Source organism: Antarcticimicrobium sp. (assembly GCF_029212575.1).
Classification (GTDB): domain Bacteria; phylum Pseudomonadota; class Alphaproteobacteria; order Rhodobacterales; family Rhodobacteraceae; genus Antarcticimicrobium.
In genome coordinates this window covers 55,686-168,342 of the sequence record NZ_JARGPK010000042.1, presented here as the reverse complement: position 1 = coordinate 168,342, position 112,657 = coordinate 55,686, and the positions used below count along the sequence as shown (strand labels likewise).

Below are 112,657 nucleotides of genomic sequence, written 5' to 3'. Positions count from 1 at the left end.
CTCCTCGCTCGATTACATCTCCGACGTGGACTGGAACCGCTCCGCCGTGGTCAAGGACTGGTACGCCAAGATCAAGTCGCGCCCCGCCTTCCGCTCGATCCTGGCCGACCAGGTGCCGGGATTCCGCCCGCCGGCGCATTACACCGACCTGGATTTCTGAGCCGCAACCGTCGACGCGGGGGGCTGTCTGCCCCGTCGCCATTGTCACTCGGACCAATGGCGCAACAATGGCGACCCCCCCCGAGAGTGTTTTCAGCCAGAAAAAGAGCGGTCGATCCGGGGGCAATTAACTCGGCATTTACCGCCTCGGCGCAGGCTCAGCCTCGCGGTACAGGCGGGAGCGTCGATGACCGCGCCAGGAAAAGACCGGAAACGGGCTTTCGACGGGGGTTGGTTCAATCCACCCCCGTCTTTTTCTGGCTGAAAATACTCCCGCCGGAGGCTTGAAATCCCTTGGACAACAGATCGGAATCAGACCCTAACTGGCGTAGTTCGAGCCCTCTTCGTCAAGGATCGCCTTGAGTTCGGACAGGTGCCGGGTGTCCTGTTCGGGATAGTCCTCCAGCTCCCGCGCGGTCTTTTCCGCCACCGCGTCGGAGAGCACCCGCAGCGGCTGGCCGGTCTGAAGCGCGCGGATATAGGTCTCGGCCGCGCGTTCGAAGTAATAGAGCCTGTTGAAGGTCTCGGCCACGGTGGCGCCGATCACCATCACCCCGTGATTGCCCATGACCATCACCTTCTTCTTCGGATCGGTGAGCAGCGCGGCACAACGCTCGCCCTCGTCCTCGAAGGCCAGCCCGCCATAGTGGTCGTCGATGACATAGCGGTTGAAGAAGGTGGCACAGTTCTGGTCGATCGGCGGCAGGGAACTGTCGGCGAGGCTGGCCAGAACGGTGGCGTGGATCGAATGCACATGCATAGCGCAGCGCGCATGCGGGCAATGGCGGTGCAACCCGCCGTGCAGCCCCCAGGCGGTGGGGTCGGGGGCGTCGGGCCCCTCCAGCGTTTCGGGGTCCTTGGCGTCGACCACGATCAGGTCGCTGGCGCGGATACGCGAGAAATGCATCTGGTTCGGGTTCATCAGGAACCGGGTGCCCTCGTCGTTGATCGCCAGGCTGAAATGGTTGGCGACACCCTCGTGCATGTTCAGCCGCGCGGTCCAGCGAAAGGCGGCGGCGAGGTCCACGCGCTCGGGCCAGTTGTCCAAGTTGGGGCGCAGGTTTGTCACGGTCATCTGGGGGTTCCTTCGGAAATTGTCGGGTCAGTCAGTGGGCGCGGCCAAGGGGCGGCTGGACACCCAGGCATAGCCGTTCGGGCACAGGATATAAGCCTCGCGCAACCCGTGGGGCTTGTCGGCGGGGGCTTGCAGGATGGTCCCGCCAGCGGCTTCGGCGCGGGCCGCCGCGGCCTCCGGATCGCTGTCGTAGAGCCTGATTTCGATCCCGGCGCCGCGCGGGGGCGTCTCGGGCAGAAGCCCCAGCAAAGGGTTGGAATGATAGGTGTGGTCGGCATGCAGTTGAAACACCTGCTCGCCATAGGCGAGGATCGCGAAATCACCGCTGACCCGGTGCGGCTTAATGCCGAAAACAGTCTCTAGAAAGGTGCATTCAGCCCGAACATCCCGCACCAGCAGGTTCAGCCCCAACCCGCGCAGGGACCGGCCGAAGACCTCGGCGCTGATGGTTTCAAGGTCCATTTGAAACACCTTTCGCAAAAGCTTCAAACCACGCCAGCTTGATTGCCGAAAAAACCCGTGTCAACGTGCGTCATGGAGCAGAACACAGTGAAAACCTGGGCCGAATGCGCCCCCCGCCTCATCGCCGTTGCTGCCGGGCGCGTCCCCGCTGATCTTGTCATCCGCAAGGGCCAGTGGGTCAACGTGCACAGCCGCGAGGTGCTGCCGGACCACGATATCGCCATCGCCGAGGGGCGCGTCGCCTGCGTCGTGCCCGATGCCTCCTATTGCATCGGAGAGGATACGCAGGTGATCGAGGCCAACGGGCGCTACATGATCCCCGGGCTCTGCGACGCGCATATGCATATCGAAAGCGGCATGCTGACCCCGGCGGAGTTCGCCCGGGCGATCATCCCGCATGGCACCACCAGCATCTTTACCGACCCGCACGAGATCGCCAACGTGCTGGGTCTGGACGGCGTGCGCTACATGCATGACGAGGCGCTGATGCAGCCGATCAACGTCTTTACCCAGATGCCCTCCTGCGCGCCCAGCGCACCGGGGCTGGAGACGACGGGGCATGAGATTTCTCCCGAAGACGTGGCCGAGGCGATGACATGGCCCGGCATCATCGGGCTGGGCGAGATGATGAACTTTCCCGGCGTGGCGGCGGCCGATCCCAAGATGCTGGCCGAGATCGCGGCGACCCAGGCCGCGGGCAAGACGGTGGGCGGGCATTATGCTTCGCCCGATCTGGGACCTGATTTCGCGGCCTACGTTGCCGGCGGCCCCGCCGACGATCACGAAGGCACCTGCGAGGCGGATGCCATCGCGCGGGTGCGGCAGGGGATGCGCAGCATGATGCGGCTGGGCTCGGCCTGGTACGACGTGGAGAGCCAGATCACCGCCGTCACCGAAAGGGGTCTCGATCCGCGCAATTTCATCCTCTGCACCGATGACAGCCATTCCGGCACGCTGGTGCATGACGGCCACATGAACCGGGTGGTGCGCCATGCCATCGCCTGCGGCTGCGATCCGCTGGTCGCGCTGCAGATGGCGACGATCAACACCGCCAGCCATTTCGGGCTGGAGCGCGAGCTGGGCTCACTCACGCCTGGCCGGCGCGCCGATGTGATCCTGACCTCGGACTTGCGCGAGCTGCCCATCGAACAGGTGTTCGCGCGCGGGCGGCTGGTAGCGGACTCAGGCTCTATCAAGGTGGATTGTCCGCATTTCGACTGGCCGGACAGCGCCCGGGGCACGGTGCATCTGGGCCATGTTCTGACCGGTGCGGATTTCGAGATCAAAGCGCCCGAGGGCGCCAATACCGCGCGCGCCAACGTGATCGGCGTGATCGAGAACCAGGCCCCGACCAAGGCGCTGCAGGCCGATCTTCCGGTGCGCGACGGGCTGGTCGAGGGCGCGGGAGAGGTGTGCCAGATAGCCTTGGTCGAACGCCACCGGGGCACCGGCGGCGTGGTCAACGGCTTTGTCTCCGGCTTTGGCTACACCGGGCGCATGGCGATGGCCTCGACCGTGGCCCATGACAGCCATCACATGATCGTGGTGGGCACCGACCGGGCGCAGATGGCGCTGGCCGCCAACCGTCTTGCGCAGGTCGGCGGTGGTGTCACCGTGTTCCGCGACGGGCTGGAACTGGCACTGGTGGAACTGCCAATTGCCGGGCTGATGTCGGACGCCCCGGCGCAGGAGGTGGCGCAAAAGGCCGGGGCGATGATGCAGGCGATGCGCGATTGCGGATGTGACCTCAACAACGCCTACATGCAGCATTCTCTGCTGGCACTGGTGGTGATCCCGGAGTTGCGGATCTCGGATCTCGGGCTGGTCGACGTGCGGAAATTCGAAAGGATCGACCTGTTAGAGCCGCAATCATGACCGGCCTGCATACCCCCGACGCCCCCGCACCGGAGCCGTTTACCGATGCGGTCGCGGCCGTCGACCGGCTCGAGCAGCTTTATGGCCAGTCGGTGGATTTCCTCTGTTCCCGGTTCGCCGAGGTGATGACGCGGGGCGCGCCGCAGGACCGGATCCGGGCCTATTACCCGGAGATTCGCCTCACCACCGCGAGCCATGCGCAGGTCGATACCCGGCTGAGCTTCGGTCACGCTCCGGCGCCGGGCACCTATGCCACAACGGTCACCCGGCCTGACCTGTTCCGCAATTACCTGATCCAGCAGATCGGGTTGCTGCTGGAAAACCACGGGGTGCCGGTGATGATCGGCCCCTCCGACACGCCGATGCCGGTGCATTTCGCCGTGGCCAACGACGCCACGATCTCGGTCCCGCAGGAGGGGGCGACCGATTTCATCCTGCGTGACGTTTTCGACGTGCCGGATCTCAACACCACCAACGACGATATCGTCAACGGCACCTATGCCACGCCCGACGGCGTCTGGCCGCTGGCCCCCTTCACCGCGCAGCGGGTGGATTATTCGCTGGCGCGGCTGGCCCATTACACCGCCACCGACCCGGAGCATTTTCAGAACCACGTTCTGTTCACCAACTACCAGTTCTACGTCAGCGAGTTCGAGGGCTTTGCACGGGCGCAGCTGGCCGATCCCGACAGCGGCTACACCAGTTTCGTCAGCACCGGGAATACCGAGATCACCGATCCCGATGCGCCGATCCCGCCGGCGGGCAAGCTGCCGCAAATGCCATCCTATCACCTCAAACGGCCCGATGGCGGCGGCATCACGCTGGTCAACATCGGGGTCGGCCCGTCGAATGCCAAGACCGCGACCGATCATATCGCGGTGCTGCGGCCGCATGCCTGGATCATGGTCGGCCATTGCGCCGGCTTGCGCAACACGCAGGCCTTGGGCGATTTCGTGCTGGCCCACGCCTACCTGCGCGAGGACAAGGTGCTCGACGACGACCTGCCGGTCTGGGTGCCGATCCCGGCGCTGGCCGAGATCCAGGTGGCCCTGCAGGAGGCGGTGGCGGAGCTGACCCAGCTGGAGGGATACGACCTCAAACGGGTGATGCGCACCGGCACCGTGGCGACGCTCGACAACCGCAACTGGGAGTTGCGCGACCAGTCCGGCCCGGTGCAGCGCCTCAGCCAGAGCCGCGCCATCGCGCTGGACATGGAAAGCGGCACCATCGCCGCCAACGGCTATCGGTTCCGGGTCCCTTACGGCACGCTTCTGTGCGTTTCGGACAAACCCCTTCACGGCGAATTGAAGCTGCCCGGGATGGCGTCGGACTTTTACAAGACTCAGGTTTCGCGCCATCTGAGCATCGGAATCCGGGCGATGGAGCGGTTGCGGACGATGCCGCTGGAGCGGCTGCACAGCCGGAAATTGCGCTCTTTCGACGAAACCCCTTTCCTGTAAGGGCGAAAACAGGCAAAAATCGGCGGAATTGGGGTTGGATCACGCCACTATGCGTTGTGTTCGCCCACAAAATAACGCTAGACTCACGCGATGAGGCCCAAGATAGGGCAGACGAAGGAGACAGAAGAATGGCAAAACCGATGACCAAGACCCAGCTCGTCGCCGCACTGGCCGAGGAAATGGGCGCCGACAAGAAGGCCGCCGGCGCCGCGCTGGATGCGATGACCAACCTGATCACCCGCGAAGTGTCGGGCGGCGGTGCGGTGACCCTGCCGGGCGTCGGCAAGATCTACTGCCGCGAGCGTCCGGAGCGCATGGTGCGCAACCCCGCCACCGGCGAGCAGTTCAAGAAAGAGGCCGACAAGGTGGTCAAGATGACCATCGCCAAGGCTCTCAAGGACAGCGTCAACGCCTGAGCGATTGCGCCGTACCAGTTACGACAGGGCCGCCGGACCGGGCGGCCCTTTTTCGTTCTTGTGACGCGCGGATCGCCGCAGGCAGGACCGGGTGGCTTGATCCGCCGCCGCGCCCGGTCTACCCGGCCCCCGATGCCAAAAGGAACCGCCGCCCCGTGACCTCCGCCACCAAACTTGCACTGGGCAGCCTGCTGGTCGGCATCGCCGTGCTGGGGATCAAGCTGCTGGCCTGGCGCCTGACCGGCTCGGTCGCGCTGTTGTCGGATGCGTTGGAAAGCATCGTCAATGTCGCCGCCGCCCTGGCGGCACTGGCCGCGGTACGCTACGCCAGCCGCCCGGCCGATGCCAACCACCCCTATGGCCACCACAAGGCCGAACTGTTCAGCGCCGTACTGGAAGGCGTGTTGATCGTGATCGCCGCCCTGATGATCCTGCGCGAGGCCTGGGGCGCCTTTTCTGATCCGCGCATGATCACCGCGCCCGTCGCCGGGCTGGCCATCAACGGGGCCGCCAGCGTTCTCAATGCTGTCTGGGCGCTGGTGCTGATCCGCCGGGGGCGGCTGCTGCGCTCGCCCGCGCTGGTGGCCGACGGCAAGCACCTGCGCGCCGACGTGATCTCCTCGGCCGGGGTGATCGTCGGGCTGAGTGCGGCGGTGCTGACCGGTCTGCCCTGGCTCGATCCGCTGATGGCGGTGCTGGTCGCGGTCAATATCCTGTGGTCGGGCTGGGGCGTCATGCGCCAGTCGCTCGGCGGCTTGATGGATGAGGCGCTGCCAGAGGCCACGCTGGAGGGGATCCGCGCCGTGATCGCCGAGGCCGCGACCGGCGCCTTCCAGGCCCATGACCTGCGCACCCGGCAGGCGGGCAGCGCCACCTTCGTCGAATTTCATCTCGTGGTGCCCGGAGAGTCCACAGTGAACCAGGCGCATGAGGTCTGCGACCGGGTCGAGGCAGCGCTGGAGGATCTGCTGCCCGGCAGCGTGATCACCATCCATGTCGAGCCCGAGGAAAAGGCCAAGCGGACCGGCATCATGGTGCATTAGGATCTGGTTGCGGGGGTGCCCCGCGCCGGACCGGACACAAGCCCTTTGCAAGCGCGCCGGTTCGCCCTATGAGTGTCGCACACATCGTCCGGGGGGAAATCCGACAATGAATATGCTCAGCACGTTCATCAAACCGATGCATCGTGAAGGCGTTCGGTTCGTCGCCATCTTCGCCGCGATTACCCTTGGCCTGTTCCTGATCGCCGATGTTCTCGGCTGGATCGGCGTTGGCCTGACGGTCTGGTGCTACTATTTTTTCCGCGATCCGGAGCGGGTGACGCCCGAACGCGAAGGGCTGATCGTCAGCCCCGCCGACGGTATCGTGTCGCTGATCGAGCCGGCGGTGCCGCCGGCGGAACTGGGGCTGCCCGATCAGCCGCTGACCCGCGTCAGCGTGTTCATGAGCGTGTTCAACTGCCACGTGAACCGCCTCCCCGTCGCGGGAGAGATCACCGCCATCGCCTATCGTCCGGGCAAGTTCCTTAACGCCTCTCTCGACAAGGCCAGCATCGACAACGAGCGCAACAGCCTCGCGATCCGCATGGATGACGGCCGCTTTGTCGCCGTGGTGCAGATCGCCGGGCTGGTGGCGCGCCGTATCGTCTGCTTCACCGAGATCGGGGCGAGGCTGGCCACGGGCGAGCGGTTCGGGCTGATCCGCTTCGGCTCACGGCTGGATGTCTACCTCCCCGAGGGGGTGGGGCCACTGGTCCGGATCGGGCAGACCATGATCGCCGGCGAAACCGTGCTGGCCGATCTGCATCGCCCCGGCGCGGCGTAGAAGACGATCCATGACAGACCCCTCTGACAAGACCCGGTCGGAAATCGGACTGATCCAGCTATTGCCGAACATGCTGACGGTGGCGGCGATCTGTGCCGGGCTGTCGGCGATCCGCTTCGCGGTGCATGGCGATTATTCCCTGGCGGTCCGGCTCATCCTGGTGGCCGGGGTGTTCGACGGGCTGGACGGGCGGCTTGCCCGGCTCTTGCGCAGCGACAGCAAGATGGGCGCCGAACTGGATTCGCTGGCCGATTTCCTCAATTTCGGCGTTGTGCCGCCGCTGGTGCTGTATTTCTGGGCGCTGCAGGACATGCGCAACGCCGCCTGGCTGGCGGTGATGATCTATGCGGTCTGCTGCGTCATGCGGCTGGCGCGGTTCAACGTTTCGGCCAAATCCCCTGACCGCGAGAGCGAGGGCGCCTTTTTCACCGGCGTGCCCTCACCGGCCGGAGCGCTGCTGGTTCTGATGCCGATGATCGTCTCCTTTGCCTTTCCCGCTGCCCCAAAGCTGCCCGATGCGGCGCTGTGCGTCTACATCGTGGCGATCGGGCTGCTGCTGATCAGCCACATTCCCACATGGTCGTTCAAGACCACCAGGATCTCGCGCGAGAACGTGACCTTCTTTCTGGTGGGCTTTGCCCTCGTGGCCGCCGGCGTGCTCACCTATGGCTGGACCACGCTGGTGGTTCTGTGCCTGGCTTACGTCGGGGTGGTCCTCTGGGCGCTGATCGCGAAACGTCCCCCCAAGAATAACGAAGAGTAAAGCGTTGGATATCAAGACTGTACAAACCTCCTATGCGCGTTGGGCGCCGATCTATGACAAGACCTTCGGGGCCATCACCAACGATGGCCGACGCCGGGCGGTGGGCTATATCAACTCCTGCGCCGGTCATGTGCTCGAGGTGGGCGTGGGCACCGGCCTGTCGCTGGGTCACTACCGGCCCGACATGAAGGTAACGGGAATCGATTTCAGCGAAGAGATGCTGGAAAAGGCCCGCGCCAAGGCACAGGAAATGGGGCTGCGCCAGGTGGTCGAGCTGCGCCGGATGGATGCCCGCGCGCTGGACTTTCCCGATGAAAGTTTCGACACGGTGACCGCGATGCACGTTCTGTCGGTGGTGCCCGAGCCCGAGCGCGTGATGTCCGAGATCGCCCGCGTCTGCAAACCGGGTGGCCGGGTGGTGATCACCAACCACTTCAAGCGCACCAGGGGGCCTCTCGCAGCGCTGGAGCGGGTCTCGGCACCCTTCGCCAACGTCCTCGGCTGGCACTCCGATTTCGCCATCGAAAGGGTGCTGGGCGAACCCGGCCTGGTGGAGGAGGAGCGCACGCAACTGCCGCCGCTGGGCATGATGACCTTCCTGGTGCTGCGCAAGACCGGATAGCGGCCAACCAACTGGGCCGCGCCCCGGATCGGGGCCAGCAAGTGGATACCGCCCCCGGCCAGCCCCTTGTCTTCTCCTGCCGCCCCGTCTAGCCCTGTTCGCGGTCGGTCGGCAGGGACGGGGAAACGCCATGGATATTCGCGCAATCGCCATGGGGCTGGCCTTTGCCTTCATGTGGTCCTCGGCCTTTACCTCGGCACGGATCATCGTGGCCGAGGCTTCTCCGCTGTTCTCGCTGGCGCTGCGGTTCCTGATCTCGGGCCTCCTGGGCGTTCTGATCGCCCGCGCAATGGGCCAGAGCTGGCGCTTGAGCCGCAGGCAATGGCACGCCACCATCCTGTTCGGCGTCTGCCAGAACGCGCTCTATCTCGGGCTCAATTTCATCGCCATGCAGACGGTCGAGGCCGGGCTGGCGGCGATCATCGCCTCCTCCATGCCGCTCCTGGTGGCACTGGCGAGCTGGCTGTTGCTGGGCGAAAAGCTGCGCCTGCTGGGGGTGCTGGGGCTGGCCGCCGGGTTTGCCGGGGTCGGGTTGATCATGGGCACGCGGATCGGCGCCGGGGTCGACCTTTACGGCGTGATGCTCTGCGGCATCGGGGCGCTGGCGCTGACCTTTGCCACGCTGGCCGTGCGCGGGGCGACCGCGGGGGGCAACTTCATGATGATCGTCGGGCTGCAGATGCTGGTGGGCTCGGCCATCCTGTTCGTCGCCGCCCCCCTGACCGAGACGATCCATGTCACGTTGAGCCCGCGGCTGCTGGCGGCCTTTGCCTATACCACGCTGGTGCCCGGTCTGGCGGCGACCTATGTCTGGGTGGTCCTGCTGCACCGGATCGGGGCGACCCGGGCGGCGACCTTCCACTTTCTCAACCCGGTGTTCGGGGTTGCCATAGCCGCGCTTCTGCTGGGCGAAAGGCTGGGCCCGCTCGATGTGGTGGGCGTGCTGATCGTCACCGTTGGCATCCTCGCGGTGCAGCTGTCGCGCCAACCGGCCCCGGTGAAAACCGCCGCCGCCGAAAGCTGACCCGCCGGTGTGATCGCCCTTTGCTTTTGGCGAAACAAAACCATCTAATGCAGCAAGGATGCGCAGGAGGCCAACCATGACCCGATACCTAAAGGACCCCGACGCCATCGCGGCGCTGTCGCCCGAGGAATTCCACGTCACCCAGCAAAGCGGCACGGAACGGCCCGGCACCGGCAAGCTTTTGTACAACAAGGAGCCCGGATTGTACGTCGACATCGTGTCGGGCGAACCGCTCTTTGCCTCCTCCGACAAGTACGAATCCGGCTGCGGCTGGCCGAGCTTTACCAAGCCCGTCGAGCCGGCCCATGTGGCCGAGCTGGTGGACAGCTCGCTCGGCATGGTCCGCACCGAGGTGCGCTCGACCCACGGCGACAGCCATCTGGGTCACGTTTTCCCCGACGGGCCGCGCGATCGTGGCGGGCTGCGCTATTGCATCAATTCCGCCTCGCTCCGGTTCGTCCACCGCGACGACATGGAGGCCGAGGGTTACGGCGACTACCTGGATCAAGTGGAGGGCTGAGAGATGAGCAAGACCGAACGCGCGGTGCTGGCGGGCGGCTGTTTCTGGGGCATGCAGGACCTGATCCGCAAGAAGCCTGGTGTGCTGGGCACCCGCGTCGGCTATACCGGCGGCGATGTGCCCAACGCCACCTATCGCAATCACGGCACCCATGCCGAGGGGATCGAGATTACCTTCGACCCTTCCGTGATCTCCTACCGCGATCTGCTGGAGCTGTTCTTCCAGATCCACGATCCGACCACGGTGAACCGGCAGGGCAACGATACCGGGATGAGCTATCGCTCGGCGATCTATTTTGGGAACGAGGCGCAGAAACAGGTGGCGCTGGACACCATCGCCGACGTAGACGCCTCCGGCCTCTGGCCCGGCAAGGTGGTGACCGAGCTGGAGCCGGTGGGCGATTTCTGGCAGGCCGAGGAAGAGCACCAGGATTACCTGGAGAAACACCCGCGCGGCTATACCTGCCATTTCCCGCGCCCCGGCTGGGTGCTGCCAAAACGCGGCCAGGCGGCGGAATAGGGCCTAAACCGCGCCCGTCAGCCGGGTTTCCCCGTGCCCGCTGATGCGCGCGGTGACGATCTGTCCCTCGGGCTGGGGCGTGGTGAAATCCACCTCGGTGAAATGCTCGGTCCGGCCCATATGGGGGTTTTCCATCAGCACCCGGTGGGTTGCGCCCACCTGCGCCGCCAGATGGCGCGCCACCTGCGCCGCGCCCGCCGCGCGCAGCCGGGCGGCCCGCGCCTTGGCCACGGTGCCATCCACCTGGTTGGGGATCTTCGCCGCCGGGGTGCCCTCGCGTTTCGAGTAGGGAAAGACATGCAGCCAGGTCAGGTCGCAGTCGGCCACCAGTTTCAGCGAGTTTTCGAAATGCGCCTGCGTTTCGGTCGGAAAGCCCGCGATGATATCGGCGCCAAAGGTGATGCCGGGGCGCAGCCGCCGCGCCTCTTCGCAGAACCGGATCGCGTCGTCGCGCAGGTGCCGCCGCTTCATCCGTTTCAGGATCAGGTCGTCGCCATGTTGGAGTGACAGGTGCAGATGCGGCATCAGCCGCGGCTCGGTGGCGATCGCCTGCATCAGGTTCTCGTCCGCCTCGATCGAATCGATCGAGGAGATTCTCAGGCGCGGCAGGTCCGGCACCAGCTTCAGAATCCGCATCACCAGGTCGCCCAAATGCGGCTCGCCCGGCAGGTCGGCGCCCCATGAGGTCAGATCGACACCGGTCAGCACCACCTCGTTATAGCCGCGATCCACCAGCCGCCTGATCTGGTCCACCACCACCCCGGCGGGCACGCTGCGCGAATTGCCGCGCCCGTAGGGGATGATGCAGAAGGTGCAGCGGTGATCGCAGCCGTTCTGCACCTGCACGTAAGCCCGGCTGCGGGTGCCGAAGCCGTCGATCAGGTGGCCGGCGGTCTCGGTCACGCTCATGATGTCGTCGACCGTCACGCGCTCGGTCTCGCCGATGAAATCGGGGCCCAGGCGCGCCCAGGTCTCGGGCTGCATCTTCTCGGTGTTGCCGATGACGCGGTCGACCTCGGTCATGGCGGCAAAGGTCTCGGGCTCGGTCTGGGCGGCGCAGCCGGTGACGATGATGCGGGCGCCGGGGTTGTCGCGGCGCAGCCGCCTGATCTCCTGCCGCGCCTTGCGCACCGCCTCGGCGGTCACCGCGCAGGTATTGACCACCACCGCGTCGGAAAGCCCGGCCTCGGCGGCCAGTTCCTTCATCGCCTCGGTCTCATAGGTGTTGAGGCGGCAGCCCAGCGTGGTGAATTTCGGCGTGGTCATTCCACCGCATCCAGAAACTCGGGCGTCAGCGTGCCGCTGAACACATGCATGGTCGGCCCGGTCATCCAGACCCCGTCCTCGCGCCAGTCCACCTGCAGCGTGCCACCGTCGAGCGTGAGGGTCACCCGGCGCCCGGTCAGCCCGCGCCGCGCCGCCGCCACCGCCGTGGCGCAGGAGGAGGAGCCGGAGGCCAGCGTCACGCCCACCCCGCGTTCCCACACCCGCATGCGCAGCCGGTCGGGGCCGCTCAGGGAGGCGAACTGCACGTTGGTGCGCTGGGGGAAAAGCGGGTGATGTTCAATTTCGGCCCCGCGCGTCTCCAGATCGACCGCCTCGGCATCGGCGACGAAAAAGGTGCAATGCGGGTTGCCCATGCCGGTGGCGGTGGGGGCGCCCTCGATCGGCAGCTCCAGAGTATCCATTTCCCGCGCCAGCGGGATCTCGGCCCAGTCCAGTTGCGGCTGGCCCATGTTCACCGACGTCAGCCCGGCGCCCGCATCCCGCGCAAAAAGCGTGCCGCGTTCGGTGGTGAGGGTGAGGTCGGTCTTGCCGCCCTCCGCCATCAGATGGCGGGCGATGCAGCGGGTGGCATTGCCGCAAGCCGCCGAGGTGGAGCCGTCGGCGTTGTAGAAGACCAGATGCGCGTCGGTCGCGCCCTTGCCCGGCTCGATCACCGCGAGCTGGTCGAATCCCACCCCGAACTGCCGGTGCGCGATGGCCGTGACAAGGGCGGGAGAGAGCGGCACGCCATGCGAACGCGCATCGACAATGACGAAGTCATTGCCCAGCCCGTGCATCTTCATGAAGGGCAAACCGGTGTCCGCGTGGCGTATCATGGCGGGCATATAGCGATGCCCGGGCGGGGAATCCAGAGAATCCCGACCGCCGGGCCCATTCTGCACGATTCGCACTTGACCCCCCGGCGCGGCTTTTCTAGGTAGGCCGCCAACCGGACGCCGGGGAAGCAAAATTCCCGTGTCGGGGTGCGATTTAGGCGTTGATCCCTTCGAGGCATTTGGCGTAGAGAGCACCACGGCGACGGGCAGCCCCGGACGCCGCGAGAGTGGGCCGTTAGCTCAGTTGGTAGAGCAACTGACTTTTAATCAGTGGGTCGCAGGTTCGAATCCTGCACGGCTCACCACTCTTTTCAATGGGTTAGGCGATGTAGTGGGCCTCCTGTGTCTGTGCCCCGTTGGGTTGGGGGACACATGGGGGACAAATCGTTGATGAAAGCCTCTCTTTTGCCACTGACATGATTGGCGGTTTGCGCAACGTGACGCCGGTCTTAGCTGACTGGTCGCCACGGGCACGGGTTGATCATCAGTGAATGAATTGTGGCCAAGTTGGCCATAACACAGCCCCACAAAGTAGAGTGGCCAACTTGGCCACTCTCTTTTGTGTTTCGCCCGTGCGCCGCCTCAGGGTGCAGCACCTCGTATGCTTCCTTGCGCTGAACGCAGAAAGGCCGGGAACCATCACCCCCGGCTTCTGTCTTGGTGCAGGCTTTGTTCTACCGCCCGCCGTTGGTCGCTTCACTCAACCTTGTAGCCGAGGGCATCGCCGAGGTGGCGGATGTCGACAAGGCGATCGCCTATGGACCGGGAATGCGATGGGCCTTCATGGGGCCGCATCTGACCTATCACCTGGGCGGCGGGCCGGGTGGATATCGCGGCTATCTCGATCATCTGGGGCCGACGCAGGAGGCGCGTTGGCAGAGCCTCGGCGCGCCCCGCCTGACCGAAGAGGTCAAGGCGGCGCTGGTCGAAGGCGTGCAGCGCGAACTGGAGGCACAGGACGAGGCGACGCTGGTGCAGCGCCGCGACGCCGCGCTGGTCGCATTGCTGCAACTGAAGGCCGCCCGGAACCTCTGAGGGGCATTCAGCCGGTCTCAGCCCACCTCTGCCATCACCTTGTCCAGCGCGCGTGACAGCGTGTCGAGGGCGCCGTCAAGCTCGTCCTCGCTGGCGATGAAGGGGGGCGCCAGCAGCACATGGTCGCCCAGCCGCCCGTCGCGGGTGCCGGGCATGGGATAACAGATCAGCCCCTCGGCAAAGGCGGCCTTCTTCAGCTTGCCCGCCAGCCCGAGACCCGGGTCGAAGGGGGTTTTCGTGTCGCGGTCGGCGACGAATTCCATCCCCCAGAACAGCCCGCGCCCGCGAATGTCGCCCACGTGGGGATGTTGGGCGAAGCGTTCGCGCAGGCGCTGCTCCAGAAAGGCGCCGCGCGCGCGCACCTGTACCACGAGGTCGTTGTCGAGCAGTTCGCGCAGCACGGCAAGCCCGGCGGCCGCGGCGACCGGGTGGCCGAGATAGGTGTGCCCGTGCTGGAAGAACCCGCTGCCGCCGGCGATGGTGTCATAGATCGCGCGGTTGCAGAGCATCGCACCGATCGGCTGGTATCCCGCGCCCAACCCCTTGGCGACGCAGAGGATATCGGGGGCGACCCCCTCGACCTCGCAGGCAAAGAGGTGGCCGGTCCGGCCCATGCCGCACATCACCTCGTCGAGGATCAGCAGCACGCCGTATTTGTCGCAGATCTCGCGGATGCGTTGAAAATAGCCCGGCGCGGCGGGCACCGCGCCCATGGTGGCGCCGACCACCGGCTCGGCCATGAAGGCCATGACGGTATCGGGACCCAGCCGCAGGATCTCGTCCTCCAACTCCTGCGCCGCGCGCAACCCGTAGGCCTCCGGGCTCTCACCCTCGGCGCGCTCGACATAATCGTAGCAGGGCGCGATATGGCTGACCTCGATCAGCAGTGGCGCGAATTGCGCCCGCCGCCAGGCATTACCGCCGGCCGAGAGCGCACCCAGCGTGTTGCCGTGATAGCTCTGCCGCCGGGCGATCAGATGACGGCGCTGGGTCTCGCCCTGTTCGGTGAAATATTGCCGCGCCAGCTTTATCGCGGATTCGGTCGCCTCGGAGCCGCCAGAGACCAGATAGACCCGGTCGATGTCGCCCGGCGCATTGGCGATCAGCAGATCGGCAAGCTGTTCGGCCGGGTCGGAAGTGAAGAAGCCGGTATGCGCAAAGGCGAGCTGATCGACCTGATCCTTGATTGCCTGCCGCACCCTTTCGTTGGAATGCCCGAGGCAGGAGACGGCGGCGCCGCCGGAGCCGTCGAAATAGCGTTTGCCCTGGGTGTCGATCAGGAAACATCCATCGCCATGGCTGGCAATGGGCGGGTTGGCGTGGCAGTGGCGGGGGAAGACGTGGCTCATGCCGGGGTCCTTTCCAGTTGGGCGACGAGGCGGGCGACCGACTCGGCGTTGTCGCGCAGGAGGGTGCAATCCGCGCGGTGAAGGTTGTTTTCAAAGCCGACGCGAAGGTCGCCGCCGTGGCGGGCGGCCTCCAGAAGGCAGGCGTGTTCGGCGGGGCCGAAGGCGCAGAGCATCCAGCACCCGGGCGGTTTCGCGGCCAGCAGCGGGGCAAGGTCGCCGGGGGTGGCGACCTGCCCGGTGGCATAGCGGCCCAGCACAAGGATCGTGCTGTCCTGTCCGGGGCGCACGATGCCCTGCGCCTGCCAGCGGGCAAGAAGGGCGGCATCCTCGGCATCATAGAGGATGTGCTGCACCTCGGTCCCGTTGTCGGCGCAGCTGGCATAGACGCGCGGGGCGAGGGCCGCATCGCGGGCGATCTCGCGCAGGGAAATGCTGGCCCAACGCGGCTTCAGCCGTGTCAGACAGGCAAACTGGTCCTCGGCATCGAAGATCCCGGCGGACTCCGTGGTGATCTGCACCCGCATTCCGGGCACGGCGCGGGAGAGTTCGGCCAGCGCCTCGGTGTACCGCCCGGGATCGAGGGAATGGCACCCGGCGTCGTCGCGGACATGCAGGTGCAGCGCATCGGCACCAGCGGCGTGGCAGGCGCGGGCGGTCTCGACGATCTCGGGGATCGTGACGGGCAGCGCGGGGTGGTCCGCCTTGCCGCGCCGGGCGCCGTTGGGCGCCACCATGATCAGGGGCCTGGTCATCGCGTTATCCTTTCATCCGGGCGCCGTCGGCGTCGTAAAGCGGTCCATGCACCACCGTGGCGGCGTGGAGGGTACGGGCGATGTCCACCATGACGGAAGTTCCGTTCGCCGGCAGACTGCCCGACAGATGCGCCAGCGCCACGGGTCGCCCGACACGATAGCCGAAGGCGCAGGAGGTGGTCTGGCCGATGATCTGGCCGTCGAGCAGGACCGGTTCATGCCCCAGCGGCACGGCATCTGCATCGTCGAAGCGGAGCGAGATGACGCGGGGCGCGCGCCCCTTGTCGCGGGCCTCGGCCAGCGCCTCGGCACCGATGAAACCGCCCTTTTTGCGGGTGGCGAAATCCAGTCCTGCGTCTATCGGGGTGACGTCGCTGTCCAGCTCGTGGCCCATGGCGCAAAAGCCCTTTTCGATCCGCATGGAGGTCTGCGCATAGAGCCCGGCGGGCACCGCACCGGCCCCGGTCAGCGCGGCATGGATCGCGCGCGCGTTCTGGGCGCGGCAGGTGATCTCCCAGCCGGCCTCGCCGACGTAGGACAGCCGCGCGGCGCGGACATGATGGCCCGCGATCTGCGCCTCGCCGTGCTTGAAATAACCGATCCCGGTCAGCTCGGACGCGCCGACCGCGCTGGCGATGCGGGCGGCCTCGGGGCCCATCAGGCCGAGCACAGCGTACTCCTCCGTGCTGTCGGTGAGGGTCACGTCGAAGCCCTCGGCATGGCGGCGGAACCAGGCGAGATCGCGCTTGATCGCGTTGGTGCCGGTGAACAGGCGGTAGTGATCCGGCGCGATCCGCTGCGCGGTGAGGTCGGATTCGAAGGTGCCGCGTTCGTTCAGCACGGCGGTATAGATCACCGAGCCAGGCGCGCGGCCCATGAAACCCGCGCAGCAGCGCAGCAGAAAAACCTCGGCGTCCGGCCCCTTGACCTCGATCTTGCCAAAGGGAGAGGCATCGAAGATCGCGGCGCGCTCATGCGCGGCAGTCACCTCGGCGCCGGTTATTTCGAACCAGTCCGGGCGGCCGAATGTCGGGCGCGGCTCGGCCGTCTTGTTGAAATAGAGCGGTCGTTCCCAGCCATAGACTTGGCCCATATGCGCCCTTGCGGCGCGATACTCGGCGTCGAGCGGCAGGCGGCGCAGATCGCGCGCGGTGGCCAGCTGCTTGCCCGGATAGGCGATCTCGTAATGGGTTCCGAGGATCTCGGGCGCGCGGGCCATCAGGTGATCGAGCGAGTTGAACACCGGGGCAAAACGCTTGGCGTCGGCCTCGCCCAGGTCATAGGCGGTATGGCCGTGCACGATGCAATGGGCCAGGTTCATCCCCGCGCCGCCGCCAGAGGCAATTCCGACCGAATTCATGCCGCAGCCCAGGAACAGACCCTGTGTTTCCGCCGTCTCGCCCAGCATGAATGAACCGTCTGGGGTGAAGCTTTCCGGCCCGTTCAGCAGCATCTTGACCTCGGCCGTCTCCAGCGCCGGCAGGCGGTGCAGGGCGTTCAGCATCATCGGCTCGAAATGATCCCAATCCTCGGGCAGCAGACCGAATTCAAAAGTTTCATCCAGCACGCCGGGCGGGATGGGTTTGCCCATCGGTTCGAAACAGCCCACCAGCAACCCGCCGCTGTCGTCGCGGATGTAGAGATGGCTGTCATGGTCGGAGAGCGTGGGCATATTGCCCACGATCCCCTCGACCGGCTTGGTCAGCAGGTAGAAATGTTCGCAGGCCAGCGCCGGGACCTGCGCGCCCGCCATTGCTCCGATCTCACGCGACCACAGCCCGGTGCAGAGCGCGATGGCATCGCACATCACTGTGCCTTGCGTGGTTTCCACCCCACGCACCCGGCCGTTCTCCGTAAGTATCCCCGTCACCCCGGTGCGTTCAAAGATCCTCGCCCCCAGCCCGCGCGCGCCCTTGACCAGCGCAGCGCAGACGTCTGAGGGGCTGACGCGCCCGTCCTCGGGCGACCAGACCGCGCCGAGCACGTCCTCGGCGTTCATCAGCGGCCAGCGCTCCTTTGCCTCTTCAGCGTCAATCGAATGCGCCTCGATGCCATAGGCATGCGCCAGCGCCTCTTGCCGCCGGATATGGGTCATGCGGTCGGGCGTGGTGGCGATGGAGAGTGAGCCTTTTTGGATCCAGCCCACCGATTGCCCGGTCTCCTGTTCCAGCCGGCTGTAAAGATCGACGGAATAGCGGATCATCCGGGTCAGGTTGCGGCTGTGGCGCAGGGCGCGGACCTGGGCCGCCGAATGCCATGTGGTGCCCGAGGTGAGCGCGTTGCGCTCCAGCAGGATGGCATCGCCGACCCCCATCTGCGCCAGGTGGTAGAGGGTGGAACATCCCATGATGCCGCCGCCGATCACGACGACGGAGGCATGGGAGGAGAGAGGGGAGGTCATGGTGATGCCGATCTCTGGCCGTTGTTGTTCGTGTCGGTGAAAGAGGATGGCTGAATTACAAATTCAGTCAATCGACAGGAAAAAAACCAAATGTTATTGCAAGGGTGACCGTGCGAAAGGACAAAATCCGTGGACCCGACCCTGAAAACCCGAACGATTTCAGCCCTGAAGGAGGCGATCCCCGAGCTGTCGCCGCGGCTCAAGACGGTGGCCAAGTATATCGTCGACCACCCCAACGATTTCGGGCTGGACCCGATCCGCGAGACCGCGCGCAAGTGCGGGGTCAGCACCTATACGCTGGTGCGCATGGCCGCGCGCATGGGCTTCGACAGCTATGACGAGCTGCGTGAGCCGTTCCGCCATGCGCTGGTTTCGGCCAATGCGCTGGTGGACCGTCCGGACTGGATCGAGAGCATCCGGCTGCGCGGCGATCTGGGCGCGGTGCAGGCCGAGGCCGCCTTGAACACCATGGCGATCGTGCAGCGGTCGCTGGAGCGGCAGAACTCCGACGAAATGGAGCGGGTGGTGGAGCTCTTGCTCGGGGCCCGAAACGTCTATCTGACGGCGGTGCGGGCCAGCTATGCGCTGGCCTATTACTTCCATTACGTGGGGCGGATGGCTCTGCCGACGCTGCAACTTGTGCCGCGCCATATCAACAGCGCGATCGATGAGCTGAACACCGCGGGTGAGGGCGACGTGATGATCGCGATCTCCTTCCAACCCTATTCGCGCGAGACGATCGAGGCCTGCCGCTTTGCCAATGCGCGGGGGGTGAAGCTGATCATGATCTCGGATTCCGAGGTGATTTCCTCCGAGTTTCGGCCCGAGGCGGTACTGGTCGCCTCGACGGTCAGCACACATCATTTCGGCTGCTACACCGGCGCCATGGCGATCATCGAGAACCTTCTGGCCTTGCTGGTCAGCCGGGGCGGCGCGGCGGCACGACAGCGAATCAAATCCTACGAGGACCTCAGAAAGGACAACAACGCTTACTGGATCGCGCAAAAAAAACTTTAGTTTTTAGGTGACAACGAAAATAACTTTGGCGAGTCTCTTGGGTGTGAATGACAAAATCGACCCAGGCCGGTTCAACGGCCGGGCGGGGAATCTTAGTTGGGAGACTTTTACATGAACGTCAAAACCACCCTCATGGGGATTGCTGCAGTCGTCACCGTCGGCATGGCCGGCGGGGCCTCGGCGCAGGATCAGCAGTTCATCACCATCGGCACCGGCGGCGTGACCGGCGTCTACTATCCGACCGGCGGCGCGATCTGCCGTCTGGTCAACAAGGGCCGCAAGGAACACGGCATCCGCTGCTCGGTCGAATCCACCGGCGGCTCGGTCTACAACACCCGCACCATCCGCCAGGGCGAGCTGGATTTCGGCGTGGTGCAGTCCGACGTGCAGAAGGCGGGCCTCGACGGCACCGGCGCCTTTGCCGATGACGGCGCCTATCCCGATTTGCGCGCGCTGTTCTCGGTTCACCCCGAGCCGATGCACCTGATGGCCCGCGCCGATGCAGGGATCAACAGCGTCGAGGATCTCAAGGGCAAGAAGGTCAACATCGCAAACCCCGGATCGGGCACCCGCGTTCTGGCCGAGACCCTGATGAAATACTCCGGCATCAGCCCGGATGATTTCGCCCTGGCCGCCGAGCTCAAGTCATCGGAACAATCCGCCGCGCTCTGCGACGGCAAGATCGACGCAACCATCTGGGCCGCCGGCCTGCCGAACGGCTCCAGCCAGGAGGCAACCTCGTCCTGCGACGTGAAGATCATCGCGCTGGACGGTGCGAATATCGACAAGCTGCTGGCCGACAACAGCGCCTATGCCGCCGCCACCATCCCCGGCGGCATGTATCCGGGCAATGCCGACGACGTCCCCAGCTGGGGGCCCAAGGCGACCTTCGTGACCTCGGCCCAGACGCCGGACGAAGTGGTCTATGCGGTGGTGTCCGCGGTCTTCGACAATTTCGAGGACTTCAAGAAGCTGCACCCGGCCTTTGGGCGCCTGAAAGAGGCCGAGATGATCAAGGACGGGTTGAGCGCGCCGCTGCATCCGGGTGCCGAAAAGTACTACAAGGAGCGCGGCTGGAAGTAATCCGGCCCGCCACGTGTAAACCAGTGACCCCTCCGGCGCCCGGCGCGCCGGAGGGTTTTGTAATAGGGAACGACATTAAAGACAGGGGCAGTTCATGACGCAGACCCAGGGCGATCAGCCGGCCAACACGGATCTTGAGGATTTCGTCGCCGATTCGGATACCGGGGGGCGGCTCCCTCAGGGCGGGATCGACCGCAAGGCGTTGTGGTACATTCCGCTGATCTGGTCGCTCTACCAGCTCTGGATCGCCTCACCCCTGCCCTTCATCCTGGGCGTGGGCGTCTGGAACGATACCCAGACGCGGGCGATTCACCTGGGCTTTGCGGTGCTGCTGGCCTTTCTCGCCTTTCCGGGCTTCAAGACCAGCCCGCGCCATCACATCCCGGTCCTGACCTGGATCATCGCCATCGTGGGTGCTGTCGCGGCCTCCTACTTGTGGTGGGATTATCGCGGCGTCGCCGACCGCACCGGCATACCCAACACCACCGACCTGGTGATTGCCGGTATCGGTATCGTCCTGCTGCTCGAAGCGGCGCGGCGTTCGCTCGGCATCCCGCTGATGGGGGTCGCGCTGTTCTTTCTCGCCTATGTGTTCTTCGGCAGCTGGTCCGGCCTGCCGGAAATGGTGCAATGGAAGGGGGCCTCGTTCGAGAAGGCGATGAGCCACATGTGGCTGACCACCGAGGGGGTGTTCGGCGTCGCGCTGGGCGTATCCTCAGGGTTCGTGTTCCTTTTCGTGCTTTTCGGCTCGTTGCTGAACCAGGCCGGTGCGGGCAATTATTTCCTGAAACTCGCCTTTGCCACGCTGGGCCACCTGCGCGGCGGGCCGGCCAAGGCGGCGGTCATCGCCTCGGCCGCGACCGGGCTGATCTCGGGTTCGTCGATCGCCAACGTGGTGACCACCGGCACCTTTACCATTCCGCTGATGAAAAAGGTGGGCTTTCCGTCCTACAAGGCCGGCGCGATCGAGGTGTCCTCGTCGATCAACGGGGTGCTGACGCCGCCGGTGATGGGGGCGGTCGCGTTCCTGATGACCGAATACGTCGGCATCTCCTATGTCGAGGTGGTCAAGACCGCCATCGTGCCCGCCGCGATCTCCTACATCGCGCTGATCTACATCGTTCATCTCGAGGCGCTGAAGATGAACATGCCGGGCACCAGCCGGATGCACCCGGTCAAGTTCATGTTGGGGGCGATCTTCATTATCGCCATCTCCATCGTCATCGGCGGCGGCACCCTCTACCTGTGCGGTGTGGTCGTCGATGCGGTCGAGGCGGCGCTGGGCGCGGCCTCCACCCCGGCGCTTGTGGCGATGATGGGGCTGGCCTATGTCGCCGCGGTCCGCTTTGCCGCCCAGGGCCCGGACCTGGAGGTCAGCGTGGAATCGATGCAGCACCTGCCGCCCACGCGCGAGATCTTCAAGACCGGCATCCACTACCTTCTTCCAATCCTGCTGCTGATGTACCTGCTGATGATCGAGCGGAAATCGCCCGGCCTTTCGGCGTTCTGGTCAACGGTGTTCATGCTGGTGATCCTGGCCACGCAGAACCCGCTCAAGGCGTTCTTTCGCGGCGAGGGCGAGTTTGCCCGCCATGTCCGCGAGGGCGTCGCGGACATCGCCGAGGGGCTGATCGTCGGCGCCCGCAACATGATCGGGCTGGCCGCCGCCATGGGCGTCGCCGGCATCATCGTCGGCGCGGTCACCCTGACCGGCATCGGCCAGGTGATGGCCGAGTTCGTCGAATTCCTGTCGGGCGGCAACCTGCTGGCGATGCTGTTCTTCGTCGCGCTGATCTCGATCGTTCTGGGCATGGGGCTGCCGACCACGGCGAATTACATCGTTGTCAGTTCGCTGATGGCCGGCGTGGTGGTCGAGCTGGGGGCGCAGAACGGGCTGATCGTGCCGCTGGTGGCGGTGCACATGTTCGTTTTCTACTTCGGGATCATGGCGGATGTGACGCCCCCCGTGGGGCTGGCCAGTTTCGCTGCTGCCGCAATCTCGCGCGGGGACCCGCTGCGCACCGGGTTCCAGGCGTTCTTCTACTCGATCCGCACCGCGCTGCTGCCGTTCCTGTTCATCTTCAATACCGACCTTCTGCTGATCGACGTCGGCCCGGTGCAGGCGGTCTTCGTCTTTGTCGTCGCGATGGTCGCGATGCTGCTGTTCGCCGCCGGAACGATGAATTTCTTCCTCGTGCGGTCCAGGCTGTGGGAGAGCGCGGCCCTGCTGCTGGTCGCCTTCACCCTGTTCCGGCCGGGGTTCTTCCTCGACATGATCCAGCCGGAATTCGAGACGCGCGCCGCGTCCGAGATCTTCGCGCGCGCCGAGGCGGCGGGTGACGATGCCTCGCTCCGGGTGCGCCTGGTGGGCGAGGACCTGATGGGCGACGCGATCGATGCGCGCTACCTGCTGCCGCTGGGCAAGGCCGGGGCGGACGGGCAGACGCGCCTATTCGATGGAGCCGGGCTCGAGTTTCGCGACGAGGATGGCGCGCTGTTCGTCGATAACCTGAATTTTGGCGGACCTGCCGAACAGCTGGGCATCGATTTCGACTGGGAACTGGTGGAGCTGGAGGTGGCTGCGGAGCGCGTGCGGAAAGAGGTGTTCTTCCTGCCCGCCTTCCTGCTTCTGGGACTTGTCGCGATGCTGCAACTGCGCCGGAAACGGCGCCAACCGGAGGGAGCCCGGGCATGACCAAGCATGTTCTGTGTGCCGTCGACCTGACCCATGGCGACAGCGAGAAGGCGCTGCTGAAACGCGCGGCGGATCTTGCCGAATTTTATGGCGCTTCGCTCAGCGTGGTGACGGTGGTGCCCGATTACGGCATGTCGATCGTCGGTTCCTACTTCAAGGAGGGGACGATGCGACAGGCGGTCGAGGATGCCAATGCGCAGTTGCACGCCTTTGTCGATGCGGCGCTGCCGGATCACGGCCACGTGCAGCACATCGTCGAGATCGGCACCGTCTACGAGCAGGTTCTCGACGCGATCAAACGGTCCGAGGCCGACCTCGTGGTGATGGGCGCGCATAAACCCGACCTGGTGGACCGGGTGCAGGGGCCGAACTCGTCCCGGGTGGCGCGCCATGCGGATGTGTCTGTCCTGATCGTGCGCGACTAGGGCCGCGCGGCGGGGATTATCAGGTTTTCCCGGCGGGTCCTTCTGCCTCAGCCGATAGGGAAAGCGGTTGGAAATGCCCGGCGGCGTGATCAAGTGGTGACAGACCCCCGCAATCAGCCCGGACCCCCAAGATGACCGACCGCCCCTATTATGCCCCCACCGGAGGACTGCCGCCGCAGACCCAGATTGCGACCGACCGGGCGATGTTCACCGAGGCCTACGCGGTGATCCCGAAGGGCTGTTTCAGCGACATCGTCACCAGCCTGCTGCCGTTCTGGGAGCGGGCCCGGTTCTGGGTGATGGCACGGCCGCTGTCCGGCTTTGCCGAGACATTTTCGCAATATATCGGCGAGGTGCAGCCCGGCGGCGGCAGCGACCGGCCCGAGACCGACCCGCGCGCGCAGGCGGTGCTCTTCGTGGTCAAGGGGTATCTGACGCTGACCCTTGCCGGAGAGCCGCGTGAGATGGGGCCGGGCGGCTATGCCTATATCCCGGCCGGGACGGAATGGCGGCTGCACAATCACGGCGCCGAGCCGGCGCGGTTTCACTGGGTGCGCAAGGCCTACCAGCCGGTCGAGGGGTTGGCGGCGCCCGCGCCCTTTGTCACCAACGAGGCCGAGATTGCCCCCACCCCGATGCCGGATACCGACGGCAGATGGGCCACCACGCGCTTTGTCGATCCCGGGGATCTGCGCCACGACATGCAGGTGAACATCGTCACCTTCCAGCCCGGCGCGGTGATCCCCTTTGCCGAAACGCACGTGATGGAGCACGGGCTTTACGTGCTGGAGGGCAAGGCGGTCTACCGGCTGAACCAGGACTGGGTCGAGGTCGAGGCCGGCGATTTCATGTGGCTGCGCGCGTTCTGCCCGCAGGCGTGCTATGCCGGAGGGCCAGGTCCGTTCCGCTACCTGCTCTACAAGGACGTGAACCGGCATATGGCGCTGTGACGCGCGCAGTAGGATTTTCTACGAAACAACGCCCGCCCTCTCACGAGAGGCGGGCGTTGGTGTCTTTGCGGTCCACTTTTGGGCGAATCACTCGCCGGGCATCGAGCCCTTGCCATGCCCGGCCATGCCGCCGGTGACCTCCTCGGTCGACTCGTCCGACAAGTGCGCGGGCAACACCAGGTTCAGCACGATGGCGATCAGCGCGGCGGGCAGGATGCCCGAGGCGCCCAGGATGCGCAGGGTGTCGGGCAGGTGCTGCAGCGCGTTGGGCGCCCCCGGCGGCACGTTCATCACCTCAAGCTGCAGCCCCAGCCCGACCGACAGCGCGACGGCAAAGATCACCATGTTGCGCTTGTTCCAGTCGACGTCGGACAGCATCGAGATGCCCGCCGCCACCACCATGCCGAACATCACGATCACGCCGCCGCCCAGCACCTCGATCGGGATGGTGCGGATCACGCCGCCGACCTTGGGGATCAACCCGCAAACGATCAGGAAAAGTGCGCCGATGGTCACCACATGGCGGCTCATCACGCCGGTCATGGCGATCAGCCCGACGTTCTGCGAGAACGAGGTATTGGGCAGCCCGCCGAAGATGCCGGCCACGGCGGTGCCGAACCCGTCGGCAAAGGTGGCGCCCTGAATCTCCTTGTCGGTGGCCTCGCGCCCGGCGCCGCCCTTGGTGATGCCGCTGACGTCGCCCACGGTCTCGACCGCCGAGACGAAGGCCATCAGGCAGAACCCGATGACGGCGGCAAGGGAGAATTCGAACCCGTATTTGAACGGCTGCGGCAGGGCAAAGGCGGCCGAGCGCGCCCAGCTTGTGGCGATGGCGTCGAAGGTGAGCATCCCCACCGCCAGCGCATAGACATAGCCAACCGCGATGCCCACCAGCACGGCCGAGATCGACAGCATTCCGCGGGCAAAGAACTTCAAAACAAGGGTGACCAGGATCACCACCAACGCGGCCGACCAGCTCAGCAGCCCGCCATAGCTTGCTGCGCCGCTGGCCTTGGCCGGAACCCCGCCGGCGGCATATTCGATCCCCACCTTGACCAGCGCCAGGCCGATCATGGTGACCACCAGCCCGGTCACCAGCGGCGGCAGGGCAAAGCGGATCTTGCCGATCACGGTGCCAAGCGCGGCATGGAACAGCCCGCCGATCAGCACCCCGCCAAAGAGCGCGGCCAGTGCATCGACCCCTTTGCCCGCCACCAGCGGAATCATGATCGGCAGAAAGGCAAACGAGGTGCCCTGAACGATCGGCAGCGCCGCGCCGACCGGCCCCAGCGTGATGGTCTGCAACAGGGTGGCGACACCGGCGAACAGCATCGACATCTGAATCATGTACAAAAGCTGGGGAAAATCGGGCGAATTTGACCCGAATCCGAACCCGGCGGCGCCCGCGACGATGATCGCCGGGGTCACGTTCGATACGAACATCGCCAGCACGTGCTGGATGCCCAGCGGCACCGCCACCGCCAGAGGCGGGGTATAGTTGGGATCGCGCAGCTGCTCGGCGCTGCCGATGGATGATGTGGTCATGGTCTGTCCCTCCGTGTTGGTCCGCCGGCGTTGTTGTTTTTTCCGGGCCGGCGGACAGGTCGTGTCAGCCCGGCGTCACCTCATAGGGCGCGTCGAACCAGTGTTCCTCGAGGTTGTCACCGGGACCGATCCGGTCGATCACCGCGAACAGGCCGGGCGTCGAAAGCGGTGTGAGAACCCCGTGCCAGGTGTTGCGAAGCAGGTTGATCCCCTGTCCGGGGGCGGTCAAGAACGCACGCGGCGTCGCGGGGGCGCCGCCGGCGTCTGCGGCGACAATGACCAGGAACGATGTGGGATTGAGCGGAATGAAAGCCTGGCTGCCCAGCGGGTGCCGCTCCATCATCTCCAGCCGATAGGGCAGGACGCGCGGCTGCGCATCGAACAGGCTGATCCCCGCGCGCCCGTCAGTGAAATCGAGGCGCGCCAGATCGTGGTGTCGCCCGCAGAGCCCCTGGTTGATGATCTTGTCCGGGGCCTCCTTGAACGCGATCACATCGCCGAAGGCGGCAAAGGCCCCCGCGGTCAGAGGCTCGGGACGGATCGCTGTCACGGCAGCATGTCCTGCAGCCGCAATTCGGCGATCCGTTCGACCTGCTTGCAGGCCTCCAGGAACTCGGTGTCGCTGTCGTTCGCCACACGCCGCTCAAAGCCCGCAAGGATGCCCGGCTTGTCATGGTCGCGCACCGCGATGATGAAGGGAAACCCGTGTTTCTCGACATATTGGCCGTTCAGGCGGGTAAAGCGCGCGCGCTCTGAATCGGTCAGTGCATCGAGCCCCGCGCTGGCCTGTTCGGAGGTGCTCTCCATCGTCAGCCGTTTGGCAGCCGCCAGTTTGCCCGCCAGGTCCGGATGCGCCCGCAACACGCCCAGCCGTTCCTCCCGACTGGCAGAGCGGAAGGCGCGGCAAAGCGCGTTGTGAAGGCCAACCGCGCTGTCATGCGCCGGGCCCAGTTCCAGCGCAAAGGCACGTTCCGCGATCCAGGGGGAATGTTCGAAGATGCCGCCAAAAGCCTCGACAAAGCGGGTGCGGTCCATCTGGCTGGGTCGGTCCCAGCGCTGGTGCGGGTGGGTTTCCGCCCAGTGCCGGGCGATGTCGATGCGGCGCGGGCACCAGACATCCTCGAACTCGGAAATGTAATCGAGGAACCGTTTCAGCCCGGCCAGTTTCCCCGGCCGCCCGATCAGCCGACAATGCAAACCGACGCTCATCATCTTTGGCGCGCCGGCCTGCCCCTCGGCATAAAGGGCGTCAAAGGCGTCGCGCAGATAGGTAAAGAACTGCTCGCCGGTGATATAGCCCGGCGCGGTGGCAAACCGCATGTCGTTGGCCTCAAGCGTATAGGGGATGATCAGCTGGTCGCGATCCCCCACCTCCAGCCAATAGGGCAGATCGTCGTCATAGGTGTCGGAGACATAGGCAAAGCCGCCCTCTTGCGCGACCAGATGCACGGTATTGGCGCTGCACCGCCCGGTGTACCAGCCCAGCGGGCGCTCGCCGACAACCTCGGCGTGCAGGCGGACCGCCTTGGCGATCGCCGCGCGTTCCTCATCCTCGGGCATGTCCCTGTGTTCGATCCATTTCAGCCCGTGGCTGGCAATCTCCCACCCCGCCGATTTCATCGCCGCCACCTGCTCGGGGGAACGCGCCAGCGCGCTGGCCACGCCATAGATCGTCACCGGGATATCCGCCCCGGTGAAAAGCCGGTGCAACCGCCAGAACCCGGCCCGCGCGCCGTAGTCATAGATCGATTCCATGTTCCAGTGCCGCTGACCCGGCCAGGGCGCGGCGCCGGCGATATCGGAGAGAAACGCCTCGGACGCCGCATCGCCATGCAGAACAGAGTTCTCGCCGCCCTCTTCGTAATTCAGCACGAACTGTACGGCGATCCGGGCGCCGCCGGGCCATTTCGGATCGGGCGGGGTGGCACCATATCCACGCATGTCGCGGGGGTAGCGTTTCATTCGGCGGTCTCCTGCGGTTAGGCCCGTCTTTTAGTGCATTACACCAAGGCGCGGTTTCCGGTAATTCTTGAAAGTGTTGTAGCCGATTTCAGGGTGCGGCACAGCGCGCAGGCGCATAGAAAACATGCAGCAAACCATAGGGGGCACAAATGGCCGGATACCTGACGACCCATGTTCTGGACACTGCACGCGGCTGCCCGGCGGCAGGGATGAAGATCGAACTTTTTCGCATCGAGGGCGAGGCGCGGACGCATCTGCGCAGCCTGTTTACCAACGCAGACGGGCGCACCGACGACCAGATCCTGCCGGCGTCGGAGTTTGAGCCGGGCACCTACGAGCTGGTCTTTCACGCCGGCGCCTACCTCGACCAGACCGGCCCGGCGCAGGAGCCGCCCCGGTTCCTCGACCTGATCCCGCTGCGCTTCGGCATGGGCGAGGAAAGCCATTACCACGTGCCGCTGCTGCTCTCGCCCTTCGGCTATTCCACCTATCGGGGGAGTTGAGCCTCGGTCGCCTCTTGGGTCATTTCAACGCCTGCGTGATGCGGTCGGCCATGAAGTCGATCAACAGCCGGGTCTTCGGGTCCTGACGCCGACGGTGCATGTAGAGACAGGCCAGCTGGATCGGCACCGGCGGCTCAGCCTCGGCCACCGGAACCAGCGCGCCGGATTTCAGGTGTTCGGCCACCTCGAACACGGGTTTCAGGATGATCCCGTGCCCCTCCAGTGCCCAGCCGGTCAGAACGTCGCCATCGTCGGATTCGAACGGGCCGCGCACCGAGAACCGGCGCACGCCGTCGGGTGTCTGCAGCGGCCACTGGAACTCCGGCGCGCCGGGATAGCGCAGGTTCAGGCAATCGTGCTTGTCGCGCACCAGCGCCTCGCCGCTCTCGGGCATGCCGCGTCGGGCGATGTAGGCGGGCGCGGCGCAAAGCACGCGGGGGCAATCGGCGATCTTACGGATGCGCAGGTTCGAATCCTCGGGGATGCCGAGGAAAAAGGCCAGATCCAGCCCCTCCGCCGCCAGATCAAGCTTGCGGTCCGACAGCCGCAGCCGGATGTCGATCAGAGGATAGGCCGCCTTGAACGCGGGTACGGCGGGGGCGATCAGGCGACGGCCCAGCCCCAGGGGGGCCGCGATGAACAGCGAGCCGCGCGGCGTCATCGTCACGTTCGAAATCTCGGCCTCGGCTGCATCCACCGCCTCCAGGATCTTGCAGGCGCCGCGGTAGAACAGATGGCCCTGTTCGGTGGGATTGAGCGTACGCGTGGTGCGCTGGAACAGCCGCACGTTCAGATGCTCTTCGAGCTGGGAGATTCGCGCCGAGGCGACCGCCGCGGAAATGCGCTGATCGCGCGCTGCGGCGGACATGCTGCCCAATTCATAGACACGCACGAAGGTCTGGATGTTGTCGAGATAGGCCATCGGGGATCATTGTTCGTTTTTATTTGAAGCATCTTGGCGCTTTCCCCAGATACATGACAATACGGGAATAGGCTAGCACGGGGCAAACCGCCCGAAGGAGGGACCGATGCAGGATCTGGCAATCATCTGGGACTGGCTGGGATTCGCGGTGCGCTGGCTGCATGTGATCACCGCGATCGCCTGGATCGGGTCATCGTTCTATTTCATCGCGCTGGATCTCGGGCTGCGCAAGGCGCCGCATCTGCCGGTGGGTGCCCATGGCGAGGAATGGCAGGTACATGGCGGCGGCTTTTACCACATCCGGAAATTCCTGGTCGCGCCCGAGCACATGCCCGAGCATCTGACCTGGTTCAAATGGGAAAGCTATTCGACCTGGCTCTCGGGTGCCGCCCTGTTGATGATCGTCTACTGGGCGGGGGGCGAGCTTTACCTGATCGACGCGGGCAAGGCCGAGCTCACCCTGTGGCAGGGGATCGCGATTTCCGCCGCCTCGCTGACCGTGGGCTGGATCGTCTATGACCTGCTGTGCAAATCTGGACTGGGGGAGCGGCCGACGCTGCTGATGGTGCTTCTCTTCGTGCTGCTGGTGGCGATGGGCTGGGGCTATACCCAGATCTTTACCGGCCGGGCGATGATGCTGCACCTGGGGGCGTTTACCGCCACCATCATGACGGCGAACGTGTTCTTCATCATCATCCCCAACCAGAAGATCGTGGTTGCCGACCTCAAGGCCGGGCGCACGCCGGATTCGAAATACGGCAAGATCGCCAAGCTGCGCTCGACCCACAACAACTATCTCACCCTGCCGGTGGTGTTCCTGATGCTGTCGAACCATTATCCGCTGGCCTTTGCGACCCAGTACAACTGGATCATCGCGGCGCTGGTGTTCCTGATGGGGGTGACGATCCGGCATTATTTCAACACCCGCCACGCGCGCAAGGGCAACCCGGTGTGGACCTGGGTCGCCACGGCGGTGCTGTTCGCCGCGATCATGTGGCTGTCGACGGCGCCGTTGCAGCAGCAGAGTTACGAGGAGAGCGAGGCGCGCGCGCTGACCCCGACCGAAACCGTTTTTGCCGAAGCCGAGGGGTTCGACGAGGTCGCCGACATCGTGCTGGGCCGCTGTTCGATGTGCCACACGCGCGAACCGGGCTGGGACGGCATCCACCGGGCGCCCAAGAACGTGCTGCTGGAGACCCGGCCGGAGATCGCCGCAGCGGCGCGGCAGATCTATATCCAGGCCGGGGTGAGCCATGCGATGCCGCCGGCGAACATAAGCTGGATGGAGCCCGAGGAGCGGGCGAAGATCGTGGCATGGTACCGGGCCGCGAGCGCGCGCCTGCCGCTGCGGCTGGCAGCGAACTGAAGCCACCCGGTCGACGGCGCCGCATCTGCCCCACCGTCACGCGAGGAAAGGCTGGACCGCGCCACCGGTCCGTTTCACCCTTCCCGCCAAGGGAGGAACCTTGCATGACAGAACTGCCCAAGCCCGGCACGCGGCCGTGGCATAAATTTTACAACCCCGGTGTGCGGCCCGATTTCGTGCCGCCAAAGGCCACCCTGACCGGGATGATGGCCGAGGCTTTTGCCACCCACGGGCCACGGGTGCTGATCGAGTATCCAGGCGAAGAGATCACCTATGACCAGATGCGGGCGCGGGCGGCGCGGGCGGCATCGGCTCTGCACGCCTTTGGGTTGAAACCCGGCGACCGGATTGCGCTGCATCTGCCCAACTGCCCCTGGCACCCGGTGTTCTTTTTCGCGGCGATGACCGCCGGGCTTGTCGTCACCCATCTGAGCCCGCTGGATGCACCGGAGGAAATCGCCCACAAGCTGGCCGACAGCGGCGCCGGGCTGGTGATCTCGCTGGCCCGCCCGGAGTTTGCCGGTCCGCTGGAGGCAGCGGCGGCGCATGGACCGATCCCGCCGATGGTGCAATGCCCCGATGGGCCAGAGGCGGCGATATCGGATGGGGCGAGGTCAATCGAGGAATTCTGGGCCGGGCACGAGGGCGCGGGCTGGGAGCCTGTGCCCGTCACCCCCGAGGATATTGCCCTTCTGCAATATACCGGCGGCACCACCGGCCGGCCCAAGGCGGCGGTGCTGACACACGCCAATATCGCCGCCGCGGTCAACATCTACCGCGAATACCTGACCGGCGAGGTGGCGCGCGTGCCGGGCAAGCATACGCTGCTTTATGCGCCGGTGTTCCATATCCTGGGGCTGTCCACTCAGCTTTTGCGCGGCTTCGCCGATGGGCTGACCCTGCACCTGCGGCCGCGCTTCGACGCGGCGCAGGGGCTCGACGATATCGAGAGGCACCGCATCAACATCCTGTCGGGCGTGCCGACGATGTGGATCGCGATCCTGCGCCAGCCGGAGGTGGAGAAGTGTGACCTGAGTTCTCTGGAATTCATCGGATCCGGCGGTGCGCCGCTGCCGGTCGAGGTCTATCGGAAGGTCGGCCGGCTGACCGGCCTCAAGCTGCGCGGCGGCTGGGGCATGACCGAGACCGCGCCGGCGGGATCGAACGTGCCGGCGGGACTGCCGGACGACAAACTGGGAACCATCGGCATCCCGCTGCCCGGGCTGGAGATCAAGATCGTCGATCCCGCCGACCCCGCGCGCGACCTGCCCCCGGGCGAGGACGGAGAGATGGCGATCCGCGGCCTCAACGTGATGGAGCGCTATTGGAACCGGCCGGAGGAGACGGCGGCGGCATTTCACGACGGTTGGTTCCTGACCGGCGATATCGCCCATATGGACGCCGACGGGTTCCTCTACCTTGTGGACCGCAAGAAGGACATGATCCTGTCGGGGGGATTCAACGTCTACCCGGTGATGATCGAGGATGCCGTGCACCGCTATCCGGGGGTGTCGGAGGCGATGGCGATCGGGGTGCCGGATGAATACCGTGGCGAGAGCGCCAAGGTCTTCGTGGTGCTGAGCCCAGGAGCGGCGCGGTTCACGCTGGAGCAGTTGCAGGCGTTTCTGGCCGACAAGCTTGGGCGGCACGAGATCCCCCGCGCGCTGGAGTTTCGCGATGCCCTGCCCAAGACACCTGTGGGCAAGATGGATCGCAAGGCGCTGCGCGCAGAGACGGGCACCGCGACGGCCTTGGCCTGACCGGCGGGATCAGCCCCGGGTCCAGCCCAGCGTCGCGGCCAGCCGGTCCTGCGCGGCGAGATACTCCGCCTCGATGCGGTCCACCAGATGGCCCGCCGGAATCACGTCGCGCACCGCGCCGATGCCCTGGCCCGAACCCCAGATCTCCTTCCAGCTCTTCGGCTTTTCCCGGTTCGGGCCGAAATCCATGGCCGAGGGGTCGGAGCGTTCGAGCTTGTCCGGGTCCATCCCTGCGGCGGCGACCGAGGGTTTGAGGTAATTGCCCCAGACCCCGGTGAAGAGGTCCGAATAGACGATGTCATCGGCGCCGCCCTCGACGATCATCTGCTTGTAGCGCGCTTCGGCGTTCGCCTCCTCGGTGGCGATGAAGGCCGATCCGACATACCCGCCATCCGCGCCCATCGCCTGCGCCGCAAGCAGGCTGTCGCCGCAAGCAATGGCGCCGGACAGGAACAGCGGCCCGTCGAACCAGTCGCGGATCTCCTGCACCAGGGCCAGCGGCGACAGCGCGCCGGCATGGCCGCCAGCGCCGGCGGCCACCGCGATCAGCCCGTCGGCGCCCTTTTCGATGGCCTTATTCGCAAAGCGGTTGTTGATCACGTCATGCAGGGAAATCCCGCCCGCCGAATGCGCCGCGTCGTTGACCCAGGTCTGCGCCCCCAGCGAGGTGATCCAGACCGGCACCTTGTGTTTCACGCAGATCTCCACGTCCCGCTCCAGCCGCGCGTTCGAGCGGTGCACGATCTGGTTGACGGCAAAGGGGGCGGCGGGGCGGTCGGGGTTTTCCTGGTTGTGACGGTCCAGTTCCTCGGTGATCCGGGTCAGCCAGCGTTCCAGCTCGATCGGCTCGCCGTCCTTTTCGCGGGCGTTGAGGGCGGGGAAAGAGCCGACGATCCCCGCCTTGCACTGGGCGATCACCAGGTCGGGGTTCGAGATGATGAACAGCGGGCTGCCGATCATCGGCAGGCGCAGGTGGTCAAAGGCCGGGGGCATGGTCATGGTGGAAATCCCTTGCGTTGCGCGGCCCCGGCGCGGCGGGGACGGATCAGAACCTTGGTGTGTATGTCGCGGAGAGCCCGGCCTCAAGGCAAGCGCGACGTGGCGTGACGCAGGCGCGGTCCGAGGCCGGAAAAACCGCCTCCGCTCCGAAATTAGTTTCATTATGCGGGCGAATCGGTTTCACTATTCGGGACTGAATCGGATCAGACCGGGGGGTAGAGGGAAGCGTGTCGGACAAATCCGTGGCATCGGTGCAAACGATCGGGCGCGCTTCGACGGTGCTGAAAGCGCTGTCCGAGGGGCCGAGCGGGGGGATGCGCCTGTCCGATGTCGCGGAGTCGGTGGGCCTGGGGAAAACCACCGTCGCCCGTCTGCTCAAGGCGCTGATCGATGTCGGATATGTCGAACTGGATGCAGGCGGGCGGCATTACCGGCTGGGGTACTGCCTGTTCAAACTCGGCAATGCCGCGCGGCGGTTTCACATCATCGATCTGGCGCGGCCGGGGATTGCCCGGCTGGCCGCCCTGACCGGGGACACGGTGTTTCTGTCCCTGCGCGACGGCAATCAGGCGCTCTGCGTCGATCGACAGACCGGCGCGTTTCCGATCCGCACATTGACGTTGTCGGTCGGGGACCGGCGGCCACTGGGGGTGGGGGCCGGGTCACTGGCGCTGCTGGCGTTCGAACCCGATGCGGAAGTTGGCCGCATCCTGGCGGCCAGCCGGGAGGAACGGCAGGCCTTCAGCGCCTTTAGCGATGACGCCCTGCTCGGGATGATCGACCGGGCGCGCGCGGCGGGGTTTTCCTTCAACGACGGACGAATCGTCAGCGCGATGAATGCGTTGGGCGTGCCGGTGCTGGACCGAGACAGCCGCGTTGTCGCTGCGCTTTCGATCGCCGCGATCCGCGAACGCATGGCCGCACCCCGGCAGGAGGAGCTGGTGGCGCAACTCAAGGCCGAGGCGGTGGATCTGGGACGAATGCTGGACGCGCGGCGCGGCACGGCGGTGCCCGTTTGCGCATGATTTCAGGGAGGGAAGGAGACCGACGTGCAGGACGTTATCGCCGAGGGGCGACACCATAATCTGGACCGCGACCGGTTCCTGGGCCGACTGGCCCTGATGCACCGTATCCGCGCCTTCGAGGAGGAGGCGATCGCGGCGCAGAAAGATGGCCTTGTGCTGGGGGCGATCCACCCCTCGATCGGACAAGAGGCTGTTGCGGCAGGGGTCTGCGCCAATCTCGAACCGGCCGACCTGATGCTGTCGACCCATCGCGGTCACGGGCATACGCTGGCCAAGGGGGCCGATCCGCTCGCGATGATGCGAGAGTTGTTCGGGCGCGCCGGCGGCACCTGCGGCGGCAAGGGCGGTTCGATGCATATCGCCGATTTCGGTGTCGGAATGCTGGGCGCCAACGGGGTTGTCGGGGCCAATATCCCCATCGCTGCCGGGGCCGCCCATGCGCAAAAGCTGCAAGGCTCGCGCCAGATCACCGTGTGCATCTTTGGCGACGGGGCGGTCAACCGGGGTCCCTTTCTCGAAGGGCTGAACTGGGCGCGGGTGTTCGACCTGCCGGTGCTCTTCGTCTGCGAGGACAACGGGTTTTCCGCCACCACCCGCACGCGCGAGATGACCGGCGGCGAAGGGGCGGCGGCGCGGGCCGAAAGCCTGGGGCTGGAGGCGCAGGAGGTCGATGGCAACGACGTGGTCGCGGTTGACGCTGCCGCGCGCGCGGCGATCGACGCGATCCGGGCGGGACAGGGGCCGCGTTTCCTGACCTGCCACACCTACCGGATGACCGGGCACACCGCCGTCGATCCGGCGACTTACCGCCCGGCGCAGGAGGTCGATGAATGGCGCGGCAATTGCCCCATTGCCCGGCTTGAGGTGGCGCTACGGCTGGCCGGCGAAAGCGACGCACGGCTCAGCGCCCTGCAGGCGCAGGAATCCGGCGCAATGGCGGCGATCGCACAGGCGGCGCGCGACACCGGATGGCCCGAAGCCACCGGCGCCTTTACCGACGTTCAGGATATCGGCGACCCGAGAGAGAGGGCATTCTGATGGCTGTGATGACCTATCTTGAGGCCGGCCGCCGCGCCGTGATCGAGGAGATGCAGCGCGACACCTCCGTCTGGGCGCTGGGCGAGGATCTGGGCCGCGGCGGCGTCTTCGGCCAGTACAAGGGCCTGCAGGAGATGTTCGGCGCCGACCGGATCGCCGACACGCCGATTTCCGAGGCCTGCATCATGGGGGCCGCCGTCGGCGCGGCGATGACCGGCACACGACCGATCGTCGAGATGCGGTTCTCCGATTTTGCCCTCTGCGCGGTGGATGAGCTGGTCAATCAGGCCGCCAAGGCCCGGTTCATGTTCGGTGGCCAGATGCGGGTGCCGATGGTGGTGCGCGAGCCGGTGGGGATGTGGCGCTCCTCGGCGGCGCAGCATTCGCAATCGCTGGAAAGCTGGTACACTCATATTCCCGGCCTGGTGGTGGTGGCCCCGGCAACCCCGGCCGACAATCTCGGGCTGCTGAAATCCGCGATCCGGAACGACGATCCGGTGGTCTACCTGGAACACAAGAACCTTTGGCCTCTGGAGGGCGAGATCCCCGAGCAGGAGCACCTGGTGCCGCTGGGCAAGGCCGACCTGGCCCATGCGGGCGGTGACGTGACGATGGTGACCTGGTCGGGCATGCGCCATGGCTGCCTGCGCGTGGCCGAACAGCTGGCCGCCGAGGGGATCGGCGTCGAGGTGATCGACCTGCGCACGCTCTGGCCCTGGGACCGCGACACCGTTTTCGCCTCGGTCGAAAGGACCGGGCGGCTGCTCGTGGTGCATGAGGCGGTTGCGGTCTCGGGCTTTGGCGCCGAGATCGCCGCCAGCGTGGCCGAGGCATTGCACCACCGGCTGAAAGCGCCGGTGCGCCGGTTGGGGGCGCCGCGCATCCCCATCGCCTATGCCCCGCCGATGGAGGATCAGGCGCGGGTCAGCGACGACAGTATCGCCGCTGCGGTTCGGGGGATGTTGGAGCCCGCCGCAGTGTCGTGAACCGGCGGCGCCGGGGAGGGCGCCGTCATTTTTCTGAATTCATCACTTCGGGAGGAGATAGGATGAAACCCTTAAACACCATGATCGCCGCAGCCGTGGCGCTGACGACGCTGGGGCTGACCCCGGCGATGGCCGAATACAAGGACGAGTACCGCGTTTCGACGGTGGTTCCGGCCCCGTTCCCATGGGGGCTGGCGGCCGACAAATGGGCAGAATTGACCCGGGAACGTACAGACGGGCGCATCAACCTGAAGATCTATCCCGGCGTGCAACTGGTGCAGGGCGACCAGACCCGCGAGTTCACCGCGCTGCGGCAGGGGGTGATCGACATGGCGGTCGGATCGACCATCAACTGGTCGCCGCAGATCACCGAACTCAACCTGTTCTCGCTGCCGTTCCTGATGCCCGATTACGCGGCGCTGGATTCGCTGACGCAGGGTCCGGTGGGCGAGGCGATCTTCGACGCGGTCCGCAAGAAAGGCGCGGTGCCGCTGGCCTGGGCGGAAAACGGGTTCCGCGAGGTGACCAACTCCAAACGCTCGATCCGCACCCCTGCCGACATGGAGGGGCTGAAACTGCGCGTCGTGGGCTCGCCGATCTACAACGACATGTTCACCGCGCTTGGCGCCAACCCCACCCAGATGAGCTGGGCCGACGCGCAGCCGGCGCTGACCACCGGCGCCGTCGACGGGCAGGAAAACCCGCTGACCATCTACTCGGTGCTGAAAATGCACGAGCTGGGTCAGACCCATGTGACGCTTTGGGGCTATGTCGCCGACCCGCTGATCTTTGCGGTGAACCCGGCGGTCTTTGACAGCTTCACTCCCGAGGATCAGCAGATCCTGCAACAGGCGGCGGTGGATGCCGGTGTCTATGGGATCGAGGTCGCGCGCAAGGGCATGACCGGCGGCGACCAGACCCTGATCGACGAGATCAAGGGCTATGGCGTCGATGTGGTGACCCTGACCCCGGAAGAACGCCAGCAGTTCGTCGATGCGACCCGCGGCGTCTATGACCAGTGGAAGCAAAAGATCGGCTCCGACCTTGTCGATCAGGCCGAAGCCTCGGTCGCCAACCGCTAAGCTGACACCCCGGCCCCCCGCGTCGAGCACGCGGGGGGCCGGGTTCCCCAACTGCCAAGACAGGAGCGCGGAATGGGTGAGATACCACCCGACGAGCCCGAATCCGGTGCCGCCGGCAATCACGGAACAGGCGGGCCGGACACCGGGCATGTGATCGTGCCGGTCCGGATCGAAGAGGCGCTCGGCGCCGCGGCGATGGCGCTGATCTGCCTGATATCCTTCGGCAATGTGGTCGCCCGCTATGCCACCGACGTGTCCTTTGCCTTTACCGAGGAATACTCGGTCTTTCTGCTGGTGTTCATGACCTTCGTGGGCGCCTCGGCGGCCTTTGCGGGCAACGAGCATATCCGCATCACCTTCTTTCTCGACCGAATGCCGCGCGGGTTGCGCTGGCTCTGCGAGCTGGTCACGCTGGCGGCGACCACGCTGATGTTCTCGCTGGTGCTCTTCTACGGGGCGCGGGTGACCTATTCCGAGTGGTATTGGGAAGAGACCACGCCGGGGCTGGGCAACCCGAGCTGGATCTACACGATCTGGATGCCGATCCTTTGCGTGGCGATCCTGCTGCGCGTGCTGGGCCGGGGCCGGGCGGTGCTGCTGCGCCGCCGGCGGGACGGGGGCGAAAGACCATGATCCTTGCCAACCTGATGCTCCTGCTGGTTTTCGTCGTTCTGATGCTGATCGGCACCCCGATTGCCGTGGCGCTCGGGCTGGGCGGCGCGGTGGGGGTCTTTCTGGGGCTCGACCTGACCGCGATGGGCATGATCGGGCCGAACACCTATGCGGCGGTGGCCAAGTATCCGCTGATCGCGATCCCTTTGTTCATCCTCACGGGCGCGGTGTTCGAACGCTCCGGCGTTGCCGCGCGGCTGGTGGAGTTTGCCCAGGCCATGGTCGGCCCGCGCCGGGGCGGGCTGGCGCTGGTGGCGATCCTGGTCTGCATGATCATGGGCGGCATGTCGGGCTCCGGCCCGGCGGACGCGGCGGCGGTGGCCACCGTCATGCTGCCGTCGATGGTCAAGGCGGGCTATCCAAGGCCGTTCACCGCCAGCGTAATCGCCGCCTCGGCCTCGACCGCGATCCTGATCCCGCCATCGATCGCGATGATCGTCTATTCGGTGATCATTCCGGGGCTGGACCTGCGGGCGCTGTTCGCCGCCGGGCTGATCCCCGGGCTGCTGCTGGGCACGGCGGTGGCGGTGCCGACCATCCTGCTCAGCCGCCGCCACGGTTTTGGCACGCAGGAGGCGCCGGAGCGCCCGCCGTTCTGGACCAGCCTGCGCCGCGCCCTGCCCGGCCTGATGGCGCCGGTGATCATCCTGGGCGGGCTGCGCTCGGGCCTGTTCACGCCAACTGAAACGGCGGTGGTGGCGGTATTCTACGGGTTCTTCGTCGGCGTCGTGCTCTATCGCACGATGGGGTGGCGCGACGTCTACAACGTGCTGGCCGAAAGCGCCCGGATCTCTGGCGTGCTGATGCTGATCCTGTCGCTGGCCGGGCTGTTCGCCTGGGCCGGGTCGACCATGGGCGCCTTCAGCGCCACGGCGGACCTGTTGCTGTCGGTCAGCGACAACCAATGGGTCATCCTTGTCCTGATCATGATCGTCATGCTGTTTGCCGGCATGGTTCTGGACGGGGTCTCGATCTATCTGATCACGCTGCCGCTGCTGATCCCGATCGTGCAGACCTTTGGCTGGTCCTATGTCTGGTTCGGTGTCGTCATGGCCATCAACATCGCCATGGGGCAGTTCACCCCGCCGGTCGCGGTCAACCTGATGGTGACCGCCAAGATCGCCGGCGTGCCGCTGGAATCCACCTTTCGCTGGGTCGGCTGGCTGCTGCTGGCGATGGTGGTGGCGCTGGCGCTGATCCTGATCTTTCCCGAAATCGCGCTCTGGCTGCCGCGGCTGCTGGGCTATCGCATTACCTGACTGGAAGAGACGATGACGAAAAGCAACGAGATGACCGGGGGCGAAGCACTGGTGCGGACCCTGCTGGCGCATGAGGCCGGGCCGGTGTTCGGCATGGGCGGGTTTCAGCTTCTGCCCTACTACGATGCCGCGCGGCGGCTGGGGCTGGCCCATCACCTGATCAACGACGAACGCTGCGGGGTCTTCGCCGCCGATGCCTATGCCAAGGTTTCGGGCCGCGTCGGGCTGGTCGACGCGACGCTCGGGCCGGGGGCGACCAACCTTGTGACCGGGCTGGTCGAGGCGCTGAATGCGGGCTCTCCCATCGTGGCAATCGTGGGGGATACCCACCGCGATCATTCCTGGAAGAACATGACCCAGGAGACCCACCAGGCCGAGATCCTGCGCCCGGCCGCCAAGGAGGTGATCCGGGTCGAGACGATCCAGCGCATCCCCGAACTGTTGCGCCGGGCGTTCATCGTGGCGACGACCGGTCGGCCCGGCCCCGTGGTGCTGATCGTGCCGGAGGATATCGCGCATGGCACCCATGGGTTCGCCGAGGGGGATTTCGCCTGCGATCCGCGCTACCGCTCGGCGCCGGCGCTGCGCTGTCGGCCCGAGGCTGACAGCCTGGCCGAGGCGGCGGCGCTGCTCGCCAGCGCGGAGCGCCCTTTGATCCTGGCGGGCGGCGGCGTGCATATTTCACAAGCGGCACCGGATCTTCAGGCCCTGGCCGAGGCGGCGCAGATCCCCGTCGCCCACACCATGAGCGGCAAGGGCGCCATCGCCTGCACCAGCCCGCTGTCGGCGGGGTTGTTCGGGCGTTATGACCGGATTGCAAACGGGCTGATCGAGGACAGTGATTGCCTGCTGGTCGTCGGCTGTAAACTGGGGGAGATCGCCACCAAACGCTACACCGTGCCGGCGCCGGGCAAGCGGGTGATCCACCTGGATTGCGTGGCCGAAGAGATTGGCCGCACCTATGCGCCCGAACTGCCGCTTTGGGGCGATGCGCGCGAGGGCATCCGCGATCTGAGGACGGCGTTGGACGGCAGGCCGGTCCCCGAAGCGCGCGAGACCTGGTGCGCAGGCGTCGTCGACAAGATGAACGACTGGCGCGAAATGGCCAAGGAGCGGCTGACCAGCGAGGACGTTCCGGTCTCCATGGGCCGGATGATGGGGGAGTTGAACACCCATCTGCCCGAGGACGCGATCCTGATCGCTGACGGCGGGTTCGCCGCGCATTGGGGCGGGCTGCTTTATGACAGCCGCCGGGCCGGGCGCGGCTTTGTGCCGGATCGCGGTTTCGCCTCGATCGGTTACGGCCTGCCGGGGGCAATCGGCGCCTGTCTGGCGGCCCCGGAGCGCGCGGTGGTGGCGATCACCGGCGACGGAGGCTTCAACATGGTGCTGGGCGAGATCGAGACCGCCCGCCGGATGGGGCTGGCGCCAACCATCATCGTCGTGAACAACGCCGCCTCGGGATACGTCAAGGCGCTGCAACATCTGATGTATGGCGAGGGGAATTACCAGTCCAGCGATCTGGCCGAGACCAACTATGCCGATGTCGCCAAGGCGATGGGATGCCTTGGCATAAGGGTGGAGGCACCCGATGCGCTGGCCGGCGCGATCCGGCAGGGGTTGGCGGAAACCGGGCGGCCCACCGTTCTGGATGTCGTCGTGACCCGCGATCCGGGCAAGATGCTGCCCGCCGCCGACAGCCGGGCGGTGCAGGTGAAAAAGGGCGACCGGATTGCCTGATCCGCTTCTGGCCGACAGTGTCACCAAGCTGGACGGCGCGGCGGGCCGCGTCGTTGTCACCGGGTCGCACGGGGGGGTCTTTGCCGCCTGTCTCGCCTTTCGCTCCGGTGCGCGGGCGGCGATGTTCAACGATGCCGGCGTCGGGCTGGATCGCGCCGGGATCGGCGGCCTTGCCTGGCTGGCGCGGCTGGGCATGGCGGCGGCGGCGGTCGATCACCGGAGCGCCCCGATCGGCGACGCCGGCGCGATGCTGGGTCAGGGGGTGATTTCCCACGCCAACACCCTGGCCGAGGCTTTGGGCCTGTGGCCGGGGATGCCCTGCGCCGAGGCCGCGAAGCTGCTGGAAGGGGCGAGCCGACCCGCCGGCACCTGTCCGGATATCCGTGAAGCGCGGCAGGAGTTAACCCCGGTTCCCGGCGGGCGGCGCCTTGTTCTGGTCGATTCCGCCAGCCTTGTTGCGCCGGAAGACGCCGGGCAGGTGGTTGTCACCGGGTCGCACGGGGCGATCTTTGGCGGCGAACCGGCCAATGCGCTGAAGGCGGACGCGGCGCTGGCGCTTTTCAACGATGCGGGCGGCGCGGCGACCTCGCGCCTGCCGGCGCTTCAGGCGCGCGGTGTGGCGGCGGCCACGGTCGCGGCGATGTCGGCGCGGATCGGCGACGCGAGATCGACGCTGGAGGATGGGGTGCTCTCGGCCTGCAACCCGGCGGCCGAGGCCCTGGGCGCGCATCTCGGCCTTCCCGCCCGCACGCTGGTCGAGGCGGCCTTGCGCGCAGGGCGACCCCAAAGCGGCGGCAGCCCCCCAACCGACTCGGCGTGAGGCGTGCCCTTGCCGCGTCCTACTCCGCCGCGCAGCGCCGGGCGAGGCACCAATCGACCACCGCCCGCGGATCCGGCGGCAATCGTTCCGCCAGGTCCTGGGCATAGTCCAGAAAACCCGCGACATTGCCCGGGCCGACCGCGGTCAGGACCGGGATGCCCCTTGCCAGAGCCTCGCCGATCAGCGGGCGAAAGCCGCGGCCGTCAAGCTCCTGCTTGCCGAACTTGTTGACGATCAGAAGGGCCGGATCCTTCTCCAGCGCCGCCGCAACCAGCCCGACGGCACGTTCCAGCCCCTCGGTATCAAGCCGGCAGCCGTGCGAGTGCACGCCGAGGTTCTGATTGATGCGCACCACGTCGGTGCCGGACAGGATATGAAGCTCCATGTCGCATTTGCGGCTCGGGTCGGTCTCGAGGTTCACCTGCACCGCCCCGGCCAGGGGCAGGCCCCGCGCGGCCAGCCGGTTTGCCGCATCGCGGATCACCGCATCGCCCGCGCCGCGCCCCTCGGCCACAACATATCCCAGCATCGCTCTCCCCTTGCGTCCGGTCAGGCACCCATACAAGATAGCGCGCGAGCAGGAAAGACACGCCACTCAGACAGGAGCCCCCCGCCCTTGCCGCCCGAGTTTCCCTTTTTGCCCGATCCGCAGGATGCGCGGCTGACCCGTCGTGTCACCGGCACCGACCAGACCGGCGCACAGGTGGAAATCTCGGTGGTCGAGGAACGGCCCCTGACAATCTACCTGAACCGGCAGGAGATCGTCACCGCGATGACCATCGGTGACTATCCCGAGTACCTGGCTCTGGGATTCCTGCGCAATCAGGGCATGCTGCGCGCGGATGACGAGGTGACCGGGGTAGACTACGACGACGAGATCGAAACCGTCGTCGTGCGCACCGCGCGCGAGACCTCTTACGAGGAAAAGGTCCAGAAAAAGACCCGCACCAGCGGTTGCGCCGTGGGCACGGTCTTTGGCGACATGATGGAGGGGCTGGAGGGGCTGAGCCTGCCGCAGGCCGGGGTGCGCACAAGCTGGCTCTACGCGCTGGCCAAAGAGATCAACACCACGCCGTCGCTGTACCTGGAGGCCGGCGCGATTCATGGCACGGTCCTATGCCGACAGGACAAGCCCTTGGTTTACATGGAGGATGTCGGTCGCCACAACGCGGTGGACAAGATCGCCGGGTTCATGTTCCGCCACGGGATCGAGGCACAGGACAAGATCCTCTACACCACCGGGCGGCTGACCTCGGAGATGGTGATCAAGACCGCGCTCATGGGGATCCCGGCGCTGGCCTCGCGCTCGGGCTTCACCGCCTGGGGGGTGGAGATCGCGCAGCAGGTCGGCCTGACCCTGATCGGGCGGATGCGCGGGCAGCGTTTCGTCTGCCTGTCGGGAGAGGAGCGGCTGTTGCGCGACGTCGACCCGGCCAGCATCCCGGTCGAGGACGGGAAACACCGGCGCAAGGGTGCGCGCGGTGACTGAGGTCGCGGGTGTCATCCTGGCCGGGGGCCAGGCCACGCGGATGGGCGGCGGCGACAAGGGGCTGCTCAGGGTGCGCGATCTGCGCCTGATCGACCATGTGATCGCCCGGCTGGCGCCGCAATGCGCGCGGCTGGCGATCAACGCCAATGGCGACCCGGCCCGGTTCGCCGAGTTCGCCCTGCCGGTGCTGCCCGACAGCCTGCCGGAGTATCCCGGTCCGCTGGCCGGGGTTCTGGCCGGGCTTGACTGGGCCGCCGCCGAGGGCGTCGACGCCATCGTCACCGCCGCCGCCGACACGCCGTTCTTCCCCCACGATCTCGTTGCCCGTCTGCGCGCGGCGGCGGGCCCCGATGGGCTGGCGCTGGCCGGTTCGCGCGACGCGGCCGGCAAGCTCTGGCGGCACCCGACCTTCGGCCTCTGGCCGGTCGCCCTGCGCGAAGATCTGCGGGACGCGTTGAAAGGCGGGCTGCGCAAGATCGTGCTGTGGACCGATGCGCATCAGGCCGGGCTGGCCGAGTTTCCCACCGGCCCGTTCGATCCGTTCTTCAACGTCAATACGCCCGAGGACGTCGCCCGGGCCGAGCACCTGTCGGAGCTGTTGTGAGGGTCTATGGCGTCACCGGGTGGAAGAACGCCGGCAAGACCGGGCTGATGGAGCGGCTGGTGAGCGAGATCAGCGGGCGCGGGGTTTCCGTCTCGACGGTGAAGCACGCCCATCACGACACCGATGTGGACCAGCCGGGCCGCGACAGCCATCGCCACCGGGCGGCTGGCGCGCGCGAGGTGCTGCTCGCCTCGCCCCGCCGCTGGGCGCTGATGCATGAGTTGCGGGGGCAGGACGAGCCGCCGCTGGACGATCTTTTGGCGCGGCTTTCGCCCGTCGATCTGGTGCTGATCGAGGGCTACAAGCGGGCACCGCACCGAAAGGTCGAGGCGCACCGCCGGGCCACGGGCAGGCCGCCGCTGGCGACGCGGAACGAAACCATCCGCGCCATCGCCGCCGATGCGCCGCTGCCCGGCGCTGCGCTGCCGGTGTTTGATCTCGACGACACCGGGGCGATTGCCGATTTCATTCTGCGGGAGGTCGGACTGTGAGCTTTGAAACCGTTGTCGTCACCGACTGGTCGGGCGCGTCCACGCCCTCGCCGGTGCGGCCGTCAAAGGACGCGATCTGGATCGGCGTGGCCTGTGACGGCGGGGTGACGACCAGCTACCACCGCACCCGCGAGGCGGCGACCGAGGCGCTTTGCGCCCTGTTCGCAGCCGAAATGGACAGCGGGCGGCGGGTGCTCGCCGGATTCGATTTCCCCTTTGCCTATCCGCGCGGATTTGCCCGCGCCCTGACCGGCCGGGGCGATCCGCTTGCGCTCTGGGCCGAGATCGCGGCGCGGATCGAAGACGGCGCCGACAACGGCAACAACAGGCTCGACGTGGCGGCCGAGATCAACCGGCGGTTCCCCGGCGAGGGTCCGTTCTGGGCCAACCCGCTGGGCCGCGACATTGCCGATCTGCCGCGCACCAAGGCCGGCTATGCCAACCCCTTTGGCGAGCGGCGCGTTTGCGACGATGCGCCGGGGGCACAGCCGGTCTGGAAGCTGGCGGGCGTGGGTTCGGTCGGCTCGCAGGCGCTGCTGGGGATTGCCCGGCTTGAGGCGCTGCGCAGGCGGTTCGGCGCGGCGCTCTCGGTGCGGCCCTTCGAGACGCGCGACACCCCCGTCACGCTGGTCGAGGTGTTTCCGTCGCTGATCCGGAAAACCGTCGCCGATCTGGCCGAGCCGGAAGAGATCAAGGATCGCGCGCAGGTTCGGGTGCTGGCCAGTGCGCTGCGGGCACTGGAGCCCGCCGATCTTGACGCGATGACGCGCGAGGGCGACCCGGAGGAGGGCTGGATCCTCGGGCTGGGTCACCAGGCCGCCCTCGATGCCGCCGCCCGCGCGGCCGCTGCGCCGCCGCTCGTCCCGCCGCGACTGCGCAACGATTGTTTCGCCCTGCCGCAGGGGGTGGACTGGGTGCCGGTCGATGCGGCGCTGGACAGGCTGCGGGCCGCGCTGCACCCGCTCACCGCCACCGAGACCCGCCCGACGGCAGAGGCCGCGGGGCGCATTCTGGCCGCCCCGGCTGTGGCGCGGCGATCGAACCCGCCGCGGCCCAATTCCGCGGTTGACGGGTACGGCTTTGCCCATGCCGCCACCGGCGAAGGCGCGCAAAGGCTGCCCCTGGTCACGGGGCGCGCCGCCGCCGGGCAACCCTTTGACGGCGCGGTACCAAGGGGCGCGGCGGTGCGGATCCTGACCGGGGCGATCCTGCCCGAGGGCGTCGATACCGTGGTGCTCGAGGAGGACACCGCGACGGATGGCACGGCGGTGGTCTTTGACGGGCCGGTGAAGCCCGGCGCCAACACCCGTGCCGCCGGCGAGGATGTCACCGAAGGCGCGCAGGCGCTGCCGACCGGGCACCGCCGGCGCGCGCCCGAGCTGGCGCTGCTCTCGGCGCTGGGCATCGGATCGGTCGAGCTGTTCCGCCCGCTGCGGGTGGGGGTGCTCTCCACCGGGGACGAGATTGTCTCCGCCCCCGACCTGCCCGCGCGGCCGCACCAGATCTGGGATGCCAACCGCCCGATGCTGCTGAGCCTGGCGCGCGGCTGGGGGTACGAGGCGATCGACCTGGGCCGGGTCGGCGACGACCGGGCCCGCATTGCCGCGCGGCTGGACGAAGGTGCGCGCGAGGCCGACGTGATCCTGACATCGGGGGGCGCCTCGGCCGGGGACGAGGATCACGTTTCGGCCCTGCTGCGGGAACAGGGCACCCTGTCCAGCTGGCGGATCGCACTGAAACCGGGCCGTCCGCTGGCCTTGGCGACATGGCGCGGGGCGCCGGTCTTCGGCCTGCCCGGCAACCCGGTGGCGGCGCTGGTCTGCGCCCTGGTCTTCGCCCGGCCGGCCCTTTCGCTGATGGCCGGGGCGGGATGGACGGTGCCGCAGGGGTTCGCCGTCCCGGCGGCCTTTTCCAAGGCCAAGAAACCGGGCCGCCGCGAGTACCTGCGCGCGCGCCTGACCGCCGAGGGCGCCGCCGAGGTGTTCCGTTCGGAGGGCTCCGGCCGGATCAGCGGGCTGTCCTGGGCGACCGGACTGGTCGAACTGCCCGACGGCGCGGCCGAGATCGCCCCGGGCACCCCGGTGCGCTTTCTGCCCTACGCATCCTTCGGGCTGGTCTGAGGCGCTTCGACCCCCACGCTTTCGATTGAGAAAATCAATCGTACAACGGAAAAGCGATATTGATTTGCAAAGGTGAACAGACCAGAGCGGGTCCTGAACAGGGCTCGCGGGGACACCGGAAATGGCATTGGATCAAAACGCAGGCATCTGGCGGTCCGGCGGCGGCAAGCGTGGTCGCCCGACGCCGAAGGGGCGCCAGCTGGACGACACCGCCTGGCAGGAGGTGCGCGCGTTGATGGGCGGCAGGCCGCGTCGGCGCGATCTGCTGATCGAGTTTCTGCATCTGATCCAGGATGCCCATGGCCACCTCTCCGCGCCGCATCTGCGCGCGCTGGCCGAGGAGCTTGGCCTGTCGATGGCCGAGGTCTGGGAGGTTGCCACCTTCTACGCCCATTTCGACCCGGTGCGCGAGGGCGAGACGCCGCCGCCCGATCTGACCATTCGCGTCTGCGACTCGCTGTCGTGTGAAATGGCCGGATCCGAGACGCTGCTGGCCGCGCTGGAGGCGGGCCACGACCCGGCCAGGGTCCGCGTGTTGCGCGCCCCCTGCATGGGCCGCTGCGATACCGCCCCGGTGGCCGAGGTCGGCCATCGTCACCTGGATCACGCCACGCCGGAGGCCATAGATGCCCTGATCTCGGCGGGCGCGTTTCATCCCGAGATACCGGCGTACGAGGGTTTGACCGCCTATCGCGCCGGCGGCGGGTACGAAACGCTGCTGGCCCTGCGAAACACCGGGGACTGGGAAGAGGTGCAGGATCGCCTGCTGTCGGCGGGGCTGCGCGGGCTTGGCGGTGCGGGCTTCCCCTCGGGAAAGAAATGGGGCTTCGTGCGCGCCAATCCGGGCCCGCGTTACCTGGCGGTGAACGGCGACGAGGGAGAACCGGGCACCTTCAAGGATCGCTATTGGCTGGAACGCCATCCGCACCTGTTCCTCGAAGGCATGTTGATCGCAGCCTGGGCGGTCGAAGCCGAGACCTGCTTTGTCTACATGCGCGACGAGTACCCGGCGGTGCTGGAGGTGCTGAGGCGGGAGATCGCCGCGCTGGAGGATGCCGGCATCGTGGTGCCCGGGTATATCGACCTGCGCCGGGGCGCGGGCGCCTATATCTGCGGCGAGGAAAGCGCGATGATCGAGTCGATCGAGGGCAAGCGCGGCATTCCCCGCCTGCGGCCGCCCTATGTGGCGCAGGTGGGTGTCTTTGGCCGGCCCACGCTGGTGCATAACGTCGAGACGCTGAAATGGGTCGCCCGCGTCTGCCGCGAGGGGCCGGAGATCCTGTCCACGGTCGAACGGAACGGGCGTAAGGGGTTGCGCAGCTACTCGGTCTCGGGCCGGGTGGCGCGGCCGGGGGTCCATCTGCTGCCGGCGGGCTCAACCATTCGCGACATCATCGACGCCGCCGGCGGCATGGCCGAGGGGCATGTGTTCAAGGCCTATCAGCCGGGCGGGCCGTCGTCGGGGCTGCTTCCCGCGACGCTGGACGACGTGCCGCTGGATTTCGACACGTTGCAGCCGCATGGCAGTTTCATCGGTTCGGCGGCGGTGGTGGTGCTGTCGGATCAGGACAGCGCACGCATGGCGGCGCTGAACATGCTGAAGTTCTTCGAAAGCGAAAGCTGCGGTCAATGCACACCCTGCCGGGCGGGCTGCGAAAAGGCGGTGAAGCTGATGCAGGCCGAAAGTTGGGACCGGGCGCTGCTCGAAGATCTGTGCACGGTGATGGCCGACGCCTCGATCTGCGGTCTGGGGCAGGCCGCGCCCAATCCGATCCGGCTGGTGATGAAACACTTTGCGGACGAGGTCTGAACCATGAGCAAGAACATCACCTTCTGCCTCGACGGCAAAAACGTCACCGCCGCCCCGGATGAGACCATCTGGCAGGTGGCGCAGCGGCACGGCAGGACCATCCCGCATCTGTGCCACAAGGACCAGACCGGCTATCGCGCCGACGGCAACTGCCGCGCCTGCATGGTCGAGATCGACGGAGAGCGCACGCTCGCCGCCTCCTGCTGCCGCACGGCCACCGAGGGCATGGTGGTGAACACCGCCTCCGACCGCGCCGAGACCGCCCGCAAGCTGGTGATGGAGCTGCTGCTGGCCGACCAGCCCCGGCGCGAAGAGGCGCATGATGCGGGGGCGCACCTTTGGGATATGGCCGAGGCCAACGGCGTCAGCGAAAGCCGCTTTCCCAGGCTGGAGGAGGGGCGCATCCCGCTGCTCGATGACAGCCACGTGGCGATGCGCGTCAACCTCGACGCCTGCATCCAGTGCGGGCTGTGCGTGCGCGCCTGCCGCGAGGTGCAGGTCAATGACGTGATCGGCATGGCCGGACGCGGGCATGACGCCTACCCAAGCTTCGATTTCGCCGATCCGATGGGCGACAGTACCTGTGTGGCCTGCGGTGAATGCGTGCAGGCCTGCCCGACCGGTGCGTTGATGCCCGCGACCGTGCTGGACGATGCGCAGCATGGCGACAGCACCGATTTCGATACCGAGGTGCAATCGGTCTGCCCGTTCTGCGGCGTGGGGTGCCAGGTGTCGTTGAAGGTCAAGGACGGCAAGGTGAAATACGTCGAGGGCGTCAACGGCCCGGCAAACGAGGGGCGGCTTTGCGTCAAGGGGCGGTTCGGCTTCGACTACATCGACCACCCGCACCGGCTGACGACGCCACTGATCCGGCGCGCTGATGCGCCCAAGGGGCTGAACGTGGACCCGGCCAACCCCCTGACCCATTTCCGCGAGGCGAGCTGGGACGAGGCGCTGGAGGCCGCCGCCGGGGGGATGGCGCGCCTGCGCGTGGAGCATGGCGGCGCCTCTGTCGCCGGTTTCGGCAGCGCCAAATGCACCAACGAGGAGGCCTATCTGTTTCAGAAGCTGATCCGGCAGGGCTTTGGCCACAACAACGTGGATCATTGCACCCGGCTTTGCCATGCCTCTTCGGTGGCGGCGTTGATGGAAAACGTCGGCTCCGGCGCGGTCACCGCCACCTTCAATCAGATCGAGAACGCCGACGTGGCCATCGTGATCGGCGCCAACCCGGTGGAGAACCACCCCGTCGCGGCCACCTATTTCAAGCAATTCGCGAAACGCGGCGGCAAGCTGATCGTGATGGATCCGCGCGGCCAGGCGCTCAGGCGGCAGGCCACCCACATGCTGCAGTTCCGTCCCGGCGCGGACGTGGCCCTGCTCAACGCGATCATGTCCGTGATCGTGGAGGAGGAGCTTTTCGATCCGGCCTATATCGACGAATTCACCGAGAACTGGGAGGCGCAGAAACAGCATCTCGCCGGGTTCGCACCAGAAACGGTGGAGGAGCTGACCGGCATCGACGCGGCCACGGTGCGCGCGGTGGCGCGCGATTTCGCCGGGGGAAAGGCGGGGATGATCTTCTGGGGGATGGGGGTCAGCCAGCATATCCACGGCACCGACAATTCGCGCTGTCTGATCAGCCTGGCGCTGATGACCGGCAATGTCGGAAAGCCCGGCGCCGGTCTGCACCCGCTGCGGGGGCAAAACAACGTGCAGGGGGCCTCCGACGCGGGGCTGATCCCGATGTTCCTGCCCGACTATCAGAGCGTTACCGACGACGGCGTGCGCGGCGCCTTCTCGGAGATCTGGAAATCGGGCGATTTCAACGCCGAGGCGGGTCTCACCGTGACCGAGATCCTCGACGCGGTGCATGACGGACAGGTCAGGGGCATGTATATCCTGGGCGAGAATCCGGCGATGTCCGACCCCGACGTCACCCATGCACGCGAGGCGCTGGCAAAGCTGGAGCACATGGTGGTGCAGGACATCTTCCTGACCGAGACGGCGAATTACGCCGACGTGATCCTGCCGGCCTCGGCCTTTTTCGAGAAGTCCGGGACGGTGACCAATACCAACCGGCAGGTCCAGATGGGCCGCGCCGCCGTCGCCCCGCCGGGCGCGGCGCGACAGGATTGGGCGATCACCGTGGCGCTGGCGCGGCGTCTGGGGCTGGACTGGAGCTATGCCGACCCCTCGGAGGTCTTCGCCGAGATGAAACGGGGGATGAAATCGCTCTCCAACATCACCTGGGCGCGGCTGGAGGCCGAGAACGCGGTCACCTATCCCAGCCACTCGCCCGACGATCCGGGCCAGGCGATCGTGTTCGGCGATGCCTTCCCGCGCGCGGGTGGGCGCGCGCGCTTTACCCCGGCCAGTGTCGTCCCGCCCGACGAGCAGCCGGATGCCGAGTTCCCGATGGTGCTGACCACGGGGCGGCAGCTCGAACACTGGCATACCGGCTCGATGACGCGGCGGGCGCGCGTGCTCGACGCGGTGGAGCCACAGGCCAACTGCTCGTTGCATCCGGCGACGCTGCGCCGCCTGGGTGTGGCGCCGGGCGGCATGGTCCGGCTGGAGACGCGGCGCGGCGCGGTCGAGGTGATGGCGCGAGCCGACCGCGCGGTGGCGCCCGACATGGTGTTCCTGCCCTTTGCCTATGTGGAGGCGGCGGCCAACATCCTGACCAACCCGGCGCTCGATCCCTATGGCAAGATCCCGGAGTTCAAGTTCGCCGCCGTGCGGGTGACGGCGGCGTAACGGGGTCAACCCCCGTCGGCGGGCAGCCAGATGCGGAACTCGGCCCCGCCGCCCTGCGGATTGGCGACCGAGATCAGCCCGCCGGCGCGCTGGATCAGGGTCTGGGAAATCGACAGGCCAAGCCCGGTGCCCTCGCCCAGCTTGGTGGTAAAGAACGGATCGAAAACCGAGGCCAGCTTGTCCTCCGGCACGCCGGGCCCGGTGTCACGCACGCAAAGAACGGCGCCGGGCTGCCCGTCTCGCGTCTCGGCACGAATGGTCAGGGTCAGACGCCCGGAGGTGCCCATGGCCTGCCCCGCATTGACCAGAAGGTTGATCACAACCTGCTGCATCTCGCCGGGGTCGATCCGCACCCGCGGGACAGGCGCGAAGTCGGTGATCACGTCGATCTCGCTTTTCGACAGCACATGTTCGACCAGCAGCAGCGAATCCTCGACCAGCGGGGCGAGGTCGACGGTATCGCCATAGCCCGAAAACTCGCCGGGGCGGGCGAATTGCAGAAGCTTGCCGACGATGGCCACGATCCGCGCCACCTGCCGGTCGATCAGGGTCAACTCGGTCGTCACCGGTTTGGCCGCCTCGCCAAGTTCTTCGCGGATCACGTCGACATTGCCCTGGATCACCGCGACGGGGTTGTTGATTTCATGCGCGACACCGGCGGTGATCTCGCCGATCGAGGCCAGTTTCTCGCTCATCACCAGTTGGCGAAAGGTCTCTTCAAGCTTTTCGTTGGCCTCGCGCAATTCGGCGGTGCGCTCCTCGACGCGCTGGTTCAACTCGTCGGCCCAGGCGCGCAAGCGGTGGTCGCGGTCCTGCACCATGTCCAGAAGGCCATCGAGATGCCCCGCGACCTGACCGATCTCGTCGCGTGAGCCGACGTCCCCGTTGCGCGCCGACAGATCGCCCCGGCGCACCCGTTGCATGGTCTGGGTCATGCGCTCCAGCGGCGCGAATATGCCCTTGGCCAGCCACAGGAAAACCGGCACCGACAGCATCAGGACGCCGCCGAACGCCGCCAGGATCCACAGGAAGGCCGCGCGTTCGGCGGCGGCAAAGGGGGCCTCGAGAAAGCCGACATAGAGCATTCCGACCCGCTCACCGAAACTGTCGGTCAGCGGCCGGTACCCCGAGATGTACCAGTCGTTCACCACAAAGGCGCGGTCGAGCCATGTGCGCCCCTCGCCCAGCACGCCCTCGCGCACGACCGCCGAAACCCGGGTTCCCAGCGCGCGGGTGTCCTCGAACAGGCGCACATTGGTCGATACGCGCACATCGTCGAGAAACAGCGTCGCGGTGCCCTGCCGGTCGCCCCCGGTCTCCGCGTTGAGATAGACCAGCGCGTTGATCGTGTCGATGAACTGCAGGTTGCGGTTGAGAAGGATACCGCCGACAAGGACGCCCTCCTGCCCGGACAGGCGGACCGGCGCCGCCGAATGCACCACCATGCCGCGGTCCTCGGCGGTGCGCTCGGTGGGGACGGCGGCCTCGGTCTCGATCAGGTCGATGCGGGCACGGGTCGCCAGCTCGTCGGACAAGGCGGCGAGGCTGGCGGCGTCAAACACGTCGATCTCGGTGGCCGGGCGGCCGTTGAGGCCGGTGTTGATGACCGGCCAGCGCGCCGCCGCCTCAAGCGCCTCGGACGCGGGTATGTAGTAAAGAAAGTCGAGCTCCAGCGCCGCGCGCTTGCGCTGGAAAAAGGCGGCCCGCCCAGAGGAGTCCTGGCGCAGGATCTTGGCAAATTCGGCGGATTCGGCCAGCCCGGTCAGATCGTCGCCGGTGCCCGCCATGATCCGGGCCAGGTACTGCTCGGCGATGCGCAGGTCGCTTTCCACATTGGTGATCAGCGCCTTGTCATAGCCCGCCGCCCAGCGGGTCAGGCCGATGGCCATCAGGAGCGGCATCAGCACCGTGAGCGGGGCGAGCGCCAGGACCAGCAGGCGCAGGCGGACCGATTTCACCGCAGGGAACCGGGCCGTATCCCGGTCATTCGTCCAGCGATCCGTGGACCGCGAACTGGTCGAGCCCGGCATTCTGCGGTTCGATCGCGCGATAGGCCTCGCGCACGCCGGCCCCGGTCAACTCGCGCGCCACGGTCAACAGGGTGTTCGGAGCGTGGTCCTCGCACAGTTCGGCCATCTGGGCGATCTCCTCGGCGGCGACCGGCCGGGCGGCCTCGGGCGAGGGGGCGCCGTAATAGGTGACGAAATGCTGCGCCAGAAGGTCGGTCATCGCCTCGACCTCGGCGGGTTCGATCCGGGTGACGGCGACAAAGGTCACCCGCCCGCCGGTCTCCAGCCCGAGCCAGCCGTTGGCAAAGGCCTGGCGCGCCTTGCCGGTCAGGTCGGCCGCGGTCCAGTCAGAAAACTCGAACCCGCCCGAAAGGCACCATTCGCCGGTGCGCGCGGGGTTGGCGAAGACGCGCTGGTCGCTCTCGTCGAAATGGATGGCGCGGGCTAGTTTCACGGGCTCTCCTCCAGAAGCGTGGTTAGCGGAATCAGGCGGGTCGCTTCGCCGTCGCGCAGCAACATGCCGAAGCGTTCATCGACACCGACGAAGGTCCCCCGGTGACCGTTCCGGCTGGTGTCCTCGCCAAGCCCGAAGGCCAGGCCGCGCCATTCGTCGTGCAGCGGCTTGACCCCCTCGGCTTCCCACCGGGCGATCCAGTTGAGGCTGTGGCGCGCCCAGGCCTCGATCAGCTGGCCCGGGTCCACCTCGGAGCAGCCCTCGGCAAAAAGCGCGGTCTGGTCCGGCAACAGGCCGGGGTCGCCCCCCTGCGGCAACAGCGGCAGCTCGAACCCCATCACCAGCCAAAGCGGCATGGCCTTGGGATCCTGCTGCTCGGCACAGGCGCGCATGCGGCCGCAGGACGCGCCGTTGACCCGCAACCCGCCGGACCAGTCAAGATGGACGGCCACCTCGGGCGGCGCCAGCGCGCCAAGCGCGTTCTGAAACCCCACGCCGCAGAGCGGCAGCATGGCCATCGCGTCCTCCAGCGGCACCTCGGGCGCCAGGACCAGCGCCGCGCCGATCCGGTCGGCGGCGATCCGATAGGTCACCAGCCCCGCCTCGCAGCCCTGTACCGCCCGCATCACAGCGGTATCGAACGGGTCGCCGGTGACGGCCTCGCCGCTCATCGCAGGGGGAAAGGTCAGGTCCTGCCGCATCTCCGCGCTCATGCCACCCCCTCGGCCACCAGCGCCGCGGCGATGTCCTGAAAGACCTTGGCCAGCACGCTGTCGGGCTGGCTGACGGTGATCGGCGCGCCGCCGTCGGCGGCCTGCCGGATCTGCAGGTCGAGCGGCACCTCGGCCAGCAGCGGAACACCCAGCCTCTCCGCCTCCTTGGCGACGCCGCCGTGACCAAAGACATGCTCTTCATGACCGCAGTTGGAGCAGACATGCGTGCTCATGTTCTCGATCATGCCGAGGATCGGCACCTTGAGCTGGCGGAACATGTCGAGGCCCTTGCGCACATCCAGCAGCGCCACGTCCTGCGGCGTGGAGACGACAATCGCACCGTCGAGCTGCGCCTTTTGCGCCAGCGTCATAGACACATCGCCGGTGCCCGGCGGAAGATCGACCAACAGCACGTCGAGCGCACCCCAGTGCACCTGCATCAGCATCTGCTGCAACGCGCCCATCAGCATCGGCCCGCGCCAGACCACGGCCTGGTCGTCATTGGTCATCAGCCCGATCGACATCATGGTGACGCCGTGGTTGCGCATCGGCAGGATGGTCTTGCCGTCCGGGCTGGCCGGTCGGCCGGACACACCCAGCATCCGCGGCTGCGACGGGCCGTAGACATCCGCATCCAGAAGCCCGACCCGGCGCCCCTGCCGGGCCAGCGCACAGGCCAGATTGGCCGCGACGGTGGACTTGCCCACGCCGCCCTTGCCGCTGGCGATGGCGATGACATGTGCAACGCCGGGGATCTTCTCCGGCCCCTGGGGTGCCACAGGTTTGCGCGGCTGCAGGTCCGGCGGGGCCTTGTCGCTGTGGCCGGTCATCACGATCGAAACCTGCGCCACGCCTTCGAGCCCGTCCAGCGCCGCCTCGGCCGCCGTCTTCACCGCCTCGAAGGCGGCGGAGTGGCGCGGCGGAATTTCCATGACGAAGCGGACCGCGCCGCCGGCATCGACGTTCAGCGCACGCACGACGCCACTGGACACGATATCGCCGCCCGACACCGGGTCTTGAATCTGCTTGAGCGTTTCGAGAACCGCCTCTCTGCTGGCCCCCACGGGTTACTCCTGACCCTTGATCTCGCCGGTCACCTCGTGGGTCAGCCCCAACGCCTCGATGGTGATGACAGCCTTGACCGGAAAGGTCTTGCCGCCGGTGTCGGCGCTGCGCATGGCCTCTTCGATGGCCTGCTGCGAGGTCACGCCGACCTGTTTGAGGAACTTGCGCATCGACATGTTGAAATCGTCGCTCATGGTCGTCTCCTTGCCTGCGATTGACTGCGGATCGCCGCGTGGCCTAGATTGGCCCGATGCTGAACCGTCTCGTGATGCTGGGTTTTGCGCTTGCGCTCGCCTTCGCCCCGTCCGGGGCCCGTGCCGATGACAAACTGGTTCATCTGCATGCGCCCGCCAGCCTGGTCGAGACCGGTGTGATGCAGCATATACTGCCGCGGTTCACGCTCAAGACCCGTGTGCGGGTCGAACTGGTCGCCGATCCGGCAAGTGCCGACATGGTGCTGGGCGGGTCGGGGCAGGCGCTGTTCGAGGGTCTGGGACAGGTCTGGCGGATGGCGCTCAACAGCCCCGGACACCCCGGCACCGAACGTTTCGCCACCTGGCTCAGGTCGGATGTAGGGCGGCGCACGGTGGCCACCTTCGCGCCTGGGGGCGTGGCGATCTTCTCCGCGCCGCGCGGGGTCGGGCGGAACGGGGCGGCGCGGCAATTCGACGGCGACGCGGCGCTGGGGCGCAGGGTTTCGCGAACCAAGTGCATTCGGTGCCACGCGGTCGATGACGAAAGCCGAATGACCGATATCGGCTCCACCCCGAGCTTTTCGGTGTTGCGCAGCCTGCCCGATTGGGAGGCGCGCTTTTCCGCCTTCTTCACGTTGAACCCGCATCCCGCCTTCACGGTGATCGTGGGCGTGACGCCCGAGTTTCCGCCGGAGCGCCCCTCGCCCATCGCGCCCGTCACGCTGACGCCGGAGGAGCTCGACGCGACGATCGCCTATGTCGCGGCGATGGAGCCGGCGGATCTGGGGGCGCCGCTCGCGCATCAGTGATCGCGCCGCTTGCTGAAATAGTCCTCGGTGGTGCGGGGGCGGGGGCGTTCGCCCGCCGCAAAGGGATTGTCCTCTGCATGGAATTGCGTGTTGACGCGGCAATTGTCGCACATCTGGATCATTCGCAGCTTGTCGCCACCGGCGAACATGGAATGGCCCTCCAGTTTGGCGGTGATCTTCTCGATGGTGGACCTGACACCGAACAGCGCGCCGCATTCGACGCAGGCAAAGGGCTCTTCCTCGTGCAGCACCTGCTGGGCCAGCGCGGCCTCGGTCAGGTCGAGGCGCGGCGCATAGGTGATCGCGTCCTCCGGGCAGACATTGGCGCACAGCCCGCATTGCAGGCAGGCATCCTCCTGGAACCGAAGCTGCGGCAGGTCCGGGTTGTCGCCCAGCGCCCCCGAGGGACAGAGCGAGACACAGGACAGGCACAGGGTGCAGGCATCGGTATCGACCACGACGGCGCCATAGGGGGCGCCCTCGGGCAGGGGCAGGCGCCCGGCCTCGGGATGCAGGGCGCGGGCCGCCTGCCGGGTGATCTGGCGCCGCGTGCCCATCGGGCGCACGGGCTTGCCGACCGGGGCGGGGGCGGTTTCGTCATACAGCGCGTCGCTCATCGCGTCCGGGTCGGGGGTGTCGAGCAGGCGCACCGCCGCGTCGCCGCCGATGGCGCGGGCCAGCGCGATCTGCGCCGCCAGCGCGGCGCGGTCGGCGCCGGGGCCCGGCAGGATCGTGACAGAAGCAAAGCCGGAGGCCAGCGCGGCCACGGCCTCGGCATGGCCAAAGGCGCCGATGGCGGCCATCTCCAGCGGAATCACGTCATGTGGCAGACCGCGACCGTGGCGCGCCGACAGCCGGATCATCTCGGCCCCGTGCGCATCGTGCACCAGCAGACGCGGCGCGGTTCCGCCGGCGGCAAGATAGGCCCGGGACAGGGTCTGGACCCGGGCAAAGGTCTGCTCCACCCGGGGCGCGTCGTAGGCGATCGCGCCGGAGGGACAGGCCGCCGAGCAGGCGCCGCATCCCGCGCAGATCATCGGATCGACGGTGACATGGTCGCCGCTGGGGCTGATCGCGCCGGTGGGGCAGAGATCGAGGCAGCGGGCGCAGCCGGTCTGCTCGGCCCGGCTGTGGGCGCAGATCAGCGGATCGGTGCGCACGTAGAGGGGCTTTTCGAAGGTCCCGACAAGATGCGAGGCCGCCAGCACCGCGGCGGCCACCGACGGGGCGTGCGCGGGATCGGCGCGCAGGTAGCCCTCGCGTTTTTCATGCGCGGGAAACAGCGGCGACTCGCCGCGCAGGTCGAGGATCACGTCGCAGGCCGACAGCCCGCCGTCGCGCGGCTCGGTCAGGGAAAAGGCACCGCGCCCGCCCGGCTCGACCTGTTGCAGCGCGTCGATCATCACCTCGAACTGGCCCAGCGCCCCGCTGGCCCGGCGCAGCCGACCCAGGACCACGTCATAATCACGGGTGTCCGGCACCTCGGTCCCGTCGGAGAGCAGCACCGTCACGGCCATGTGATCCTTGAGCTGCTCCGCCGCGGCAAGGGCCGCCGCGTCCGGCCCCAGGATCAGGCACATCCCCCCTGAGATCACGTCGATGGTCTTTTCCGGTGCGGCGGGAAGCTGCGCCTCGGCGATCAGCGCGGACATTTTGGCCAGATTCGAGCCGGTATCATCGCTCCATCCGGCCCGGTCGCGCAGGTCGAGCAGGTCGGGGGGCGCGACCCCCAGCTCCTCCGCCAGCGTCTCGAAAACCTGCGATTCCTGGAGACAGCAGATAATCGAATTTCCCTCTGTCAAGGCCCCTGCCGCACGGTCGATCTGGGTGGTGCACAGCGCCGAACAGGGCGCGCGAACATCCAGGCCGGTGGTCTTTGACAGGGCGGCTGCATCGATTGACTGGCTCCCCAGGCAGTCGCACGTTATCAATGACTTAGCCATTACCTCTCCTATCCCGAACCCGGTTTTTCGGTGCGGATTTCCCCGTACGCTGGGAAAGGCTACGCATGAATCGCACAGCACGACAACCGGTTTTGTGCCTCTCCCGCGCCCCCCCGAGGGCCCGTACCGCCCTGATTCGCGGCAGGTGATTCGCAGCCCGTCCCGGCCAGGCTTTCCCGAGCAAAAGGGTCGAATTAGACCATTTGTCCATCCTGCCCCGGCAGCAGCGGCGCGGCTGCCCAAAATGTCCAAAAGGGGCGGACGAGCCGGGGTTTGCGAGAATTCGGCTTTCCCGACGCGGTGCGATTGTTTCAACCTGACGTCGGAGGGGAAATCGTGATCCACAATCCGAACGCTTACAAGACCATGCCGATCGGTATCGTTCTGCGTCGGCGCCCGGGCGTGACCCGCTGGGTGCCGTGGCACTGGACTGCGGTCGCGGTGCTGCCCGGCGCGGGCGCGGCGGATTGGCGCGAGCTGCGGCGCGAGGGCGACGTGGTGGAATACCATGGCGCGACCCTGCCGCTGGAATTGCACGGCGCCGAGACCGAGGCCTATCTGAACGGGCTGTCGGCCGATATCCCCAGCCTCTACGTGGTGATGCGCGAGACCGAGGAGGATGGCGACTATCCGCTCGACGTGCTGCTCGTCACCGCCTCACCCTACGAGGCGCAGGACTATACCGACAGCGGCGAGGAGATCGTCGAAAAGGTGCCGATGCCGCACGGGCTGGTCGCCTGGGTGCGCGACTTCGTCGAGCAATTCCACGAACACGAGGTCTTCGTGAAGCGCAAGCGCGACAAGAAACGGGTGGACCTGTCGCAGGACGGCATCGGCGATCCGCGCATCGGCAAGGCTGCCGACATCTATGCCTCGCCGACGCTGAAGCGGAGGCGCCTGCAATGAGCGATTTCTGGTCCCGCCGCCGGGGCGCCGTCGCGGAGGAGGCGCGCGTAGAGGAAGCCGCGCGCGAAGCGGACCTGCAGCAGGCGCAGGAAAATGCGCTGGCAGAACGCCCGGACGAGGAGATCCTCGAGGAGCTCGGTCTGCCCAACCCCGAGGAGATGGAGCGCCCCGAACAGGTGCAGGCGTTGCTGAAGGCAGCCGTACCGCAGCGGCTGAAAAGCCGCGCGCTGCGCCGGCTCTGGCGGCTGAACCCGGTGCTCGCCAATCTTGACGGCCTGGTCGATTACGGCGAGGATTTCACCGATGCCGCGACCGTCGTGGAGAACCTGCAGACCGCCTACCAGTTGGGCAAGGGGATGCTGAAAGCCCTGGTCGAGGACGACGACCGGGACGTCGCGGCGCCCGGCGCCGGGGAGGCTCCCGATGCGGCGGGCGGGGCGCCGGCCACCGATCCGGCCACCGACCCGACCCCCGGCGCGCCGGCCCCGGCGGCGCCCGCTGCCGAAGCCGCCCCTGCCCTCGCCGCGGCGGCGACCACCCCCGAAGACGACATCGCCGCCCCCTACCCGGCCGCACCCCGGCGGATGCGATTTCGCTTTGAGGCCGCCAACTGATGGAAAAGGACGACATGACCGCAGCCCAGCATGTTCAGATCGCCGAGGAGGACCGCCTGCGCGCGGATTTCTACAACTATCTCGGCGTGATCCTCGCCGGCCCGCCGGACCAGATGCTGCTGAGCCAGACCGCCGGCCTGTCCGGCGATGGCAGCCCGCTGGGCGAGGCCATCACCACGCTGGCCAAGGTGGCGCGGCTGACCAAGCCCGGGGCGCTGGAAAGCGAATACAACCGCCTTTTCATCGGGTTGGGGCGTGGCGAATTGCTGCCCTATGCCAGCTATTACCTGACCGGCTTTCTGAACGAAAAACCGCTCGCCTCGCTGCGCCAGGACATGACGGCGCGCGGCCTGGCCCGCGCCGAGAACGTGTTCGAGCCCGAGGACAATATTGCCAGCCTGATGGAGATGATGGGCGCGGTGATCCTGGGCCGTTTCGGGCCTGCGGCGACTCTGGCCCAGCAGAAGACCTTCTTCAACCGGCATATCGGGCCGTGGGCGGCACATTTCTTTTCCGATCTGGAGGCGGCCAAGAACTCGGTCTTTTACGCCCCGGTGGGCACGGTGGGCCGGATCTTCATGGAGATCGAGGCCGAGGCGTTCCGGTTGAGCGGCGAATGATGTGAAAGCCGCGGGACCCCGCACGGGACCCGCATGTCGAGCAGCGGAAAACCCGCTGGAACCCATGAAAGGAGACGCTCTCATGAAACAGGAAGAAGGCGCTTCGCGCCGCGATTTCCTGAAGCTGGCCGGAACCACGGCGCCGATCGCGGCGATCGCGGTGGCGTCCGGCGGGACGACCGCCGAGGCGGCCGAACCCGACCTGAACCTGGAGAAGATGCAGGATACCGCGCACACGCGGGCCTACTACAGCACCGCCCGGTTCTGACCGGACGGCGCTTCGCGTCGGAACAACCGGTTGCGTGACGCCCGACCGTTCCGGCCTTGTCGTAACCAAGCGAGCAGCGCCAGAGAAGGCGAAGCTAGCAGGGGAGAGAGAAACATGTTGAGGAAAAAGACCAACGGGGTTGCGCGACGCCCCCAGCGGACAAGTATCCTGTCCGAGGCCGCCAACGCCTCGGTTGACCGCCGCGCGTTTCTGCGCGGTTCGGGACTTGCCATCGGCGGCATGGCCGCCATCGCCGCCACCGGCGGCACGGTCCGGCCAGCCACCGCGGCCACCGCCGCCAACGGCGCGGTAGACCTGCGCAAATCGGTCTGTACCCACTGCTCGGTCGGGTGCACCGTCATCGCCGAGGTGTCCGACGGCGTCTGGGTGGGCCAGGAGCCCGGCTGGGACAGCCCGTTCAACCTGGGCGCCCATTGCGCCAAGGGGGCCTCTGTCCGCGAGCACGCCCATGGCGAACGCCGCCTGAAATACCCGATGAAGAAAGAGGGCGGCGAGTGGAAGCGCATCAGCTGGGAACAGGCGATCGACGAGATCGGCGGCGGCATGATGAAGATCCGGGACGAAAGCGGCCCGGACAGCGTCTACTGGCTGGGCAGCGCCAAGCATAGCAACGAACAGGCCTATCTGTTCCGCAAGTTCGCCGCCTACTGGGGCACCAACAACGTGGATCACCAGGCCCGGATCTGCCATTCCACCACCGTTGCAGGGGTTGCCAATACATGGGGCTACGGCGCCATGACCAATTCCTACAACGACATCCACAATTCAAAGGCCATCTTCATCATCGGCGGCAACCCGGCCGAGGCGCACCCCGTGTCGCTGCTGCATGTGCTGAAGGCCAAGGAACAGAACAACGCGCCGCTGATCGTCTGCGACCCGCGTTTCACCCGCACCGCGGCCCATGCGGATGAATATGTCCGCTTTCGCCCCGGCACCGACGTGGCGCTGGTCTGGGGGCTGTTGTGGCACATCTTCGAGAACGGCTGGGAGGACAAGGAGTTCATCCGCACCCGTGTCTGGGGCATGGACCAGATCCGCGAGGAGGTCGCCAAGTGGACCCCCGAGGAGGTCGAGCGCGTGACCGGCACGCCCGGCGCGCAGATGCGCCGCGTGGCCCGAACCCTGGCCAACAACCGTCCCGTCACCGTGATCTGGTGCATGGGCGGCACCCAGCACACCAACGGCAACAACAACACCCGCGCCTACTGCATCCTGCAGCTTGCCCTTGGCAACATGGGCACCTCGGGCGGCGGCACCAACATCTTCCGCGGCCATGACAACGTCCAGGGGGCCACGGACCTTGGCGTTCTGTCGCACACGCTGCCGGGATACTACGGCCTGTCCAAGGGCGCCTGGGGTCATTGGGCCCGCGTCTGGGAGGAAGACCCGGATTGGCTTGCCGGCCAGTTCGACACCCTGAAGTCAGCCGACGGCAAGGACAAGTCGCTGCAGAACCTCACCGGCATCCCGGTGTCCCGCTGGATCGACGGCGTCCTGGAGGACGTCGAGAACATGGACCAGCCGAACAAGGTGCGGGCCATGGTCCTGTGGGGGCATGCGCCGAACTCGCAAACCCGCATGACCGAGATGAAGACGGCCATGGAGATGCTGGACATGCTGGTCGTGATCGACCCGTATCCCACCGTCTCGGCCGTGCTGCATGACCGCACCGACGGCGTCTACCTGCTGCCGGCGGCCACGCAGTTCGAGACCCGTGGCTCGGTGACCGCGTCGAACCGGTCGCTGCAATGGCGCGACAAGGTTGTCGATCCGCTCTTCGAATCCAAGCCGGATCACGAGATCATCGGCCTGTTCGCGAAGAAGTTCGGATTCCACGACCGCCTGTTCCGCAACATCGCGATCGAGGATGACGGTGTGACGCCAAACGTCGAGGACACGCTGCGCGAGATCAACCGCGGCATGTGGACGATCGGCTATACCGGCCAGTCGCCGGAGCGGCTGAAGCTGCACATGGCCAATCAGCACACCTTTGACCGGACGACACTGCAGGCGGTGGGCGGCCCGGCAGACGGCGACTATTACGGTCTGCCCTGGCCGTCCTGGGGGACGCCCGAGATGGGGCATCCGGGCACTCCGAACCTCTATGACATGTCCAAGCCGGTGGCAGAGGGCGGCCTGACCTTCCGCGCCCGCTTCGGTGTCGAGCGGAACGGCGAGAACCTGCTGGCCGACGGCGTGGCGAGCGCGGGCTCGGAGATCCAGGACGGGTATCCGGAATTCACCATGCAGATGCTGATGGACCTGGGATGGGATGGCGATCTGACCGACGATGAGCGGGCCGCGATCGATGCCGTCGCGGGACCGAAGACCAACTGGAAGACCGACCTTTCCGGCGGCATCCAGCGGGTCGCCATCAAGCATGGCTGCGCGCCCTTCGGCAACGCCAAGGCCCGCACGGTGGTCTGGACCTTCCCCGATCCGGTGCCCCTGCACCGCGAGCCGCTCTATACCAACCGGCGGGATCTGGTGGCCGACTACCCGACCTACGAGGACCGGAAGTTCTATCGTCTGCCGACGATGTATGCCTCGATCCAGAAGCAGGATTTCAGCAAGGACTATCCGATCATCCTGACCTCGGGGCGCCTTGTGGAATACGAGGGCGGCGGCGACGAGACCCGATCGAACCCCTGGCTGGCCGAGCTGCAGCAGGACATGTTCGTCGAAATCAACCCGCGCGACGCCAACAACCTCGGCGTGCGGGATGGCGAACAGTGCTGGGTCGAGGGCCCCGAAGGCGGCAAGGTCAAGGTCATGGCGATGGTGACAGAACGGGTGGGCGAAGGCGTGGCCTTCATGCCCTTCCACTTCGGCGGTCATTTCCAGGGCGAGGATCTGCGGTCGAAATACCCCGATGGCGCAGACCCCTATGTTCTGGGGGAATCGACCAACACGGCCCAGACCTACGGCTATGACTCGGTGACACAGATGCAGGAGACCAAGGCGACTCTCTGCAAGATCATGCCAGCGTAAGGAGAACGGAAAATGGCACGAGCTAAATTCCTTTGCGATGCCGAGCGCTGCATCGAGTGCAACGCCTGCGTCACGGCCTGCAAGAACGAGCACGAGGTGCCCTGGGGCATCAACCGGCGCCGCGTGGTGACCATCCAGGACGGCAAGCCGGGCGAACGCTCGATCTCGGTGGCCTGCATGCACTGTTCGGACGCGCCCTGCATGGCGGTCTGCCCGGTGGACTGCTTCTATCAGAACGAGGAGGGGGTGGTTCTGCACTCCAAGGATCTCTGCATCGGCTGCGGCTATTGCTTCTACGCGTGCCCCTTCGGCGCGCCGCAATACCCGCAGGCGGGCAATTTCGGCTCCCGCGGCAAGATGGACAAATGCACCTTCTGCGCCGGCGGACCGGAAGAGACCCACTCCTCTGCGGAGTTCGCCAAATACGGCCGCAACCGGATCGCCGAGGGCAAACTGCCCATCTGCGCCGAGATGTGCTCCACCAAGGCCCTGCTGGCGGGCGATGGCGACGTGGTGTCGTCCATCTACCGCGAGCGTGTCGTGGCCCGCGGCTTCGGCTCGGGTGCCTGGGGCTGGGGCACCGCCTACGAACAGAAGGGCGGCTGAGCCAACCCCCGGCCGACAGATGCGCCGGCCGGGGGCCGGGCCGGAGTTTCCCGCAAACTCCGGCCCGGTGCACTCACACCATACGCTCCGGCCCCCTTGGGGGAACCGGAGCTTTTGCCTGACGGATCGAGGACCGGTATGCGCGCTCTTCTCTGCTTTCTGACAACTGTACTGCTGGCCGCCCCGATACTCGCGGCGGCGCAGGAGGCTGTTCCGACCGAAACCGCGCGACCCGACCGCAGCGCTACCGGCGGGGCACAGACCCTGGAAGATATCCTTGCCCGCCAGCGCGGCGAACGGATCGACGACTCCTTCCGCAGCGAGGCGATTGGCGGCTCCGCCGCAACCGTCCCGGCCCTTGGGCCTCTGGGCGGGGCCTCAGACCCCGAGATCTGGCGCGCGCTGCGCTACAACAAGGCCGACGTGACCGCCAGCGCCGGCGGCGATGTCGGCAAGGTGCTGGTCCAGGACGGCGGCATGCGCTGGTACCGCTTCCGCAGGGGGCCGCTGGCGGTCTACGGCGGCTATCTGCTGCTGGGCACCATCGCCGCCCTGGTGCTTTTCTATCTCCTGCGCGGCAAGGTGCGCCTCGACGAGCCGACCACGGGCCGGACCGTCACCCGGTTCCAGGCCATCGAACGCTTTGCCCACTGGATGATGGCGGGCGCCTTCGTCCTGTTGGGCGTGACCGGGTTGCTGGTGTTGTTCGGGCGGATGTTCATCGCGCCCTACCTCGGCAAGGAGGTCAACGCCGGCCTGCTGACCGGGGCGAAATTCATCCACAACAACGTCTCCTGGGCCTTCATGATCGCGCTGGTCATGATCTTCGTCATGTGGGTCTGGCACAATATCCCCAATCGCACCGACCTGACCTGGTTTGCCCAGGCGGGCGGCATCATCGGCAAGAGGCACCCACCGGCCAGGAAATTCAACGGCGGACAAAAGATCATCTTCTGGTCGGTGATCTTGCTGGGCGGATCAATCTCGGTGTCGGGCCTGTCGCTGCTGTTCCCCTTCGCGCTGCCGCTCTTTGCCAAGACCTTTGCCGTGCTCAACGATCTGGGCGTGCCGGGCTGGATCGGCATGGAGCATCTGCCCACGGCGCTCGCCCCGCAGGAAGAGATGCAACTGGCCCAGACCTGGCACGCGATCATCGCCTTTCTGCTGATGGCGATCATCATCGCGCATATCTACATCGGCTCGATCGGCATGGAGGGCGCCTTCGACGCCATGAACAGCGGCGAGGTCGATGAAGCCTGGGCACACCAGCACCATTCGCTGTGGCTGGATGAATACAAGACCAAACAGGCCGGGCGCCCCGGGGGCGCGGCGGGTCCGGCGGAATAGGCCATGCGCAGGGGAGAACGCCAGAAATGAAAGCCATGCTCGCGGGGTTCGCCGCCATGATTTTGATCGGCCTTGGTGCCTGGTTGGCGCTGGGGCAGATGGGATTCTCGGTTGAAGAGGTGTCGTCCGGCCCTAATGTCAGGCTAGAATAGGCTGCGGATTTGCGTCGATCACGGCTGGAACAAGATAAAGCATGAGCAAGACTGACGACTACGGCGGCACCCTGGCCGGGGCGTCGATCCTGGTGATCGACGACGAACCGGGCATGCGCAATTTCCTGTCCAAGATCCTTGGGCCCCGGGTGGCGCGGGTGGAAGAGGCGGCCTCGCCGGCGGAAGCCACCGAGAAACTGGATTCCGCGCATTTCGACCTGGTGATCCTCGACAACATCATGCCGGGCAGCACGGGCCTCGACTGGGTCGCCGAACAACGCCTCAAGGGGCTGTTTGCCGACGTGATCCTGATCACCGCCTATGCCGACCTGGAAACCGCCATCGCCGCGTTGCGGGCCGGTGTCAGCGATTTCGTGCTCAAGCCCTTCCGCGCGAACCAGATCCTCGGCGCGGTGGTGCGCACGCTTGACCGCAAGTATCTGCGCCGCGAAAACACGCTGCTGCGCTATGCTCTGCGGGCGGACAAGGCGCACGGCCCCCTGCTGGGTAAATCCGAACCGATATCAGAGGTGCGCGGAATGCTGGCCAAGCTGGCTCCGTTGACGACGCCCGTGCTGTTCACCGGGGCCAGTGGCACCGGAAAGGAACTTGCGGCCCGCCATCTTCACCGGCTGTCGGACCGGGCCGAGAAACCCTTCGTGGCGGTCAACTGCGCCGCCATTGCCCCCGATCATTTCGCCCAGGAACTGTTTGGCGTCGTCACCGATGACGATCGGCTGAAACCGGGCCTGTTCATGCTGGCCGATGGCGGCATCCTGTTCCTTGACGAGGTGGCGCAGATGCCGGAGCAGATGCAGGCAGCGCTGTTGCGCGTGCTGGAGGATCAGCGCGTCCACCCGGTCGGAGCGGAACGCGAGATTCCGCTGAACCTGCGGTTTCTGTTCGCCACCAACGCCGAGCTTGAAAAGGCGGTCGAGGAGGGGTGGTTCCGCGCCGACCTGTATCACCGGATGAATGTCGTGCGGATCGAGATGCCGCCGCTGCGGGATCGGTCGGAGGATATCGTCGAATTGGCCGCGCTTTTCATGGAGCAATTCTCGATCGCACTGGGCACCAAGGCGCTGGAACTCGACCAGGAGACGCTGCTGAAACTGCGCCGCTACGATTGGCCCGGTAATGTGCGCGAGTTGAAGAACCTGATCGAACGGTCGGTGATCCTGGGCGCCTTCCCCAAGGAATTCGCCGGCGGCGGTGCGGTGACCGGCGCGCAGGCGATCGACAACCTTGACCTGGTGGTGCAGCGACACATGCTGCACGTGCTCGACCTGTGCGACGGCAACCGCGCCGAGGCCGCGCGCCGATTGGGCGTGTCGCGCAAGACCATCGACCGAAAGATGGCGGCCTGGATCAACTGAGTCCAGCCGCCGGAAATTTTGCAGTCTTATGCACTAATTTCAGGATCAAATCTGGACAAAATGCCCCTCAACCCGCGCTCCGCGCCCGGTTTTGGGACATAATGGGCGAAAAAATTTCCTTGATTTCTATAGTTTAGCCGAAATACCCTCTCTTCAGGAAATCATTCGGTGCGAGGGAAATTATGCAGGATCTGGGCGGAGCCTTTGCTCTGGCGTTGTCGCTTGTCCTGTCCGGCGACCCCGATCTGCTGGAAATCGTTTCCCTGTCCCTGCGCGTCAGCCTCACGGCGACGGCTGCGGCCTGCGCGATCGGTCTGCCGCTGGGCGCGCTGATCGCGATCAGCCGGTTTCCCGGGCGCGGCGCGGTGCTGGTGGTGGTCAACGCCCTGATGGGTCTGCCCCCGGTCGTGGTGGGGCTGCTGGTCTATATCCATCTTTCCCGGGCCGGGCCGCTGGGTTTCCTCGGGTTGCTCTACACCCCGACGGCGATGATCATCGCGCAGACGATCCTGATCGTCCCCATTGTCCTGGCGTTGTCGCGGCAGGTGCTGGAGGATCTGCACGCGGAATATGCCGAGCAGTTTCGCTCGCTCTGCCTGACCCAGGTGCAGACCGTTCAGGCGCTGCTGTGGGATGCGCGCTATGCGCTCCTGACCGTCGCGCTGGCCGGGTTCGGGCGCGCGGTGGCCGAGGTCGGGGCGGTGATCCTGGTTGGCGGCAACATCGACCACCTGACCCGGGTCATGACCACCGCCATCGCGCTGGAAACCTCCAAGGGCGCGCTGCCGCTGGCGCTGGCGCTGGGCATCGTTCTGATGGTGCTGGCGCTGGGGGTCAATGCGCTGGTGCAGGGGTTGCGGATGACCGGGGCGAGGCACGCCCATGCCTGACGCCGCGTTCCACGGTCCCGCCGACATGGCCGCGGTCGCCGGGCAGCCCGACTCGCTTTTGCCGTTGCGCGTGCGCGGGCTGAGGCTCGAACTGGGCGGCAAGACGATCCTTGGGGGCTTCGATCTCGACCTGGCGCCCGGGCGCTGCACCGTGATCATGGGCCCCAACGGCGCCGGCAAGAGCCAGCTTCTCAAGCTGCTGCACGGCCTGGCGGTTGCCACGGCGGGAACCATCGACTGGAACGGCACCCCGCCGCGCGAGGCGACGCGCCGCCAGGCGCTGGTCTTTCAGAAACCGGTTCTGCTGCGCCGCACGGTCGCCGCCAATGTCGATTTCGTCCTGAAATCGCGGGGCAAGGACCGCGCCCGCTGTGCCGAACTGCTCGACCACGTGGGCCTTGCCGACAAGGCCGGTCAACCGGCGCGGCTGCTGTCGGGGGGCGAACAGCAACGCCTCGCGCTGGCCCGCGCCCTGGCCACCGACCCCGAGGTCCTGTTCCTCGACGAACCCACCGCCAACCTCGATCCGGCCTCGGTTCTGAGGATCGAGCGGATCGTATCGGAGGCCCGCGACAACGGCATGCGGATCGTCTTCGTCACCCACGATACCGGGCAGGCCCGCCGGATGGCGGATGACGTGGTGTTCCTGCACAACGGGCGGCTGATCGAGCACGCCCCGGCGAAGCTCTTCTTTCCCGTGCCCCGGTCACAGGCGGCGCGGGATTACCTCGACGGCAGAATCGTCGTCTGACCATGACTGACAAGGGAGAAAAGACATGACCACCAGGACAGGGCTGGTTTCGACCGCCGTGGCGCTGCTGCTGGCGCCGATGGGTGCCTTGGCGCAGGAGGGGTCGATCATCGTGCAATCGACCACCTCGACCGCCAACTCCGGCCTTTACGATTACCTGCTGCCGATCTTCGAGGGCGAAACCGAAATCGACGTTCATGTTGTTGCCGTCGGCACCGGCCAGGCGATCAAGAACGCCCGCAACTGCGACGGCGATGTTCTGCTGGTGCACGCCAAGCCCGCCGAACAGAAATTCATCGCCGACGGCATGGGCACCAAGCGCACCGACCTGATGTACAACGATTTTGTCATCGTGGGGCCACCCAGCGACCCCGCAGGCGTCGGCGGCATGACCAATGCCAAGGCCGCGCTGAGCAAGATCGCCGGCGCCGGGGCGCTGTTCGCCTCGCGCGGGGATGATTCCGGCACCCACAAGAAGGAAAGGGCGCTCTGGGCCGAAACCGATGCCGATCCGCTCGCGGCCTCGGGCGGGTGGTACCGCGAAACCGGCTCGGGCATGGGCGCCACGCTGAACGCCGGAATCGGCATGGGCGCCTATGTGATGACGGACCGGGCCACCTGGATCAGCTTCGGCAACAAGCAAGATTACAAGATCCAGGTCGAGGGCGACACGGACCTGTTCAACCAGTACGGCGTGATCCCGGTCAACCCCGCCGCCTGCCCCTCGGTCAACATCGAGGCGGCCCAGGCCTTTGCCGACTGGCTTGTGTCCGGCGTCGGCCAGCAGGCGATCGCGGCCTACAAGGTCGACGGTCAGCAGCTGTTCTTCCCCAACGCGCCCGAACAGGGTAACTAGGCGGGGGCGACGGGGCGGTTTGACGCCGCCCCGCGCCCTGGCCCAGGGACCCAAGGATGACAGACAGACCCACCGCGCCCCAGCCCGAATACCTGACCGTGCGGGAACTGGCCGAGTTGTTGCGCATCAAGGAGCGCAAGGTATACGACATCGCCGCCTCGGGCGCCGTGCCCTGTTCGCGGGCCACCGGCAAACTGCTGTTCCCGGCGCGCGAAATCCGCGCCTGGATCGCGCAGGAAAGCTCGGGGGCGGTGCCCGCGCCCACGCCCCGCCCGCCGATTTTCCTGGGCAGCCACGACCCGCTGCTCGACTGGGCGATCCGGCAATCGCGCTGCGGGCTTGCGACCTTTTTCGACGGGTCGCTGGACGGGCTGGATCGGTTCTGCGCCGGCAAGGGGGTGGCCGCCGGGCTGCACCTCTATAACGCGGCGGCCGATGACTGGAACGTGCCCAAGGTCGCCCGGGACTGCGCCGGACAGAACGCGGTTCTCGTCTCCTTCGCACGGCGCCAACGCGGGCTGGTGACCCGTCCGGGCGGGCCGCGGGTGAACCGTCTTTCCGATCTGCCCGGCTGCCGCGTCACGCCGCGCCAGCCGGAATCGGGCAGCGATGCGTTGTTTCGACACCTTGCCGCGCAAGAGGGGATCGACCCCGACACGCTGGATCTCGCCCCGGTGGCGCGGAGCGAAATGGAGGCGGTGCAAAGCGTCGCCCGCGGCGAGGCCGACGCCACCTTCGGCATGGAGGCGGTGGCGCGGGATTTCGGGATGACCTTCGTTCCGGTGATGGAAGAGCGGTTCGACCTTCTCGTCGACCGCCAGGCCTGGTTCGAACCGCAGATGCAGGCGCTGATGTCCTTTCTCCGCAGCGACACCTTGCTGAATCGGGCCGCCGCGATGGACGGCTACGATGTCACGGGACTCGCAACCGTGCGCTGGAACGGCTGACGGCGAACGGTCGGGCGGCGAATTCTCACCTGCCGGTCCGATGGCAACGATACAACAACCAATATCACGGCGGGCCAAGGGACGGGTGGGAAAGCGACCCTGACCACCAACCACTGGTTCGCTGGCATCTCTGTTTGAAAGAGGTGGTGCCGCTGAAGGGACTCGAACCCCCGACCCCATCATTACGAATGACGTGCTCTACCAGCTGAGCTACAGCGGCCCTGGTGCGGGGCGCTCTTAGCACCACCGCGCGGGGCAGGAAAGGGTTATTTCACCCCGCGTTCGGCCTCCTCCAGCAGTTCGGCCTCCAGCAGTTCGGCCTCCGGCAGATCGGGTTCCGCCTGTTCCGGCGCCTCTGCCTCTTCTGCCTTCGGGGTATCCTCGGGCGCCTCGCGCCGATCCTCCAGCCGTCCGGCGATCAGCGGCAGCATCGCCCCGCCCATCGCGCTGGACAGCTCTGGCATTTTCGGCGTGGTCCAGCTCAGGGTGTCGAAGCTGTGGCAAAATTCGCAGAAGGGCGCCCATTCGGCGTGGATGTGGTTGCAGTTGTCGCAGACCCATTGCGGCCCGCGCGGCGCACTCAGCGCCCGGGCCAGCCAGCCCTGCACCACCTTGTCCGGCGCCCCCTCGCCCCGCTCGATCGCCGCCATCAGCGTCAGCGGACGGGCATCGGCGGCCTTTTCGGCCAGATCGCCCAGCGCCCGGCGCGCCTCGGGGAAATCCTCGGCAACGATGTTCAGCTCGGCCAGCAGCAGCCGAGTTTCCGGATCCTGCGGGTTGATCCGGGTCAGCGTCTGGAACCGCTTGAGCCGTTCCGCCGGGGTCTCCTCCGGGGCGATGGCGGCAAAGGCGGCGGCGAGGTCGGGATGCGGCTGCGCCTCCCATGCCTTTTTCAGCACCCGCACCGCCAGGCGCGGCTTGCCCTGGGCGATATGGGCGCGGGCGGCAAGCGCCGCGGCAGGCACCAGATCGGGCGACAGGCGGTTGGCCTCGATGGCGCGTTCGCGGGCCTCGATCGGCATCTCCTCGTCCATCACCTCGCGCGCCTCGGACAGCGCCAGCACCGCGTCGCGCCTTTTGTACACATCGCGGGGCAAACTCCCCGATTTGAGTTTGGCGGAAAGGGTGCCGCGCGCCCCGGCCCAGTCCTGCGCCCGCGCCTGCAGATCCAGCAGAACGTCCTGCGTCTCCTCATGGCGCGGCCGCAGCGCCAGCGCCCTTTCGGCCAGCTTGCGGGCGGTGTCGCGATCGCCCTCGGCCAGCTTCTGCTTCATGATCCCGCGCACGCCGACGAAACGGGTGGCCTCGTTCGCGACCAGCTTCTTGTAGGTTTCGGCGGCTTTCTTCGTGTCACCGGCCATCTCGGCGGCCTGCGCCGTGAGCAGGTCGGTCAGCTCCGGCTTTTCCAGGTATTTCGCCGCGCGCGCCGCCTTGGCCATGGCCAGCCGCCCCTCGCCCGAGGCCAGCGCCATCATGCCATCGGCCAGCGCCTTGTAGCCGCGCCGCTCCCGTCCCTTGTCGAAGAAACGCGACAGCGCGGTCTCGTCGCCGTTCATGAAACGCCAGGTTGCCAGCAGCAGAGAGGCCAGCTTGAGCAGCAGCCAGAGCAGCACCACCAGCGCCACCAGCGCGATCACTGATTGCAGCGGCCCCAGTGTGTATTCGGTGCCCGCCGCAGTGATCTGCAGACCCCCGCGCATTTCCAGCAGCATCCCGGCCCCAAAGGCCAGGGCGGCGATGATGGCAACGAAGATCAGGATTTTCAGAAGTGACCACAGCATCGCAGGCCCCTCAGTTGGAGTTCAGGCTTTGCGCCAGCGTCTCGGCGGCGCCGAGCGCGGAGAGGCGCAGGCGCGCCAGCGCGGTCCAGTCGGTCAAAGCGGCCCGGGCGGGCTCGGGCAGCGCGGCAATCTCGTCCAGCGCCTGCTGCAGCCGGCCCTGGATCAGCGCCGCCTCGGCCCGGGACAGGATCGCGTCGGGGTCGTCCCCCTCGCGCGGCGCGACCGAGCGCGCGCCAAGCTGGCGGCGCAGAAAACTGCCCAGGCTGCGGTCGGTCTCGACTGTGCCGGCCCGGGCTGCAGCCAGGGCCTCGCGCGCCGCCGGAGGAAAGGTGTCGCGCAGCGCGGCCACGGTCACCACACCGTCGGCGGCAGCGGTCAGCGCATCGGGCAGGGCGATGCCGCCGGCGCGCAGCTCGTCGAGGATACCGCCAAAGGGCGCGCCGCTGTCCAGCGCGCCGCGCAGCCGCGCCACGGCAGCACGGTTGGCGGCAAGCTGCGCGGCCTCCGAGGCCCGGGCCTCGGTTTCGCGGGCCTCGGCGACCATCTTTTCGACCTCGTCCCGCTGGGCGGCCAGCGCCTCTTGCATCGCCGCAAGCTCACGCTCATAGGCGGCAACAGCCTCCGGCGCGGCGCCATCGGTCAGCGGGCGTTTTTCAAGCTCGGTCAGGCGGGTATCCAGCGCGGCAAATTTCTCCGAGAGGCCGGCGATCTTCGCGCCCTGCCCCTCAAGCGCCTCCCCGTTTCCGGCGACCTTGCCCGAAAGCCCGTCGAGCCGCTCGGAAACTGGTGCCAGATCGGGGATGTCGAGGCCGGAGACCCTGCCCTGCAGCGCCTCCAGCGCATCGGATGTCGCGGATACGTCCGATTGCAGCGCGGTGATCGCCGCGCCGGAGGTGCCGGATTTCAGCGCTGCGGGCAGAACCGGGTCGAGGATCTCGGTGCGACCCGCGACAAATCCCAGCGCCGCCGCCAGGACCCCGCCGATCAGCGCCGGGAAGAAACCGCCGCGTTTCTCGATCACCCGCTCGACGGTCTGCGGCGCGGGCTCCACGGCTTCGGCTTCGGCTTCGGCTTCGGCTTCGGCTTCGGCTTCGGCTTCGGCTTCGGCTTCGGCTTCGGCTTCGGAAGGTGCCTCCGCCGCCTCGGTCGGCGTGTCAATCACCGCCTCGGCCGGCGCATTTCCGGATCCACCCGTCGCGGATTCAACCGCGGTCGGGTCTGCCGGTTGTTCCCGCTGTCCGGGACCAGCCTCGGCCTCAGGATTGGTTGCAACGTCCGTATCGGGTTTCGGATCGGTCTTGTCGGCCACCCTGAAATCCCCTCCGATTCTCAAATGATTAGCCCAAAGAACTCGCGCCACACTACTGCGGGGCTTGGGGGGTCTCAACCCGGCGCGGCCTGGCTGACAAGGGTTTCGACCGCCTCCGCCATCGCTGCGGCATCCGGCCGCTTGGCCAGGATCAAGGCACGATACACCATGTTTTCAACGGGTTCCGCTGCGGCCCGGCTGATCGCGGCAAGATAAAGCGGCGCCGCCCCCGCGCAGGTATCGGCAAATTGTCGCGCCGTCCTTGGCGAGAACAGTGGCGCGATCACCGGTTCGGGCCCGTCGAGCGCCGCGCGCGCCGCATCGCCGGGCGCAACCAGCCGCTGATCATAGATCTCCTGCGCCCGGATTTCGATTCCCGCCGCGCCCAGACGTTCGGCGATGGCGCCGCGGGTGTGCCGGCCGCGCAAGTGCAGCAACGGGGCGGGCGGGCGGCGCTCTGACAGGGCTTCGACCAGCGCATCGGCGGTGTCGCAAGTGAGATTCACGGACCATCCGGCGCGGCGCGCTGCCGAGGCCGTGGCCGCGCCCACGCAATAGGCGGGCCCGCTGGGGCGAAGCTCTGCCGCCAGCGCCGCATCAACCCCGTTGGCCGAGGTGAAGATCACCCCTTGCGCGCCTTGCGCTGAACCGGCACCGGGCGACAATTCAATCTCCAGCAGCGGCGAATGGACCACCCGCAACCGGGTCCGGACGGCCGGGTCAAGCCGGGCGACGAACCGCTCGGACGCGGCGCGCGGGCGTGTCATCAGCAGCGTCAGCATCCGGCCCCCCGGGATTGTTTGCCAAGGTCCGGAGTGTTACCTGCGATGGGCATTGGTGGCAACGGCCGGGCAGCATGGCACAGACACTCACGATACTCGGGCTGGAAAGCAGCTGCGATGACACCGCAGCGGCGGTGGTGCGCCAGGGCAGGGGCGCAGCCGAGATCCTGTCCTCCATCGTCTACGGTCAGACCGAATTGCACAGCGCCTTTGGCGGCGTGGTGCCCGAACTGGCGGCGCGGGCCCATGCGGAAAAGATCGACATCTGCGTCGCCGAGGCGATGGCGCGCGCCGGCGTCGGGTTCACCGATCTGGATGCGGTGGCCGTCACCGCCGGGCCCGGGCTGATCGGCGGGGTGCTGTCGGGGGTGATGTGCGCCAAGGGGCTCGCGGCGGCGACAGGATTGCCGCTGATCGGGGTGAACCACCTGGCCGGCCATGCGCTGACCCCCCGGCTGACCGACGGGGCGGCGTTTCCCTATCTCATGCTGCTGGTCTCCGGCGGACATTGCCAATACCTGGTGGCGCGAGGATCGGAGGATTTCACCCGGCTCGGCGGCACCATCGACGATGCCCCGGGCGAGGCGTTCGACAAGGCCGCGCGCCTGCTGGGCCTGGCGCAGCCGGGCGGGCCCTCGGTCGAGGTCGAGGCGAAGGCGGGCGATCCGAAACGGTTCCGCTTTCCCCGGCCGCTGCTGGATCGGGACGATTGCAACCTGTCGTTTTCCGGGCTGAAGACCGCGCTGATGCGCACCCGCGATCAGATCGTGACGGAAAAGGGCGGGTTGACGCGCACCGACCGGGCCGATCTCTGCGCCGGGTTCCAGCAGGCGATTGTCGATGTGCTGGCCGGAAAGACCCGGCGCGCCTTGCGCCTCTATCTTGAGGATAAGCCGCAGGCGCCGCTCTTGGCGGTGGCCGGGGGCGTCGCGGCGAATTCGGCCATTCGTTCCGGGTTAGAGACGGTTTGCGCCGAGACCGGCGTGACCTTTACCGCGCCGCCGCTGCGCCTTTGCACCGATAATGCGGCGATGATCGCCTATGCCGGGATCGAACGGTTCCGCGCAGGTGCCCGCGACGATCTGAGCCTCGCCGCGCGCCCACGCTGGCCGCTGGACCGGACCAGCCCGTCGCTGATCGGCGGCGGCAAGAAGGGGGCCAAGGCATGAGCCTTTCGGTGATCGGCGCGGGTGCCTTCGGCACCGCTCTGGCGATCTCGCTGACCGGAAAGGGCCCTGTCTGCCTCTGGGCGCGGTCACGGGATCATGCGCGCGCCATGCAGACGACCCGGGAGAACGCCGCACGGCTGCCCGGCCACAACCTCCCCGAGGCGCTGACGGTCACCGATGACATCCGCGTCGCAGCTGAAAACCAGACCCTGTTGCTGGCGGTTCCGATGCAGAAACTGCGGGACCTGCTGGTCACGCAGTCCGATGCGCTGGCCGGAAAAACCCTTGTCGCCTGCTGCAAGGGGATCGAGTTGAGCAGCGGGTTGGGGCCGGTCGCAGTGATTGCCGAATGCCTGCCGAATGCGCGCCCGGCGCTGCTGACCGGGCCGAGCTTTGCCGATGACATCGCCGCCGGGTTGCCGACCGCGCTGACACTGGCCTGTGCCGACGATAGACTGGCAAAAGCCCTGCAACAGGGTCTGAGTACCGCCAATCTGCGGCTCTACCGCAGCAGCGACACCATCGGGGCCGAACTGGGCGGCGCGCTCAAGAACGTGATCGCCATCGCCTGTGGCGCGGTGATCGGCGCGGGGCTCGGCGACAGCGCGCGCGCGGCGCTGATGACACGGGGCTATGCCGAGATGCAGCGCATGGCGCTGGCGATGGGGGCGCGTGCCGAGACGCTGGCCGGTCTCTCGGGCTTTGGCGACCTGGCGCTCACCTGCACCTCGGAGGGCTCCCGCAACTTCCGGCTCGGCCTTGCGATCGGCCGGGGCGAGACCTTTGACTCCGACGTCACCGTCGAGGGGGCCGCGACGGCCCGGGCGGTGGCCGCCAAGACGGGCGACATGCGCCTCGACATGCCGATCACCACTTGCGTGGTCGGCTTGCTGGACGGAAAATTCACCCTCGACGCGGCGATGACCGCGCTTTTGACCCGACCCCTCAAGGAGGAATGACATGCTGATCGCCCTGATTGCCCGCGACAAACCCGGCGCCCTGCAGATCCGCAAGGACAACCGCACCGCCCACCTGGCCTATATCGAGGAGACAGGCGTCGTCGCCCAGGCCGGGCCGCTGATCGAGGCCGGAGAGATGGCCGGATCGCTGGTGATCCTGGACGTGGCCGACAGGACGGCGGCCGAGGGTTGGGCCGCGAACGATCCCTATGCCAAGGCCGGCCTCTTCGATAAGGTCGAGCTGATCGAATGGAAAAAGGTGATCGGCTGATGGCCTATTGGCTGTTCAAATCGGAACCCTCGACCTGGGGCTGGAACGACCAGATGGCCAAGGGTGAGGTGGGCGAGGAATGGGACGGCGTGCGCAATTACCAGGCGCGCAATTTCATGCGCGAGATGAAGCTGGGCGACAGGGGCTTCTTCTACCACTCGCAAAAGGAGCGCGCGATCGTCGGGCTGGTCGAGGTCTGCGCCGAGGCGCATCCGGACAGCACCACCGACGATCCCCGCTGGGAATGCGTGAACATCAAGGCGTTGCGCCCGGTGGAAACCCCGGTGACGCTGGATCGGATCAAGTCCGATCCGCGCCTGCAGGACATGGTGCTGGTGAAAAACTCGCGCCTGTCGGTGCAGCCTGTGACCGGGGCCGAATGGGCCGTGATCTGCGGGCTTGGCGGTGTCGCGCCCTGACATCATGACCGGCAGCACCGCGTCGAACGCACGCGGTGCCTATTCGTCAGCGGGCCTCAGCCGTAGACCGACTCCTTGCCGAAATGCTTGGTCAGCATGTAGTAGATCACGGCGCGGTACTTGTTGCGCTCGGACTTGCCGTAGGTTTCGATCGCCTTGTCGATGGCGCCCATCAGCTCCGGCCCGTCCGGCAGGCCCAGCTTTTTCATCAGGAAATTTTCCTTGACGGTCTCCAGCTCGCTGGGCTGGCTGCCGGCCACGGTCGAGGCATCGGCGTTGTAGATCGACGGGCCGCAGCCGATGGTGACCTTGGTCAACAGGTCCATATCGGGCGTCATGCCGCATTTCTTCTCAAGATCTTCCGCGTATTTGGCAATCAGGTCATCGCGCTTACCCATCAGTTTTCTCCCATCGTGTCCGGTCTTTTTAACCATTGTATCGGCGCCAAGATGTCCTGGGGCCGTTCAGGGGAGGTTACCGGCGTTTCCGGGCGGCACAAAGGGATTTTTCCGGCTTTCTTCCCCGTCGGTCCCCGCAACGGGAAACGCCGCGCAGCCGGGGCCGCGCGGCGTCGAAATCGCTCTCGTCTGCCGGCAGATCAGTAGCGGTAATGCTCGGGCTTGAACGGGCCCTCCGGCGGCACCCCGATATATTCGGCCTGTTCCGCGCTCAGCTGGGTCAGTTTCACGCCGATCTTGGCCAGATGGAGGCGGGCGACCTTTTCATCCAGATGCTTGGGCAGGATGTAGACCTCGTTCTTGTACTGATCGCCGCGGGTAAAGAGCTCGATCTGCGCCAGAACCTGGTTGGTGAAGCTGGCCGACATCACGAAGCTGGGGTGCCCGGTGGCATTGCCGAGGTTCAAAAGACGCCCCTCGCTGAGCAGGATGATCCGGTTGCCCGAGGGCATCTCGATCATGTCCACCTGGTCCTTGATGTTGGTCCATTTGTGGTTCTTCAGCCCGGCAATCTGGATCTCGTTGTCGAAATGGCCAATGTTGCCGACGATCGCCATGTCCTTCATCGCGCGCATATGCTCGATGCGGATGATGTCCTTGTTGCCGGTGGTGGTGACGAAGATGTCGGCCGACGCGACCTCATCTTCAAGCAGCACGACCTCAAAGCCGTCCATCGCCGCCTGCAGGGCGCAGATCGGATCGACTTCGGTGACCTTGACCCGCGCGCCGGCACCGCGCAGCGAGGCGGCCGAGCCCTTGCCGACATCGCCATAACCGCAGACCACTGCGACCTTGCCGGCCATCATGGTGTCGGTGGCGCGGCGAATGCCGTCGACCAGCGATTCCTTGCAGCCATACTTGTTGTCGAACTTCGACTTGGTGACGCTGTCGTTGACGTTGATGGCGGGGAACGGCAGGTGCCCTTTCTCCATCATATGATACAGGCGATGCACCCCGGTCGTGGTCTCTTCCGACACGCCCTGGATCAGGTGGCGCTGCTTGACGAACCAACCGGGGCTCTTCTCCATCCGCTTGCGGATCTGGGCGAACAGCGCGACCTCTTCCTCGCTGGTCGGGGTCGCGATCAGGTCGGTCTCGCCCTCTTCCACCCGCGCGCCCATCAGGATGTAAAGCGTGGCGTCACCGCCATCGTCGAGGATCATGTTGGCGCCACCCTCGGCAAAGTCGAAGATACGGTCGGCGTAGTCCCAGTATTCCTCCAGCGTCTCGCCCTTGACGGCGAACACCGGAACGCCGCTGGCGGCGATGGCGGCGGCGGCATGGTCCTGGGTCGAGAAGATGTTGCACGACGCCCAGCGGACATCGGCGCCAAGTGCCACCAGGGTTTCGATCAGGACGGCGGTCTGGATCGTCATGTGCAACGATCCCGCGATCCGCGCGCCCTTCAGCGGCTGCGCGGCGCCGTACTCCTCGCGCAGGGCCATCAGACCCGGCATCTCGGTTTCCGCGATGTCCAGCTCCTTGCGGCCGAAATCGGCGAGCGCAATGTCCTTGACGATGTAATCGGTTGCCATGTGTGTCATTCCCTGAATGCAGTATTTGGCCCGGCTGATACCACCCGGGCGGCAGAGGAACAATGCCTGTGGCCGCAGACTGCCCGACCTGTGGCAAAGCGCCGTTGCGCCGCGCCGCCTGAACGGTCAAAAAGCGGGCGACCGCGACCTCGAACCCGATGGTGACCCCGATGAAACAGCCCCGCGCCTGGCAACGCATGCTCTCCGGCCGCCGCCTGGATCTGCTGGACCCGACCCCGGTGGACATCGAGATCGAGGATATCGCCCATGGCCTCGCCTTCGTGGCGCGCTGGAACGGGCAGACGCGGGGCGATTACGCCTATTCCGTGGCCGAGCATTCGCTGCTGGTCGAGGATCTGTTCGGCCGCATCGCCCCCGAGGCGCCGTTGAAATGGCGGTTGGCCGCATTGTTGCACGATGCGCCGGAGTACGTGATCGGCGACATGATCTCGCCGGTCAAGGCAGCGGTCGGGCCCGGCTATGGCGAGCTGGACGCGCGGCTGGCGGCGGCGATCCATATCCGCTTCGGCCTGCCGGCGACGATCCCGGTCAAGGTGAAACGCCAGATAAAGAAGGCCGACTGTATCAGCGCCTGGATGGAGGCGGTCCGGATCGCCGGATTCGCCGAGCGCGAGGCGGACCGGTTCTTTGGCAAGCCCGACAGGGGGCTGACCGAGGGGCTCGACATTCACCTGCGCCCACCGAAAGAGGTGCGCGCGGCCTATACCGCGAGGCACGCGGCCCTGCTCGCCGAGCTTCGCTAAGAGGCGCTTTCGCCGGTGGTTTCGGTGCGTGCGGCGCGTCGGGCCTGGCGCAGGGCTTGAACGCGGGCCTGCTTGTAGTGGGGCGACTCGACAAAGGCCTCGTTCCCGCCCAGCCCCTTGTCGGACAGGATCTCCTGCCGCTCCGCCTCGCTCAGCACGGGCCAGTCCAGCCCCTTGCGCACGAATCCCGTCTCGCCCAGCGCCCGGCCCAGCGCCGCATGGTTCAGCTCGCCGAACGACAGCCGGTTCGATTTCTTCTGCTTGGCCTTGACCCATTCGGTGCGCAATGCCTCGATCACCACCGGGTTGGAGCCGCAGAAATGCGCCACGTTCTGCGCCAACAGGTTGTTCGCCCCCGACCGGCGCCGCAGAATCATCGCCACCGGCTGATCGGCCCGGCCCACCATGGCAAACAGATGCAGCGCCGAACCATCCGCCGCGATCACCCGCTTCGCCGCCTTGTAGCGGGCCAGCTGGGTAGCGATGTCGTGGTTTTGTGGATGAAAGATCTCGTATCCCTCATCCATCAGCAATTCTTCCAGCCGCTCCTCGCCCAGAAGCCCGCCCTTGCCGAGCCCCAGTTGCGAGCGCGAGATATAGATTTTGTCCGGCCCGTCCGGCGTCACGTCCAGCGCGAACCGCGAATGGATCGCATCGCGGAACTTCTGCGTGCCGGCGGTGATCTTGCCCAGGCCAAATCCCTGACCGGGCACCACCAGCTCCTCCACCCTTGTTGCTTCGGCGGCCACCTTGATCGGCAGGCCGGGCGCCATCAGCCCGATGAAATCAGACTGGAATCCGCGCACGCTCTCGCCGACGCGGGGGCGTTTGGGAATGAACAGGATACCATCCACCGGGGCGTCGAGATGTGCCAGCGCCCAGAGCCGCGCGGTGCTTTCCACCAGGAAATGCCCGAAATGCGCCCAGAGCACCCCACCCCAGAGCCAGCGGCCCGGCAGGGTCGCCATAACCCCATCGGGCTTCGGCGGCTCGGTGGTCAGCGGCCGGTACTTGCGCCAGAGCGCGCCCTGCGGGCAATAGCGCCCGTCACTGTCCAGAACGCCCGCCGGCTGGACAAAAGCGCTTTCTTCCGGCGGCACGACGGTGGCGCCCGTGAGCGTGACGATCTGTTCCGACCAGCCGCCATCGGGCAGCGGTTGGCTCTCGGGTCCCAGTGGATCCGCGTCTGTCATCACCGATCCCTCAGCGCGGGCTGCGCTTGGCCAGAATGCGTTGCAAGGTGCGCCGGTGCATGTTCAGCCGCCGCGCGGTCTCGCTGACGTTGCGGTCGCACAGCTCATAGACCCGCTGGATATGCTCCCAGCGCACGCGATCCGCGCTCATCGGGTTTTCCGGCGGCGGCGGCAACTCGTCCGGCCTGGCCAGCAGCGCGTTGACAATGTCGGTGGCATCCGCCGGCTTCGACAGGTAATCGGTTGCGCCGATCTTGACCGCCGCGACGGCGGTGGCGATGGCGCCGTAGCCGGTCAGAACCACGACCCGGCTGTCGGGCCGTTTCTCGCGCAGCACCTCGACCACATCGAGCCCGTTGCCATCCTCCAGCCGCAGATCGACCACCGCATAGGCCGGCGGCCGCGCCGTGGCGATGGCCTTGCCAGCGGCCACCGATCCGGCCGTCTCGATCTCGAACCCGCGCTTTTCCATCGCCTTGGCCAGCCGCCTCAGAAACGGCTCGTCATCATCGACGAGCAACAGGGATCGGTCCTCCCCGATCTCGCTCAAAGCTGGTCCGGCCATGCGTACTCCTTTGCGGGCTCGCCATATTCTTCATGTCAATGACTAATAGCAGCGCAGGAACAAAGGTCAAACGCCCAAAGCCGCGGCTACATGTTGTCGATAAAACAGCCGATCCCGTCGGCAAGCTGCTCGGGCGTCAGGTCGCGGCGGAAGAACTCGACAAAGCCGTCCTCCGGCAGCACCAGATAGGAAAAGGTGGAGTGGTCGATCAGGTAATATTCCTCGTCCCCCTCCGCCTGGCGCTTGAAATAGGTCTTGTAGGCCTTGCTCGCCGCCTTGACCTGTTCCGGGCTGCCGGTCAGGCCGATCATGCGCTCATGCAGGTTGGCCGCGAAATCGCCGACCACCTCGGGGGTGTCGCGCTCCGGGTCGATCGAGATGAACACCGGGGTCACCATCTTGCCGCGCTCTTCGAGGATGTCGATGGCCTCGGCATTGCGCGAATTGTCCAGCGGGCAGACGTCCGGACAGTAGGTATAGCCGAAGTAGAGCAGCGTCGGGCCGGTGATCACATCGCTGTCCGTCACCGTCCCGCCCTTTGAATTGACCAACTCGAACGGGCCGCCGATCTGGCTGCTGCCGCCTGCGATCTTGGTGGTGCGGCATTGAGCGAACCGGTCGTCATCGCCGGCGGGGCGGCTCACGAACCAGAGGCCGCCCAGAACGACGGCGACGAGAAGGGCGGCAATAATGGCATAGATACGGGTCATGACGGGTCTTTCGAAGCAAGAATTGTTGATCCTTTGGGCCCGGAGACCTATCACCGTCCCCAGCCGATGCAACTGACTTAGGCAATTCATGCCGGAATCCAATGTGGGCATTTGGCGCGGCCAGGAGCGTAGCAGCTGGATCCGGCTGCGCACCCTGATCCTTCTGCGCTGGGTCGCGATCGCGGGCCAGATCGGCGCGATCACCGCCGCCCAGCGCATGTATCACCTGCAGCTTGAGCTGGCGCTGTGCTATCTCGCCATCGGGATTTCGGTCGCCGTCAATATCAGCGCGATGTTCCTGTTCCCCGAGAACAAGAGGCTCTCGGAATTCGAGAACTTCCTGATGGTGCTCTACGATCTGCTGCAACTTGCGTTTCTGCTCTATCTCACCGGCGGGCTGAACAACCCCTTCGCGCTTCTGCTGCTGGCGCCGGTCACGATTTCGGCCAATGTGCTGGGGCTTCGCGCCGCCCTGATCGTCGGCGGCACCGCGATCCTGCTGGTCACGCTTCTGGCCCAGTTCAACCTGCCGCTGCGCACGGCCGAGGGGTTCATTCTGCGCACCCCCGAGATCTTCATCTTCGGCAACTGGGCCGCCATCATCATCGCGGCGGCGTTCATGGGGGCCTATTCGTTTCGCATCAATTCCGAGATGCAGACGATGTCCGAGGCCCTCTCGGCCACCCACATGGCGCTGTCGCGGGAACAGAAGCTGACCGATCTGGGCGGCGTCGTGGCAGCCGCGGCGCATGAGCTCGGCACGCCGCTGGCAACCATAAAGCTCACCAGTTCGGAGCTGATCGAGGAATTGCAGGATCAGCCCGAGTTGCGCGAGGATGCCGAACTGATTCGGCAGCAGGCCGATCGCTGCCGCGACATCCTGCGCGACATGGGCCGCGCCGGGAAAGACGACCTGCACCTGCGCCAGGCCCCGATCAGCGCGGTGCTGCGCGAGGCCGCCGAACCGCACATGCAGCGCGGTAAGGAGATTCATTTCAGCGAACACCCGGGCGAGGGCGCCAACCCTCAGCAGCCGGCGATCCTGCGCTTGCCCGAGGTGATCCACGGGCTGCGCAACCTGATCCAGAACGCGGTGGATTTCGCCGACGCGAACGTCTGGGTCGAGATGAAATGGACCGACGACCAGATCCGGGTCCGGATCATCGACGACGGACACGGATTCCCGCCGCAGGTGATCGGACGTATCGGCGACCCCTTCGTTCGCCGCAGACGAGGAGAGCCGGAAGCCCATGCAAGCACCAACCGGCCCGGCTATGAGGGCATGGGGCTTGGCCTGTTCATCGCCAAGACCCTGCTGGAGCGTTCCGGCGCGTCGCTGAGTTTCTTCAACGGTCTCGATCCCTACAGGACGGTGCCGATCCGCCCCGATCAGAGCGGCGCAATCGTCCAGGTCACCTGGCCACGCAGCAAGATCGACGCGCAACGGGGCGAATTCGCCCTCTCCCCCGGCGCCAATCGTCCGATCGAAATATGACCGGGCGCCGGTCGATTGGGTACAATGGTTAAACGCACGTTAACTTTTTGACCCAAGACTGGCCGACACGCCGGTAACCGGAGACAGCGGCATGATCGACATCACTTTCGGCGAATGGATCGCGCTCGGCGCGATGTGCCTTGTCACGGCGACGCTGGCAGTGCTGTGGCTGACACCGGCGGCCCGCGTACCCGCCTCCGCGCGCGCAGCGCCGGCGGGTTCCGGGCCAAGCCGGGATCCGGTGTTCCTGTTCGACGGCGCCGAATTGATCGACGCCTCCTCGGCCGCGCGGGCAATAGCCGGCGATCCCGGGGACGGCGTCACCTGGCGCGCGCTGCGCGAGGCCCTTCTGCCCAGCTTCCCCAGCTTTCCGCCGGATCCCGCGCAGGTCCGCGACGCCGGCCGCCTCTCGATCCCCTCGCTGGACGGCGACCCGCCGGGCGAGGCGATGTGCGAATGGATCGACGGCATCACGCGGGTGCAGCTGCGCGCCGGTGAACCGATGTCCACAGCCGACCTGCCGCCGCTGGCGCGGGAGCTTGAAATCCTGCGCGCCGCCACCGGCGCCGCCCCCTATCCGGCCTGGCGCGTCGATGACGACGGGCGGGTAACCTGGTGCAACAACGCCTATGCCACGCTGGTCCGCAAGGTGCGCGGCCGCGGCGCCGATACCGCCTATCTGCTGTTCCCGAACCTCTCGGACGATGTCCGCACGCGGCGCAAGCTGCGCCAGTCGGTCACCGTCGAGGGCGAGGGTCACGTCCTGTGGTTCGATGTCTGGGCGATCCGGCAAAAGGACGGTCTGCTCTGCTACGCCATGGACGTGAACGCCGTCGTCGATGCCGAGGCCGCCCAGCGGAACTTTGTCCAGACCCTGACCAAGACCTTCGCGCAGTTGTCCATCGGGCTGGCGATTTTCGACCGCAACCGGCAACTGGCCCTGTTCAACCCCGCGCTGATCGACCTGACGGCGCTGCCGGCCGATTTCCTCTCGGCCCGGCCCAGCCTGCTGAGTTTCTTCGACCGGCTGCGCGACAGCGCGATGATGCCCGAGCCAAAGGATTACAACTCCTGGCGCAAGCAGCTCGCCGACCTGGTCGAGGCCGCGGCCAGCGGCCAGTACCAGGAAACCTGGTCGCTGCCGTCCGGTTCAACCTATTCGGTCAGTGGCCGGCCCCACCCGGATGGCGCTGTCGCCTTCCTGTTCGAGGACATCACAGCCGAGGTCACGCTGACCCGCCGCTTCCGCGCCGAACTGGAACAGAACCAGGCGGTCCTGGATGCGCTGGACCGGGCCATCGCGGTCTTTGCGCCCGACGGCACGCTGACATTCTGCAACGCCGGCTACCGGGACCTTTGGGGGGTGGACCCCGACAGCAGCTTTGCCCAGTTCACCGTGGTCGATGCCACGCGCGGCTGGCAGGACAGGTGCCTTGCGACCCCCATGTGGGGCGAGTTGCGCGATTTCGTCTCCTCGCGCGAAAACCGCTCCGACTGGCGCGCCGAGGTGCGAATGCGCGACGGACGGCTGCTCGACGGCACGGTGCGCCCGATCCAGAACGGCGCCACCATGGTCGAATTCGTCGTCGCTCCATCCCCCGCCGCCGCGACCGGAACTGTCGCGCAACCGGCGGACACTGCGGGCGGCTGAACCCGCTTGCGGCCCGGCGGGCGCAGCGCCATTGTGGCGCCATGATCCGATCGCCGCTATCCGTCACGCTCGACTCGCCCGGGGCGACCGCCCGCCTGGCCCGGCGTCTGGGCGCGCTGCTGCACCCCGGCGATTGCCTGCTGCTTGACGGCCCGATCGGCGCCGGCAAAACCCATTTCGCCCGCGCCCTGATCCAGCCGTTGCTGGAGGTGCCCGAAGATATCCCCTCGCCCACCTTCACCCTGGTGCAGACCTACGAGACCTCCGCCGGTGCGCTCTGGCACGCCGATCTCTACCGGCTCTCCGCCCCCGAGGAGATCGAGGAACTGGGTCTGGCCGAGGCGATGGAACAGGCGATCTGCGTGATCGAATGGCCGGAAAAGCTGGGCCCGCTCACGCCGCAGGACGCCCTGCATATCACCTTTCAGGCCGACGCCACCGACGAAAACCGCCGCCACCTCTCGCTCAGCTGGTCGGCGCCGCGCTGGGCCGGGGTTCTGGACCAACTGGATGACACCCCCGATGACTGATCGCACCGCCCTCGCCGACAGCTTTCTCGCCACCACCGACTGGTCGCAGGCCACCCGGGCGCCGCTGGCCGGCGATGCCTCCAACCGCCGGTACGAGCGGCTGACCGATCCGGCCACCGGGCAGACCGCCGTGCTGATGGACGCCCCGCCCGACAGGGGCGAGGACGTGCGCCCCTTCACCGCCATCGCGCACTACTTGCGCGATCAGGGGTTGAGCGCACCGCAGATCCTCGCCGAAGATGCCGAAACCGGCTTTCTGCTGTTGGAGGACCTGGGCGATGCGCTGTTCGCCCGGGTGCTGGCCGCCGATCCGACCCCCGAGCGCCAGCTCTACGAGGCCGCGACGCAGGTTCTGATCACGCTCTTCGATGCCCCCCTGCCCGATCTGCCCTCCTACGGCCCCCATCTGATGGCCGGGCTGTCCGGCCTTGCCTTCAGCAAGTACCGGATGGGGATCGCGGGCGACGATGGCGGAGCGGCCTTTGCCCGGTTCCTGCCCCGGTTCGAAGATGTCCTGCGCCAGACCACCGGCGGGCGTCAGGTCGTGGCGCTGCGCGACTACCACGCCGAGAACCTGATCTGGCTGCCCGACCGCGCCGGCCCCGCCCGGGTCGGGCTGCTGGATTTCCAGGACGCGATGCTGGGCCACCCCGCCTATGACCTCGTCTCGCTGTTGCAGGACATCCGCCGCGACGTCCCGGCCGGGATCGAGATCGCGATGACGGAACTGTATATTTCTGCCACCGGATTGGACGATCACGCCTTTCGCACCGCCTATGCGGTGCTGGGCGCCCAGCGCAATCTGCGCATCCTCGGGGTCTTTGCCCGGCTCGCCACCGATTACGGCAAGCCGCATTACCTCGCCCTGATCCCGGCAGTCTGGGCGCATCTGCGGCGCGATCTGGATCACCCCGCACTGGCCCCGGTGGCCGAGCTGCTGCTCGAGGCGCTGCCGGCCCCCACCCCCGAGGCGCTGGACAGGCTGAGGCCGGCATGACCGCGCGCCCCGAGGCCGCCATGCTATTCGCCGCCGGGTTCGGCACCCGCATGGGCGATCTGACCCGCGACCGCCCCAAACCGCTGATCGAGGTGGCGGGCCGGCCGCTGATCGACCATGCGCTGGATCTGATTCGCCCGCTGGGCTTGCCCCGCGTGGTGGCGAACCTGCACTACAAGCCCGAGATGCTGCGCGCGCACCTGGAACCGATGGGTATCGCGCTGTCGCAGGAGACGCCGAACATCCTCGATACCGGCGGCGGGTTGCGCGCCGCGCGTTCGCTGCTGGGTCCGGGGCCGGTCTTTACCCTCAATACCGATGCGATCTGGGCCGGGCCCAATCCGCTGGACCTGCTGCGCGCGGGATGGGACACCGCCAGGATGGACGCGCTGCTGATCTGCGTTCCACCAGGGCGGGCGCGGGGCCGCAGCGGCGCGGGCGACTTCGCCATGGAGGCGGACGGGCGCATCGCCCGCGGGCCCGGCCTGATCTACGGCGGCGCGCAGATCATCCGGACCGACCTGCTGGACGAGATCGAGGAAGAGGTGTTCTCGCTCAACCGGGTCTGGGACAGGATGCTGGCGCGCGGGCGCCTGTTCGCGCTGGAATACCCCGGCCACTGGTGCGACGTGGGCCATCCCGGCGGCATCGCTCTGGCCGAAACGCTGCTGGCGGAGGCCGGGAATGTTTGAGCCTGGCCCGACCCCCCGCGTCTTTGCCCTGCCGCCCGGCGTGGATTTCCCGCGCGCACTGGTCGAGGGGCTCTGCGCCCGGCTGGACGGGCAGCCACCCGAGGCGCTGGCCCGGGTGCAACTGGTGGTCAACACCCGCCGCATGGCCCGCCGCGTCCGGGCGATTTTCGACGCCGGTCCGCCGCGCCTGTTGCCGCGCCTGTCGCTGGTCACCGACCTCGGCGAGAGCGGCGCGATGGACCGGCTGCCCCCCGCGATCCCGCCGCTGCGGCGGCGGCTGGAGCTGACCCAGCTGATTTCAAAACTGCTCGACCGTCAGCCCGACCTCGCCGCACGTGCCTCGCTCTACGATCTGGCCGACAGCCTCGCCACCCTGATCGACGAGATGCAGGGCGAGGGGGTGTCGCCGCAGGACATCCGTGCCCTCGACGTCAGCGACCTGTCGGGCCATTGGGCGCGGGCGCAGGCCTTCATCGGGATCGCCGACGATCTGATCGGCAGCGACACGGACGCGCTTGACGCGCAGGCCCGCCAGCGCCGGGTGGTCGAGGGGCTGATCGCCCGCTGGCAGGCGGCACCGCCGGAGCACCCGGTGATCCTGGCCGGCTCCACCGGGTCGCGGGGCACCACCTTGATGCTGATGCAGGCGGTGGCGCGGCTGCCACGGGGCGCGGTCGTGCTGCCCGGCTTTGATTTCGACCAGCCCGACCCGGTATGGCAGGGGCGGGAGCGCGCGCTGACCTCCGAGGATCACCCGCAGTACCGCTTTCGCAAGCTGATGGACGCGCTGGAGATTGCGCCCACGGACATCCGGCGCTGGACCGAGACGCCGCCGCCCGCGCCGGAGCGTAACCGGCTGGTCTCGCTCGCCCTGCGCCCGGCCCCGGTGACCGACGCCTGGATGGCCGAGGGACCGGGGCTGACCGGGCTGGACCGGGCCACCGCCGATCTCACGCTGGTCGAGGCCGCCGGCCCGCGGGACGAGGCGCTGGCGATCGCCCTGCGCCTGCGCGAGGCGGCGGAAACCGGGCAGTCGGCGGCGCTGATCACGCCCGACCGGATGCTGACGCGGCAGGTTGCGGCGGCACTGGAACGCTGGAACATCGTGCCCGACGACAGCGCCGGGCAACCGCTGCACCTGTCGCCGCCGGGCCGGTTCCTGCGCCACGTGGCCGAGCTTTTCGCCGCGCGGCTGACCAGCGAGGCACTGCTGACGCTTCTGAAACACCCGCTGTGCCATGACGGGGCCGGGCGGGGAGACCACCTGCGCCACACCCGCGACCTGGAGCTGGACCTGCGCCGCAACGGCCCTGCCTTTCCCGACGCCGAGGGGCTGGCCCGCTTTGCCGCCCGCCGAGGTGATGCGGCGCTGGCGGGCTGGTGCGACTGGATCGGCGCCTGTTTCCTCGACCCGCCCCGCCCCGGGGCGCGGCCGCTGTCCGATTGGGTCGCCGATTTGCGCGCCCTGGCCGAACGGATCGCCGCCGGCAGCGCGGCCGAGGGCGCCGGCACGCTCTGGCACAGGAACGCCGGGCAGAAGGCGTTGCAGGTGATCGAGGCGCTGGAACGCGAGGCCGGGCACGGCGGCGCGATGACCGCCCGCGACTTTGCCGATCTGCTGGCCGCGCTTCTGCAGGGCGAGGAGGTGCGCGACCGCGACGCCGGTTTCACCGGCATCATGATCTGGGGCACGCTGGAAGCGCGGGTGATGGGTGCCGATCTGCTGATCCTCGGCGGGCTGAACGAGAGCAGCTGGCCCGAGGCCGCGCGCCCCGACCCCTGGCTGAACCGGCAGATGCGCGACCGCGCCGGTCTGTTGCTGCCGGAACGGAGGATCGGGCTTTCGGCGCATGATTTCCAACAGGCGATCGCCGCGCCCGAGGTCTGGCTGACCCGCGCGCAACGCTCGGACGATGCCGAGACCGTGCCGTCGCGCTGGCTGAACCGGCTGACCAACCTGTTGGCGGGCCTGCCGGATAAGGGCGGGCCGCAGGCGCTGGACGACATGCGGGCCCGCGGGCGCACCTACCTGTCCTGGGCCGAGGCGCTGGAACAGGCCAGCCCGGTGCCCCCGGCGCCGCGCCCCTCGCCGCGCCCGCCGGTTGCGGCGCGCCCCGACCGGCTGAACGTCACCGAGATCAAGCGGCTGATCCGCGATCCCTACGCGGTCTATGCCCGGCGGGTGTTGCGCCTCAAACCGCTGGATCCGCTGGTGCAGGAACCCGATCCGCTCTTGCGCGGCACCGTGCTGCACGAGGTATTCGAGCGTTTCGTGCGTGACGACCTTGGCCGCGGTGCCCCACTGAGCCGCGAGGCGCTGCTGACCCGTGCCCGCGAGGTGCTGGAAGAGCATGTGCCCTGGCCCAGCGCCCGCGCGCTCTGGCTGGCGCGGCTGGGCCGGATCGCCGAGGCCTTTCTTGCGGCCGAGGCCGGGCGGCAAGCCAATGCGATCAGCTCCACCTTCGAGCAGACCGGCAAGATGGTGTTGAACCCGCCCGGCGTCACCCTGATCGGGCGCGCCGACCGAATCGACATGGACGCGCGCGGCGCCCTGTTCATCTATGACTACAAGACCGGCGCGCCACCAACCCGCGACCAGCAGGCCAGGTTCGACAAGCAGTTGCTGATCGAAGCAGCGATGGCCGAGCAGGCGGGCTTTGGTGTTCTCGCCCCCGCGCCGGTGTCCGGCGCCGTCTTTATCGGGGTCGGCAGCAGCTACAAGGAGGTGGCCGCGCCGCTGGAGGATGAACCGCCCGCACAGGTGCTGGCAGAGCTGCGCGAACTGCTCACCGCCTATGCCCAGCGCGATCAGGGCTATACCGCGCGCCGGATGCTGTTCAAGGACAGCGACATCGGCGATTACGACCAGCTCGCCCGCTTCGGCGAATGGGACCGCAGCACCACACCCACCCCGGAGGACCTGGAATGAGCCCGCGCAATGAGGCCACCGAGCGCCAGGTGCAGGCGGCGCGGCCCGATGCCTCGACCTGGCTGGCGGCCAACGCCGGCTCGGGCAAGACACGGGTGCTGACCGACCGGGTGGCGCGGCTGTTGCTGGCGGACGTGGAGCCGCAGCACATCCTGTGCCTGACCTATACCAAGGCGGCAGCGAGCGAGATGCAGAACCGCCTGTTCAAACGGCTGGGCGCCTGGGCGATGCTGGGCGACACGGATCTGGAACAGGCGCTGACCGAGCTGGGGGCCGAGGGGGCGATCACGCCCGAACGGCTGGCCCATGCCCGCACGCTGTTCGCCCGCGCGATCGAGACCCCCGGCGGGCTGAAGATCCAGACCATCCATTCGTTCTGCGCCTCGCTGCTGCGCCGCTTCCCGCTCGAGGCCGGGGTCAGCCCGCAATTCGCCGAGATGGAGGATCGCGCCGCCGCCCTGTTGCGCGCCGAGATCGTCGAGGATTTCGCCGATGGGCCGAACGCCGCGCTGATCGCGGCGCTGGCCGAGCGGCTGACCGACAGTGATTTCACCGCGCTGACCGCCGCCGTGACCGGCAAGCGCGCCGGTTTTGCCCAACCGCTGGACAGCGAGGCGCTCTGGGCGCTGTTCGACCTGCCGCCAGGCTACGACGACACCGCCCTGGCGGGCGAGGTATTCCTGGGCGGCGAGGCGGACCTGCTGGGCCAGTTGCGCGCGGTTCTGGCCAGTGGCAAGAGCACCGACCAGAAGGCGGCCGACAAGCTGGCCGCGATCACCGATCCGGGGCTTGCCGACCTGCCGGTGCTGGAGAGTGTCTTTCTCACCGGGGCCAGTGCGAAAGAGCCGTTTTCCGCCAAGTTAGGGTCTTTTCCCACCAAGGATCTGCGCAATGCCCACCCCGATCTGATGGACCGGGTGGAGCCGCTGATGCGACGGGTCGAGGCCGCGCGGTCGCGCCGGCTGGGGCTGGCGGCGGCGCGCAAATCACAGGCGCTGCATGGTTTTGCCGCCGCCTTTCTGCCCGAGTACGAGCGCCGCAAGCAGCTGCGCGGCTGGCTCGATTTCGACGACCTGATCCTGAAGACCCGCCAGTTGCTGAACGATCCCGGCGTGGCGGCCTGGGTGCTCTATCGCCTCGACGGCGGCATCGACCATATCCTGGTGGACGAGGCGCAGGATACCAGCCCCGAACAATGGGACGTGATCGAGAAGTTGGCGCAGGAGTTCACCTCGGGCGTCGGCGCGCGGGCGGATGTGGAGCGCACGATTTTCGTTGTCGGCGACAAGAAACAATCGATCTATTCCTTTCAGGGCGCTGACCCGGATGCGTTCGACCGGATGCAGGCGGAGTTTTCCAAACGGCTCGCGGACACCGGCACGGGGTTGCAGGATCTGACGCTGGAGTTTTCCTTTCGTTCGGCACAGGCGATCCTGCAACTTGTCGATCTGGTGTTCGAGGGCCGGGCCGAGGCCGGGTTCCACAAGGACGCGCTGCACCGGGCCTTCAAATCCGACCTGCCGGGGCGCGTGGACCTTTGGCCGGTGGTGGACAAGGTCGAGGATGGCGACGACGGCGACTGGACCGACCCGGTCGACCGGCCCGGCGCCCGGCATCACAACGTGGTCCTGGCCGAGCGGATCGCGCAGGGCATCAAGCGGATGATCGAAACCGGGGAAACGGTACCGATAGATGGCTCTGACCCGGGGGAATTCCGCCGCCGTCCGGTGCAGGCGGGCGATTTCCTGATCCTGGTGCAGCGGCGCTCGGACCTCTTCGCCGAGATCATCCGCGCCTGCAAATCCGCGCGCCTGCCGATCGCGGGGGCCGACCGGCTCAAGGTCGGGGCCGAGCTTGCGGTCAAGGATCTGGCGGCGCTGCTGCGGTTTCTCGCCACGCCCGAGGACGATCTGTCGCTGGCCACCGTCCTGCGTTCGCCGCTGCTGGGGTGGGGGGAACAGGCGCTGTTCGACCTGGCGCACAGACGGCCCCCGAAAAGCCTGCTTTGGCAGGCCCTGCGCGACCGGGCCGAAGAGTTTCCCGAAACCCTGGCAATGCTGAACGACCTGCGCGACCAGACCGATTTCCTGCGCCCCTATGACCTGATCGAACGGATCCTGACCCGCCACGACGGCCGGCGGCGCCTGCTGGGGCGGCTGGGGGCCGAGGCCGAGGACGGGATCAACGCCTTGCTCAGCCAGGCGCTGGCCTATGAGCGCAGCGCGGTGCCCAGCCTGACCGGATTCCTTGTCTGGATGGAGACCGACGATCTGGAGATCAAGCGCCAGATGGGCAGCGCCGGAAACATGATCCGGGTGATGACGGTGCATGGCGCCAAGGGGCTGGAGGCGCCGATCGTTATCCTGCCCGACACCGGCAAGCGGCGCCCGTCGCCGATGCCCGAGGTGATGATGTCGGGCAACGTGCCGTTGTGGCGGACCGCCGCCGACCAGATGCCGCCGGTGCTGACCCGGGCGCGCGACGCGGCACAGGCCAAGCAAATGTACGAAAGGCTGCGGCTTTTGTACGTCGCGCTGACCCGGGCCGAGAAATGGCTAATCGTCGCTGCCGCCGGCGATTTGGACAAGAACGGCGACAGTTGGTACCAGATGGTGCAAGCGGCGATGGTCCGCGCCGGGGCGGTGCCGGAGGCGTTCGAGGGCGGCTCCGGGCTGCGCTATGCGATGGGCGACTGGACCGCGCCGGAGCTGACCGGGGCTGCGCCGCAGGCAGCCCACGCGGTGCCGCTGCCGGGGTTCCTGACCCAGCCCGCGCCGGAACAGCCCGCGGCACCGGTCACGCTGGGGCCGTCGGAGCTGGGCGGGGCCAAGGCGCTGCCGGGGGACGCGGGGCAGGACGAGGAGGCGGCCAAGGCACGCGGTACGCGGATTCACCTGTTGCTGGAGCATCTGCCCGGCGTGGCGGAACCGGACTGGGCGCTGGCGGCGGACAACCTGCTGGCCGACCTGCCGGAGGAAGACCGCGCGGAGCTTTTGGCCGAGGCGGGGGCGGTGTTGCGAACCCCCGAGCTTGCGCCGGTCTTCGCCCCCGATGCGCTGGCCGAGGTTCCGGTGACCGCGCCGCTGGGCACGCGACGCCTGCACGGGGTGATCGACCGGCTGATCGTGGAACCCGAGCGCGTCCTCGCCGTGGATTTCAAGACTAACGCCACCGTGCCCGCGCACCCCGGGGCGTGCCCCGAGGGGTTGCTGCGGCAAATGGGCGCCTATGCCGCCGCGCTGGCGCTGGTCTATCCCGGCCGACGCATCGAAACCGCCATCCTGTGGACTCGGACCGCGCGGATGATGCCCCTGCCGCACGATCTTGTGACAGCGGCGCTGGCGCGGTCGGGTTGCCTTGACGATGCCGGCGGCGCTGCATAACTTCCCGTCCAAGCCTTTCGCATCAGGAGAATGACCATGGCCACCGTTGCCGTTACCGACGAGACCTTCGATCAGGAGGTGAAACAGTCCGATATCCCCGTCGTGGTGGATTTCTGGGCCGAGTGGTGCGGCCCCTGCAAGCAGATCGGCCCGGCGCTGGAAGAACTGGCGGCCCAGTACGAAGGCAAGATCAAGGTGGCCAAGGTGGACGTGGACACCAACCCCAACACCGCCGCCGCGATGGGCGTGCGCGGCATTCCCGCGCTGTTCATCTTCAAGGACGGCCAGGTGATCTCGAACCGCGCCGGCGCGGCCCCCAAGGCGGCGCTGCAAAGCTGGATCGACGATTCGATCTGATCGCGGTTTTCACGTTGACTTTCAAAGGGGTGCCTCCGGGCGCCCCTTTTTCGTTGCGCAGCGCTAGACCGGCCATCCCGCCCGCAGCAGGGCTTCGCGGATCCTCTCCGGGGCCCCGGGCCGACCGGCGTTGATCGCCATCTTCTGCCAGAACCAGTGCAGGTATCCCGCGTAATCGGGCGCCATGTCCGGTGCCGCGCGCAGGGCTTCCTCCGCCCCCATCCGGGCGGCATCGGCGGCGATGTGGTGGAAATCGCAGCGGGCGAAGAGCACGGCGGGCTTGCCGAAGAAGAACCCGTTGAAGGCGGCGCTGGAGTTCTCGGTGACGGTGAAATCACAGCCCCACAGCCAGCGCTCCATCCCGCCCGTGGCGACGGTCAGGCGGGGGTGATTGCGCTGCATCCGGTCGAGTGCCGCGCGCTCTTTGTCCGAATAGCTCTCCTTCGGGTGCAATCCCGCTATGACCGGAGCGGAGGTGTGGGCCAGGACCGCGTGCAGCATGTCGAGCGGCGCGCAGCCTTGGAACGACCGGTGCTGCAGCAGCCGCCCCTGCAGCGGGACGTAAACATAGCCGTCGCGGCTGACCCGCTCCGGGGCGTCGCCGAACAGGCGCCGCTGCCAGAAGCGATAGAAGCGGTCGGCCTCTTTGCGCGGCACCGCATCGGCGGGAAAACCGGTGCGCGCAACGCGCCAGTCCCAGCGCCGGGCGGAAGGCTCGATCGCCCAGAACGGATAGTGATAGACGCGGCGCAGGGTCAGGGCGCGGTCATGTGTGGGCTCGGCCATGTGAAACAGCGCGTAATCCGGACGCTTGGCCGAGGCGGCGCGCTCTTCTTCCGTATCGGGACGATAGGCGATGGAAAAACCGGCGTCGCGCAGCACCCCGGCGACCAGCGTCAGGAAATTATGCTGCCCGGCCTCGGCGCTCTGGCGCAGGCCGTCCTCGAGATAGAAGGTGACGCGGTGGTCGGTCATGGCGGCACGCTAGTCAGGGGGCGCGGGCAGGGCAAGCGGGACGCGCCGCCCTTGTCTGTCCGCACCGCCCCGTCCATATAGGCAGGCAATGAGCAGGAGGTGCAGATGAGCGAGAATTCCTTTCCCGGCTGGCACGGCACCACCATCATCGGCGTCCGCAAGGGCGGGCAGGTGGTGATCGCGGGCGATGGGCAGGTGTCGCTGGGCGACACCGTAATCAAGGGCACCGCCCGCAAGGTGCGCCGGCTTAGCCCCGGCGGCTTTGACGTGGTGGCCGGGTTCGCCGGATCGACGGCGGATGCCTTTACCCTGCTGGAGCGACTGGAGGCCAAGCTGGAGGCGACACCGGGCCAGTTGCAGCGGGCGGCGGTGGAACTGGCCAAGGACTGGCGCACCGACAAGTACCTGCAAAAGCTCGAGGCGATGCTGATCGTCAGCGACGGGCGCGAGATCTATGTGATCACCGGCGCCGGCGACGTGCTGGAGCCCGAACATGACGTGGCCGCGATCGGCTCGGGCGGAAACTTCGCGCTCGCCGCCGCGCGCGGGATGATGGACAGCGATCTGACCGCCGAGGACGTGGCCCGCAAGGCGATGGCGATCGCGGCGGATATCTGCGTTTACACCAATGGCAAGGTGACGGTGGAGAGCATCGCGGGTTAGCCCGCATGCCATCGCGATCGATCCGCATTTGACCAGTGACATCCGAAGGACAGACATGACCGACCTTACCCCCCGCGAAATCGTTTCCGAGCTGGACCGGTTCATCATCGGACAGGCCGACGCCAAGCGCGCCGTGGCCGTGGCGCTGCGCAACCGTTGGCGGCGCAAGCAGCTCTCCGACGATCTGCGCGACGAGGTGTACCCCAAGAACATCCTGATGATCGGACCCACCGGCGTTGGCAAGACCGAGATCTCGCGCCGGTTGGCACGGCTCGCGCGGGCGCCCTTCATCAAGGTCGAGGCGACCAAGTTCACGGAAGTTGGCTATGTCGGGCGCGACGTGGAGCAGATCGTCCGCGACCTGGTGGACAGCGCCATCGCGCAGACCCGCGAGTGGATGCGCGAAGAGGTCAAGGCCAAAGCGCATCATGCCGCCGAGGACCGGGTGATCGACGCCATCGCCGGCGAGGCGGCACGCGAGGGCACGCGCGAGATGTTCCGCAAGAAGCTCAAGGCCGGGGAGCTGGACGATACCGAGATCGAGCTGGAGCTGGCCGATACCTCGAACCCGATGCCGATGTTCGACATTCCCGGCCAGCCGGGCAGCCAGATGGGCATGATGAACCTGGGCGATATTTTCGGAAAGGCCTTTGGCGGGCGTACCGTGCGCAAGAAGACCACGGTGGCGGAAAGCTACGATCTCCTGATCGGGGAAGAGGCCGACAAGCTGCTGGACGACGAGATGGTGACGCGGGCCGCGCTGGAATCGGTCGAGGAGAACGGCATCGTCTTTCTCGACGAGATCGACAAGGTCTGCGCGCGCCAGGACGTGCGCGGCGGCGACGTGAGCCGCGAGGGCGTGCAGCGCGACCTGCTGCCGCTGATCGAGGGCACCACGGTTTCCACCAAGCACGGGCCGGTCAGGACCGACCATATCCTGTTCATCGCCTCGGGCGCCTTTCACATCGCCAAGCCGTCGGACCTGTTGCCGGAATTGCAGGGCCGTTTGCCGATCCGGGTGGAGTTGCGGGCGCTGACCGAGGGCGATTTCGTGCGCATCCTGACCGAGACTGACAATGCGCTGACCCGGCAATATACCGCGCTGATGGGCACCGAAGAGGTGACGGTGGATTTCACCGAGGACGGGATCGCGGCGCTGGCCAAGATCGCGGCCGATGTGAACCAGTCGGTCGAGAACATCGGCGCGCGGCGGCTTTACACGGTGATGGAGCGGGTGTTCGAGGAGCTGTCCTTTTCAGCCCCCGACCGCGCCGGCGACAAGGTGACCGTGGATGCCGGTTTCGTCGAGAAGAACCTGGGCGAACTGACCCGCTCGGCCGACATGAGCCGTTACGTTCTCTAGACCCCGCGTCATCGCCCGCTATCCTGCGGTTGGACTGGCCTGAAACGAGAGCGGGGATTCGCGGTGCACCGAAGACAGATGTTGATGCTGACCGCGGCGGCCGGGGTTTCGGCCTGTTCCGACAGGTTCCATGCGCCGCTGGTGCCGCGGGCGGCGGATGTGGGGGTCATACGGCCCGTCTTTACCGCCACCAACCGGGTGCCGGAGCCGGGCGGCTGGTTCACCACCCAGCGGTCGGACCGGATGAGTTACATGGAGCTGGGCGTGTCGATCCCGCCAACCCATCGAAAGGGGCGGATCCGCAACGGCTATGATCGCCCGAACCCGCAGACCGATTTCACAATCGCCAGCCGCGCCGATATAGACGGGCGTACGGCATTTCGCGCCGCACTGGCGCGGGCGCTGCGCGCGGCGCCGCCCGACCGGCGCGAGATCGCGCTTTACATCCACGGCTACAACAACAGCTTTTTCGACGGGGTGTTCCGCACCGCGCAGGTCGTACACGATTTTGACGTGCCGGCGGTGCCTGTGCATTTTTCCTGGCCCAGCGCCACCCATCCGCTGGGCTACACCTATGACCGCGACAGCGTTCTGGTGTCGCGCGATGCGCTGGAACAGCTGTTGCACGATCTGCGCGCGGCCGGACCCCGGCGGATCATCATCATCGCGCATTCGCTGGGCTCGATGCTGGTGATGGAGACGCTGCGCCAGATCGAGATCGCCGATCCCGGCTGGACCAGGCGCGCACTGGGCGGCGTCGTGCTTATCTCGCCCGATCTGGACGTGGAATTGTTCCGCAAGCAGGCGACACGGTTCCACGACCTGCCACGACCGTTTGCCATCATCACCTCGAAAAACGACAAGGCGCTGGCGCTGTCGGCCCGGATCAACGGGGCCACGGCGCGGCTGGGCAACCTGACCGACCCGGGGGCGCTGGGGGATTTCCCGGTGACAATCGTGGATGTCTCGGAGTTCAGCAAAAGTGGCGTCAATCATTTCACCTTCGGCACGTCTCCGGCGCTGATTTCCCTGATCAACAACAGCGAGACGATGAAGGACGCCTTTCAGTCGGATCGCTCGGCGCGGTCAGGGTTGTTGCCCGGTACGGTCCTGACGGTGCGCAACGCGACCCAGATGATCCTGTCGCCCGACCTGCTGTTGACCAAGATGTGACGCCTCAGCGCGGCCTGCGCAGATAGACGTAATAGGCCCCCTCGCCGCCATGGCTGAGGTGCGCCGGGGTGATCTGCAGCACCGCCTGCGCCAGCGGCGGCATCGACAGCCATTGCGGGACGTGGTGCCGGAGCACGCCGCGCGGGATCGGGATCGGTCCGGGATCGACGCTCCGCTTGCCCTTTCCGGTGATCACCAGAACCAGCCGCCGCCCGGCGGCCTGCGACGACAGGATGAACTGGGTCAGGGCGGGATGCGCGCGGTCCAACCGCATCCCGTGCAGGTCGATCCGCGCCTCGGGCCTGAGCTTGCCGCGTTTCATGCGGGTAAAAGCCTTGCGATCCATCTTGACCGGGGCGGTCGAGAGGTGCTCGGCCATCGACGGTTTCAGATCGTGGCGGGCGGCGGCGGGCCTGGCCCCCTGTCCGAGGCGAAACGGCGCGATGCCGGGTTTGTCGGGGCGCTTCAGCGGTTTCGGTTTCGCGGCGGGTGGCGGCAGGGCGGTTTCGGACCGTTTGGGATGCAGCCGTTCGGCCTGATCCGTGACCCGGCGCCAAAGCTCAAGCTCTTCCTCGCTGAGTTTGCGCCGCGCCATCACGCGCCATCCGGCAACAGTGCATAGGCCCGCTGGATCGGCAGCAACACGATCATGCGGCCCGGGTCGCGCATCCGTCCGGCCGCCTGACCGGCGGCGGCGCCGGTGCCGAAAAAGATATCGGCCCGCTGTGCGCCCTTGATCGCCGAGCCGGTATCCTGCGCCACCATAAGCCGCCGCATCTTGCCGGCGCCGTCCTTTTCCAGCCAGACCGGCGCGCCCAGTGGTACATAGGCGGGGTCGACCGCGATACTGCGCAGCGGGGTGATCGGGCGGTTCATCGCGCCCAGCGGCCCGAGGTGATCGCCGACATGGCCGACTTCACGGAAAAACACGTAAGAGGGGTTGTGATAAAGCAGCTCTTCGCCGGCCTCGGGGTTGCGGCGGACCCAGTTCTTGATGACCTGGGCGCTGACCTGATGGGCGTTGTAGATCCCCCGTCGCACCAGTTCGACCCCGATGGAGCGATAGGAATGACCGTTCGATCCGCCATAGCCGACGCGCAGGGTCTGTCCGTCGGGCAGGCGGATCCGGCCCGAGCCCTGGATCTGGAGAAAGAACAGCTCGACCGGGTCATCGACCCAGGCAATCTCGAGTCCACGGTTTTCCATCACGCCGCTGGTCAGAATCTCGCGCCGGGACAACCAGGTGGATGTACGGCGCGCCTCGGGCGGCGTCTTGTAGAGAGGATATCGAAACCGCGCGCCGGGATGCCGCGCGCCGTCCAGCTCGGGTTCATAATACCCGGTGAAAAGCGGGTCCGCCCCGTCGCGGATCAGCACCGGGCGAAAGAACAGTTCGAAGAACGCGCGCGCGCTTTGTGCGCTCTGCTGCTGGGCCAGCGCACAGAGGCTGCGCCAGTCCGGGTCGTCCATGTCCGGACAGGTTTCCAGAAAGACCTCGAGCGCGGCGGCGTGATTGTCTTTCTCCCAGCCGTCGAGGCGGCTGAAGTCCAGGATTTCATGCTCGGGCTCTGCCCCGACCCCGGGAGGGGCGGCCATCAGAAGGGCCCCCGCCACCACGACTGTGCGGAGCGCGGCAATCATCCGTCCGTGGCGACAAGCAGCCAGTTGGGATCGGCGCTGCCCATGGTCCGGCCGAAGGTCCAGCTGTCTTTCTGACGCTTGACCGTGGTGGGGCTGCCTTCGACGATGTCGCCGCCGCGATCGCGTACGACCGATGTCAATTCGCCGACAAACCGCATGGTGATCTCTGCCAGGTTGGTGTCCTTGTCGAATCGCACGTCGGCAATCGCGGTTTCCCGCACTCCGATGAATTCCGCCTCGATTTTCAGGCCCTGATCCTCGCGCGCGGAGACGCCGGCGACAAAGGTTTCGAACACGTCCTCGGCCAGAAACGGCTGAATCTCGTCGAGATTGCCCAGCTCGTAGCCCATCAGGATCATTTCGTAGGCACCGCGCGCGCCCTGAACGAACTCTGTCACAGAGAACGCAGGTTCCACCCGTTTCATCTCGGTCAGCGCCTGCGCCTGCGGGCTGTCCTCGGCGACATGGTCGGTGATATCGCGGTCGGGGCCGCCGTCGATCACTTCGAAATCGGGCCGCGACCGCTTGTCGGCCTGCTGCGGCGTCGGCGGTTTTTCAAAGCCTTCGCGCGACCCCAACACGTTTTTCAGGCGCAGGATCAGGAAAATGGCGATGCCGGCCAGCACCAGAAGCTGGATCAAAGGTGAATTCATTTGGTCCTCGTATCAGGCGTCGGGCTTTGTAAGATCGCCCCTTGGCCCCTATGTAGGTGAGGGGCAGGGGTTAGTCCACTGTTCCGGACATCCCAAAGGAGCCGCGCGATGTATCTGTTTCTGGCCTTTCTGGCTGTTCCCCTGATCGAAATCGCCCTGTTCATCCAGGTGGGCGGGCTGATCGGGCTGTGGCCGACGCTCGCGGTGGTGGTTCTGACCGCCATGCTGGGCACATGGCTGGTGCGCACGCAGGGGCGGACCGCCCTGGGGCAGTTGCAGCGCGCATTCTCGGAGTTGAACGATCCGACCGAACCGCTGGCCCATGGCGCGATGATCCTGGTCGCCGGCGCGCTGTTGCTGACGCCCGGATTCTTCACCGACGCGCTGGGCTTTGCGCTGTTGATGCCGCCGGTTCGGGTCGCGGTGTTTCGCCATCTGCGCCGCCGCGTCACGGTGGCGCGGTTCGACATGGGCGGCTCTGCCGGGTTTCGCCCCGGCGGGCACGGCGACGTTGTCGACGGGGATTATACCGAGGTCGATCCAGCAGGGCGCCCCCGCCGCCCCGGACAGCCGCCCTCGGGCTGGGTCGAGGGGCCGGAGCGCCATTGAGCAATGCCGGATGAGGTGCTAAGCAGCGCCGAACGCGAGAGTCAGGAGATATCCGATGTCCGACAAGCCGGAAAGCAACGGCGCCGAGGCGCAACAGGCGCCACAGGTCCAGATGAAGGTTCTGGGCCAGTTCGTCCGCGACCTGTCCTTTGAGAACGTGATGGCGCAAAAAGGCGCCTCGGGCGAAGTGCAGCCCGACATCAGTGTTCGGGTGAACATGGACGCGAAAAAACGCAAGCCTGACAACCAGTACGAGGTGATGATCAAGCTGAACGTCGAGTCCAAGGCCAAGGGCATGGACGACGTTCTGTTCCTGATGGAAGTCGAGTATGTCGGCATCTTCCATGTTGCCGGGGTGCCGGACGAACAACTGCATCCCTTCCTTCTGATCGAATGCCCGCGAATGCTGTTCCCCTTCCTGCGCCGGATCGTCAGCGACGTGACCCGCGATGGCGGCTTCCCGTCGCTGAACCTGGACACCATCGATTTCGTCGCGCTCTATCGCAGCGAATTGGAGCGTCGGAAGGCGGCTCAGGGCGCGGCTCCGGCCACTGCCTGAGCCACGACGCCCACGAAATGACCAAGGCCGCGATCCCCGGATCGCGGCCTTTTTCGTTGCGTCAGGGTCCGGGGTTGCGCGACGGTCGGATCACCCCTGTCGCCACAGCGCATTGTCCCCCAGCTTTTCGACAAAGGCATCGTGCGCCGCCTGTTCCTGCGCACTGATCCGACCAGGAAGGGCGGCGGGGCGCGGCCTTGGTCGCCAGGCTTCGTCGACGGCCGCAGTACCGCGCTGACCCTGATCCGCCTGCAATCCGAAATCCGGTTGGCGCCCGCCAATCAGCTCCAGGTAAACCTCGGCCAGAATCTCGGAATCGAGCAGGGCGCCGTGCAATGTCCGCGCCGAATTGTCGATGGCAAAGCGTCTGCAAAGCGCGTCGAGTGACACCTGCGCGCCGGGAAACTTCTTGCGTGCGATGGCCAGTGTGTCCACCGCCTGCTCCCACGGCAGTTCCGGCAACCCCATCCATTGCAGCTCCGCGTTCAGGAACTTCATGTCAAAGCTGGCGTTGTGGATCACCAGCTTGGCGTCGCCGATGAAATCGAGAAACGCCTGCCCGATCTGCTTGAAGACCGGCTTGTTGCTCAGGAAATCGATGCTCAGCCCGTGCACCTTGAACGCCTCTTCGGGCATGTCGCGTTCGGGGTTGATATACTGGTGATAGGTATTGCCGGTGACCATATGATTATAGAGCTCGACCGCGCCGATCTCGACGATGCGGTCGCCGGTTTTCGGGTCCAGCCCGGTGGTCTCGGTGTCGAGTACGATCTCACGCATGGTTCATCCCTGCCCTGATGTCTGCCACGATCCGCCGCACCTGATCGCGCGCATGGTCGATCGGGTCGGTGATGATCACATAGTCCGCCCGGGCGCGTTTTTCTTCGTCGGGCATCTGTTTTTCCCGGATCTGGTGGAATTGCGCGAGCGTCATGGTGCCGCGCTCCATCACCCTTTCCTGCTGCACCTCGGGCGGGGCGGATACGGTGACGGTGGCGTCCATCGCCGCCGCGCCGCCGCCCTCGAACAAGAGCGGAATGTCGAAAACGAGGATATCGGCACGCGCATCGGCCCGGAACCTCTCGCGATCCTCGGCCACCAGAGGGTGCACGATCCGTTCGATCCGCCTCAGCGCAGCGGGATCGGCCCCGATGATGCGCTTGAGAACCTCGCGGCTGACTGCACCCTCGACAATCGCCTCGGGAAAGGCGGCGCGCATCGGCTCCACCGCCGCGCCGCCGGGGGCGTAAAGGCGATGCACGGCGGCGTCCGCATCCCAGACCGCGCAGCCTTCGTCGGCGAAGAGCTTTGCGGTGGTGCTCTTGCCCATTCCGATCGACCCGGTCAGTCCCAGCGCAAAGCTCATGCCTGGACCGCCGCGCGAGTGGCCTCGTCAACCTCCGGGCGTTGCCCGAACCAGCGCTCGAACCCCGGAACCGCCTGGTAGATCAACATACCCAGCCCGTCCACCGCCGTTGCACCCGCCTCTTCCGCGACCTGAAGAAGGCGTGTTTTCAACGGGTTGTAGACAAGATCGGTGACAACGGTCTGCGGCCCGATACCGTCGAGCGGCACCCGCAGCTCGGGCTTGCCGAGCATGCCCAGCGAGGTCGTATTCACCACCAGCGCAGCGTCCTCTATGATGTTGCCGGCCTGCACCCAGTCGATCACGCGCACCCGTTGGCCGAAATCCTGTTTCAGCTTTTCCGCCCGCACCCGAGTGCGGTTGGTCAACAGGATCTCCGGCACACCTGCGTCGATCAGCGCCGAGATCACGGCGCGGGCCGCACCGCCCGCCCCAAGCACCGCCGCGGGCCCGGCGGCCGGATCCCATCCCGGCGCGCCACGACGGAGGTTTTCCATGAATCCGTAGCCATCGGTGTTATCGGCGTGAATGCTGCCGTCGGGCCGGAAGATCAACGTGTTTGCCGCCCCGATCAGCGTGGCCCGGTCGGTGACCTGATCCGCCAGCATGATCACCTTTTCCTTGTGCGGAATCGTGACGTTGATGCCGACGAACCCCATCTTCGGCAGGGCCCCGAGCACCTGTTCCAGATCCTCGGCGCGGACCTCCATCGGGATGTAATGCCCCGCGATCCCGTAGGTCGTGAGCCAATGCCGGTGCAGGCGCGGCGATTTTGAATGCGCAATGGGGGTGCCGATCACCCCCGCCAGCGGAATCCGCGTATCCGTCATGCGTCTATCTCCCCCCGAAGCATCAGGAAATTGAGCAATTCCAACAATGGCATACCCAAAACCGTAAAGTAATCCCCGTCAATGGCGGTGAACAGGCGCACCCCCTCTTCCTCGAGCTTGTATGCCCCGACCGAGTGGCGGATGCTGTCCCAGTTGCGGGCGACGTAACCCTGCAGATAGGAATCGCTTGCCTCGCGCATGGTCAGGCGAACCTGGCCGACGTGACGCCATTCGGGCCGCCCGTCGCGACAGATCACCGCCGCCGACAGCAGCTTGTGCCGCCTGCCGCGCATCCGGCGCAACTGATCCAGCGCCTCTTCGGGGGTTTCCGGTTTCGACAGCAGTGATCCCTCGAAATCAAGCACCTGATCGCAACCGATCACCATGGCGCCGGGCATCCGTTCGCTGATCTTGCGGGCCTTGAGTTCGGCCAGCGTGTCGGCGATGTCGCGCGGCGCGGCGGCCTCGGACATCAGCGCAGCCTTGACCGCATCCTCGTCGATGCGCGGGGAAATCGCCTCGACCTGCACCCCGGCTTTGCGAAGCAGGGTGGCGCGGACCTCGGAGCCAGAGGCAAGAATGATCGGGACAGACATGTGGAAAACTCCGGTATCGGGGGGCGGACGATCCCTGATGGTTTCTAGGTTATCCGTCTGTGGGTGCAAGACCCCATGATTTCGGGCGACTTGTTCCCGTCCGTGCCGAAATCCTCCCGGCTGGATAAGGATAACCCATGCGCACGGGAGAACCCCTGTTCTCTGGATTTCTCCCGGAGTTATCCCCAAAGGTTACCGCGCCGTATTCATTTTAAGATATTGATTTATATTTAAATTCCCGCCGTCTGTCAGAAAATCGCGGGAAACTGTCCCAAGCTGTCCCCATGGTGGACAACATCCGGGACAAGACGATAATCCACCGTTTCCGGCGTCCCTACCTCATCATCATCCTTTCTTCTTTTCTTTCTTATTATTAGGAGAGAGGAAACTGCGCGGGAAACCAAATGTCCGACCTGTTGATCACGCTGTACCCTTGGACCAAGTCGATTCATATCATGGCCGTGCTGTCCTGGATGGCCGGGCTGTTCTACCTGCCGAGGCTGTTTGTCTATCACATAGAAAAGGCGCAGTCGGTCACCGATGCGCCGGCGATCTTCCTGGTGATGGAGGAAAAGCTGTTTCGCTACATCATGCATCCCGCGATGATCGCGACCTGGATCATGGGGCTTTTGCTGGTGGTAACACCTGGGATCGTCGACTGGAGCTGGATCTGGCCCTGGACCAAGGGGGCGGCGGTGATTGCGATGACCTGGTTTCATTTCTGGCTGGATTGGCGCCGCAAGGATTTCCTTGCCGGCCGGAACAAGCTGAGCGGGCGGCAATTTCGCATGATGAACGAGGTCCCGACACTGTTGATGGTGGTGATCGTGATCTCGGTGGTTGTGAAGTTCTGATCGGGATTTGACTCGGTCACGCCGCTTCATTATGTAATCCGGCAACGCGCCCGTCCGGGCGATGTCTCTTCCTGTCCATTTGAAAAGTGCCCCGCGATCATTCGGGGGCCAAGGGCCGTATCATCATGACCGTCGAATCCCTCACCCTGTCCGATCTCAAGGCAAAAAGCCCCAAGGACCTTCTGTCCATGGCCGAGGACCTGGAGATCGAGAACGCCTCGACCATGCGCAAGGGCGAGATGATGTTCCAGATCCTGCGCGAACGCGCGGACGAGGGATGGGAGATTTTTGGCGATGGTGTGCTCGAGGTGTTGCAGGATGGGTTCGGTTTCCTGCGCTCGCCCGAGGCGAACTATCTTCCCGGTCCGGATGACATCTATGTGTCGCCCGAGATGATCCGGCAATACAGCCTGCGCACCGGCGATACCGTGGACGGGCAGATGAAGGCGCCGCTGGACAATGAGCGGTACTTCGCGCTGACCAATGTCACCACGATCAACTTTGAAGACCCCGAGAAGGCCCGCCACAAGATCGCATTCGACAACCTAACGCCACTTTATCCCGATGAACGGTTGAAGATGGAGGTCGAGGATCCGACGATCAAGGACCGGACCGCACGGATCATCGACCTGGTCGCCCCGATCGGCAAGGGCCAGCGGTCGCTGATCGTGGCGCCGCCGCGGACCGGTAAGACGGTGATTCTGCAGAACATTGCCAACTCGATCGAAAAGAACCATCCGGAATGCTACCTCATCGTGCTGCTGATCGACGAGCGGCCGGAGGAGGTGACCGACATGCAGCGCTCGGTCAAGGGCGAGGTTGTTTCTTCGACCTTCGACGAACCGGCGACGCGGCACGTTGCGGTGTCGGAAATGGTGATCGAAAAGGCCAAGCGTCTGGTCGAGCATAAGCGAGATGTTGTTATACTTCTGGATTCGATCACAAGACTTGGTAGGGCCTTTAATACCGTGGTGCCCTCCTCGGGCAAGGTTCTGACCGGTGGTGTGGATGCGAATGCGCTGCAGCGGCCGAAACGGTTCTTTGGTGCCGCGCGGAACATCGAAGAGGGTGGATCGCTCACCATCATCGCCACGGCGCTGATCGACACCGGCAGCCGGATGGACGAGGTGATCTTCGAAGAGTTCAAGGGTACCGGCAACTCCGAGCTGGTTCTGGATCGCAAGATCGCGGACAAGCGTGTGTTCCCGGCCATCGACATCCTGAAATCCGGCACAAGAAAAGAGGACCTGCTGATCGACAAGGGCGATCTGCAGAAAACCTTTGTCCTGCGTCGTATCCTGAACCCGATGGGCACCACCGACGCCATTGAATTCCTGCTGTCGAAGCTCAAGCAGACCAAGACGAACTCCGAGTTCTTCGATTCCATGAACACCTGAGCGCGGGTTTCCCGCGCGGAGACGCGCCATGGATACGATTTTCGCATTGGCAACGGCACGCGGTAAATCCGGCGTGGCGGTGATCCGGATTTCCGGGCCACTGGCGCTTGAGGCGGCCGGGAGGTTGGGCGGGTGTTCTCTGCCGAAACGCGGTATGACCCTGCGGCGGTTGCACGATGAGGTCGGCGACCTGCTGGACGAGGGGCTGATCCTGACCTTTTCCGCGCCCGCCAGCTTCACCGGAGAGGATGTGGCAGAGCTGCAGGTACATGGCAGCCTGGCCGGGGTTGCCGGGGTTCTGTCGGCCCTGGGGAAGATCGACGGGCTGCGCCTTGCCGATCCGGGGGAATTCACCAGGCGCGCGCTGGAAAACGGCAAGCTGGACCTGGCCCAGGTCGAGGGGCTGGCGGATCTGATCGACGCGGAAACCGAGGCGCAGCGCAAGCAGGCGCAAAGCCTTCTTGCCGGGGCGCTCGGCCGCTTGGCTGAGGGGTGGCGCGCCGACCTGATCCGCGCCGCAGCGCTGATCGAGGCGGTGATCGACTTCGCCGATGAAGAGGTGCCCACGGATGTCACGCCCGAGGTGACCGCGCTGCTCGACCGGGTGGAGCGGGAGTTGAAGACGCAAACCGCCGGGGTGCAAATGGCGGAACGGATCCGAGAGGGGTTCGAGGTGGCGATCATCGGGGCGCCGAACGCGGGAAAATCCACCCTTCTCAACGCGCTGGCGGGGCGGGAGGCCGCGATCACATCGGAGCACGCGGGCACGACACGGGACGTGATCGAGGTTCGGATGGACCTGGCCGGGCTTCCGGTGACCTTGCTGGATACCGCCGGGTTGCGGCAGACGCGCGACATGGTCGAGGGGATGGGGATCGCCCTGGCGCGCAGGCGGGCCGAGGCGGCGGATCTGCGCGTCTTTCTGGCCGATGAGGGCGAGGATCTGGACGTTCCGTTTCAGCCCGGAGACATCCGGGCGCGGCCAAAGGCGGACCGGCGGGAGGTCAAGACGCATGCTGTGTCCGGCCTGACCGGTGAGGGGCTGGATTGGCTGGTTTCGGAGATCGGCGCAATCCTGTCGGACCGCACGGCAAGCGCGGGCCTTGCCACGCGGGAAAGGCACAGGGCAGCGATGGAGCGGGCGTTGACATCCCTGTCCTCGGCGCGCGGCGTTCTGGAGGACGGGCCGGATATGTATGATATCGCTGCAGAAGATCTGCGGCAGGCGATTCGGGCCCTTGAATCCCTGGTCGGTCGGATCGATGTGGAAAACCTGCTGGACGAGATCTTCGCCAGCTTCTGTCTGGGCAAGTGAGGAGTGTTTCACGTGAAACATTCGCAGTACGATGTGATCGTTATCGGCGGCGGCCATGCGGGGGCCGAGGCGGCCCATGCGGCGGCGCGTCTTGGCGCGCAGGTGGCGCTGGTTACGCTGACGCGCGCCGGAATCGGGGTCATGTCCTGCAACCCTGCGATCGGGGGGTTGGGGAAAGGGCACCTGGTCCGGGAGATCGACGCAATGGACGGCGTGATGGGCCGTGTCGCGGACCGGGCGGGTATCCAATTTCGGCTGTTGAACCGCCGCAAAGGCCCGGCGGTGCAGGGGCCGCGCGCGCAGGCGGACCGGGCGATCTATCGTACCGCGATGCTGGCAGAGACCGAGGCGCGGCCGGGCCTGACCATCATCGAAGGCGAGGCGACAGATTTCCTGATGCAAAAGGACCGGGTTTGCGGCGTCATCCTGGCGGATGGGTCCGAGGTTCCGGCCAGCGCGGTTGTCCTGACCTCGGGGACATTCCTGCGCGGTGTGATCCATATCGGGGATGTGTCCCGCCCCGGCGGACGTATGGGAGACCGCCCCTCGGTCAAGCTGGCGGAACGGATCGACGCCTTTGACCTGCCGCTGGGGCGGCTGAAGACGGGCACGCCACCGCGACTCGACGGGCGCACCATCGCCTGGGACGGGTTGGAGATGCAGCCGGGTGACGAGGATCCGGTTCTGTTTTCCTTTCTGTCGCGGGGGGTTCAGGCGCCACAAATTTCCTGCGGCATCACCCATACAAACCCCAGGACACATGAGATCATCGAGCGGAATCTGTCGCGTTCGGCGATGTATGGGGGGCATATCGAGGGGGTCGGGCCGCGCTATTGCCCCTCGATCGAGGACAAGATCGTGCGGTTCGGCGAAAAGGACTCGCATCAGATCTTTCTCGAGCCAGAGGGGGTGAGCGACCACACGGTCTATCCCAACGGGATTTCGACCTCGCTCCCCGAGGACGTGCAGGAAGAGTACGTGCAGTCCATCGCCGGGTTGGAAAACGCGGTGATCCTGCAACCGGGCTATGCGATCGAGTACGATTACGTCGATCCGCGCGCCTTGACGCAGGAGCTGGCGGTCAGGGATGTGCCGGGCCTCTACCTCGCCGGGCAGATCAACGGTACCACGGGATATGAGGAAGCGGCGGCGCAGGGCCTGGTGGCGGGGCTGAACGCGGCCCGCGCGGCGCAGGGGCGCGCGCCGGTCGGATTTCACCGGTCGGACAGCTACATCGGCGTGATGATCGACGATCTCACCACGCGCGGGGTTACTGAGCCCTATCGCATGTTCACCTCGCGCGCCGAGTTCCGCTTGTCGCTGCGCGCGGATAACGCCGACCAGAGGCTGACGCCGCTGGGGCTGGAGATCGGCTGTATCGGCCAGGACCGGGAGGCGGCGTTCGGGCAGAAGATGGAGCGGCTGGACACGGCCCGCGACATGCTGACCGGGCGCGGCTATACCACGAGGGAGGTTGCCGAAGCCGGGATCAGGGTGAATCAGGACGGATCCCGCCGAACGGCGATGGCGATCCTGGCCTTTCCGGACGTGGATTTCGAGGATCTCCTGCCGCTCGACAGCGATCTTGCCGGGGTGGACGCGGACAGTCGCCGCCAGTTGGAGCGCGAGGCGCTCTACGTGAACTACATAGAGCGCCAGAAAAAGGACATCGAGGCGTTACGGCGCGACGAGACGCGGGAGATTCCCGAGGGGTTCGATTACAGCGCGATCGAGGGGCTGTCGAACGAGCTGAAGTCAAAGTTGGATCGGGCAAGACCCGCAAACCTGGCCCAGGCGGGACGGATCGACGGGATGACGCCGGCGGCTCTTGCCCTGTTGCTGTCGCGGTTGCGGCGCGGCGACGAGGCGCGCCGCGCATGAGCGGGCAGGGGTCGATGCCGCCGGGGTTGAATGTTTCACGTGAAACATTGGACCGGCTTTCAAGCTTTGCCGCGCTTTTGGAAAAATGGAACCCGCGTATCAACCTGGTGTCCCGCAACAGTCTTTCGGACCTCTGGACCCGACACATCGCCGATTCGGTCCAGCTGTTCGATTGCGTGGCGCCCGAAGGGCATTGGGTCGACCTCGGCAGCGGAGGGGGCTTTCCCGGGCTGATCGTTGCCATCCTCGCCGCCGATGCGGCGCCGAACCTGCGCGTGACGATGATCGAAAGCGACCAAAGAAAATCCGCCTTTCTCCGCGCCGCGGCGCGTGAGACAGGGGCCACCTGTACCATAATCGCCGAGCGAATCGAGGCGGTGGAGCCGCAACAGGCGGACATTCTTTCAGCCCGGGCGCTCGCGGATCTGGAGACGCTGCTCGGGTTTGCGGACCGGCATCTGAATCGATCCGGCGTGGCGCTGTTTCCCAAAGGTGTCACCTGGCAAAAAGAACTGGATTCCGCGCGGCAACGATGGAAATTCAAGGCGCAGCCGATTACCAGTATCACCGACCCCGAAGCGGTAATCTTGAAAGTCGAAGGAGTGTCGCGTGACTGACCTGTCCCGCCCTAACGGGCCGAGAATCATCGCTGTCACCAATCAGAAGGGCGGCGTGGGCAAGACCACGACCGCGATCAACCTTGCCGCCGCCCTGGTGGAGTGCGGCAAGCGGGTGCTGGTCGTTGATATCGACCCGCAGGGCAACGCCTCCACCGGGCTGGGGATCGAGGCCGCGGACCGCGACATGACAACCTATGAGCTGCTGGTCGAGGATGTCCCGCTTGACCAGGTGATCCAGCCCACCGCGATCGAGGGGCTGTCGATCGTGCCGGCGACGGTAGACCTGAGCTCGGCCGATATCGAGCTGATGGCGAATGAAAAGCGGAGCTTTTTGCTGCATGATGCCTTGCGGCAGCCGGCGATGGATGCGTTCGGGATGGATTATGTGCTGATTGACTGCCCGCCGTCGCTGAACCTGCTGACGGTCAACGCCATGGTCGCCGCGCATTCGGTTCTGGTGCCGCTGCAAAGCGAGTTCTTCGCGCTGGAGGGGCTGTCTCAGCTTATGTTGACGATCCGCGAGGTCCGACAGACCGCGAACCCCGAATTGCGGATCGAAGGCGTGGTCCTTACCATGTATGATCGGCGCAACAACCTGTCGCAGCAGGTGGAACAGGATGCGCGCGAATACCTTGGCGACCTGGTGTTCAAGACGATGATCCCGCGCAATGTGCGGGTCAGCGAGGCGCCGTCCTTTGCGCTGCCGGTTCTGAGCTATGATTCCGGCTCGCAGGGGGCGATCGCGTACCGGGCGCTGGCGCGGGAATTGATTGGAAAACACGAAAAGATCGCCGCCTGAGCGACGTGGAGGAAAGACCGTGGCAGAAAAGAAAAACAAACCCCGCGGGTTGGGGCGCGGCCTCTCCGCGTTGATGGCGGATGTGTCATTGGAGCCGGCCCCGTCGGCCGAGCAATCGGTGCGGCGCGCCGATACAATGGTGCCGATCGAACAGATCAGGCCGAACCCGAACCAGCCGCGGCGTCGTTTTGATCCCGACGATCTGGCGGATCTGGCGGCCTCGGTCCGGGAAAAGGGCATCCTTCAACCGTTGATCGTGCGTCCCGCCGCCGGTGGCGGGTACGAGATTGTCGCCGGGGAACGCCGCTGGCGCGCGGCGCAAAAAGCCCAGCTGCACGAGATACCCGTCCTGATCCGGGATCTCGACGATATCGAGGTGTTGGAAATTGCCATCATCGAGA

General features: G+C 66.6%; 108 protein-coding genes and 2 tRNA genes (2 of these 110 only partly in view). 74 read left to right on the top strand and 36 right to left on the bottom strand.

The window, feature by feature from the left end:
- Positions 1-160, top strand: the final stretch of a protein-coding gene (locus P1U75_RS08290; protein WP_300241961.1) for a glutathione S-transferase family protein. Its footprint begins 506 nt before the window's first position; 160 of the gene's 666 nt are visible here — the last part of the coding sequence; the start codon falls outside the window, past its left edge; its stop codon occupies positions 158-160.
- 318 nt (positions 161-478) lie between these two features.
- Here P1U75_RS08290 and P1U75_RS08285 read toward each other — a convergent pair whose 3' ends face one another.
- Together P1U75_RS08285 and P1U75_RS08280 are read right to left on the bottom strand one after the other, a co-directional pair.
- Positions 479-1,234, bottom strand: a complete 756-nt coding sequence (locus P1U75_RS08285) for a class II aldolase and adducin N-terminal domain-containing protein (protein ID WP_300241959.1) — start codon at positions 1,232-1,234, stop codon at positions 479-481.
- A 27-nt stretch (positions 1,235-1,261) separates the two neighbouring features.
- Positions 1,262-1,696, bottom strand: a complete 435-nt coding sequence (locus P1U75_RS08280; RefSeq protein ID WP_300241956.1) for a VOC family protein — start codon at positions 1,694-1,696, stop codon at positions 1,262-1,264.
- A 72-nt stretch (positions 1,697-1,768) separates the two neighbouring features.
- Here P1U75_RS08280 and ade point away from each other — a divergent pair, with 72 nt between their 5' ends.
- The 10 genes from ade (at position 1,769) to msrA (ending at position 10,719) form a co-directional block, all read left to right on the top strand.
- Positions 1,769-3,571 (top strand): adenine deaminase, encoded by a 1,803-nt coding sequence (ade, locus tag P1U75_RS08275; RefSeq protein WP_300241954.1) that lies wholly within the window; start codon positions 1,769-1,771, stop codon positions 3,569-3,571.
- On the top strand, positions 3,568-5,031 hold the full coding sequence (locus P1U75_RS08270) for an AMP nucleosidase (protein WP_300241951.1): 1,464 nt from the start codon (positions 3,568-3,570) through the stop codon (positions 5,029-5,031). The genes ade and P1U75_RS08270 overlap by 4 nt, the downstream gene beginning before the upstream one ends.
- 128 nt (positions 5,032-5,159) lie before the next feature.
- Positions 5,160-5,447: an HU family DNA-binding protein gene (locus tag P1U75_RS08265; protein ID WP_300241948.1), complete on the top strand. Its 288-nt coding sequence runs from the start codon at positions 5,160-5,162 to the stop codon at positions 5,445-5,447.
- Positions 5,448-5,602: 155 nt separating this feature from the next.
- On the top strand, positions 5,603-6,490 hold the full coding sequence (locus P1U75_RS08260; RefSeq protein WP_300241945.1) for a cation diffusion facilitator family transporter: 888 nt from the start codon (positions 5,603-5,605) through the stop codon (positions 6,488-6,490).
- 106 nt (positions 6,491-6,596) lie between these two features.
- The gene (locus tag P1U75_RS08255; protein WP_300241943.1) at positions 6,597-7,271 is read left to right on the top strand and encodes a phosphatidylserine decarboxylase; all 675 of its coding nucleotides are present in this window, start codon (positions 6,597-6,599) and stop codon (positions 7,269-7,271) included.
- Between the two features lie 10 nt (positions 7,272-7,281).
- Positions 7,282-8,034 (top strand): CDP-diacylglycerol--serine O-phosphatidyltransferase, encoded by a 753-nt coding sequence (gene pssA / locus P1U75_RS08250; RefSeq protein ID WP_300241940.1) that lies wholly within the window; start codon positions 7,282-7,284, stop codon positions 8,032-8,034.
- 4 nt (positions 8,035-8,038) lie between these two features.
- Entirely contained in the window at positions 8,039-8,656 is a 618-nt protein-coding gene (locus P1U75_RS08245; protein ID WP_300241938.1) for a class I SAM-dependent methyltransferase, read from the top strand.
- A gap of 130 nt (positions 8,657-8,786) precedes the next feature.
- Positions 8,787-9,680: a DMT family transporter gene (locus tag P1U75_RS08240; protein WP_300241936.1), complete on the top strand. Its 894-nt coding sequence runs from the start codon at positions 8,787-8,789 to the stop codon at positions 9,678-9,680.
- 76 nt (positions 9,681-9,756) lie between these two features.
- On the top strand, positions 9,757-10,200 hold the full coding sequence (gene msrB, locus P1U75_RS08235; protein WP_300241934.1) for a peptide-methionine (R)-S-oxide reductase MsrB: 444 nt from the start codon (positions 9,757-9,759) through the stop codon (positions 10,198-10,200).
- Positions 10,201-10,203: 3 nt separating this feature from the next.
- A complete protein-coding gene (gene msrA, locus P1U75_RS08230) occupies positions 10,204-10,719 on the top strand; it encodes a peptide-methionine (S)-S-oxide reductase MsrA (RefSeq protein WP_300241932.1) in 516 nt (171 codons plus the stop codon).
- A gap of 3 nt (positions 10,720-10,722) precedes the next feature.
- Here the strand turns inward: msrA and mtaB are convergent, their stop codons facing one another.
- Both mtaB and dapF read right to left on the bottom strand, forming a co-directional pair.
- Positions 10,723-11,985, bottom strand: coding sequence for a tRNA (N(6)-L-threonylcarbamoyladenosine(37)-C(2))-methylthiotransferase MtaB (gene mtaB / locus P1U75_RS08225; RefSeq protein WP_300241930.1), 1,263 nt, complete (start codon positions 11,983-11,985; stop codon positions 10,723-10,725).
- Entirely contained in the window at positions 11,982-12,830 is an 849-nt protein-coding gene (dapF, locus tag P1U75_RS08220) for a diaminopimelate epimerase (protein WP_300241928.1), read from the bottom strand. Before dapF ends, mtaB begins: the two co-directional genes overlap by 4 nt.
- A 220-nt stretch (positions 12,831-13,050) precedes the next feature.
- Between dapF and P1U75_RS08215 the strand changes: the two genes are divergently transcribed.
- Together P1U75_RS08215 and P1U75_RS08210 are read left to right on the top strand one after the other, a co-directional pair.
- Positions 13,051-13,126: transfer RNA gene (locus P1U75_RS08215), tRNA-Lys, on the top strand.
- Between the two features lie 355 nt (positions 13,127-13,481).
- The gene (locus tag P1U75_RS08210; protein WP_300242196.1) at positions 13,482-13,856 is read left to right on the top strand and encodes a 3-hydroxyacyl-CoA dehydrogenase family protein; all 375 of its coding nucleotides are present in this window, start codon (positions 13,482-13,484) and stop codon (positions 13,854-13,856) included.
- A gap of 17 nt (positions 13,857-13,873) precedes the next feature.
- Here P1U75_RS08210 and P1U75_RS08205 read toward each other — a convergent pair whose 3' ends face one another.
- Genes P1U75_RS08205 through P1U75_RS08195 form a run of 3 tightly spaced genes read right to left on the bottom strand, consistent with a single transcriptional unit; the run spans position 13,874 to position 18,358 of the window.
- The gene (locus P1U75_RS08205; RefSeq protein WP_300241926.1) at positions 13,874-15,205 is read right to left on the bottom strand and encodes an aspartate aminotransferase family protein; all 1,332 of its coding nucleotides are present in this window, start codon (positions 15,203-15,205) and stop codon (positions 13,874-13,876) included.
- On the bottom strand, positions 15,202-15,957 hold the full coding sequence (locus P1U75_RS08200; RefSeq protein ID WP_300241924.1) for a 3-keto-5-aminohexanoate cleavage protein: 756 nt from the start codon (positions 15,955-15,957) through the stop codon (positions 15,202-15,204). Before P1U75_RS08200 ends, P1U75_RS08205 begins: the two co-directional genes overlap by 4 nt.
- Positions 15,958-15,961: 4 nt before the next feature.
- Positions 15,962-18,358, bottom strand: coding sequence for an FAD-dependent oxidoreductase (locus tag P1U75_RS08195; protein ID WP_300241922.1), 2,397 nt, complete (start codon positions 18,356-18,358; stop codon positions 15,962-15,964).
- A gap of 129 nt (positions 18,359-18,487) precedes the next feature.
- Between P1U75_RS08195 and P1U75_RS08190 the strand changes: the two genes are divergently transcribed.
- From P1U75_RS08190 to P1U75_RS08170, 5 genes are all read left to right on the top strand, one after another.
- Positions 18,488-19,375, top strand: coding sequence for a MurR/RpiR family transcriptional regulator (locus tag P1U75_RS08190; RefSeq protein WP_300241920.1), 888 nt, complete (start codon positions 18,488-18,490; stop codon positions 19,373-19,375).
- Between the two features lie 111 nt (positions 19,376-19,486).
- Positions 19,487-20,458 (top strand): TAXI family TRAP transporter solute-binding subunit, encoded by a 972-nt coding sequence (locus P1U75_RS08185; RefSeq protein ID WP_300241918.1) that lies wholly within the window; start codon positions 19,487-19,489, stop codon positions 20,456-20,458.
- Between the two features lie 94 nt (positions 20,459-20,552).
- Complete coding sequence (locus P1U75_RS08180; RefSeq protein ID WP_300241915.1) at positions 20,553-23,153, top strand: TRAP transporter permease; 2,601 nt, start codon at positions 20,553-20,555, stop codon at positions 23,151-23,153.
- Positions 23,150-23,578 (top strand): universal stress protein, encoded by a 429-nt coding sequence (locus P1U75_RS08175; protein ID WP_300241913.1) that lies wholly within the window; start codon positions 23,150-23,152, stop codon positions 23,576-23,578. The genes P1U75_RS08180 and P1U75_RS08175 overlap by 4 nt, the downstream gene beginning before the upstream one ends.
- 131 nt (positions 23,579-23,709) lie before the next feature.
- Entirely contained in the window at positions 23,710-24,528 is an 819-nt protein-coding gene (locus tag P1U75_RS08170; protein ID WP_300241911.1) for a bifunctional allantoicase/(S)-ureidoglycine aminohydrolase, read from the top strand.
- 87 nt (positions 24,529-24,615) lie between these two features.
- Here the strand turns inward: P1U75_RS08170 and P1U75_RS08165 are convergent, their stop codons facing one another.
- The 3 genes from P1U75_RS08165 to puuE all read right to left on the bottom strand — a co-directional run bounded on the left by P1U75_RS08165 (position 24,616) and on the right by puuE (position 28,035).
- A complete protein-coding gene (locus tag P1U75_RS08165) occupies positions 24,616-26,073 on the bottom strand; it encodes a nucleobase:cation symporter-2 family protein (protein WP_300241909.1) in 1,458 nt (485 codons plus the stop codon).
- 64 nt (positions 26,074-26,137) lie between these two features.
- Entirely contained in the window at positions 26,138-26,623 is a 486-nt protein-coding gene (locus P1U75_RS08160) for an ureidoglycolate lyase (protein WP_300241907.1), read from the bottom strand.
- Entirely contained in the window at positions 26,620-28,035 is a 1,416-nt protein-coding gene (gene puuE, locus P1U75_RS08155; protein ID WP_300241905.1) for an allantoinase PuuE, read from the bottom strand. Before puuE ends, P1U75_RS08160 begins: the two co-directional genes overlap by 4 nt.
- Before the next feature lie 149 nt (positions 28,036-28,184).
- Between puuE and uraH the strand changes: the two genes are divergently transcribed.
- Positions 28,185-28,538, top strand: a complete 354-nt coding sequence (uraH, locus tag P1U75_RS08150; RefSeq protein ID WP_300241903.1) for a hydroxyisourate hydrolase — start codon at positions 28,185-28,187, stop codon at positions 28,536-28,538.
- A gap of 19 nt (positions 28,539-28,557) precedes the next feature.
- On the opposite strand, the gene P1U75_RS08145 is transcribed toward uraH, so the two are convergent.
- On the bottom strand, positions 28,558-29,460 hold the full coding sequence (locus P1U75_RS08145) for a LysR family transcriptional regulator (protein ID WP_300241901.1): 903 nt from the start codon (positions 29,458-29,460) through the stop codon (positions 28,558-28,560).
- A gap of 106 nt (positions 29,461-29,566) precedes the next feature.
- On the opposite strand from P1U75_RS08145, the gene P1U75_RS08140 reads away from it, so the two are divergent.
- Positions 29,567-30,826, top strand: a complete 1,260-nt coding sequence (locus P1U75_RS08140) for a urate hydroxylase PuuD (RefSeq protein WP_300241899.1) — start codon at positions 29,567-29,569, stop codon at positions 30,824-30,826.
- Positions 30,827-30,930: 104 nt separating this feature from the next.
- Entirely contained in the window at positions 30,931-32,586 is a 1,656-nt protein-coding gene (locus P1U75_RS08135; protein ID WP_300241897.1) for an AMP-binding protein, read from the top strand.
- A gap of 9 nt (positions 32,587-32,595) precedes the next feature.
- On the opposite strand, the gene P1U75_RS08130 is transcribed toward P1U75_RS08135, so the two are convergent.
- Positions 32,596-33,585 carry a nitronate monooxygenase family protein gene (locus P1U75_RS08130; RefSeq protein ID WP_300241895.1) on the bottom strand — a complete coding sequence of 330 codons (990 nt, stop codon included), beginning with the start codon at positions 33,583-33,585 and terminating at the stop codon, positions 32,596-32,598.
- 227 nt (positions 33,586-33,812) lie between these two features.
- Here P1U75_RS08130 and P1U75_RS08125 point away from each other — a divergent pair, with 227 nt between their 5' ends.
- The 8 genes from P1U75_RS08125 to P1U75_RS08090 all read left to right on the top strand — a co-directional run bounded on the left by P1U75_RS08125 (position 33,813) and on the right by P1U75_RS08090 (position 42,207).
- Positions 33,813-34,610 (top strand): IclR family transcriptional regulator, encoded by a 798-nt coding sequence (locus P1U75_RS08125; RefSeq protein WP_300241893.1) that lies wholly within the window; start codon positions 33,813-33,815, stop codon positions 34,608-34,610.
- Positions 34,611-34,634: 24 nt separating this feature from the next.
- The gene (locus P1U75_RS08120; RefSeq protein WP_300241891.1) at positions 34,635-35,648 is read left to right on the top strand and encodes a thiamine pyrophosphate-dependent dehydrogenase E1 component subunit alpha; all 1,014 of its coding nucleotides are present in this window, start codon (positions 34,635-34,637) and stop codon (positions 35,646-35,648) included.
- Positions 35,648-36,634 carry an alpha-ketoacid dehydrogenase subunit beta gene (locus P1U75_RS08115; protein ID WP_300241889.1) on the top strand — a complete coding sequence of 329 codons (987 nt, stop codon included), beginning with the start codon at positions 35,648-35,650 and terminating at the stop codon, positions 36,632-36,634. The genes P1U75_RS08120 and P1U75_RS08115 overlap by 1 nt, the downstream gene beginning before the upstream one ends.
- A 62-nt stretch (positions 36,635-36,696) precedes the next feature.
- Entirely contained in the window at positions 36,697-37,716 is a 1,020-nt protein-coding gene (locus P1U75_RS08110) for a DctP family TRAP transporter solute-binding subunit (RefSeq protein WP_300241887.1), read from the top strand.
- A 72-nt stretch (positions 37,717-37,788) separates the two neighbouring features.
- The gene (locus P1U75_RS08105) at positions 37,789-38,349 is read left to right on the top strand and encodes a TRAP transporter small permease (RefSeq protein ID WP_300241883.1); all 561 of its coding nucleotides are present in this window, start codon (positions 37,789-37,791) and stop codon (positions 38,347-38,349) included.
- The gene (locus P1U75_RS08100) at positions 38,346-39,647 is read left to right on the top strand and encodes a TRAP transporter large permease (RefSeq protein WP_300241881.1); all 1,302 of its coding nucleotides are present in this window, start codon (positions 38,346-38,348) and stop codon (positions 39,645-39,647) included. The genes P1U75_RS08105 and P1U75_RS08100 overlap by 4 nt, the downstream gene beginning before the upstream one ends.
- A 12-nt stretch (positions 39,648-39,659) precedes the next feature.
- Positions 39,660-41,387, top strand: a complete 1,728-nt coding sequence (locus P1U75_RS08095) for a thiamine pyrophosphate-binding protein (RefSeq protein WP_300241879.1) — start codon at positions 39,660-39,662, stop codon at positions 41,385-41,387.
- Positions 41,380-42,207: a hypothetical protein gene (locus P1U75_RS08090; protein WP_300241877.1), complete on the top strand. Its 828-nt coding sequence runs from the start codon at positions 41,380-41,382 to the stop codon at positions 42,205-42,207. The genes P1U75_RS08095 and P1U75_RS08090 overlap by 8 nt, the downstream gene beginning before the upstream one ends.
- Before the next feature lie 19 nt (positions 42,208-42,226).
- Here the strand turns inward: P1U75_RS08090 and P1U75_RS08085 are convergent, their stop codons facing one another.
- On the bottom strand, positions 42,227-42,736 hold the full coding sequence (locus tag P1U75_RS08085; protein WP_300241875.1) for a DUF2478 domain-containing protein: 510 nt from the start codon (positions 42,734-42,736) through the stop codon (positions 42,227-42,229).
- An 87-nt stretch (positions 42,737-42,823) separates the two neighbouring features.
- Between P1U75_RS08085 and P1U75_RS08080 the strand changes: the two genes are divergently transcribed.
- The 6 genes from P1U75_RS08080 to fdhF all read left to right on the top strand — a co-directional run bounded on the left by P1U75_RS08080 (position 42,824) and on the right by fdhF (position 51,481).
- A complete protein-coding gene (locus P1U75_RS08080; protein ID WP_300241873.1) occupies positions 42,824-43,696 on the top strand; it encodes a formate dehydrogenase accessory sulfurtransferase FdhD in 873 nt (290 codons plus the stop codon).
- Positions 43,689-44,300 carry a molybdenum cofactor guanylyltransferase MobA gene (mobA, locus tag P1U75_RS08075; RefSeq protein ID WP_300241871.1) on the top strand — a complete coding sequence of 204 codons (612 nt, stop codon included), beginning with the start codon at positions 43,689-43,691 and terminating at the stop codon, positions 44,298-44,300. The genes P1U75_RS08080 and mobA overlap by 8 nt, the downstream gene beginning before the upstream one ends.
- Positions 44,297-44,791: a molybdopterin-guanine dinucleotide biosynthesis protein B gene (mobB, locus tag P1U75_RS08070; protein WP_300241869.1), complete on the top strand. Its 495-nt coding sequence runs from the start codon at positions 44,297-44,299 to the stop codon at positions 44,789-44,791. Before mobA ends, mobB begins: the two co-directional genes overlap by 4 nt.
- A complete protein-coding gene (locus P1U75_RS08065) occupies positions 44,788-46,911 on the top strand; it encodes a molybdopterin-binding protein (RefSeq protein WP_300241867.1) in 2,124 nt (707 codons plus the stop codon). The genes mobB and P1U75_RS08065 overlap by 4 nt, the downstream gene beginning before the upstream one ends.
- 121 nt (positions 46,912-47,032) lie before the next feature.
- Positions 47,033-48,721: an NAD(P)H-dependent oxidoreductase subunit E gene (locus P1U75_RS08060; protein ID WP_300241865.1), complete on the top strand. Its 1,689-nt coding sequence runs from the start codon at positions 47,033-47,035 to the stop codon at positions 48,719-48,721.
- A gap of 3 nt (positions 48,722-48,724) precedes the next feature.
- Complete coding sequence (gene fdhF / locus P1U75_RS08055; protein ID WP_300241863.1) at positions 48,725-51,481, top strand: formate dehydrogenase subunit alpha; 2,757 nt, start codon at positions 48,725-48,727, stop codon at positions 51,479-51,481.
- A gap of 5 nt (positions 51,482-51,486) precedes the next feature.
- Here fdhF and P1U75_RS08050 read toward each other — a convergent pair whose 3' ends face one another.
- Genes P1U75_RS08050 through P1U75_RS08030 form a run of 5 tightly spaced genes read right to left on the bottom strand, consistent with a single transcriptional unit; the run spans position 51,487 to position 55,916 of the window.
- A complete protein-coding gene (locus P1U75_RS08050; protein ID WP_300241861.1) occupies positions 51,487-53,439 on the bottom strand; it encodes a cache domain-containing protein in 1,953 nt (650 codons plus the stop codon).
- Positions 53,440-53,464: 25 nt separating this feature from the next.
- Positions 53,465-53,944: a DUF6505 family protein gene (locus P1U75_RS08045; protein ID WP_300241859.1), complete on the bottom strand. Its 480-nt coding sequence runs from the start codon at positions 53,942-53,944 to the stop codon at positions 53,465-53,467.
- A complete protein-coding gene (locus tag P1U75_RS08040; RefSeq protein ID WP_300241857.1) occupies positions 53,941-54,657 on the bottom strand; it encodes a biotin/lipoate--protein ligase family protein in 717 nt (238 codons plus the stop codon). The genes P1U75_RS08045 and P1U75_RS08040 overlap by 4 nt, the downstream gene beginning before the upstream one ends.
- Positions 54,654-55,721 carry an Mrp/NBP35 family ATP-binding protein gene (locus tag P1U75_RS08035; RefSeq protein ID WP_300241855.1) on the bottom strand — a complete coding sequence of 356 codons (1,068 nt, stop codon included), beginning with the start codon at positions 55,719-55,721 and terminating at the stop codon, positions 54,654-54,656. Before P1U75_RS08035 ends, P1U75_RS08040 begins: the two co-directional genes overlap by 4 nt.
- Before the next feature lie 3 nt (positions 55,722-55,724).
- A complete protein-coding gene (locus P1U75_RS08030; protein ID WP_300241853.1) occupies positions 55,725-55,916 on the bottom strand; it encodes a DUF6494 family protein in 192 nt (63 codons plus the stop codon).
- 56 nt (positions 55,917-55,972) lie between these two features.
- Between P1U75_RS08030 and P1U75_RS08025 the strand changes: the two genes are divergently transcribed.
- Positions 55,973-56,725, top strand: a complete 753-nt coding sequence (locus tag P1U75_RS08025; RefSeq protein WP_300241851.1) for a cytochrome c — start codon at positions 55,973-55,975, stop codon at positions 56,723-56,725.
- On the opposite strand, the gene P1U75_RS08020 is transcribed toward P1U75_RS08025, so the two are convergent.
- On the bottom strand, positions 56,719-58,668 hold the full coding sequence (locus P1U75_RS08020; RefSeq protein ID WP_300241849.1) for a 4Fe-4S binding protein: 1,950 nt from the start codon (positions 58,666-58,668) through the stop codon (positions 56,719-56,721). The two genes, P1U75_RS08025 and P1U75_RS08020, sit on opposite strands and share 7 nt — an antisense overlap.
- A 366-nt stretch (positions 58,669-59,034) precedes the next feature.
- On the opposite strand from P1U75_RS08020, the gene P1U75_RS08015 reads away from it, so the two are divergent.
- The 13 genes from P1U75_RS08015 (at position 59,035) to P1U75_RS07955 (ending at position 71,013) form a co-directional block, all read left to right on the top strand.
- Positions 59,035-59,574: a DUF3305 domain-containing protein gene (locus P1U75_RS08015; RefSeq protein ID WP_300242194.1), complete on the top strand. Its 540-nt coding sequence runs from the start codon at positions 59,035-59,037 to the stop codon at positions 59,572-59,574.
- Positions 59,571-60,188 (top strand): DUF3306 domain-containing protein, encoded by a 618-nt coding sequence (locus tag P1U75_RS08010; protein ID WP_300241848.1) that lies wholly within the window; start codon positions 59,571-59,573, stop codon positions 60,186-60,188. Before P1U75_RS08015 ends, P1U75_RS08010 begins: the two co-directional genes overlap by 4 nt.
- Positions 60,189-60,202: 14 nt before the next feature.
- Positions 60,203-60,808 (top strand): molecular chaperone, encoded by a 606-nt coding sequence (locus P1U75_RS08005; RefSeq protein ID WP_300241846.1) that lies wholly within the window; start codon positions 60,203-60,205, stop codon positions 60,806-60,808.
- A gap of 82 nt (positions 60,809-60,890) precedes the next feature.
- Entirely contained in the window at positions 60,891-61,076 is a 186-nt protein-coding gene (locus P1U75_RS08000) for a twin-arginine translocation pathway signal protein (protein ID WP_300241844.1), read from the top strand.
- A gap of 114 nt (positions 61,077-61,190) precedes the next feature.
- Positions 61,191-64,088, top strand: a complete 2,898-nt coding sequence (locus tag P1U75_RS07995) for a formate dehydrogenase subunit alpha (protein ID WP_300241842.1) — start codon at positions 61,191-61,193, stop codon at positions 64,086-64,088.
- 12 nt (positions 64,089-64,100) lie between these two features.
- Positions 64,101-64,694, top strand: coding sequence for a formate dehydrogenase FDH3 subunit beta (gene fdh3B, locus P1U75_RS07990; protein WP_300241840.1), 594 nt, complete (start codon positions 64,101-64,103; stop codon positions 64,692-64,694).
- 138 nt (positions 64,695-64,832) lie between these two features.
- Positions 64,833-66,041, top strand: a complete 1,209-nt coding sequence (locus P1U75_RS07985; RefSeq protein WP_300241838.1) for a formate dehydrogenase subunit gamma — start codon at positions 64,833-64,835, stop codon at positions 66,039-66,041.
- Between the two features lie 26 nt (positions 66,042-66,067).
- On the top strand, positions 66,068-66,193 hold the full coding sequence (locus P1U75_RS07980; RefSeq protein ID WP_300241836.1) for a hypothetical protein: 126 nt from the start codon (positions 66,068-66,070) through the stop codon (positions 66,191-66,193).
- A gap of 41 nt (positions 66,194-66,234) precedes the next feature.
- A complete protein-coding gene (locus P1U75_RS07975; protein ID WP_300241834.1) occupies positions 66,235-67,569 on the top strand; it encodes a sigma-54 dependent transcriptional regulator in 1,335 nt (444 codons plus the stop codon).
- A gap of 182 nt (positions 67,570-67,751) precedes the next feature.
- Positions 67,752-68,459: an ABC transporter permease gene (locus tag P1U75_RS07970; RefSeq protein ID WP_300241832.1), complete on the top strand. Its 708-nt coding sequence runs from the start codon at positions 67,752-67,754 to the stop codon at positions 68,457-68,459.
- Positions 68,452-69,210 (top strand): phosphate ABC transporter ATP-binding protein, encoded by a 759-nt coding sequence (locus P1U75_RS07965; protein WP_366914993.1) that lies wholly within the window; start codon positions 68,452-68,454, stop codon positions 69,208-69,210. Before P1U75_RS07970 ends, P1U75_RS07965 begins: the two co-directional genes overlap by 8 nt.
- Before the next feature lie 25 nt (positions 69,211-69,235).
- Entirely contained in the window at positions 69,236-70,066 is an 831-nt protein-coding gene (locus P1U75_RS07960; RefSeq protein WP_300241830.1) for a substrate-binding domain-containing protein, read from the top strand.
- Between the two features lie 56 nt (positions 70,067-70,122).
- The gene (locus P1U75_RS07955; protein WP_300241828.1) at positions 70,123-71,013 is read left to right on the top strand and encodes a helix-turn-helix transcriptional regulator; all 891 of its coding nucleotides are present in this window, start codon (positions 70,123-70,125) and stop codon (positions 71,011-71,013) included.
- Positions 71,014-71,157: 144 nt separating this feature from the next.
- Here the strand turns inward: P1U75_RS07955 and P1U75_RS07950 are convergent.
- The 4 genes from P1U75_RS07950 to P1U75_RS07935 form a co-directional block, all read right to left on the bottom strand.
- Positions 71,158-71,233: transfer RNA gene (locus tag P1U75_RS07950), tRNA-Thr, on the bottom strand.
- A gap of 46 nt (positions 71,234-71,279) precedes the next feature.
- On the bottom strand, positions 71,280-72,794 hold the full coding sequence (locus tag P1U75_RS07945; RefSeq protein WP_300241826.1) for a heme biosynthesis HemY N-terminal domain-containing protein: 1,515 nt from the start codon (positions 72,792-72,794) through the stop codon (positions 71,280-71,282).
- Positions 72,795-72,804: 10 nt separating this feature from the next.
- Positions 72,805-74,103 carry a hypothetical protein gene (locus P1U75_RS07940; RefSeq protein ID WP_300241824.1) on the bottom strand — a complete coding sequence of 433 codons (1,299 nt, stop codon included), beginning with the start codon at positions 74,101-74,103 and terminating at the stop codon, positions 72,805-72,807.
- Positions 74,104-74,177: 74 nt separating this feature from the next.
- Positions 74,178-74,885, bottom strand: a complete 708-nt coding sequence (locus tag P1U75_RS07935) for a uroporphyrinogen-III synthase (protein ID WP_300241822.1) — start codon at positions 74,883-74,885, stop codon at positions 74,178-74,180.
- A 74-nt stretch (positions 74,886-74,959) separates the two neighbouring features.
- On the opposite strand from P1U75_RS07935, the gene tsaD reads away from it, so the two are divergent.
- Genes tsaD through P1U75_RS07915 form a run of 4 tightly spaced genes read left to right on the top strand, consistent with a single transcriptional unit; the run spans position 74,960 to position 77,703 of the window.
- Positions 74,960-76,054 (top strand): tRNA (adenosine(37)-N6)-threonylcarbamoyltransferase complex transferase subunit TsaD, encoded by a 1,095-nt coding sequence (gene tsaD / locus P1U75_RS07930; RefSeq protein ID WP_300241820.1) that lies wholly within the window; start codon positions 74,960-74,962, stop codon positions 76,052-76,054.
- On the top strand, positions 76,051-77,013 hold the full coding sequence (locus tag P1U75_RS07925; protein WP_300241818.1) for an NAD(P)H-dependent glycerol-3-phosphate dehydrogenase: 963 nt from the start codon (positions 76,051-76,053) through the stop codon (positions 77,011-77,013). Before tsaD ends, P1U75_RS07925 begins: the two co-directional genes overlap by 4 nt.
- A 1-nt stretch (position 77,014) precedes the next feature.
- Positions 77,015-77,284 (top strand): YciI family protein, encoded by a 270-nt coding sequence (locus P1U75_RS07920; protein WP_300241815.1) that lies wholly within the window; start codon positions 77,015-77,017, stop codon positions 77,282-77,284.
- Positions 77,284-77,703 carry an EVE domain-containing protein gene (locus P1U75_RS07915; RefSeq protein WP_300242189.1) on the top strand — a complete coding sequence of 140 codons (420 nt, stop codon included), beginning with the start codon at positions 77,284-77,286 and terminating at the stop codon, positions 77,701-77,703. The genes P1U75_RS07920 and P1U75_RS07915 overlap by 1 nt, the downstream gene beginning before the upstream one ends.
- Positions 77,704-77,759: 56 nt before the next feature.
- On the opposite strand, the gene P1U75_RS07910 is transcribed toward P1U75_RS07915, so the two are convergent.
- Together P1U75_RS07910 and ahcY are read right to left on the bottom strand one after the other, a co-directional pair.
- Positions 77,760-78,101, bottom strand: coding sequence for a DUF2853 family protein (locus tag P1U75_RS07910; protein WP_300241813.1), 342 nt, complete (start codon positions 78,099-78,101; stop codon positions 77,760-77,762).
- A gap of 200 nt (positions 78,102-78,301) precedes the next feature.
- Complete coding sequence (ahcY, locus tag P1U75_RS07905) at positions 78,302-79,696, bottom strand: adenosylhomocysteinase (protein WP_300241811.1); 1,395 nt, start codon at positions 79,694-79,696, stop codon at positions 78,302-78,304.
- A 170-nt stretch (positions 79,697-79,866) separates the two neighbouring features.
- Between ahcY and P1U75_RS07900 the strand changes: the two genes are divergently transcribed.
- On the top strand, positions 79,867-80,460 hold the full coding sequence (locus P1U75_RS07900; protein WP_300241809.1) for an HD family hydrolase: 594 nt from the start codon (positions 79,867-79,869) through the stop codon (positions 80,458-80,460).
- On the opposite strand, the gene P1U75_RS07895 is transcribed toward P1U75_RS07900, so the two are convergent.
- The 3 genes from P1U75_RS07895 to P1U75_RS07885 form a co-directional block, all read right to left on the bottom strand.
- Complete coding sequence (locus P1U75_RS07895; RefSeq protein ID WP_300241807.1) at positions 80,457-81,653, bottom strand: glycosyltransferase 61 family protein; 1,197 nt, start codon at positions 81,651-81,653, stop codon at positions 80,457-80,459. The genes P1U75_RS07900 and P1U75_RS07895 overlap by 4 nt on opposite strands.
- A 10-nt stretch (positions 81,654-81,663) precedes the next feature.
- Positions 81,664-82,218 (bottom strand): ActR/PrrA/RegA family redox response regulator transcription factor, encoded by a 555-nt coding sequence (locus P1U75_RS07890; RefSeq protein WP_300241805.1) that lies wholly within the window; start codon positions 82,216-82,218, stop codon positions 81,664-81,666.
- Between the two features lie 86 nt (positions 82,219-82,304).
- A complete protein-coding gene (locus P1U75_RS07885; RefSeq protein ID WP_300241803.1) occupies positions 82,305-82,928 on the bottom strand; it encodes an SCO family protein in 624 nt (207 codons plus the stop codon).
- Positions 82,929-83,016: 88 nt separating this feature from the next.
- Between P1U75_RS07885 and regB the strand changes: the two genes are divergently transcribed.
- From regB to trxA, 8 genes are all read left to right on the top strand, one after another.
- Positions 83,017-84,423 (top strand): sensor histidine kinase RegB, encoded by a 1,407-nt coding sequence (regB, locus tag P1U75_RS07880; RefSeq protein ID WP_300241801.1) that lies wholly within the window; start codon positions 83,017-83,019, stop codon positions 84,421-84,423.
- A 91-nt stretch (positions 84,424-84,514) separates the two neighbouring features.
- Complete coding sequence (locus P1U75_RS07875; RefSeq protein ID WP_300241798.1) at positions 84,515-86,074, top strand: PAS-domain containing protein; 1,560 nt, start codon at positions 84,515-84,517, stop codon at positions 86,072-86,074.
- Positions 86,075-86,115: 41 nt separating this feature from the next.
- Positions 86,116-86,604: a tRNA (adenosine(37)-N6)-threonylcarbamoyltransferase complex ATPase subunit type 1 TsaE gene (gene tsaE, locus P1U75_RS07870; protein ID WP_300241796.1), complete on the top strand. Its 489-nt coding sequence runs from the start codon at positions 86,116-86,118 to the stop codon at positions 86,602-86,604.
- Entirely contained in the window at positions 86,597-87,601 is a 1,005-nt protein-coding gene (locus P1U75_RS07865; RefSeq protein ID WP_300241794.1) for a phosphotransferase, read from the top strand. The genes tsaE and P1U75_RS07865 overlap by 8 nt, the downstream gene beginning before the upstream one ends.
- Positions 87,598-88,293, top strand: coding sequence for a nucleotidyltransferase family protein (locus tag P1U75_RS07860; protein ID WP_300241791.1), 696 nt, complete (start codon positions 87,598-87,600; stop codon positions 88,291-88,293). Before P1U75_RS07865 ends, P1U75_RS07860 begins: the two co-directional genes overlap by 4 nt.
- Entirely contained in the window at positions 88,286-91,222 is a 2,937-nt protein-coding gene (addB, locus tag P1U75_RS07855) for a double-strand break repair protein AddB (protein ID WP_300241788.1), read from the top strand. The genes P1U75_RS07860 and addB overlap by 8 nt, the downstream gene beginning before the upstream one ends.
- Positions 91,219-94,605 (top strand): double-strand break repair helicase AddA, encoded by a 3,387-nt coding sequence (gene addA, locus P1U75_RS07850; protein WP_300241785.1) that lies wholly within the window; start codon positions 91,219-91,221, stop codon positions 94,603-94,605. The genes addB and addA overlap by 4 nt, the downstream gene beginning before the upstream one ends.
- Positions 94,606-94,641: 36 nt before the next feature.
- On the top strand, positions 94,642-94,962 hold the full coding sequence (gene trxA, locus P1U75_RS07845; RefSeq protein WP_300241782.1) for a thioredoxin: 321 nt from the start codon (positions 94,642-94,644) through the stop codon (positions 94,960-94,962).
- Between the two features lie 63 nt (positions 94,963-95,025).
- Here the strand turns inward: trxA and P1U75_RS07840 are convergent, their stop codons facing one another.
- Entirely contained in the window at positions 95,026-95,937 is a 912-nt protein-coding gene (locus P1U75_RS07840) for a hypothetical protein (protein ID WP_300241780.1), read from the bottom strand.
- A 105-nt stretch (positions 95,938-96,042) separates the two neighbouring features.
- On the opposite strand from P1U75_RS07840, the gene hslV reads away from it, so the two are divergent.
- The 3 genes from hslV to P1U75_RS07825 all read left to right on the top strand — a co-directional run bounded on the left by hslV (position 96,043) and on the right by P1U75_RS07825 (position 99,136).
- Positions 96,043-96,600 carry an ATP-dependent protease subunit HslV gene (hslV, locus tag P1U75_RS07835; RefSeq protein ID WP_300241776.1) on the top strand — a complete coding sequence of 186 codons (558 nt, stop codon included), beginning with the start codon at positions 96,043-96,045 and terminating at the stop codon, positions 96,598-96,600.
- A gap of 55 nt (positions 96,601-96,655) precedes the next feature.
- Positions 96,656-97,963: an ATP-dependent protease ATPase subunit HslU gene (hslU, locus tag P1U75_RS07830; protein ID WP_300241774.1), complete on the top strand. Its 1,308-nt coding sequence runs from the start codon at positions 96,656-96,658 to the stop codon at positions 97,961-97,963.
- A gap of 78 nt (positions 97,964-98,041) precedes the next feature.
- Positions 98,042-99,136, top strand: a complete 1,095-nt coding sequence (locus P1U75_RS07825; protein WP_300241771.1) for an alpha/beta fold hydrolase — start codon at positions 98,042-98,044, stop codon at positions 99,134-99,136.
- Positions 99,137-99,140: 4 nt separating this feature from the next.
- Here the strand turns inward: P1U75_RS07825 and P1U75_RS07820 are convergent, their stop codons facing one another.
- From P1U75_RS07820 to P1U75_RS07810, 3 genes are read right to left on the bottom strand one after another with little or no spacing between them, the layout of a single operon-like run.
- A complete protein-coding gene (locus P1U75_RS07820; RefSeq protein WP_300241768.1) occupies positions 99,141-99,731 on the bottom strand; it encodes a Smr/MutS family protein in 591 nt (196 codons plus the stop codon).
- Entirely contained in the window at positions 99,731-100,777 is a 1,047-nt protein-coding gene (locus P1U75_RS07815; RefSeq protein WP_300241765.1) for a murein transglycosylase A, read from the bottom strand. The genes P1U75_RS07820 and P1U75_RS07815 overlap by 1 nt, the downstream gene beginning before the upstream one ends.
- A complete protein-coding gene (locus P1U75_RS07810) occupies positions 100,774-101,430 on the bottom strand; it encodes a Tim44/TimA family putative adaptor protein (RefSeq protein ID WP_300241762.1) in 657 nt (218 codons plus the stop codon). Before P1U75_RS07810 ends, P1U75_RS07815 begins: the two co-directional genes overlap by 4 nt.
- 108 nt (positions 101,431-101,538) lie before the next feature.
- On the opposite strand from P1U75_RS07810, the gene P1U75_RS07805 reads away from it, so the two are divergent.
- Positions 101,539-102,039 (top strand): FxsA family protein, encoded by a 501-nt coding sequence (locus P1U75_RS07805; protein ID WP_300241759.1) that lies wholly within the window; start codon positions 101,539-101,541, stop codon positions 102,037-102,039.
- Positions 102,040-102,094: 55 nt separating this feature from the next.
- Positions 102,095-102,598: a protein-export chaperone SecB gene (secB, locus tag P1U75_RS07800; protein WP_300241757.1), complete on the top strand. Its 504-nt coding sequence runs from the start codon at positions 102,095-102,097 to the stop codon at positions 102,596-102,598.
- Positions 102,599-102,688: 90 nt separating this feature from the next.
- On the opposite strand, the gene dnaQ is transcribed toward secB, so the two are convergent.
- The 4 genes from dnaQ to P1U75_RS07780 are packed head-to-tail and all read right to left on the bottom strand — an operon-like array spanning position 102,689 to position 105,390.
- Entirely contained in the window at positions 102,689-103,378 is a 690-nt protein-coding gene (gene dnaQ / locus P1U75_RS07795; protein ID WP_300241754.1) for a DNA polymerase III subunit epsilon, read from the bottom strand.
- Entirely contained in the window at positions 103,371-103,964 is a 594-nt protein-coding gene (gene coaE / locus P1U75_RS07790; protein WP_300241752.1) for a dephospho-CoA kinase, read from the bottom strand. The genes dnaQ and coaE overlap by 8 nt, the downstream gene beginning before the upstream one ends.
- Entirely contained in the window at positions 103,961-104,794 is an 834-nt protein-coding gene (locus tag P1U75_RS07785; protein ID WP_300241750.1) for a shikimate dehydrogenase, read from the bottom strand. Before P1U75_RS07785 ends, coaE begins: the two co-directional genes overlap by 4 nt.
- Positions 104,791-105,390 carry a Maf family nucleotide pyrophosphatase gene (locus P1U75_RS07780; protein WP_300241747.1) on the bottom strand — a complete coding sequence of 200 codons (600 nt, stop codon included), beginning with the start codon at positions 105,388-105,390 and terminating at the stop codon, positions 104,791-104,793. Before P1U75_RS07780 ends, P1U75_RS07785 begins: the two co-directional genes overlap by 4 nt.
- Before the next feature lie 404 nt (positions 105,391-105,794).
- Between P1U75_RS07780 and P1U75_RS07775 the strand changes: the two genes are divergently transcribed.
- The 7 genes from P1U75_RS07775 to P1U75_RS07745 form a co-directional block, all read left to right on the top strand.
- Complete coding sequence (locus P1U75_RS07775; RefSeq protein WP_300241744.1) at positions 105,795-106,244, top strand: CopD family protein; 450 nt, start codon at positions 105,795-105,797, stop codon at positions 106,242-106,244.
- A 125-nt stretch (positions 106,245-106,369) separates the two neighbouring features.
- Positions 106,370-107,641: a transcription termination factor Rho gene (rho, locus tag P1U75_RS07770; protein ID WP_300241742.1), complete on the top strand. Its 1,272-nt coding sequence runs from the start codon at positions 106,370-106,372 to the stop codon at positions 107,639-107,641.
- Positions 107,642-107,669: 28 nt separating this feature from the next.
- The gene (gene mnmE / locus P1U75_RS07765; protein WP_300241740.1) at positions 107,670-108,956 is read left to right on the top strand and encodes a tRNA uridine-5-carboxymethylaminomethyl(34) synthesis GTPase MnmE; all 1,287 of its coding nucleotides are present in this window, start codon (positions 107,670-107,672) and stop codon (positions 108,954-108,956) included.
- Positions 108,957-108,968: 12 nt separating this feature from the next.
- Positions 108,969-110,837 (top strand): tRNA uridine-5-carboxymethylaminomethyl(34) synthesis enzyme MnmG, encoded by a 1,869-nt coding sequence (gene mnmG, locus P1U75_RS07760; protein WP_300241737.1) that lies wholly within the window; start codon positions 108,969-108,971, stop codon positions 110,835-110,837.
- On the top strand, positions 110,834-111,454 hold the full coding sequence (gene rsmG / locus P1U75_RS07755) for a 16S rRNA (guanine(527)-N(7))-methyltransferase RsmG (RefSeq protein WP_300241734.1): 621 nt from the start codon (positions 110,834-110,836) through the stop codon (positions 111,452-111,454). Before mnmG ends, rsmG begins: the two co-directional genes overlap by 4 nt.
- Positions 111,447-112,256 carry an AAA family ATPase gene (locus P1U75_RS07750; RefSeq protein ID WP_300241732.1) on the top strand — a complete coding sequence of 270 codons (810 nt, stop codon included), beginning with the start codon at positions 111,447-111,449 and terminating at the stop codon, positions 112,254-112,256. Before rsmG ends, P1U75_RS07750 begins: the two co-directional genes overlap by 8 nt.
- 19 nt (positions 112,257-112,275) lie before the next feature.
- On the top strand, positions 112,276-112,657 hold the 5' end (the start) of the coding sequence (locus P1U75_RS07745; protein ID WP_300241730.1) for a ParB/RepB/Spo0J family partition protein. 518 nt of this gene lie beyond the right edge of the window; only the first 382 of its 900 coding nucleotides appear in the window; its start codon is at positions 112,276-112,278; its stop codon lies off the right edge, out of view.

Excerpts from the sequence above, each read along its gene's own strand:
- P1U75_RS08285 (WP_300241959.1), bottom strand. The coding sequence starts at position 1,234 with ATGACCGTGACAAACCTGCGCCCCAACTTGGACAACTGGCCCGAGCGC.
- P1U75_RS08280 (WP_300241956.1), bottom strand. The coding sequence starts at position 1,696 with ATGGACCTTGAAACCATCAGCGCCGAGGTCTTCGGCCGGTCCCTGCGC.
- ade (WP_300241954.1), top strand. The coding sequence starts at position 1,769 with ATGGAGCAGAACACAGTGAAAACCTGGGCCGAATGCGCCCCCCGCCTC.
- P1U75_RS08270 (WP_300241951.1), top strand. The coding sequence starts at position 3,568 with ATGACCGGCCTGCATACCCCCGACGCCCCCGCACCGGAGCCGTTTACC.
- P1U75_RS08265 (WP_300241948.1), top strand. The coding sequence starts at position 5,160 with ATGGCAAAACCGATGACCAAGACCCAGCTCGTCGCCGCACTGGCCGAG.
- P1U75_RS08255 (WP_300241943.1), top strand. The coding sequence starts at position 6,597 with ATGAATATGCTCAGCACGTTCATCAAACCGATGCATCGTGAAGGCGTT.
- pssA (WP_300241940.1), top strand. The coding sequence starts at position 7,282 with ATGACAGACCCCTCTGACAAGACCCGGTCGGAAATCGGACTGATCCAG.
- P1U75_RS08240 (WP_300241936.1), top strand. The coding sequence starts at position 8,787 with ATGGATATTCGCGCAATCGCCATGGGGCTGGCCTTTGCCTTCATGTGG.
- msrB (WP_300241934.1), top strand. The coding sequence starts at position 9,757 with ATGACCCGATACCTAAAGGACCCCGACGCCATCGCGGCGCTGTCGCCC.
- msrA (WP_300241932.1), top strand. The coding sequence starts at position 10,204 with ATGAGCAAGACCGAACGCGCGGTGCTGGCGGGCGGCTGTTTCTGGGGC.
- mtaB (WP_300241930.1), bottom strand. The coding sequence starts at position 11,985 with ATGACCACGCCGAAATTCACCACGCTGGGCTGCCGCCTCAACACCTAT.
- dapF (WP_300241928.1), bottom strand. The coding sequence starts at position 12,830 with ATGCCCGCCATGATACGCCACGCGGACACCGGTTTGCCCTTCATGAAG.
- P1U75_RS08205 (WP_300241926.1), bottom strand. The coding sequence starts at position 15,205 with ATGAGCCACGTCTTCCCCCGCCACTGCCACGCCAACCCGCCCATTGCC.
- P1U75_RS08200 (WP_300241924.1), bottom strand. The coding sequence starts at position 15,957 with ATGACCAGGCCCCTGATCATGGTGGCGCCCAACGGCGCCCGGCGCGGC.
- P1U75_RS08195 (WP_300241922.1), bottom strand. The coding sequence starts at position 18,358 with ATGACCTCCCCTCTCTCCTCCCATGCCTCCGTCGTCGTGATCGGCGGC.
- P1U75_RS08185 (WP_300241918.1), top strand. The coding sequence starts at position 19,487 with ATGAACGTCAAAACCACCCTCATGGGGATTGCTGCAGTCGTCACCGTC.
- P1U75_RS08180 (WP_300241915.1), top strand. The coding sequence starts at position 20,553 with ATGACGCAGACCCAGGGCGATCAGCCGGCCAACACGGATCTTGAGGAT.
- P1U75_RS08175 (WP_300241913.1), top strand. The coding sequence starts at position 23,150 with ATGACCAAGCATGTTCTGTGTGCCGTCGACCTGACCCATGGCGACAGC.
- P1U75_RS08170 (WP_300241911.1), top strand. The coding sequence starts at position 23,710 with ATGACCGACCGCCCCTATTATGCCCCCACCGGAGGACTGCCGCCGCAG.
- P1U75_RS08165 (WP_300241909.1), bottom strand. The coding sequence starts at position 26,073 with ATGACCACATCATCCATCGGCAGCGCCGAGCAGCTGCGCGATCCCAAC.
- puuE (WP_300241905.1), bottom strand. The coding sequence starts at position 28,035 with ATGAAACGCTACCCCCGCGACATGCGTGGATATGGTGCCACCCCGCCC.
- uraH (WP_300241903.1), top strand. The coding sequence starts at position 28,185 with ATGGCCGGATACCTGACGACCCATGTTCTGGACACTGCACGCGGCTGC.
- P1U75_RS08145 (WP_300241901.1), bottom strand. The coding sequence starts at position 29,460 with ATGGCCTATCTCGACAACATCCAGACCTTCGTGCGTGTCTATGAATTG.
- P1U75_RS08140 (WP_300241899.1), top strand. The coding sequence starts at position 29,567 with ATGCAGGATCTGGCAATCATCTGGGACTGGCTGGGATTCGCGGTGCGC.
- P1U75_RS08135 (WP_300241897.1), top strand. The coding sequence starts at position 30,931 with ATGACAGAACTGCCCAAGCCCGGCACGCGGCCGTGGCATAAATTTTAC.
- P1U75_RS08130 (WP_300241895.1), bottom strand. The coding sequence starts at position 33,585 with ATGACCATGCCCCCGGCCTTTGACCACCTGCGCCTGCCGATGATCGGC.
- P1U75_RS08115 (WP_300241889.1), top strand. The coding sequence starts at position 35,648 with ATGGCTGTGATGACCTATCTTGAGGCCGGCCGCCGCGCCGTGATCGAG.
- P1U75_RS08110 (WP_300241887.1), top strand. The coding sequence starts at position 36,697 with ATGAAACCCTTAAACACCATGATCGCCGCAGCCGTGGCGCTGACGACG.
- P1U75_RS08105 (WP_300241883.1), top strand. The coding sequence starts at position 37,789 with ATGGGTGAGATACCACCCGACGAGCCCGAATCCGGTGCCGCCGGCAAT.
- P1U75_RS08100 (WP_300241881.1), top strand. The coding sequence starts at position 38,346 with ATGATCCTTGCCAACCTGATGCTCCTGCTGGTTTTCGTCGTTCTGATG.
- P1U75_RS08095 (WP_300241879.1), top strand. The coding sequence starts at position 39,660 with ATGACGAAAAGCAACGAGATGACCGGGGGCGAAGCACTGGTGCGGACC.
- P1U75_RS08085 (WP_300241875.1), bottom strand. The coding sequence starts at position 42,736 with ATGCTGGGATATGTTGTGGCCGAGGGGCGCGGCGCGGGCGATGCGGTG.
- P1U75_RS08060 (WP_300241865.1), top strand. The coding sequence starts at position 47,033 with ATGGCATTGGATCAAAACGCAGGCATCTGGCGGTCCGGCGGCGGCAAG.
- fdhF (WP_300241863.1), top strand. The coding sequence starts at position 48,725 with ATGAGCAAGAACATCACCTTCTGCCTCGACGGCAAAAACGTCACCGCC.
- P1U75_RS08040 (WP_300241857.1), bottom strand. The coding sequence starts at position 54,657 with ATGAGCGCGGAGATGCGGCAGGACCTGACCTTTCCCCCTGCGATGAGC.
- P1U75_RS08030 (WP_300241853.1), bottom strand. The coding sequence starts at position 55,916 with ATGAGCGACGATTTCAACATGTCGATGCGCAAGTTCCTCAAACAGGTC.
- P1U75_RS08025 (WP_300241851.1), top strand. The coding sequence starts at position 55,973 with ATGCTGAACCGTCTCGTGATGCTGGGTTTTGCGCTTGCGCTCGCCTTC.
- P1U75_RS08020 (WP_300241849.1), bottom strand. The coding sequence starts at position 58,668 with ATGGCTAAGTCATTGATAACGTGCGACTGCCTGGGGAGCCAGTCAATC.
- P1U75_RS08015 (WP_300242194.1), top strand. The coding sequence starts at position 59,035 with ATGCCGATCGGTATCGTTCTGCGTCGGCGCCCGGGCGTGACCCGCTGG.
- P1U75_RS08010 (WP_300241848.1), top strand. The coding sequence starts at position 59,571 with ATGAGCGATTTCTGGTCCCGCCGCCGGGGCGCCGTCGCGGAGGAGGCG.
- P1U75_RS08005 (WP_300241846.1), top strand. The coding sequence starts at position 60,203 with ATGACCGCAGCCCAGCATGTTCAGATCGCCGAGGAGGACCGCCTGCGC.
- P1U75_RS08000 (WP_300241844.1), top strand. The coding sequence starts at position 60,891 with ATGAAACAGGAAGAAGGCGCTTCGCGCCGCGATTTCCTGAAGCTGGCC.
- P1U75_RS07995 (WP_300241842.1), top strand. The coding sequence starts at position 61,191 with ATGTTGAGGAAAAAGACCAACGGGGTTGCGCGACGCCCCCAGCGGACA.
- fdh3B (WP_300241840.1), top strand. The coding sequence starts at position 64,101 with ATGGCACGAGCTAAATTCCTTTGCGATGCCGAGCGCTGCATCGAGTGC.
- P1U75_RS07985 (WP_300241838.1), top strand. The coding sequence starts at position 64,833 with ATGCGCGCTCTTCTCTGCTTTCTGACAACTGTACTGCTGGCCGCCCCG.
- P1U75_RS07980 (WP_300241836.1), top strand. The coding sequence starts at position 66,068 with ATGAAAGCCATGCTCGCGGGGTTCGCCGCCATGATTTTGATCGGCCTT.
- P1U75_RS07975 (WP_300241834.1), top strand. The coding sequence starts at position 66,235 with ATGAGCAAGACTGACGACTACGGCGGCACCCTGGCCGGGGCGTCGATC.
- P1U75_RS07970 (WP_300241832.1), top strand. The coding sequence starts at position 67,752 with ATGCAGGATCTGGGCGGAGCCTTTGCTCTGGCGTTGTCGCTTGTCCTG.
- P1U75_RS07965 (WP_366914993.1), top strand. The coding sequence starts at position 68,452 with ATGCCTGACGCCGCGTTCCACGGTCCCGCCGACATGGCCGCGGTCGCC.
- P1U75_RS07960 (WP_300241830.1), top strand. The coding sequence starts at position 69,236 with ATGACCACCAGGACAGGGCTGGTTTCGACCGCCGTGGCGCTGCTGCTG.
- P1U75_RS07955 (WP_300241828.1), top strand. The coding sequence starts at position 70,123 with ATGACAGACAGACCCACCGCGCCCCAGCCCGAATACCTGACCGTGCGG.
- P1U75_RS07945 (WP_300241826.1), bottom strand. The coding sequence starts at position 72,794 with ATGCTGTGGTCACTTCTGAAAATCCTGATCTTCGTTGCCATCATCGCC.
- P1U75_RS07935 (WP_300241822.1), bottom strand. The coding sequence starts at position 74,885 with ATGCTGACGCTGCTGATGACACGCCCGCGCGCCGCGTCCGAGCGGTTC.
- tsaD (WP_300241820.1), top strand. The coding sequence starts at position 74,960 with ATGGCACAGACACTCACGATACTCGGGCTGGAAAGCAGCTGCGATGAC.
- P1U75_RS07925 (WP_300241818.1), top strand. The coding sequence starts at position 76,051 with ATGAGCCTTTCGGTGATCGGCGCGGGTGCCTTCGGCACCGCTCTGGCG.
- P1U75_RS07920 (WP_300241815.1), top strand. The coding sequence starts at position 77,015 with ATGCTGATCGCCCTGATTGCCCGCGACAAACCCGGCGCCCTGCAGATC.
- P1U75_RS07915 (WP_300242189.1), top strand. The coding sequence starts at position 77,284 with ATGGCCTATTGGCTGTTCAAATCGGAACCCTCGACCTGGGGCTGGAAC.
- P1U75_RS07910 (WP_300241813.1), bottom strand. The coding sequence starts at position 78,101 with ATGGGTAAGCGCGATGACCTGATTGCCAAATACGCGGAAGATCTTGAG.
- ahcY (WP_300241811.1), bottom strand. The coding sequence starts at position 79,696 with ATGGCAACCGATTACATCGTCAAGGACATTGCGCTCGCCGATTTCGGC.
- P1U75_RS07900 (WP_300241809.1), top strand. The coding sequence starts at position 79,867 with ATGAAACAGCCCCGCGCCTGGCAACGCATGCTCTCCGGCCGCCGCCTG.
- P1U75_RS07895 (WP_300241807.1), bottom strand. The coding sequence starts at position 81,653 with ATGACAGACGCGGATCCACTGGGACCCGAGAGCCAACCGCTGCCCGAT.
- P1U75_RS07890 (WP_300241805.1), bottom strand. The coding sequence starts at position 82,218 with ATGGCCGGACCAGCTTTGAGCGAGATCGGGGAGGACCGATCCCTGTTG.
- P1U75_RS07885 (WP_300241803.1), bottom strand. The coding sequence starts at position 82,928 with ATGACCCGTATCTATGCCATTATTGCCGCCCTTCTCGTCGCCGTCGTT.
- regB (WP_300241801.1), top strand. The coding sequence starts at position 83,017 with ATGCCGGAATCCAATGTGGGCATTTGGCGCGGCCAGGAGCGTAGCAGC.
- P1U75_RS07875 (WP_300241798.1), top strand. The coding sequence starts at position 84,515 with ATGATCGACATCACTTTCGGCGAATGGATCGCGCTCGGCGCGATGTGC.
- tsaE (WP_300241796.1), top strand. The coding sequence starts at position 86,116 with ATGATCCGATCGCCGCTATCCGTCACGCTCGACTCGCCCGGGGCGACC.
- P1U75_RS07865 (WP_300241794.1), top strand. The coding sequence starts at position 86,597 with ATGACTGATCGCACCGCCCTCGCCGACAGCTTTCTCGCCACCACCGAC.
- P1U75_RS07860 (WP_300241791.1), top strand. The coding sequence starts at position 87,598 with ATGACCGCGCGCCCCGAGGCCGCCATGCTATTCGCCGCCGGGTTCGGC.
- addB (WP_300241788.1), top strand. The coding sequence starts at position 88,286 with ATGTTTGAGCCTGGCCCGACCCCCCGCGTCTTTGCCCTGCCGCCCGGC.
- addA (WP_300241785.1), top strand. The coding sequence starts at position 91,219 with ATGAGCCCGCGCAATGAGGCCACCGAGCGCCAGGTGCAGGCGGCGCGG.
- trxA (WP_300241782.1), top strand. The coding sequence starts at position 94,642 with ATGGCCACCGTTGCCGTTACCGACGAGACCTTCGATCAGGAGGTGAAA.
- P1U75_RS07840 (WP_300241780.1), bottom strand. The coding sequence starts at position 95,937 with ATGACCGACCACCGCGTCACCTTCTATCTCGAGGACGGCCTGCGCCAG.
- hslV (WP_300241776.1), top strand. The coding sequence starts at position 96,043 with ATGAGCGAGAATTCCTTTCCCGGCTGGCACGGCACCACCATCATCGGC.
- hslU (WP_300241774.1), top strand. The coding sequence starts at position 96,656 with ATGACCGACCTTACCCCCCGCGAAATCGTTTCCGAGCTGGACCGGTTC.
- P1U75_RS07825 (WP_300241771.1), top strand. The coding sequence starts at position 98,042 with ATGTTGATGCTGACCGCGGCGGCCGGGGTTTCGGCCTGTTCCGACAGG.
- P1U75_RS07820 (WP_300241768.1), bottom strand. The coding sequence starts at position 99,731 with ATGGCGCGGCGCAAACTCAGCGAGGAAGAGCTTGAGCTTTGGCGCCGG.
- P1U75_RS07815 (WP_300241765.1), bottom strand. The coding sequence starts at position 100,777 with ATGATTGCCGCGCTCCGCACAGTCGTGGTGGCGGGGGCCCTTCTGATG.
- P1U75_RS07810 (WP_300241762.1), bottom strand. The coding sequence starts at position 101,430 with ATGAATTCACCTTTGATCCAGCTTCTGGTGCTGGCCGGCATCGCCATT.
- P1U75_RS07805 (WP_300241759.1), top strand. The coding sequence starts at position 101,539 with ATGTATCTGTTTCTGGCCTTTCTGGCTGTTCCCCTGATCGAAATCGCC.
- secB (WP_300241757.1), top strand. The coding sequence starts at position 102,095 with ATGTCCGACAAGCCGGAAAGCAACGGCGCCGAGGCGCAACAGGCGCCA.
- dnaQ (WP_300241754.1), bottom strand. The coding sequence starts at position 103,378 with ATGCGTGAGATCGTACTCGACACCGAGACCACCGGGCTGGACCCGAAA.
- coaE (WP_300241752.1), bottom strand. The coding sequence starts at position 103,964 with ATGAGCTTTGCGCTGGGACTGACCGGGTCGATCGGAATGGGCAAGAGC.
- P1U75_RS07785 (WP_300241750.1), bottom strand. The coding sequence starts at position 104,794 with ATGACGGATACGCGGATTCCGCTGGCGGGGGTGATCGGCACCCCCATT.
- P1U75_RS07780 (WP_300241747.1), bottom strand. The coding sequence starts at position 105,390 with ATGTCTGTCCCGATCATTCTTGCCTCTGGCTCCGAGGTCCGCGCCACC.
- P1U75_RS07775 (WP_300241744.1), top strand. The coding sequence starts at position 105,795 with ATGTCCGACCTGTTGATCACGCTGTACCCTTGGACCAAGTCGATTCAT.
- rho (WP_300241742.1), top strand. The coding sequence starts at position 106,370 with ATGACCGTCGAATCCCTCACCCTGTCCGATCTCAAGGCAAAAAGCCCC.
- mnmE (WP_300241740.1), top strand. The coding sequence starts at position 107,670 with ATGGATACGATTTTCGCATTGGCAACGGCACGCGGTAAATCCGGCGTG.
- rsmG (WP_300241734.1), top strand. The coding sequence starts at position 110,834 with ATGAGCGGGCAGGGGTCGATGCCGCCGGGGTTGAATGTTTCACGTGAA.